Source organism: Paenibacillus sp. D51F (assembly GCF_053345695.1).
Map to the genome: position 1 here is coordinate 1 of NZ_JBKFAO010000006.1, position 115,343 is coordinate 115,343.

96 protein-coding genes, 7 tRNA genes, 1 rRNA gene, 1 other RNA gene, 1 pseudogene and 1 riboswitch are annotated in these 115,343 nt (G+C 58.3%); of the genes and pseudogenes, 88 read left to right on the forward strand and 18 right to left on the reverse strand.

Annotated elements, in window-relative coordinates; genetic code table 11:
- The 9 genes from ACLBWT_RS12375 to ACLBWT_RS12415 all read left to right on the forward strand — a co-directional run.
- Positions 1-96: ribosomal RNA gene (locus ACLBWT_RS12375) — 23S ribosomal RNA — on the forward strand; the annotation flags it as partial.
- A gap of 146 nt (positions 97-242) precedes the next feature.
- Positions 243-319 (forward strand) — tRNA-Met (locus ACLBWT_RS12380).
- Between the two features lie 6 nt (positions 320-325).
- Positions 326-401 (forward strand) — tRNA-Val (locus ACLBWT_RS12385).
- Between the two features lie 9 nt (positions 402-410).
- A tRNA-Asp gene (locus ACLBWT_RS12390) sits at positions 411-487 on the forward strand.
- 17 nt (positions 488-504) lie between these two features.
- Positions 505-580 (forward strand) — tRNA-Phe (locus tag ACLBWT_RS12395).
- Positions 581-624: 44 nt separating this feature from the next.
- Positions 625-710 (forward strand) — tRNA-Tyr (locus tag ACLBWT_RS12400).
- 12 nt (positions 711-722) lie between these two features.
- Positions 723-795 (forward strand) — tRNA-Lys (locus ACLBWT_RS12405).
- 270 nt (positions 796-1,065) lie between these two features.
- On the forward strand, positions 1,066-2,172 hold the full coding sequence (locus ACLBWT_RS12410) for a PucR family transcriptional regulator (protein WP_447663429.1): 1,107 nt from the start codon (positions 1,066-1,068) through the stop codon (positions 2,170-2,172).
- Between the two features lie 114 nt (positions 2,173-2,286).
- The gene (locus ACLBWT_RS12415; RefSeq protein WP_447663430.1) at positions 2,287-3,408 is read left to right on the forward strand and encodes an ABC transporter ATP-binding protein; all 1,122 of its coding nucleotides are present in this window, start codon (positions 2,287-2,289) and stop codon (positions 3,406-3,408) included.
- 136 nt (positions 3,409-3,544) lie between these two features.
- Here the strand turns inward: ACLBWT_RS12415 and nagZ are convergent, their stop codons facing one another.
- Complete coding sequence (nagZ, locus tag ACLBWT_RS12420) at positions 3,545-4,885, reverse strand: beta-N-acetylhexosaminidase (RefSeq protein ID WP_447663431.1); 1,341 nt, start codon at positions 4,883-4,885, stop codon at positions 3,545-3,547.
- 197 nt (positions 4,886-5,082) lie between these two features.
- Between nagZ and hprK the strand changes: the two genes are divergently transcribed.
- The 24 genes from hprK (at position 5,083) to ACLBWT_RS12540 (ending at position 29,557) form a co-directional block, all read left to right on the forward strand.
- Positions 5,083-6,021 carry an HPr(Ser) kinase/phosphatase gene (gene hprK / locus ACLBWT_RS12425; protein ID WP_048748380.1) on the forward strand — a complete coding sequence of 313 codons (939 nt, stop codon included), beginning with the start codon at positions 5,083-5,085 and terminating at the stop codon, positions 6,019-6,021.
- A 33-nt stretch (positions 6,022-6,054) separates the two neighbouring features.
- Positions 6,055-7,083: a prolipoprotein diacylglyceryl transferase gene (gene lgt / locus ACLBWT_RS12430; protein ID WP_447663432.1), complete on the forward strand. Its 1,029-nt coding sequence runs from the start codon at positions 6,055-6,057 to the stop codon at positions 7,081-7,083.
- Positions 7,052-7,714 carry a pyrophosphatase PpaX gene (ppaX, locus tag ACLBWT_RS12435; RefSeq protein ID WP_447663433.1) on the forward strand — a complete coding sequence of 221 codons (663 nt, stop codon included), beginning with the start codon at positions 7,052-7,054 and terminating at the stop codon, positions 7,712-7,714. Before lgt ends, ppaX begins: the two co-directional genes overlap by 32 nt.
- A complete protein-coding gene (locus ACLBWT_RS12440; protein ID WP_447663434.1) occupies positions 7,711-8,196 on the forward strand; it encodes an acyltransferase in 486 nt (161 codons plus the stop codon). The genes ppaX and ACLBWT_RS12440 overlap by 4 nt, the downstream gene beginning before the upstream one ends.
- Before the next feature lie 163 nt (positions 8,197-8,359).
- Positions 8,360-9,493: a polysaccharide deacetylase family protein gene (locus ACLBWT_RS12445; RefSeq protein WP_447663435.1), complete on the forward strand. Its 1,134-nt coding sequence runs from the start codon at positions 8,360-8,362 to the stop codon at positions 9,491-9,493.
- Between the two features lie 303 nt (positions 9,494-9,796).
- Entirely contained in the window at positions 9,797-11,056 is a 1,260-nt protein-coding gene (locus ACLBWT_RS12450; protein ID WP_447663436.1) for an ATP phosphoribosyltransferase regulatory subunit, read from the forward strand.
- On the forward strand, positions 11,053-11,706 hold the full coding sequence (gene hisG / locus ACLBWT_RS12455) for an ATP phosphoribosyltransferase (RefSeq protein ID WP_447663437.1): 654 nt from the start codon (positions 11,053-11,055) through the stop codon (positions 11,704-11,706). The genes ACLBWT_RS12450 and hisG overlap by 4 nt, the downstream gene beginning before the upstream one ends.
- Positions 11,707-11,770: 64 nt before the next feature.
- Positions 11,771-12,442: an HAD family hydrolase gene (locus ACLBWT_RS12460; RefSeq protein WP_447663438.1), complete on the forward strand. Its 672-nt coding sequence runs from the start codon at positions 11,771-11,773 to the stop codon at positions 12,440-12,442.
- A gap of 77 nt (positions 12,443-12,519) precedes the next feature.
- The gene (gene hisD, locus ACLBWT_RS12465; RefSeq protein WP_447663439.1) at positions 12,520-13,851 is read left to right on the forward strand and encodes a histidinol dehydrogenase; all 1,332 of its coding nucleotides are present in this window, start codon (positions 12,520-12,522) and stop codon (positions 13,849-13,851) included.
- 3 nt (positions 13,852-13,854) lie between these two features.
- Positions 13,855-14,469 carry an imidazoleglycerol-phosphate dehydratase HisB gene (gene hisB, locus ACLBWT_RS12470; protein ID WP_447663440.1) on the forward strand — a complete coding sequence of 205 codons (615 nt, stop codon included), beginning with the start codon at positions 13,855-13,857 and terminating at the stop codon, positions 14,467-14,469.
- Positions 14,470-15,075 (forward strand): imidazole glycerol phosphate synthase subunit HisH, encoded by a 606-nt coding sequence (gene hisH, locus ACLBWT_RS12475; protein ID WP_447663441.1) that lies wholly within the window; start codon positions 14,470-14,472, stop codon positions 15,073-15,075.
- Between the two features lie 156 nt (positions 15,076-15,231).
- Positions 15,232-15,963 carry a 1-(5-phosphoribosyl)-5-[(5-phosphoribosylamino)methylideneamino]imidazole-4-carboxamide isomerase gene (gene hisA, locus ACLBWT_RS12480; RefSeq protein ID WP_447663442.1) on the forward strand — a complete coding sequence of 244 codons (732 nt, stop codon included), beginning with the start codon at positions 15,232-15,234 and terminating at the stop codon, positions 15,961-15,963.
- Between the two features lie 36 nt (positions 15,964-15,999).
- Positions 16,000-16,758 carry an imidazole glycerol phosphate synthase subunit HisF gene (hisF, locus tag ACLBWT_RS12485; RefSeq protein ID WP_447663443.1) on the forward strand — a complete coding sequence of 253 codons (759 nt, stop codon included), beginning with the start codon at positions 16,000-16,002 and terminating at the stop codon, positions 16,756-16,758.
- Positions 16,755-17,459 carry a bifunctional phosphoribosyl-AMP cyclohydrolase/phosphoribosyl-ATP diphosphatase HisIE gene (gene hisIE / locus ACLBWT_RS12490; RefSeq protein ID WP_447663444.1) on the forward strand — a complete coding sequence of 235 codons (705 nt, stop codon included), beginning with the start codon at positions 16,755-16,757 and terminating at the stop codon, positions 17,457-17,459. Before hisF ends, hisIE begins: the two co-directional genes overlap by 4 nt.
- A 1,028-nt stretch (positions 17,460-18,487) precedes the next feature.
- Positions 18,488-19,294 (forward strand): histidinol-phosphatase HisJ, encoded by an 807-nt coding sequence (gene hisJ / locus ACLBWT_RS12495; RefSeq protein ID WP_447663694.1) that lies wholly within the window; start codon positions 18,488-18,490, stop codon positions 19,292-19,294.
- Positions 19,295-19,389: 95 nt separating this feature from the next.
- On the forward strand, positions 19,390-20,340 hold the full coding sequence (locus tag ACLBWT_RS12500; RefSeq protein WP_048745346.1) for a ribose-phosphate diphosphokinase: 951 nt from the start codon (positions 19,390-19,392) through the stop codon (positions 20,338-20,340).
- Between the two features lie 208 nt (positions 20,341-20,548).
- Positions 20,549-22,282 (forward strand): tetratricopeptide repeat protein, encoded by a 1,734-nt coding sequence (locus ACLBWT_RS12505; RefSeq protein ID WP_447663445.1) that lies wholly within the window; start codon positions 20,549-20,551, stop codon positions 22,280-22,282.
- A 123-nt stretch (positions 22,283-22,405) separates the two neighbouring features.
- Positions 22,406-23,353 (forward strand): thioredoxin-disulfide reductase, encoded by a 948-nt coding sequence (trxB, locus tag ACLBWT_RS12510; RefSeq protein WP_447663446.1) that lies wholly within the window; start codon positions 22,406-22,408, stop codon positions 23,351-23,353.
- Positions 23,354-23,620: 267 nt separating this feature from the next.
- Positions 23,621-24,571 (forward strand): ROK family glucokinase, encoded by a 951-nt coding sequence (locus tag ACLBWT_RS12515; protein WP_447663447.1) that lies wholly within the window; start codon positions 23,621-23,623, stop codon positions 24,569-24,571.
- 74 nt (positions 24,572-24,645) lie between these two features.
- A complete protein-coding gene (gene rapZ, locus ACLBWT_RS12520; protein WP_447663448.1) occupies positions 24,646-25,527 on the forward strand; it encodes an RNase adapter RapZ in 882 nt (293 codons plus the stop codon).
- A 12-nt stretch (positions 25,528-25,539) separates the two neighbouring features.
- Positions 25,540-26,526: a gluconeogenesis factor YvcK family protein gene (locus ACLBWT_RS12525; RefSeq protein WP_447663449.1), complete on the forward strand. Its 987-nt coding sequence runs from the start codon at positions 25,540-25,542 to the stop codon at positions 26,524-26,526.
- Between the two features lie 4 nt (positions 26,527-26,530).
- Positions 26,531-27,463, forward strand: a complete 933-nt coding sequence (whiA, locus tag ACLBWT_RS12530; RefSeq protein ID WP_447663450.1) for a DNA-binding protein WhiA — start codon at positions 26,531-26,533, stop codon at positions 27,461-27,463.
- A 135-nt stretch (positions 27,464-27,598) separates the two neighbouring features.
- Positions 27,599-27,868: an HPr family phosphocarrier protein gene (locus ACLBWT_RS12535; RefSeq protein WP_048745351.1), complete on the forward strand. Its 270-nt coding sequence runs from the start codon at positions 27,599-27,601 to the stop codon at positions 27,866-27,868.
- An 897-nt stretch (positions 27,869-28,765) separates the two neighbouring features.
- Positions 28,766-29,557 carry an SIMPL domain-containing protein gene (locus tag ACLBWT_RS12540; RefSeq protein ID WP_447663451.1) on the forward strand — a complete coding sequence of 264 codons (792 nt, stop codon included), beginning with the start codon at positions 28,766-28,768 and terminating at the stop codon, positions 29,555-29,557.
- 63 nt (positions 29,558-29,620) lie between these two features.
- Here the strand turns inward: ACLBWT_RS12540 and clpP are convergent, their stop codons facing one another.
- Together clpP and ACLBWT_RS12550 are read right to left on the reverse strand one after the other, a co-directional pair.
- Positions 29,621-30,202: an ATP-dependent Clp endopeptidase proteolytic subunit ClpP gene (gene clpP, locus ACLBWT_RS12545; RefSeq protein WP_174806401.1), complete on the reverse strand. Its 582-nt coding sequence runs from the start codon at positions 30,200-30,202 to the stop codon at positions 29,621-29,623.
- A 287-nt stretch (positions 30,203-30,489) separates the two neighbouring features.
- Positions 30,490-30,564, reverse strand: a tRNA-Arg gene (locus ACLBWT_RS12550).
- Between the two features lie 230 nt (positions 30,565-30,794).
- On the opposite strand from ACLBWT_RS12550, the gene ACLBWT_RS12555 reads away from it, so the two are divergent.
- The 19 genes from ACLBWT_RS12555 to ACLBWT_RS12645 all read left to right on the forward strand — a co-directional run bounded on the left by ACLBWT_RS12555 (position 30,795) and on the right by ACLBWT_RS12645 (position 54,854).
- Entirely contained in the window at positions 30,795-31,820 is a 1,026-nt protein-coding gene (locus ACLBWT_RS12555) for a sugar-binding transcriptional regulator (RefSeq protein WP_447663452.1), read from the forward strand.
- A 163-nt stretch (positions 31,821-31,983) separates the two neighbouring features.
- On the forward strand, positions 31,984-32,988 hold the full coding sequence (gap, locus tag ACLBWT_RS12560; RefSeq protein ID WP_447663453.1) for a type I glyceraldehyde-3-phosphate dehydrogenase: 1,005 nt from the start codon (positions 31,984-31,986) through the stop codon (positions 32,986-32,988).
- Positions 32,989-33,100: 112 nt separating this feature from the next.
- Positions 33,101-34,282 (forward strand): phosphoglycerate kinase, encoded by a 1,182-nt coding sequence (locus tag ACLBWT_RS12565; protein ID WP_447663454.1) that lies wholly within the window; start codon positions 33,101-33,103, stop codon positions 34,280-34,282.
- 282 nt (positions 34,283-34,564) lie between these two features.
- A complete protein-coding gene (tpiA, locus tag ACLBWT_RS12570) occupies positions 34,565-35,320 on the forward strand; it encodes a triose-phosphate isomerase (RefSeq protein WP_447663455.1) in 756 nt (251 codons plus the stop codon).
- Position 35,321: 1 nt separating this feature from the next.
- Entirely contained in the window at positions 35,322-36,860 is a 1,539-nt protein-coding gene (gpmI, locus tag ACLBWT_RS12575) for a 2,3-bisphosphoglycerate-independent phosphoglycerate mutase (RefSeq protein ID WP_447663456.1), read from the forward strand.
- A gap of 219 nt (positions 36,861-37,079) precedes the next feature.
- On the forward strand, positions 37,080-38,375 hold the full coding sequence (gene eno / locus ACLBWT_RS12580; protein ID WP_076359093.1) for a phosphopyruvate hydratase: 1,296 nt from the start codon (positions 37,080-37,082) through the stop codon (positions 38,373-38,375).
- Positions 38,376-38,651: 276 nt separating this feature from the next.
- On the forward strand, positions 38,652-38,780 hold the full coding sequence (locus ACLBWT_RS12585) for a hypothetical protein (protein ID WP_447663457.1): 129 nt from the start codon (positions 38,652-38,654) through the stop codon (positions 38,778-38,780).
- Positions 38,781-39,543: 763 nt separating this feature from the next.
- On the forward strand, positions 39,544-40,308 hold the full coding sequence (locus ACLBWT_RS12590; protein ID WP_447663458.1) for a sugar phosphate isomerase/epimerase family protein: 765 nt from the start codon (positions 39,544-39,546) through the stop codon (positions 40,306-40,308).
- Between the two features lie 228 nt (positions 40,309-40,536).
- The gene (gene secG / locus ACLBWT_RS12595) at positions 40,537-40,767 is read left to right on the forward strand and encodes a preprotein translocase subunit SecG (RefSeq protein ID WP_048744964.1); all 231 of its coding nucleotides are present in this window, start codon (positions 40,537-40,539) and stop codon (positions 40,765-40,767) included.
- 167 nt (positions 40,768-40,934) lie between these two features.
- Positions 40,935-44,612 carry a VacB/RNase II family 3'-5' exoribonuclease gene (locus ACLBWT_RS12600; RefSeq protein WP_447663459.1) on the forward strand — a complete coding sequence of 1,226 codons (3,678 nt, stop codon included), beginning with the start codon at positions 40,935-40,937 and terminating at the stop codon, positions 44,610-44,612.
- Between the two features lie 334 nt (positions 44,613-44,946).
- Positions 44,947-45,432, forward strand: a complete 486-nt coding sequence (gene smpB / locus ACLBWT_RS12605) for an SsrA-binding protein SmpB (RefSeq protein WP_447663460.1) — start codon at positions 44,947-44,949, stop codon at positions 45,430-45,432.
- Between the two features lie 378 nt (positions 45,433-45,810).
- Positions 45,811-46,174: a transfer-messenger RNA gene (ssrA, locus tag ACLBWT_RS12610) on the forward strand.
- A gap of 184 nt (positions 46,175-46,358) precedes the next feature.
- Positions 46,359-47,522, forward strand: a complete 1,164-nt coding sequence (locus ACLBWT_RS12615; protein ID WP_447663461.1) for a YecA family protein — start codon at positions 46,359-46,361, stop codon at positions 47,520-47,522.
- 253 nt (positions 47,523-47,775) lie between these two features.
- Positions 47,776-49,611: a sensor histidine kinase gene (locus tag ACLBWT_RS12620; RefSeq protein WP_447663462.1), complete on the forward strand. Its 1,836-nt coding sequence runs from the start codon at positions 47,776-47,778 to the stop codon at positions 49,609-49,611.
- Entirely contained in the window at positions 49,608-50,681 is a 1,074-nt protein-coding gene (locus ACLBWT_RS12625) for a response regulator (protein WP_447663463.1), read from the forward strand. Before ACLBWT_RS12620 ends, ACLBWT_RS12625 begins: the two co-directional genes overlap by 4 nt.
- Positions 50,682-50,809: 128 nt before the next feature.
- A complete protein-coding gene (locus ACLBWT_RS12630; protein WP_447663464.1) occupies positions 50,810-52,525 on the forward strand; it encodes an extracellular solute-binding protein in 1,716 nt (571 codons plus the stop codon).
- An 87-nt stretch (positions 52,526-52,612) separates the two neighbouring features.
- Positions 52,613-53,503, forward strand: coding sequence for an ABC transporter permease (locus ACLBWT_RS12635; protein ID WP_447663695.1), 891 nt, complete (start codon positions 52,613-52,615; stop codon positions 53,501-53,503).
- Positions 53,504-53,520: 17 nt separating this feature from the next.
- On the forward strand, positions 53,521-54,408 hold the full coding sequence (locus ACLBWT_RS12640; protein ID WP_447663465.1) for a carbohydrate ABC transporter permease: 888 nt from the start codon (positions 53,521-53,523) through the stop codon (positions 54,406-54,408).
- Between the two features lie 221 nt (positions 54,409-54,629).
- The gene (locus ACLBWT_RS12645; protein ID WP_447663696.1) at positions 54,630-54,854 is read left to right on the forward strand and encodes a DNA-binding protein; all 225 of its coding nucleotides are present in this window, start codon (positions 54,630-54,632) and stop codon (positions 54,852-54,854) included.
- A gap of 222 nt (positions 54,855-55,076) precedes the next feature.
- On the opposite strand, the gene ACLBWT_RS12650 is transcribed toward ACLBWT_RS12645, so the two are convergent.
- The 3 genes from ACLBWT_RS12650 to ACLBWT_RS12660 all read right to left on the reverse strand — a co-directional run bounded on the left by ACLBWT_RS12650 (position 55,077) and on the right by ACLBWT_RS12660 (position 57,535).
- Positions 55,077-55,706 carry a YfbR-like 5'-deoxynucleotidase gene (locus tag ACLBWT_RS12650; protein ID WP_447663466.1) on the reverse strand — a complete coding sequence of 210 codons (630 nt, stop codon included), beginning with the start codon at positions 55,704-55,706 and terminating at the stop codon, positions 55,077-55,079.
- 173 nt (positions 55,707-55,879) lie between these two features.
- Positions 55,880-56,527, reverse strand: coding sequence for an SGNH/GDSL hydrolase family protein (locus ACLBWT_RS12655; protein ID WP_447663467.1), 648 nt, complete (start codon positions 56,525-56,527; stop codon positions 55,880-55,882).
- Positions 56,528-57,034: 507 nt separating this feature from the next.
- Positions 57,035-57,535, reverse strand: a complete 501-nt coding sequence (locus ACLBWT_RS12660) for a hypothetical protein (protein ID WP_447663468.1) — start codon at positions 57,533-57,535, stop codon at positions 57,035-57,037.
- Positions 57,536-58,042: 507 nt separating this feature from the next.
- On the opposite strand from ACLBWT_RS12660, the gene ACLBWT_RS12665 reads away from it, so the two are divergent.
- The 5 genes from ACLBWT_RS12665 (at position 58,043) to ACLBWT_RS12685 (ending at position 61,785) form a co-directional block, all read left to right on the forward strand.
- Positions 58,043-58,432, forward strand: coding sequence for a GntR family transcriptional regulator (locus ACLBWT_RS12665; protein WP_447663469.1), 390 nt, complete (start codon positions 58,043-58,045; stop codon positions 58,430-58,432).
- Positions 58,433-58,461: 29 nt separating this feature from the next.
- Complete coding sequence (locus ACLBWT_RS12670) at positions 58,462-58,632, forward strand: hypothetical protein (RefSeq protein WP_447663470.1); 171 nt, start codon at positions 58,462-58,464, stop codon at positions 58,630-58,632.
- The gene (locus ACLBWT_RS12675) at positions 58,629-59,630 is read left to right on the forward strand and encodes a DUF5808 domain-containing protein (RefSeq protein ID WP_447663471.1); all 1,002 of its coding nucleotides are present in this window, start codon (positions 58,629-58,631) and stop codon (positions 59,628-59,630) included. The genes ACLBWT_RS12670 and ACLBWT_RS12675 overlap by 4 nt, the downstream gene beginning before the upstream one ends.
- 425 nt (positions 59,631-60,055) lie before the next feature.
- On the forward strand, positions 60,056-61,156 hold the full coding sequence (locus tag ACLBWT_RS12680) for a glycosyltransferase (RefSeq protein ID WP_447663472.1): 1,101 nt from the start codon (positions 60,056-60,058) through the stop codon (positions 61,154-61,156).
- Entirely contained in the window at positions 61,153-61,785 is a 633-nt protein-coding gene (locus ACLBWT_RS12685) for a glycerol-3-phosphate acyltransferase (protein WP_447663473.1), read from the forward strand. The genes ACLBWT_RS12680 and ACLBWT_RS12685 overlap by 4 nt, the downstream gene beginning before the upstream one ends.
- A 164-nt stretch (positions 61,786-61,949) precedes the next feature.
- Here ACLBWT_RS12685 and ACLBWT_RS12690 read toward each other — a convergent pair whose 3' ends face one another.
- Positions 61,950-62,573: a TetR/AcrR family transcriptional regulator gene (locus tag ACLBWT_RS12690; protein ID WP_447663474.1), complete on the reverse strand. Its 624-nt coding sequence runs from the start codon at positions 62,571-62,573 to the stop codon at positions 61,950-61,952.
- A gap of 490 nt (positions 62,574-63,063) precedes the next feature.
- On the opposite strand from ACLBWT_RS12690, the gene ACLBWT_RS12695 reads away from it, so the two are divergent.
- A complete protein-coding gene (locus tag ACLBWT_RS12695; RefSeq protein ID WP_447663475.1) occupies positions 63,064-63,528 on the forward strand; it encodes a CoxG family protein in 465 nt (154 codons plus the stop codon).
- A gap of 44 nt (positions 63,529-63,572) precedes the next feature.
- Here the strand turns inward: ACLBWT_RS12695 and ACLBWT_RS12700 are convergent, their stop codons facing one another.
- Positions 63,573-64,448: a YheC/YheD family protein gene (locus tag ACLBWT_RS12700; RefSeq protein WP_447663476.1), complete on the reverse strand. Its 876-nt coding sequence runs from the start codon at positions 64,446-64,448 to the stop codon at positions 63,573-63,575.
- Between the two features lie 424 nt (positions 64,449-64,872).
- On the opposite strand from ACLBWT_RS12700, the gene ACLBWT_RS12705 reads away from it, so the two are divergent.
- The 11 genes and pseudogenes from ACLBWT_RS12705 (at position 64,873) to ACLBWT_RS12755 (ending at position 76,032) form a co-directional block, all read left to right on the forward strand.
- Positions 64,873-66,114 (forward strand): AMP-binding protein, encoded by a 1,242-nt coding sequence (locus tag ACLBWT_RS12705; RefSeq protein ID WP_447663477.1) that lies wholly within the window; start codon positions 64,873-64,875, stop codon positions 66,112-66,114.
- Positions 66,111-67,106, forward strand: a complete 996-nt coding sequence (gene sbnA / locus ACLBWT_RS12710; protein WP_447663478.1) for a 2,3-diaminopropionate biosynthesis protein SbnA — start codon at positions 66,111-66,113, stop codon at positions 67,104-67,106. Before ACLBWT_RS12705 ends, sbnA begins: the two co-directional genes overlap by 4 nt.
- Complete coding sequence (locus ACLBWT_RS12715; RefSeq protein WP_447663479.1) at positions 67,090-68,052, forward strand: 2,3-diaminopropionate biosynthesis protein SbnB; 963 nt, start codon at positions 67,090-67,092, stop codon at positions 68,050-68,052. Before sbnA ends, ACLBWT_RS12715 begins: the two co-directional genes overlap by 17 nt.
- 96 nt (positions 68,053-68,148) lie before the next feature.
- Positions 68,149-68,478, forward strand: coding sequence for a metal-sensitive transcriptional regulator (locus ACLBWT_RS12720; RefSeq protein ID WP_021878103.1), 330 nt, complete (start codon positions 68,149-68,151; stop codon positions 68,476-68,478).
- A 205-nt stretch (positions 68,479-68,683) separates the two neighbouring features.
- A complete protein-coding gene (locus tag ACLBWT_RS12725) occupies positions 68,684-71,065 on the forward strand; it encodes a heavy metal translocating P-type ATPase (protein WP_447663698.1) in 2,382 nt (793 codons plus the stop codon).
- Positions 71,066-71,141: 76 nt separating this feature from the next.
- A complete protein-coding gene (locus tag ACLBWT_RS12730; RefSeq protein ID WP_447663480.1) occupies positions 71,142-72,080 on the forward strand; it encodes a hypothetical protein in 939 nt (312 codons plus the stop codon).
- 146 nt (positions 72,081-72,226) lie between these two features.
- Complete coding sequence (locus ACLBWT_RS12735; RefSeq protein ID WP_447663481.1) at positions 72,227-74,251, forward strand: GTP-binding protein; 2,025 nt, start codon at positions 72,227-72,229, stop codon at positions 74,249-74,251.
- Positions 74,252-74,568: 317 nt separating this feature from the next.
- Positions 74,569-74,772, forward strand: a complete 204-nt coding sequence (locus tag ACLBWT_RS12740; protein ID WP_048744382.1) for a cold-shock protein — start codon at positions 74,569-74,571, stop codon at positions 74,770-74,772.
- 68 nt (positions 74,773-74,840) lie between these two features.
- Positions 74,841-75,086: a cold-shock protein gene (locus tag ACLBWT_RS12745; RefSeq protein WP_048744384.1), complete on the forward strand. Its 246-nt coding sequence runs from the start codon at positions 74,841-74,843 to the stop codon at positions 75,084-75,086.
- Between the two features lie 256 nt (positions 75,087-75,342).
- Positions 75,343-75,637: pseudogene (locus tag ACLBWT_RS12750) on the forward strand (GNAT family N-acetyltransferase).
- Positions 75,638-75,705: 68 nt separating this feature from the next.
- A complete protein-coding gene (locus ACLBWT_RS12755) occupies positions 75,706-76,032 on the forward strand; it encodes a DMT family transporter (RefSeq protein ID WP_447663482.1) in 327 nt (108 codons plus the stop codon).
- Between the two features lie 502 nt (positions 76,033-76,534).
- Here ACLBWT_RS12755 and ACLBWT_RS12760 read toward each other — a convergent pair.
- Entirely contained in the window at positions 76,535-76,675 is a 141-nt protein-coding gene (locus tag ACLBWT_RS12760) for a hypothetical protein (protein WP_447663483.1), read from the reverse strand.
- Positions 76,676-76,960: 285 nt separating this feature from the next.
- Here ACLBWT_RS12760 and ACLBWT_RS12765 point away from each other — a divergent pair, with 285 nt between their 5' ends.
- From ACLBWT_RS12765 to gntK, 5 genes are all read left to right on the forward strand, one after another.
- Positions 76,961-78,283, forward strand: a complete 1,323-nt coding sequence (locus ACLBWT_RS12765) for an ABC transporter substrate-binding protein (protein ID WP_447663484.1) — start codon at positions 76,961-76,963, stop codon at positions 78,281-78,283.
- Positions 78,240-80,066: a sensor histidine kinase gene (locus ACLBWT_RS12770; protein ID WP_447663485.1), complete on the forward strand. Its 1,827-nt coding sequence runs from the start codon at positions 78,240-78,242 to the stop codon at positions 80,064-80,066. The genes ACLBWT_RS12765 and ACLBWT_RS12770 overlap by 44 nt, the downstream gene beginning before the upstream one ends.
- Complete coding sequence (locus tag ACLBWT_RS12775; RefSeq protein ID WP_447663486.1) at positions 80,044-81,687, forward strand: response regulator transcription factor; 1,644 nt, start codon at positions 80,044-80,046, stop codon at positions 81,685-81,687. Before ACLBWT_RS12770 ends, ACLBWT_RS12775 begins: the two co-directional genes overlap by 23 nt.
- 21 nt (positions 81,688-81,708) lie before the next feature.
- Positions 81,709-83,067, forward strand: a complete 1,359-nt coding sequence (locus ACLBWT_RS12780; protein WP_447663487.1) for a GntP family permease — start codon at positions 81,709-81,711, stop codon at positions 83,065-83,067.
- Positions 83,068-83,342: 275 nt separating this feature from the next.
- Positions 83,343-84,866 carry a gluconokinase gene (gene gntK, locus ACLBWT_RS12785; RefSeq protein ID WP_447663699.1) on the forward strand — a complete coding sequence of 508 codons (1,524 nt, stop codon included), beginning with the start codon at positions 83,343-83,345 and terminating at the stop codon, positions 84,864-84,866.
- A gap of 107 nt (positions 84,867-84,973) precedes the next feature.
- Here gntK and ACLBWT_RS12790 read toward each other — a convergent pair whose 3' ends face one another.
- On the reverse strand, positions 84,974-85,897 hold the full coding sequence (locus ACLBWT_RS12790) for a TetR/AcrR family transcriptional regulator (protein WP_447663488.1): 924 nt from the start codon (positions 85,895-85,897) through the stop codon (positions 84,974-84,976).
- 175 nt (positions 85,898-86,072) lie between these two features.
- Between ACLBWT_RS12790 and ACLBWT_RS12795 the strand changes: the two genes are divergently transcribed.
- On the forward strand, positions 86,073-87,659 hold the full coding sequence (locus ACLBWT_RS12795) for an MDR family MFS transporter (RefSeq protein WP_447663489.1): 1,587 nt from the start codon (positions 86,073-86,075) through the stop codon (positions 87,657-87,659).
- 88 nt (positions 87,660-87,747) lie between these two features.
- On the opposite strand, the gene ACLBWT_RS12800 is transcribed toward ACLBWT_RS12795, so the two are convergent.
- Positions 87,748-88,146 (reverse strand): cadherin-like beta sandwich domain-containing protein, encoded by a 399-nt coding sequence (locus tag ACLBWT_RS12800; RefSeq protein ID WP_447663490.1) that lies wholly within the window; start codon positions 88,144-88,146, stop codon positions 87,748-87,750.
- Positions 88,147-88,312: 166 nt separating this feature from the next.
- Here ACLBWT_RS12800 and msrA point away from each other — a divergent pair, with 166 nt between their 5' ends.
- Positions 88,313-88,963, forward strand: coding sequence for a peptide-methionine (S)-S-oxide reductase MsrA (msrA, locus tag ACLBWT_RS12805; protein WP_447663491.1), 651 nt, complete (start codon positions 88,313-88,315; stop codon positions 88,961-88,963).
- Positions 88,964-88,967: 4 nt separating this feature from the next.
- Here the strand turns inward: msrA and ACLBWT_RS12810 are convergent, their stop codons facing one another.
- Positions 88,968-89,576 carry a manganese efflux pump gene (locus ACLBWT_RS12810; RefSeq protein WP_447663492.1) on the reverse strand — a complete coding sequence of 203 codons (609 nt, stop codon included), beginning with the start codon at positions 89,574-89,576 and terminating at the stop codon, positions 88,968-88,970.
- A 345-nt stretch (positions 89,577-89,921) separates the two neighbouring features.
- On the opposite strand from ACLBWT_RS12810, the gene ACLBWT_RS12815 reads away from it, so the two are divergent.
- Entirely contained in the window at positions 89,922-94,211 is a 4,290-nt protein-coding gene (locus ACLBWT_RS12815) for a glycosyl hydrolase (protein WP_447663493.1), read from the forward strand.
- A 138-nt stretch (positions 94,212-94,349) separates the two neighbouring features.
- Here ACLBWT_RS12815 and ACLBWT_RS12820 read toward each other — a convergent pair whose 3' ends face one another.
- Positions 94,350-95,834: an amidase family protein gene (locus ACLBWT_RS12820; protein ID WP_447663494.1), complete on the reverse strand. Its 1,485-nt coding sequence runs from the start codon at positions 95,832-95,834 to the stop codon at positions 94,350-94,352.
- Between the two features lie 196 nt (positions 95,835-96,030).
- Here ACLBWT_RS12820 and ACLBWT_RS12825 point away from each other — a divergent pair, with 196 nt between their 5' ends.
- Positions 96,031-96,894 (forward strand): class I SAM-dependent methyltransferase, encoded by an 864-nt coding sequence (locus tag ACLBWT_RS12825; protein ID WP_447663495.1) that lies wholly within the window; start codon positions 96,031-96,033, stop codon positions 96,892-96,894.
- Positions 96,895-97,024: 130 nt separating this feature from the next.
- Positions 97,025-97,585 carry a DUF420 domain-containing protein gene (locus ACLBWT_RS12830; protein ID WP_049868752.1) on the forward strand — a complete coding sequence of 187 codons (561 nt, stop codon included), beginning with the start codon at positions 97,025-97,027 and terminating at the stop codon, positions 97,583-97,585.
- Between the two features lie 106 nt (positions 97,586-97,691).
- Here the strand turns inward: ACLBWT_RS12830 and ACLBWT_RS12835 are convergent, their stop codons facing one another.
- A complete protein-coding gene (locus ACLBWT_RS12835) occupies positions 97,692-98,141 on the reverse strand; it encodes a DUF6376 family protein (protein ID WP_447663496.1) in 450 nt (149 codons plus the stop codon).
- Between the two features lie 457 nt (positions 98,142-98,598).
- Here ACLBWT_RS12835 and ACLBWT_RS12840 point away from each other — a divergent pair, with 457 nt between their 5' ends.
- The 6 genes from ACLBWT_RS12840 to ACLBWT_RS12865 all read left to right on the forward strand — a co-directional run bounded on the left by ACLBWT_RS12840 (position 98,599) and on the right by ACLBWT_RS12865 (position 105,088).
- Positions 98,599-98,886: a DUF6953 family protein gene (locus tag ACLBWT_RS12840; protein ID WP_447663700.1), complete on the forward strand. Its 288-nt coding sequence runs from the start codon at positions 98,599-98,601 to the stop codon at positions 98,884-98,886.
- A 267-nt stretch (positions 98,887-99,153) separates the two neighbouring features.
- Positions 99,154-100,164: a DUF1835 domain-containing protein gene (locus ACLBWT_RS12845; protein ID WP_447663497.1), complete on the forward strand. Its 1,011-nt coding sequence runs from the start codon at positions 99,154-99,156 to the stop codon at positions 100,162-100,164.
- 166 nt (positions 100,165-100,330) lie between these two features.
- Positions 100,331-100,531 carry a cold-shock protein gene (locus tag ACLBWT_RS12850; protein WP_048745005.1) on the forward strand — a complete coding sequence of 67 codons (201 nt, stop codon included), beginning with the start codon at positions 100,331-100,333 and terminating at the stop codon, positions 100,529-100,531.
- Between the two features lie 226 nt (positions 100,532-100,757).
- On the forward strand, positions 100,758-102,389 hold the full coding sequence (locus ACLBWT_RS12855) for a hypothetical protein (protein WP_447663498.1): 1,632 nt from the start codon (positions 100,758-100,760) through the stop codon (positions 102,387-102,389).
- Positions 102,390-102,430: 41 nt separating this feature from the next.
- Positions 102,431-102,991, forward strand: coding sequence for a hypothetical protein (locus tag ACLBWT_RS12860; RefSeq protein ID WP_447663499.1), 561 nt, complete (start codon positions 102,431-102,433; stop codon positions 102,989-102,991).
- Between the two features lie 171 nt (positions 102,992-103,162).
- A complete protein-coding gene (locus ACLBWT_RS12865; protein ID WP_447663500.1) occupies positions 103,163-105,088 on the forward strand; it encodes a M28 family metallopeptidase in 1,926 nt (641 codons plus the stop codon).
- Between the two features lie 258 nt (positions 105,089-105,346).
- Here the strand turns inward: ACLBWT_RS12865 and ACLBWT_RS12870 are convergent, their stop codons facing one another.
- Genes ACLBWT_RS12870 through ACLBWT_RS12880 form a run of 3 tightly spaced genes read right to left on the reverse strand, consistent with a single transcriptional unit; the run spans position 105,347 to position 108,421 of the window.
- Positions 105,347-106,135: an energy-coupling factor transporter transmembrane component T family protein gene (locus ACLBWT_RS12870; RefSeq protein ID WP_447663501.1), complete on the reverse strand. Its 789-nt coding sequence runs from the start codon at positions 106,133-106,135 to the stop codon at positions 105,347-105,349.
- On the reverse strand, positions 106,126-107,811 hold the full coding sequence (locus ACLBWT_RS12875) for an ABC transporter ATP-binding protein (protein ID WP_447663502.1): 1,686 nt from the start codon (positions 107,809-107,811) through the stop codon (positions 106,126-106,128). Before ACLBWT_RS12875 ends, ACLBWT_RS12870 begins: the two co-directional genes overlap by 10 nt.
- A gap of 4 nt (positions 107,812-107,815) precedes the next feature.
- On the reverse strand, positions 107,816-108,421 hold the full coding sequence (locus ACLBWT_RS12880; RefSeq protein ID WP_447663503.1) for an ECF transporter S component: 606 nt from the start codon (positions 108,419-108,421) through the stop codon (positions 107,816-107,818).
- A gap of 154 nt (positions 108,422-108,575) precedes the next feature.
- Positions 108,576-108,685: riboswitch (TPP riboswitch) on the reverse strand.
- A 149-nt stretch (positions 108,686-108,834) separates the two neighbouring features.
- Here ACLBWT_RS12880 and ACLBWT_RS12885 point away from each other — a divergent pair.
- A complete protein-coding gene (locus tag ACLBWT_RS12885; protein ID WP_447663504.1) occupies positions 108,835-109,764 on the forward strand; it encodes an aldo/keto reductase in 930 nt (309 codons plus the stop codon).
- Positions 109,765-109,964: 200 nt separating this feature from the next.
- Here ACLBWT_RS12885 and ACLBWT_RS12890 read toward each other — a convergent pair whose 3' ends face one another.
- Positions 109,965-112,454: a family 43 glycosylhydrolase gene (locus ACLBWT_RS12890; RefSeq protein WP_447663505.1), complete on the reverse strand. Its 2,490-nt coding sequence runs from the start codon at positions 112,452-112,454 to the stop codon at positions 109,965-109,967.
- 272 nt (positions 112,455-112,726) lie between these two features.
- Here ACLBWT_RS12890 and ACLBWT_RS12895 point away from each other — a divergent pair, with 272 nt between their 5' ends.
- Positions 112,727-113,650: an ArsR/SmtB family transcription factor gene (locus tag ACLBWT_RS12895; RefSeq protein WP_447663506.1), complete on the forward strand. Its 924-nt coding sequence runs from the start codon at positions 112,727-112,729 to the stop codon at positions 113,648-113,650.
- A 300-nt stretch (positions 113,651-113,950) separates the two neighbouring features.
- A complete protein-coding gene (locus ACLBWT_RS12900; protein WP_447663507.1) occupies positions 113,951-115,333 on the forward strand; it encodes an ABC transporter substrate-binding protein in 1,383 nt (460 codons plus the stop codon).
- Positions 115,334-115,343: the final 10 nt, after the last annotated feature.

The window sequence follows — 115,343 nt, forward strand, 5'->3', positions numbered from 1 at the left end:
TAAGACCCCTGGTAGACGACCAGGTTGATAGGTTCGGGGTGGAAGCGCAGCAATGCGTGCAGCTGACGAATACTAATCGGTCGAGGGCTTATCCTATGGTAAGAAAAGCAAATGGACTCAGCATCCATCTTATTCGTTCGATCCAGTTTTCAGGGCGCAATTGCCTCACGTTTCCAGTGTCAAGTACAATGGAGCGAGACCAATTGTTTGGGCATTTGGCGATGCCTTACCTGAAAAAATGTGGCGGTGTAGCTCAGCTGGCTAGAGCGTACGGTTCATACCCGTGAGGTCGGGGGTTCGATTCCCTTCGCCGCTACCACTATATGGAAGCTTAGCTCAGCTGGGAGAGCATCTGCCTTACAAGCAGAGGGTCGGGGGTTCGATCCCCTCAGCTTCCACCATATCTTCCTGGAGCTGTGGTGTAGAGGCCTAACATGCCTGCCTGTCACGCAGGAGACCGCGGGTTCGAATCCCGTCAGCTCCGCCATTTTTTCATTTACGCACGGCTTGGTAGCTCAGTTGGTAGAGCAAAGGACTGAAAATCCTTGTGTCGGCGGTTCGATTCCGTCCCAAGCCACCATTGAATTTCTAAGTGAGCTATAAGGCGCATCTTAGAGCAATTGTGGAGGGCTAGCGAAGTGGCCAAACGCAGCAGACTGTAAATCTGTTCTCTGACGAGTTCGGTGGTTCGAATCCATCGCCCTCCACCACTTCATTTTTAAGAGCCATTAGCTCAGTTGGTAGAGCACCTGACTTTTAATCAGGGTGTCGAAGGTTCGAGTCCTTCATGGCTCACTTCTTCCCCAATAATTGAACATTCCAAGCACAGACGATGTCTGTGTTTTTTTGTTTTTTAATCGAAAATAAAATTTTAACAGGCATTTCTGGCTGGTTGAAGTTAATCGCAAAGCTGGTTGAAGTTAATCGCAAAGTCAGGTTATTTCAATCGCAAATCATGCTCTACCGGCGACGAGGTTGGCGGGTAGGAATGCCTTCATGGTAAACTTGCTTATATATGGATGCATACGGCCCGCAAGGGCTGGTGCGCAGGAGGCGGGACATACGATGGCATCAGGAGAGTGGCTGGAGGAACTGCGCGGCATTCTAGGGACGGATCTCGATATTCGCCAGCTCTCCGCGGCGCAGTGGCGGGACATGGCAGGCGGCGGCATCAAGGCGGAGCAGAATGGAAATTGGATTGTAGACAAGGACCGACTATTGGTGAGGCTGACCGGAGACGGGATGAAGGTCGAGTGCCTGGAAATCAACCGTACGGAGCCTCTATCAGAAACCGAAATGCGGCTTCTCCGTTTGACGCTTAAGTACGCCAGGCCGGATCGTGCCTGGAACGTCAAGCCGGCGACGGGGATGGAGAAGACGGCAGCCGAACTGGGTCGCTGGATCAATGGCCAACTGGACAGCTCGAGACATGATCCGCTGCCGGCTTCGTTAGCCGAGGGCGGCCGGCTGTACGCCGAGATGATTCCGATTCTGCTCGTGCGGGAATATCCCGGAGCGGCCGACGATTCTTACAGCGAGCTTGAGAAGCTGCTCCTGTCTTTCTTCCCGGAGGAAGTGCTGCTGATTCCGCTTCAGCGCAATGAATGGCTCATTCTGAGTCCGGTATCCCTGCTTAGGGATTCCCAGCTGGAAGGAACCGAAGAGGACGAATCGGAGGAAGAAAGCTTGAAATCCATCGGCCTCGGCCTTCATGAGATGCTGGCGAGCGAATGGCTGGGCGAATGCCATCTGGCGCTGTCGCTGCCGATGCAGCCTCTGAAGTCGCTTGTCGACAGCGCGGCTCTGCTGAAGGAGACGGTCGAGCTGGGAAGGCGGTTCCATGTCGGCTCCAACCTTCATCTGCCTTGGCAGCTGCATCTCCAGAGGCTGCTCAGCTCCATTCCGGAACGGGAGCGCAGCAAGTTCATCGAACAGACGCTCAGCCGGTCGGATTATTACATGGAGCCGGAGATCCTCACGACGCTGGAGACGTTCTTCACCTTGGACTGCAATGTAAGCGAGACGGCGAAGAAGCTGTATATCCACCGGAATACCCTTCTTTACCGATTGGACAAGCTGAAGCAGGAAACGGGACTGGACGTCAGGCTGTTCCGAGACGCCGTCATGGTGAAGATCATTCTGCTATTGGATAAAGTCACGAAAAGACCTTAGTTTTTTTGTAGGGTTTGTGCATAGTCATACGCTTACATCTTCGGTTAATATAGATTCATAAGATCATTCAACCGTAGAGGTATCACCTACTCACTCACATAGGGGGAAACAAACATGGCAGGCGTACGTTTAGAACATGTTTACAAGAAATACCCTGGATCCGACAACGCATCGGTAAAAGACATCAACCTGGACATCAAGGATAAGGAATTCCTCGTTCTGGTCGGTCCTTCCGGCTGCGGCAAATCCACGACGCTCCGCATGATCGCTGGTCTGGAGGAAATCTCCGAAGGCAAGCTGTTCATCGGCGATCGCCTTGTGAACGATGTCGCCCCTAAAGACCGCGACATCGCGATGGTATTCCAATCCTACGCCCTGTACCCGCACATGAACGTGTACCAGAACATGGCTTTCGGCCTGAAGCTGCGCAAGTTCAAAAAAGCGGACATCGATAAGCGCGTTCGCGAAGCGGCAAAAATTCTTGACATCGAACATCTTCTGGAGCGCAAGCCGAAAGCTCTCTCCGGCGGCCAACGCCAACGTGTCGCCCTGGGCCGCGCTATCGTCCGCGAACCGCAAGTGTTCCTGATGGACGAACCGCTTTCCAACCTTGACGCCAAGCTCCGCGGCCAAATGCGCGCTGAGATCAGCAAGCTGACGAAACGTCTGGAAACGACGACGATCTACGTAACGCATGACCAGATCGAAGCCATGACCATGGGCGATCGCATCGTTGTCATGAAAGACGGCCTCATTCAGCAAAACGCAACCCCGGATGAGCTTTACAACCACCCGCTGAACATCTTCGTAGCCGGATTTATCGGCGCCCCAGCGATGAACTTCATCACCGGCACGCTGAGCGAAGTAGGCGGCGCGATGCGCTTCAAGGCTTCGGGTGTTGATGTTGTTCTTCCTGAAGGCAAAGCCAACGTCCTGCGCGACAAAGGCTTCGTAGGCAAGGAAGTCGTTCTGGGTGTTCGTCCTGAGGATCTGCACGAAGAGCCGGTCTTCCTGGAAGCATCGCCTAACAGCATCGTCAATGCCAACATCGAAGTGGCGGAGAACCTTGGCCACGAAATGTACCTGTACCTGAACGGAATCGGCAACGATACGGTTATCGCCCGCGTTGACGGACGTTCCGGCATGCGTGACGGCACGAGCGTCAAGCTCGCTCTGGATATGAACAAAGTTCATGTCTTCGACAAAGCGACTGAGCTGAACCTGTTCGAGAACTAATCATAAGATAAAAAAGGCTGCCGATCATGGGAACATGATCGGCAGCCTTTTTGCATATAGGGTCAGGCCAGCCGACTCTTGCCGATTGGCCTTTATCCCGATGTCCATGAGCTGCTTTCAAAAAGAATAAACGGACTTACTTTCGATAGGCATCCAGCACTTTGAGGGCATCCTTATTGAGCTGATCGACCGAAATAGAGCTTACCTTGCCGTCTGTCATCTTGTACTGGAGCTTGCGAGCCATGATGCGGTAGACGCTTTCGTTCAGCCGAGAGGCGGATATCGATCCGTCGGCAGCAGCTTGCCGAAGCTTCTGCAGCACATGGATGATATTGTCATTGCCATGCGAGACAATGACGATATCTCCGCCGGCAGATATGGTTCGGACAGCCGCATCTCCGACATCGTAGTTGTCCAGGATGGCCCCCATGGTCAGATCGTCGCTGAACACAAGTCCGTTGAATTTCATCTTATCCCGCAGCAGTCCGGTAATGACAGGCTTGGACATCGAAGCCGGATACTCGGAGTCCAGCTTGGGCAGCAGAATATGAGCGACCATCACGGCGTCCGCTCCCTGGTCGATGGCGGCCTGGAACGGCGGAAGCTCCACCTCCTCCAGCCTGCTTAAGCCGTTGCTGGTGACGGGAAGCTGCTTATGGGAGTCGACGGATGTATCTCCATGCCCTGGGAAATGCTTGAGGACACCGAGGATGCCCTCCTTCTTGAAGCCCAGCATGGCGGTAGTTCCCAGCTTGGATACAAGCTGAGGGTTATTGCCGTAAGAGCGGTCGCCGATGACCGGATTGTCCGGATTGCTGTTGACGTCGAGTACGGGAGCAAAGTCAACGGAGAAGCCGAATGCTTTGACCCTCCTCGCCAGCAATTGGCTGACATCGCGTGCGTATGCCGCATTGCCTGACTGGCCGATGACGCCGCTGCTCGGTATTTTCTCGACCGATGCCGGCATCCGAGTCACTTTGCCGCCCTCTTCATCGACCCCGAGCAAAAGCGGGAGATTTCCTTCCGCCTTGTTCAGAGCCTTGAGGCTATTGAGGAAATCAACGGTTCCTTGCAGAGTCTTCATATTGTCTCGGAAAAGAATGAATCCCCCGACGCGGTAGTCTCGGACCAAAGTTTCGGTTTCTTTGTCCGGCTTGATTCCTTCCACGCCTGCGATGACCAGTTGTCCGACCTTCTCTTCTGTACTCATGGATCCGATTCTTCTAGCGATTTCCTGGCTTTGTGCATTCGTCAGGCCAGTTACGGGCGGCCAGGAAACGGTCGACTCGTCCACAGCCCGAGTCTTGGCTGGAGCAGCCGCGACAGGCTGCAGTCCGGATGTCGATACGAAGCTATGATGGGAGGGGCCGTATTCGGCCCATGCCGAGCCGACAGCTGCAGCCGCAAGGGCAACGGCAATAAGAGCGGGCCGGGTGAAACGGCTCCGGCTGCCGCGATGAATTCGTTTGGAGCGCATTTTTCCACCTCGCTTGATGGTAGTCTGCTAGATCCATTGTAATGGACGCAATGGATCGCGTAAATGTTGTGGATGCACGCTACGTTGCGCTGGTGCCCGTTTTCCTTTAGGATGGAACTAATAGGCAGAAGGCTCTACGAATGCCCGCAAGCAACGTACATATGCCCTGGAACAGGGAGACATACAGGAGGGCCCTCATGGCTAAAAAAGTCAAGGTATCCGAATTGGTGCAGCCGTTTCAACTGGAGATTCTGGCAGGAGAAGACGGCATGCAGCGAATCATAACGACCGACGATCTGTACCGGCCCGCGCTGGAGATGGCCGGCTATTTCCATTATTACCCGAAAGAGCGGGTTCAATTGCTCGGCAAGACGGAATTGGCGTTCATCCAGACGCTGGACAGCCGGGAGCGCAAGGAGAGATTGGAAAAGCTGTGCAACGATGAGACGCCATGCATCATGCTCACCCGCGGATTGGAACCGCCGCTCGAGCTGATCGAGCAAGCGGCGGAGAAGCATATTCCGGTGCTGCGAAGCCAGATTTCAACGACGATCTTCTCCAGCCGCCTGACCAACTTCCTGGAGCGCCGGCTTGCGCCGACAACGACTATCCATGGCGTTCTCGTGGATGTGTACGGCATGGGCATCCTCATTACCGGCGGCAGCGGCATCGGCAAAAGCGAGACGGCGCTCGAGCTCGTGAAGCGCGGCCACCGGCTTGTCGCGGATGATGCCGTCGAGATCAGGCAAACATCGGACGGCCAGCTGCACGGAACGGCTCCGGAGCTGATCCGGCATCTGCTGGAGATTCGGGGTCTGGGCATCATCAATGTGATGACGCTGTTCGGCGCGGGCGCCATCCGCAACAACAAGCGCATCAGCGTGGTCATCAAGCTCGAGAATTGGCAGCCGGAGAAGCAGTACGACCGCCTCGGCCTGGACGAGGAGACGACCCGTATCATCGAGACGGATGTTCCGCTCGTGACGGTTCCCGTCCGCCCTGGACGCAACCTTGCCGTCATCATCGAAGTCGCCGCGATGAACTACCGCTTGAAGCGGATGGGATACAACGCCGCGCTGCAGTTCACGAACAAGCTTACCGAAACGATCGCTGATGACATGGACGACTATGAATAAGGGCAATCTTCCTATGGAAAGAGGTCGGCAACGATGACGGAATACTCTCTTCGTATCAATCCCATAGCCTTCGAGCTTGGACCGATAACGGTCCACTGGTATGGAATCATTCTCGGACTGGGGGCTCTGATGGGACTGGTGCTGGCGATCCGGGAAGGCAAGCGCTTCGGCATCTCGTCCGATTTCTTCATGGACCTGCTGCTGCTCGGGGTCCCATCCGCGATCATAGCGGCCCGCGCCTACTTCGTCCTGTTCAAATGGGATTATTACCGCCAGCATCCAGGTGAGATCCTGGCGATCTGGAACGGCGGCATCGCTATCTACGGAGCCTTGATCGGCGCCATTATTTGCGCGATTTTCTATGTGCGCCGCAAAGGCTTCAATTTCTGGCGCATCGTCGATATATGCGCCCCGTCTCTGCTGATCGGCCAGATCATCGGCCGCTGGGGCAACTTCGTCAACCAGGAAGCCTACGGCGGCCCCGTAACGCGCCGGTTCCTGAGCGGCGAGCTGCATCTGCCGGACTGGATCGTGGACCAGATGTATGTGGAAAGCACCGGCCAGTTCCATCATCCGACTTTCTTGTACGAATCGGTATGGAACATCATCGGCATCCTGCTTATCTTTGTCCTTCGCCGCCGTCCTTGGGTCCGCGCCGGAGAAATGTTCTTCACCTACCTGATCTGGTATTCGATCGGCCGCTTCTTCATTGAAGGGCTGCGTACGGACAGCCTTGCCTTTGCAGGTCCCGCTTGGCTCGAATCCCTGATGAACGGCCTGTGGTCCCCGATGAAGATCCTGTTCGAACCGGGCTATCTGGATCCGGCCTATGGCAACGTCCGCAGCTCTCAGCTGATCGCCGTTCTCGCCATCCTGCTCTGCATCGTCATGATTATCGTCCGCCGGTCGACAGGACTTGCCGCGGAGCGGTATTCCGACCCGGTCATCAACCGCAAGACCGGACTTCCCGCTGGCGAAGAGCCACAGGAAGCACAGCCCGTTTCCGAAGCAATAAAGGAGAATCATCACGATGAAAACACCCATACGAAACCTACTTTTTGACTTGGACGGCACCATTCTCGACACGAATGAATTGATCATGCGCTCCTTCCTCCACGCGCTGCAGGGAATTGTCCCCGCAGACTTCGGGCGGGAGCAGATGATCCCTTATATGGGCCTCACTCTGGTCGACCAGATGAAGCATTTCTCCGGCCAGGAAGAAACCTCGCATCTGATTTCCCTGTACCGGGAAATGAATATGAAGCTGCATGACGATCTCGTCGTGCCGTTCCCGCATACGGCCGAGGTGCTGGAGCGGCTCAAGGCGGCAGGCTACAAGCTTGGCGTCGTCACGACGAAGATCCGCATGTCCACGGAAAAAGGGCTTCGCCTGACGGGACTGCTGGACTATATGGATGCCATCGTCACGCTGGATGACGTAGACAACCCGAAGCCGCACCCGGAGCCGGTCCTGCGCGCCATGGAGATGCTGGGAGCGAAGCCGGAGGAGACGATGATGGTCGGCGACAGCACGGTGGACATCCAGTCCGCTCTCGAGGCGGGAGCTGTGCCGGTCGGCGTCGCCTGGTCTCTCAAGGGTGAGGCGCTGCTGCGCGAATACGGGGCTGCCCATGTCCTTCAGGACATGAGGGATCTGTATGCCCTGCTCGGATTGGAGCAGGAGGCCCGGTGAGGAACGTCGAGCGTTATCCGACCGACGGGCCGAATGCGCTGTGGCAGGTATACCGGACGGTAAGCCGCTTCAAGGCGGTACGCAACTTCGCCGCCATCCAGATCTCCCGCTATTGCCCCTCCCTGCCGGTCAAAAACTGGATCTACCGCCGGATTCTCGGCATGCGGGTCGGCAAGACGACGTCGTTCGCGCTCATGGTCATGGTGGACGTCTTTTTTCCCGAGCGGATCACAGTGGGGGACAACTGCATCATCGGCTACAATACGACTATCCTGACCCACGAATATTTGATCCATGAATACCGGCTGGGAGATGTCGTGATCGGCTCCAACGTCATGATCGGAGCGAATACGACGATCCTCCCCGGAGTGACGATCGGCGACGGCGCTGTCGTGGCCGCCGGTTCTCTGGTCCATCGGGATGTGCCTGCCGGCGCATTCGTAGGAGGGAATCCGTTCCGGATCATTCGCGAACAGGACTGAAGCAGGACATAGACAGGACATAGATTGGGACATATTCAGGACATATTCAGGACATATTCAGGATTGAAGCCAGGAAGCCAAGGCAACTTTTTGCGGACAGGACTCGTTTACAGGATTGGCCTCTATTGAGAATGCCAGTCCACCCTGCAAGGAGAGAACGCGATTGAGTACCGTCAAGCGGTTTTGGCTGCTGTCGGCTGTCCTGGCCTTCGTTCTGTGCCTGACGGCTGCCGGTGCGGCTGCCGTTCGCTACCGGGAGCACTTCCCGGCCGTCAAGCGGCTGCTGTCGGAAGCCCCTGCGATGAGCGAGGAAGCAGCCGGAGGGGAATATAAGGATCTGAAGCCCGGAGAACGGACGCCCAAGGGCATCTATTACCGCAATAAAGTCATTGTCCTGATGTACCATGACGTTCAGCCGACCCCTTCGGACACGAAGGCGCTGGCCTTGGACAAGCTGGAGCGGCAACTCGAGCTTATGCGCGACAACAACTTCCATGTCATCAGCATGGATGAATACAAGGCTTTTATCCTGAAGCGCAAGCCGGTGCCCGATAACGCGGTTCTGCTTACATTCGATGACGGCTACGAATCCTTTTACCGATATGCCTATCCCGTATTGCTCAAGCAACGGCTGACCGCGACCAACTTCGTCATTGCCGGCACGATTGGAAACTCCAAGCATACCGGCGTGCCGAAGCTGACCTGGGAACAGATGAGAACCATGCGCAAGCATGGAATGGATTTTTACAGCCATACGTACGATTCCCATGCTTATGCGCCGGAGAATGAGAAGGGAAACAAGCTGGTGCCTCTTCTGGCCGGAAGGATTTACCGGAGCGGCCTTGGCAGACGGGAGACCGAGAAAGAATACGAAAGCCGCATTCGCGAGGACCTTGACCATGCCAATCGGAAGCTGCAGAAGGAACTCGGCGTGCGCAACGATGTGCTCGCCTTTCCATACGGGGCTTTCTCGCGGCCGCTGCTTCGCACATGCAAGGAGCTCGGCATCAACGTGACGTTGACGGTGAAGCCGGGCATGAACGGTCCAGGCAGATGGAACGGATTCCGGCTTAATGCCGGTGGAGCGGCTAACGATCCCGAGCTGCAGATCGAGCTCATGAAGGAGGCTCCCCGTCTGATCGGCCACAATCGCTATCAGCCTCCGGATCGGGCCTACCTGCTGCTCGCGCTTCCTCTGCTCGTCATGTTTGTCGGCGCCCTATGGCTGCGATCGGCCTGGGAGGTCATGATTCTGCGCCGCAAGAAGCTGTCTCAGCGTGCGTCGAAGTCTCAATAACCAATCAACGAGCTGTCGTCAAGCTCGGGGAAGCAATCCTTGAGGTCGGCCCATGGCGATCTCTGCGGTCCCTCATAAGGACCGATCTCTCTCACTCTAATACCGTATGGCACGAGCCGCCCGAACCCGCAAGCAAGGCGGTTCAGGCGGCTCGTGTCCGGTTGACGGGAGAGACCGAATCATGATAGGATTACAAATACCTTTACTTTGGCAGTATGGTAACTTGGTAGCACATTAACTTACTAAAGCGAATGTTTGAAGCTCCTTGCTTCAAGCGTCTGTCTATATTAGGAGACAAGACCGATGTCCAAACCAAAAGTATTTGAAAAACCGGTAGGCGTCAAGGACTATCTCCCCCATGCCGTATCCAAGCTCAGGCAGATCGAAAGCAGCGTGCTGAGCTGCATGGAACGATGGGGCTACGATCAGATCATGACCCCTACGCTTGAATATTACGACACCGTAGGCGTCGCCAGCTCGACGTCCGATCAGCGGCTGTTCAAGCTGCTGAACAACCGCGGAACGACGCTCGTGCTTCGTTCCGATATGACCGCGCCGATCGCGCGTGTCGTATCCTCTCTGCTGCGGGAGCAGCCGTTTCCGCTGCGTCTCTCCTACCATTCCAGCGTATTCCGCGCGTTCGAGAACGAAGCGGGACGGGATGCGGAGTTTTTCCAGACGGGCGTCGAGCTGGTCGGCGATGCGTCTGCGGAAGCGGATGCCGAGGTCATCGCCCTTGCGATCGCATCCCTGCAAGCTGCGGGGGTAGAGAAATTCCGCATTGCGGTCGGCCACGTGGGCTTTCTGAACGGATTGCTGGAAGAGCTGCTGCCGGGGCGGGCGGAATGCCAGGGCAAGCTCAAGGATTATCTGCTCAACCGGGATCATGTCGGGTACCGGGACCAACTTGGAAGATTGGGGCTGACCGAGCAGGTCCAGCAGGAGCTGAAGGGGCTGCTCCGCCTTCGGGGCGGCCAGGAAATCTGCACGCAGGCGATGAGCCTGACGCCGAATGACAAGGCCCGAGAGTCGATTCGCCATCTGTGCGAGATATGGGATGTGCTGGAGGCGTACGGCGTGAGCGAGCATGTGCTGATCGACCTGACGATGATCGGAGATTTTTCGTATTATACGGGCATGACCTTCGAGGGTTATGCGGCGGATCTCGGATTTCCCGTCGTCGGAGGCGGGCGGTACGACAACCTTCTCCAGCAGTTCGGGCGCCCGGCGCCGGCAACCGGCTTCGCGGTCAAGACGACCCGGGTGCTGGAGCTGGTCGGTGAGGAGCAGGAAGCTCCGCGCCGGATTCTGATCGGATACGACGGCCAGGGGCGCGAGCGCGCTCTTGCCGAAGCGATCCGGCTGAGAGGGCAAGGAGCGGCGGTCGTGACGGCCCGCATGGAGGCTCCGGGAATCCGCCATGGCGAAGTCCAGGGCAGCGAAGAGCCGGAGCGCACCGCACGGCGTCTTGCCGACGGCGAGTCCGTGAAATATGGCGGCATGGTGTATGGGACGTTCCTGCCCTTCTTTGACGGGAACCAAGAGGAGGGGGACGAGCGATGAGAACGGACGGCAGGGCAGAAGGCGATATTCTCAAGGTCGCGATGCCGAAAGGACGCATCTACAAGCAAGCCTCCCGGCTGTTCCGGGAAGCGGGCCTCCTTATCAACGAAGAGGTCGACGAATCGAGGAAGCTGATCGTCGAAGTGCCGGAAGCGCGCATGGAATTCATCATGGCCAAGCCCGTCGACGTGCCTACGTATGTGGAATATGGCGTCGCTGATATCGGCGTCGTCGGCAAGGACGTGCTGATGGAGGAAAACAAGGACGTCTACGAGCTGCTTGATCTGGGCATCGCCCGCTGCCGCATGTCGGTCATCGGGCTGCCGGACTGGAAGCCGGTCATCAATCCTCGCGTCGCGACAAAATATCCTGCGGTAGCTTCCCAGTATTTCCGGGAGCGCGGCCAGCAGGTCGAGGTCATCAAGCTGAACGGCTCCATCGAGCTGGCTCCTCTGATCGGCCTTGCCGACCGGATCGTCGATATGGTGGAAACCGGACAGACGCTGCGCGACAACGGGCTTGTGGAGATGGAAGAAATCTTCAGCATCACGAGCAGGCTGATCGCCAACCGTGTCAGCTACCGCATGAAGAACGATGCGATCCAGAGTCTTTGCGATCGTCTTCAGGCGGCATTGGGCGCGAAGGCTTAGAGATCAGATGAGAATCATCGGTCCAAGAAGCCTTCACGGGACCGATTCAGACGGAGGAATGGCGATGACGGCAATCAAGGCAGTGGTCTTCGATTTTGACGGACTGATTCTGGATACGGAGACGCCTTCCTACGAGGCGTTCGATCGGGTATACCGCGAGCATGGAGCGGAGCTTCCGCTGGAAATGTACGCCAGGTGCGTCGGAACCTCCTTCGCGGCTTTCGACCCTTATGCTTATTTGGATGAAATCCTGGGCAAGCCGATGGAGAGAGATCTCATCGAAACCCGGTTCAAGGAGATTTATTCGTCTATCGTCCAGGAGTCTTCCATCCTGCCGGGAGTCCGGGAGAATCTGGCGCGCGCCCGCGAGCTGGGGCTTGCCGTCGGTCTGGCATCCAGCTCTTCCTGGGGCTGGATCGAGCCTTTGCTGACGAAGCATGGACTGCTGGATCGCTTCGATTCTTTCCAGACGAAGGATAAAGTGAAGCGAATCAAGCCGGATCCCGAGCTCTACCTCGCCTCGCTGAGAGAGCTTGGCGTCCACGGACATGAGGCCATATCGTTCGAGGATTCGCTCAACGGCTTCACGGCTGCCCGCGCTGCCGGCATGCGGACGGTCGTGATTCCGAACTCCGTCACACGGCATTTGACGTTCAGCGGAGCCGACTTGCAGCTGGAGTCCATGGCGGATCTGACGCTGGATTTGCTTTTGGAGCGTCTGGAGTCGCACCGCTAGGAGGAGATCCGCTTCCGAAAGGGCTTGAGGCGAAAAACTGCTCGAAGAAGCGATAATGATAGGAAGGGGGAAGCTGCATGCGCATAATGCGGGCGGAGCAGTTCAAGTTGACCCGGGAAGTGGAATATGGAACCCCGGAACAGAATGAGTCGGTGCGGAGCACGGTGGAAGCTCTGCGGACACGCGGCGATGAAGCGCTGCTGGAGCTGACGGAAAAATACGACGGCGTGTCTCTCTCGGCGTCGGACCTGCGGGTGACGGAAGAGGAGATCCAAGCCGCCTACAGCCGGGTGGAGCCGGATTTCCTGGACGCCATTCGCGGCGCGGCTGCGAATATCCGCCGCTACCATGAGCGCCAGCGGCGCCAGTCCTGGATGGACGTGCAGCCGGACGGCACCGTGCTGGGCCAAGTGCTGCGTCCCTTGAAGCGGGTAGGCGTTTATGTGCCAGGCGGCAAAGCCGCTTATCCGTCTTCCGTGCTGATGAACGTCATTCCGGCGCAGGTCGCCGGCGTTCCTGAGATCGTCATGGTCACGCCTCCGGCGACGGGTGGCAAAGCGGGCGTCGACCCGTACATCCTCGTGGCGGCGGCCGAAGCCGGCGTCAAGGAGATGTACCGCGTCGGCGGAGCGCAGGCGATCGCCGCGCTTGCCTACGGAACGGAGAGCATCCCGCCGGTGGACAAAATCTGCGGTCCCGGCAACATCTACGTCGCCCTCGCCAAACGCGCCGTCTATGGCGCCGTCGATATCGACAGCATAGCCGGGCCGAGCGAGATCGCGGTGCTGGCCGACGATACGGCCGAGCCGGCCTATGTCGCAGCCGACCTGCTGTCGCAGGCGGAGCATGACGAGATGGCGTCGAGCATTCTCATTACGCCGTCGAGAGAGCTTGCTGAAGCGACAGCAGCGGAGGTGGAGCGCCAGCTGGCGCTGCTGCCGCGCGCTGCGATCGCGAGGGAGTCGATCGACCGGCATGGAGCCATCCTGCTGGTCGATTCCATCGCAGCCGGCGTGGACATCGTCAACCGGCTCGCGCCGGAGCATCTGGAGGTGCTGACCGCCGACCCGATGGCGCTGCTCGGCTCCATCGAGAATGCCGGAGCGATCTTCCTCGGGCCGTACAGCTCGGAGCCTGTCGGCGATTACTACGCAGGACCGAACCATATCATCCCGACCAACGGCACGGCGAGGTTCAGCTCTCCGGTCAATGTGGACGACTTCATCAAAAAATCCAGCCTGATCTCGTACAGCCGCGAGGCGCTGCTGCGGGACGGCCAAGCGATCATGACGCTGGCTCGGCATGAAGGACTGGAAGGCCATGCCCGCGCGATCGAAGTGCGTTTGGAGCGGGAGGCCGCACCCGCCGCAGGAGCGGCGAACCAAGCAACGGACGGAAAGAGGGAATAAGAGATGGCACAAGACGACAACAAGCCGCAACAAGACCGCCGCGCCGAGGTGGCGCGCAAGACGAACGAAACCGACATCAAGCTCGCGTTCGGCGTAGATGGAAGCGGCCGCTCGGAGATCGAGACGGATGTTCCTTTTCTGAACCATATGTTGGATCTGTTCACGAAGCACGGGCAGTTCGACCTGAAGGTCGAAGCGCGCGGCGACGTCGATATCGACGATCATCACACGGTAGAGGACATCGGCATCTGCCTCGGACAGACGCTGCAGGAGGCGCTTGGCGACAAGCGGGGAATCAAGCGTTATGCGAGCGTGTTCGTCCCGATGGACGAAGCTCTCGCCCAGGTTGTCATCGATCTCAGCAACAGGCCGCATTTCGAGTATCGGGCGGAGTATCCTTCCCAGCAGGTGGGCAGCTTCTCCACGGAGCTCGTGCATGAATTCCTGTGGAAGCTGGCGCTCGAGGGCCGCTTCACCCTCCACGTCATCGTCCATTACGGCAAAAACACGCATCATATGATCGAAGCGGTGTTCAAAGCGCTTGGACGCGCCTTGGACGAGGCGACCTCCATCGACCCGCGCGTGCAGGGAGTGCCTTCGACGAAGGGCGTGCTGTAGATGATCGCGATCATCGATTACGGCCTCGGCAATCTGCACAGCGTCAGCAAAGCGGTGGAGCGGCTCGGATTCGAAGCCGTCGTGACCGCGGACAGGGACGAGATACTCGGCGCGGATGCCGCCATCCTTCCCGGCGTCGGCGCTTTCGGGGATGCGATGGCGTATCTGCGCGAGACCGGCATGGACGATGCAACGCGGGCGTACGCGGCTTCGGGCAAGCCGCTGCTCGGCATCTGCCTCGGCATGCAGCTGCTGTTCGCCGAAGGCGAGGAGCATGGCAGCCATGAAGGGCTTGGCTTGCTGCCGGGCCGGGTCGTGCGTTTCGAGGGGGACTACAAGATTCCTCATATGGGCTGGAACCGCCTGGACTTCCTGCAGCCCAGTCCGCTGACGGCGGGTCTGGAGGAGGGGCATGTCTACTTCGTCCACTCCTATCATGTCCATGTCGGCGAAGAGAGCGATCTGATCGCGACGGCCGACTATCATCAGCCTGTTACGGCCATCGTAGGACGAGGCAACGTGTACGGCATGCAGTTCCATCCGGAAAAAAGCGGCGAGCTCGGCATGAGCCTGCTGCGCAATTTCCTCGGCTTGGCTCGCGGATAATCCGCAAGTCGGAGATGAGGCTGCCGGGCTGCTGTACTGAGCCGGCTGCTCGATTTTCCTCAGTCTGACTCTTGGAGACAAGCTGCCTGGCCGGAATCATCATCCGTTTCGGCAAGCCTGCGGCTTGCCCATCTCATTTGTGGAGGAATCAACGTTATGTCCAAGTTCACCATCTACCCGGCCATCGATATCCGCGGCGGCCGCGCCGTCCGTCTCGTGCAAGGCGACTACAGCCAGGAGACGGTCTACAACGACAGCCCCGTGAACGCGGCGCTGGAATGGCAGGCGCAGGGCGCTGCCTGGATACATCTCGTCGATCTCGACGGAGCCAAGGCGGGACATCCCGTGAATGCGGAGCTGATCGGGCAGATCGCGGCCGCGGTCGACGTTCCGGTGCAGCTTGGCGGAGGCCTTCGCTCGGAGGCCGATGTGGAGCGGCTGCTCGGGCTTGGAGTCCGGCGGATCATTCTCGGCACGGCGGCGATTGAAGACCGGGCTTTTGTGGAGAGAGTGCTTGGCCAGCACGGAGACCGGGTAGCGATCGGCATCGATGCGCGCGACGGACTGGTCGCGACGCGAGGATGGCTGGAGACGTCCGAGGTCCGGGCGGAGGAGCTGGCACGGGAGCTGGCGGCGAAAGGCGCGGCGACCTTCATCTTCACGGATATTTCCCGCGATGGAATGATGGAAGGTCCGAACGTCGAGGCCATTCGTTCGCTGGCGGCGTATTCCGGAGCCGATGTCATCGCTTCGGGCGGAGTCAGCCGGATCGAGGATCTGCGCGCGCTGGCGGCCTACAAGGAAGAGGGCATCAGCGGAGCCATCGTCGGAAAAGCCCTGTATACCGGAGCGATCGCGCTATCCGATGCCGTACGCGAGCTGAACTAGCCGCAGAGTTCGATTTTCAGAAAAGAGGTAGCGCCTATGTTAGCCAAACGCATCATTCCCTGCCTGGACGTGAAGGACGGACGCGTCGTCAAGGGCGTCAACTTCGTCAATCTCCGCGACGCGGGCGATCCTGTCGAGCTTGCGGCGCTTTATGACCGTGAAGGCGCCGACGAACTCGTCTTTCTCGACATATCCGCCTCTGTCGAAGGCAGAGCGACGATGATCGAAGTCGTCCGGCGCACGGCGGGGGAAATTACGATTCCGTTCACAGTGGGCGGGGGGATCTCCCAGGTCGACGACATGAAGCGGATTCTCCGCGCGGGAGCGGACAAGATCGGCATCAATACGGCGGCGGTGCTCAATCCGCAGCTGATCTCGGACGGAGCGCGGCGCTTCGGCTCCCAGTGCATCGTCGTTGCGGTCGACGCCAAGTTCAATCCGGAGTGGGGAGAGTGGGAAGTCTACACTCACGGCGGCCGCAAGGCTGCCGGCATCCGTGCGCTGGAGTGGGTGCGGCAGGCCGAGTCTCTCGGCGCGGGGGAGCTTCTCTTGACCAGCATGGATGCCGACGGCACGAAGGACGGGTTCGACATCGCGCTGACCCGGGCGGTCTCGGATGCGGCAGGCATTCCGGTCATCGCCTCCGGCGGCGCCGGGCGGACGGAGCATTTCGGCGAGGTGTTCCGAGAAGGACGCGCCGATGCGGGGCTGGCGGCGACGATCTTCCATTATAAGGAGCTGACGGTCGCGGCAGTCAAGGATGAGCTGCGCCGGGAAGGAGTCGAGGTCCGATGAGCGGCAAGGAAATGGCGCACGGGACGGCGGATGCCGCCAATCTCGATGCGATCAAATATGATGCGTCCGGGCTTGTGCCCGCCATCGTGCAGGACGCGGTTTCCAAGGAAGTGCTGATGCTCGCCTACATGAACGAGGAATCGCTGCGCCTTTCGCTGGAAAGCGGCGAAACCTGGTTCTGGAGCCGCTCCCGCAGCGAGCTGTGGCATAAGGGCGCGACGAGCGGCCATACGCAGCGGATCCGCTCGCTGAGCTATGACTGCGACGGGGATACTCTTTTGGTCCTCGTGGATCAGAAGGGGCCGGCCTGCCATACGGGCAAATACAGCTGCTTCCACAATCCGCTTCCGGTGGCGGGCTCTTCGGGAGATTCCGTATCGGCTGAGGCGAGCCGCTTCGACATGCTGGGCGAATTGGAGCGGACAATCTCGGAGCGGTATGCGGAGCGGCCCGAAGGAGCTTACACGTCCTACCTGTTCGAGAAGGGGCTGGACAAGATCCTCAAGAAGTTCGGCGAGGAGAGCATCGAGGTGGTCATCGCGGCCAAAAACGGCGACAACGCCGAGCTTGGCTCCGAGGCGGGCGACTTGATCTTCCATTTGATGGTTCTGCTTCGCGAACGCGGGCTTCCGTTGGACTCCGTCATGGACGTTCTCCGCGAGCGGCATGGCAAGCCGACGACGAACAAGATGAACCGCTGACCACTTTGGTGGCCCGCTCGCTTTTAGCGATGCGGGCTGCTGTTGTAGGTGAAGGCGGCTTCGCGGCTGACTGGGGGAGCGTCGCTCCGTGGGCATGCCGTAGAAGATCGCTCCGCGGGAATACCGTAGAATACCGCTCCGCGGCTGACTGGGAGCGCCTCTCTCTGCGGGCATACCGTAGAAGATCGCTTCGCGGCTGACCATTCTTCCGATCGCTGTTGAAGCCGTATTCCTTTTATTTGGATAATATTTGGTTGGAATACGCCTTCAAAGGCGAACGCTTACGCTTCTACAGAACGGTCAGTCCGCTGCCGCTAAACTACGGAAACCCGCAGAGCCCGCGTGCGCTCATCGCGCCGCGGAGCAGGGCCCGCGTGCGCTCATCGCGCCGCATAGCCAGGGCCCGCGTGCGCTCATCGCGCCGCATAGCCAGGGCCCGCGTGCGCTCGTCGCGCCGCGGAGCAGGGCCCGCGTGCGCTCATCGCGCCGCGAAGCCGGGCCCGCGTGCGCTCATCGCGCCGCGAAGCCGGGCCCGCGTGCGCTCGTCGCGCCGCGAAGCAGGCGCCCGCGTGCGCTCATCGCGCCGCGAAGCCGGGCCCGCGTGCGCTCATCGCGCCGCGAAGCCGGGCCCGCTTGCGCTCATCGCGCCGCGTAGCCGGGCCCGCTTGCGCTCATCGCGCCGCGTAGCAGGGCCCGCTTGCGCTCGGATTTAGATGCACATATCCGCGAAAGCGGACTGACCGTTCTGAAGAAACGCAAGTGGTCGCCTTTGAAGACATATTCTTACCTATAAATACCTTTTAATGAAGAGAATATGGCTTCAACAGCGATCGGAAGAATGGTCAGCCGCGAAGCGCAACAATTGTGCATACCCAGCCGCGAAGCGCACCGAATGTGCATACCCAGCCGCGAAGCGCACCGAATGTGCATACCCAGCCGCGAAGCGCACCAATTGTGCATACCCAGCCGCGAAGCGGCCCGCAACCTCAAGCGAATTCCATCCAAGCGAAGGAGAAAACCCAATGAGCATCCGCATCGACTATCACACCCACCACGAGCGCTGCGGCCACGCCGTCGGCGGCCTGGAGGACTACGTCCGCCAGGCGATCGCGACCGGACTGGACCAGATCGGCCTGTCCGACCACATGCCGTTGCTGCACGTCAAGCCGCATGAGTATTATCCCGGAATGGCGATGGCGATGGACGAGCTTCCCCGTTATGTCGAAGAGGCGCTGGCGCTCAAGGAGAAATACAAAGGCGCCATCGACATCCGGGTCGGAATGGAAGGCGATTATATCGAAGGCTGGGAGGAAAAAATAGCGGAGCTGATCGATGCTTATCCGTGGGATTACGTCATCGGCTCGGTCCATTTTCTCGGCACTTGGGACATTACCGACTTTCGGCAGACGGGCGGCTGGGAGATGCGCGACCCTATGGCCGTCTACGAGCGCTACTACGATGCGGTCGGCAAAGCCGCGCGAAGCGGCTTGTACGATTATATCGGGCATATCGACGTCATCAAGCGGTTCGGCTTCCGTCCGCAGGACGACGTGACCCGCCTGGAGGACGCGGCGCTGGAAGCGGTCCGGGAGGCCGATCTGGCGATCGAGCTGAACGCATCGGGACTGCGGATGCCTTGCGCGGAAATGTTCCCTGGGCCGCGGATGCTGAAAAAAGCCTGCGAGCTAGGCATTCCGGTAACTCTCGGCTCCGACTGCCATCAGCCCGAGCGGCTGGAGCAATACTTGCCGGAAGCGCGCATGAGGCTGAAAGAAGCCGGTTACGGGCAGCTTGCCACGTTCCAGAGCCGAAAACGGGTACTTATTGATTTTTGAATTCTGCGGCATACCATGTATAATAGACGTGTCGAACATGCAGGAGTTTAGCAGGATGATGTCAAATTTTTGGTTGGAACGCTCAGGAGGGTATCATGTTTAGCGACAAGTTGCGAATTTTCTCGGGTTCGTCGAATCCGGAACTGGCGAAGAAGATCAGCGGGGAACTGGGACTGCCGCTCGGGGCGATCAAGCTGTCCAAGTTCAAGAGCGGAGAGATTTACTGCCACTACGAGGAGACGATCCGGAACTGCCACGTGTTCCTGGTGCAGTCGTTCTCGTATCCCATCAACGAGCATCTGGTGGAGCTTCTCGTCATGATCGATGCCGCCAAGCGCGCATCGGCCAAGACCGTCAACATCATCATGCCGTACTACGGCTATGCGCGCCAGGAGCGTAAGTCCGCGCCGCGCGAGCCGATCTCGGCCAAGATGCTGGCGGACATCCTGACTACCGTCGGAGCGACGCGCATCATCACCATCGATCTTCATGCTCCGGCTATCCAAGGCTTCTTCAATATTCCGGTGGACCATCTCACGGCTCTTGACCTCATCAGCGACTATCTCAAGAGCAAGAACATCAAGAATCCCGTCGTCGTATCTCCGGATGCAGGCCGGGCATCTACCGCTGAGAAGCTGGCCAACTACCTGGACTCGCCATTCGCAATCATGATCAAAAAACGCCCGGCCCACAACGAGTCGGTCATCACCCACGTCATCGGGGACGTGGAAGGGCAGACGCCGATCATCATCGAGGATCTGATCGATACCGGCACGACGATCGTCAACGTCGTCGAGGGGCTCAAGGAGCGCGGGGCCGAGGACGTTTACGTCTGCGCGACGCATCCGCTCTTCTCCGGCAACGCCATCCAGAAGCTAGACCATCCGCTGATCAAGGAGGTCGTCGTGACGGATTCGATTACGCTTCCCGAGATCCGTTCCGACCGCTTCAAGGTCCTCTCCGTCGCGCCTATGCTCGCGGATGCGACCAAGATCATCATGCAGGGCGGCTCCATCAGCACCCTGTTCAAGAACGCCGGCATCTAGCCGCCTCGGAGGCGGACAGGTCCCTTCCCAATCGTCGAGGGAGAGCCGGCATCATCAAAGCGGAAGGCCGTCCCGGCCTTCCGCTTTTTTTTCTCTAGGGGAATCGGTCGTTCATTCCACATTTTCTACCGTGTAAGGAAGGAACGGTTATGGTATAATCGGATGCATTCGAGTTTTGGGAGATAGAAGAAGGAGGTGCCTTGACCGGGTGGAAGAGGAGAAAAGAACGGCTGCGGACCAGGCAGCAAAGATTATACCGATCCAGTGGGACGCAACGTTCTTCTTCGAGCGCGCCGTGCGCTCGATGGACCGCTATCACTACGACAAGGCGCTGAAGTATTTTCGCCGGGCCGTCGAGTACGAGCCGGAGAATCCCGTCAATCACTGCAATCTGGCCGGCATCCTGTCGGAGATGGGCAGCTACGAGGAATCGAACCGGATCCTGATCGAGATTTTGGAGTCTGTCGATTCGGGCATGACGGAATGTTACTTCTATCTGGCCAACAACTACGCCAATATGGAGCAGTACGAAAAAGCGGAGCATGCGCTTGTCCGCTACCTGGAAGAAGACGCGGAAGGGCATTATCTGGAGGATTCCGAGGAAATGATGGAGCTGCTGCAGTACGAGCTGAAGCGTCCGACCCCGGTCGTCACGATCAAAGCCCGCGGCGGAGCCGCCGAGCATGACCAGGCCCGCGCTCTTCTGGAGGAAGGCAAGTTCGCCCAGGCCGCCAAGCTGCTGGAATCGATCGTTGCCGGCAATGCCGATTTTCTCGCCGCGCGCAACAATCTGGCGCTGGCTTACTATTATATGGGGCAATTCGAGAGGGCGATGGAAACGATTCTCGAAGTGCTCGAGCTGGAGGAAGGGAATCTCCACGCTCTCTGCAATCTGGCTATTTTCTATCAGCATGCCGGCGAAGCGGAAAAGCTCGCGCCTTTGGCTGGCTTGCTGAGCCGGACGCTTCCTTTTCATCAGGAGCATGTGTTTAAATTGGCAACTACGATGGGCATTCTAGGGGAGCACGAGTGTGCGCTGCGCCACTTCAAGCGCCTAATCAAGGAAGGTTCGGCGGAGAGCGACGGCTCCTTGTACCACTATGCCGCCGTTGCCGCGCTCCATGTCGGCCGCCCGGAAGAAGCCCGCCAGCTATGGCGCCAGGCGCTGAAGCGGGATCCGCAGTCCGACGTCGCTCCTTATTACTTGGAGCAGCTTCAGCGGGGAGAACTTTCCAGGGAGCCGATCGCGGCCAGCTACCACTACCACCTTCCGTTCGAGGAGCAGTTCCGGATGTGGGAGAAGCTGCCGGGCGGCATGCCTGACGTCATGAAGACGAATCCTCTCGTGCGCTCCTCCTTCTTCTGGGCGCTGCGCAACGGAGACCGCAAGACGAAGCTTCAGGTGATCCAGGCGCTCGCCTTGATCGCGGACCATGAGGTGAAGGAAGCCCTTCAGGCGCTCCTGCTCGAACCGGAAGAGGATGACGATCTCAAGCGGATGGCGCTGTTCGCTCTTCGTTCCATCGGCGTGGAGGATACCCTTCCTGTGGTGATGGGCGGAGAAGCCAGGCAGCTTGCCCCAGGCTCCGGGCCGTCCAGGCTGCCGGTATGGGAAGAGAAATGGCAGCTCGTACTGGATGCGGCCTATGAGAAAATGGGCAAGCAGTACGGCTTGATCCAGCAGTATGAGCTGATGACGCTCTGGGTCGACTTCCTGACGCGCGTCTATCCCGATGTGCCGAAGCTGGGCAAGGCGGAAGGATGGTCTGCGGCGCTGGAATACTTGACGGCCAAGATGCACCGCCGCGCCATCTCCTACCAAGAAGTGGCGCAGCGCTACGGAACATCGGTCGCCACCGTCAGCAAGAACGCGAAGCGCATCGATGAAGTATGCGGCATCAAGGAAAAGGCCGGAAGCATCCGATCGGTCTTCCTTCCATGATGGAAGATTAATCCAGCACATGAACGTTTCATGAAGAAGCGGCGGCGTCTTTGACGGATTGCCCTGCCATGGATTAGAATAAGAATAATTATAATCAAGCAGGCAATTTAGGAGGTAACATTCATGTACAAATCCATTATCATCGGTACCGGCCCGTCCGGTTTGACCGCTGCAATCTATCTGGCTCGCGCCAACCTCAACCCTCTCGTCATCGAAGGTCCGGAGCCGGGCGGCCAGCTGACAACGACGACGGAAGTCGAGAACTTCCCCGGTTTCCCGGATGGCATCATGGGCCCTGAGCTCATGGCCAACATGCGCAAGCAGGCCGAGCGTTTCGGCGCTGAATTCCGCACGGGCTGGGTCAACAGCGTCGACCTGTCGGAGCGTCCGTTCAAGATCCAGGTGGAAGGCCAAGGAGAGCTTGTCGCCGAATCCCTGATCATCTCGACCGGCGCATCCGCGCGTTACCTCGGCATTCCCGGAGAGAAGGAGAACGTCGGCCGCGGAGTGAGCACTTGCGCTACATGCGACGGATTCTTCTTCCGCGGCAAAAAGATCATCGTGGTCGGCGGCGGCGATTCCGCCATGGAGGAAGCCAACTTCCTCACCCGCTTTGCGACCAACGTCGATCTGGTTCACCGCCGCGACGAGATGCGCGCCTCCAAGATCATGCAGGACCGCGCCAAAGAGAACGAGAAAATCAACTTCGCACTCAACCGCACGCCGGTTGAAGTTGTGGCTGGCCCGCTCGGCGTAACCGGCCTGAAGGTCCGCAACAACGAGAGCGGACAAGAGGAGATCCTGGAGACGAACGGCATCTTCGTCGCCATCGGCCACACGCCGAACACGAAGTTCCTGGGCGGCCAGATCGATACCGACGATCATGGCTACATCATGGTGAAGCCGGGAACGACGGAAACGAACGTCCCGGGCGTATTCGCTTGCGGCGACGTGCAGGACTTGAAGTACCGCCAGGCCATTACGGCCGCCGGCAGCGGCTGCATGGCAGCGCTGGACTGCGAGAAGTTCCTGGAAGGCTCCATGGTGCATGACTGGAGCCAGACGCTGTAATCGAGCTTATCCCATAGAGCTGCTATCCGGATCAATGCCAGTTGACCGGGTGGCGGCTTTTTTCAGCCTTTCCGGGGAGATTCGGTTCAGATAAGGAGAGTTCAAGAGACTCGAATTCGCGGTTTTCCGGGATTTTCTCGGCTGCGCTTGGAACCGGCAGGCGCGGTGGCGGCGCGATTCGCCGGGCCGCGTTGTTACCTTGACCTGGACTATGGCTTGCCTTATAGTAACTTAAAGAAGTTAACTTATAATTGAGGTGGCTAACACATGTCAGAAACAATCTACGTTGGAGCGGATATCGGCGGCACCGCCATTAAAGTTGGAGTTTGCAGCGCGGTGGGTGAGCTGCTCCGGACGTATGAGGGCCCGACGGAAGCTTCCCAGGGCGCAGATCGCATCGTGGACAACATCGTGGCGTACGTGCGCCATGTAGTCGGCGAGGCGGGCTTTGCCTGGGAACAAGTAGGCGGAGTCGGCGTCGGGATCGCAGGTTTCCTGGACATCCCGAATGGCATCGTGAAGTTCTCCAACAATTTGAATATACGCAACGTGCCTCTCAAGCAGCTGCTTGAAGAGAAGTTGAACAAGACCGTCAAGGTCAACAACGACGCCAATGTCGCCGCTCTCGGCGAAGCTTGGGCCGGAGCGGGCCGCGGCATTCCGAACTGCGTCTGCTACACGCTAGGCACCGGCGTAGGGGGCGGAGTCATCATCAACGGCCGCATCTATGAAGGCTTCGGCGGGATGGCCGGAGAGCTCGGCCACATGTCGATCGTGCCCGATCTGGAAGCGATCCAGTGCACTTGCGGCAAAACCGGCTGCCTGGAGACGGTATCCTCCGCGACCGGCATCATCCGCATGGCCAAGGATGCCGTTGAGCGCGGCGACCGCACGTCGCTGTCTCTCGAGCCCAACATCATGGCCAAGGAAGTCATCGACGCCGCCAAAGCAGGCGACGAAGTGGCATCCCGCATCGTGAACCGCGCCGCCTATTACCTGGGCAGATCGATGGCTGCTACCGCTGTCATCCTGAATCCGCAGCGCTTCATCATCGGCGGAGGCGTTGCCAAGGCCGGCGATTTCCTGTTCGATCAGATCCGCGAAGTGTTCGCCAAATATACGCAGGACCAAGCCAAGGAAGGCGTAGAGATCGTCGCCGCTACACTCGGCAACGATGCAGGCGTCGTCGGCGCGGCCGGACTCATTCTCCGCTCTTAGCAGGCGAAGCCAACCCGGGGGCTGGATATGGATCGGCGGATTTATTCCGGCACCCCCCTAGGGAGGAACGGCATATGGAAACGAATACGCCCAAGCTGGTCATCATTACGGGCATGTCCGGCGCAGGCAAGACGATCGCAGTTCAGAGCCTCGAGGATCTCGGGTTCTTTTGCGTCGACAATCTGCCTCCGGTGCTCATCCCGAAGTTTGCCGAGCTGATCGACGGCTCCAACGGCAAAATCGCCAAAGTGGCGCTCGTCATCGATTTGCGCGGCCGCGAATTTTTCACCGCTTTGTCGGAGTCGCTCGATTATATCAAGAACCATTTCACCTTCCAGCATGAGATTCTGTTCCTGGACGCGACCGACGACGTTCTCGTACGCCGCTACAAGGAAAGCCGGCGCCGGCATCCGCTCGCTCCCAACGGCTTGCCGCTCGAAGGCATCCATCTGGAGAGGCAGCTGCTGGAGGAGCTCAAAAATTCGGCGACGCAGACGATCGACACGAGCAAGCTGAAGCCGGCCGAGCTCAAGGAGTCCATCATTTCGCGTTTCACCAATGCCAAGCAGGCGCCGTTCTCGGTCAATGTCACCTCGTTCGGCTTCAAGTACGGCATTCCGATCGACGCCGATCTGATCTACGACGTCCGGTTCCTGCCCAATCCCCATTATGTCGAGCATCTGCGTCCCCGCACCGGACAGGAACAGGATGTATATGAATATGTTATGAAGTGGCCGGATACACAGATGTTTCTTACCAAGCTTCTCGACATGCTGCAATTTCTCATCCCCCTGTACCGCAAGGAGGGCAAGAGTCAAGTCGTCATCGGAATCGGCTGCACGGGCGGCAAGCACCGTTCCGTAGCCATTTCGGAATATCTCGGGCGCATGCTCGGCAGCAGCGAGACGGAGTCTGTCCGGGTAAGCCATCGCGATGCCGGACGTGACCGTCCATAAGGCGGGGCTTATATGGCAAGCAGCAAAACAAAGACTCCACTTCCGAAAATCGTTGTCATCGGCGGTGGCACCGGGTTGTCCGTCATGCTCCGCGGCCTCAAGGAGAAGCCGCTCGACATCACGGCGATCGTCACCGTAGCCGATGACGGAGGCAGCTCCGGCGTCCTTCGCAGCGAGCTCCAAATTCCTCCTCCGGGCGACATCCGCAACGTGCTCATGGCGCTGGCGGATGTCGAGCCGCTTTTATCGGAGATGCTCCAATACCGGTTCCCGAGCGGCACCGGACTTGCCGGCCACAGCCTGGGCAATCTCATGCTGGCGGCGATGACGGATATATCCGGCGACTTCGTGACCGGAGTCAGGGAGCTGAGCCGGGTGCTCGCCGTGCGCGGCACGGTGCTGCCGGCGTCGGATCAGGCAATCGTGCTCAAGGCCGAGCTGGAGGACGGAAGCATCGTCGAGGGCGAGTCCAACATTCCGCTGGCCGGGCAGCCGATCAAGCGGGTGTTCATCGAGCCTCCCGACGTGGAGCCGCTCGAGGAAGCGTGCCAGGCGATTCAGGAAGCGGATGCGATCCTGATCGGACCCGGCAGCCTGTACACGAGCATTATTCCCAATCTGCTCGTGCCGAAGCTGGCGGAATGCATCGTTCAGTCGAATGCGATCAAGATTTTCATCTGCAACGTCATGACCCAGCCGGGCGAGACGGACGATTATGCGGTGAGCGATCATCTGGAAGCGGTGCACCGTCATATCGGCCACCAGCTGTTCGATTACGTCATCGTCAACGACGGCGAGATTCCGCCGCAGGTCCAGGACCGTTATGCGGAATTGGGAGCGAAGGCTGTCCAGCTCGATCTGGACGAAGTTACGCGCCGGGGATACAAGGTCATCGCGGACCGCCTGGTGTTGTTCCGTACTTATTTACGGCATGATGCCGTGCGGTTGAGCCATCATATATATCAGCTTGTAGAGAGCTGGATGCAGAGAAAGGGGTGAAGAGATGAGCTTTGCGGCCCAGACAAAAAAAGAACTGACGCTCGTGGACAACCAGGACGCCTGCTGCGAACGGGCGGAGCTGTCCGCTCTGATCCGGATGAACGGATCGGTCCACTTGGTTAGCCGCAAGGTCATCCTCGACATCTCGACGGAGAATGCGGCCATCGCGCGCCGGATCTACAGCCTGATCAAGAAGATATTCGACGTCCACACCGAGCTGCTTGTCCGCAAGAAGATGAGGCTGAAGAAGAACAATGTCTACATTGTCCGGATTCCGGCCAAGGTCCAGGAAATTCTCAAGGATCTGAACATCGTTTCCGAAGGATTCATGTTCAATCAGGGCATAGATAAGAATATGATCAAACGTCCTTGCTGCAAGCGCGCTTACCTGCGCGGCGCTTTTCTGGCCGGCGGCTCCGTCAACAACCCCGAAGGCTCCTCTTATCATTTGGAGATTTCCTGCATGTACGAGGAGCATTGCGGGGCATTGGTGGCGCTGGCCAACAAATTCGGGCTGAACGCCCGATGCATCGAGCGCAAGAAGGGATTCATCTTCTACATCAAGGAAGGCGAGAAGATCATCGAGCTGCTGAACATCATCGGCGCTCATCAGGCTTTGTTCAAATTCGAGGATGTCCGCATCATGCGCGACATGAGGAACTCCGTCAACCGCATCGTCAACTGCGAGACGGCCAACCTCAACAAGACGATCGGGGCAGCTGTGCGCCAGATCGACAATATCCGTCTGCTGCAGAAGGAAATGGGGCTGGAGAACCTGCCGGAGAAGCTCCGCGAGGTGGCGGAAATCCGTCTTCTGCATCCCGACATGAACCTCAAGGAAGTCGGCGAGATGCTGAAGGGCTCCGTCAGCAAGTCCGGCGTGAACCACAGGCTTCGCAAGATCGATGAGCTGGCCGAAAAATTGCGTGGAAGCTGAACTTTTAACTTACACGGGCCGATGGTATAATGGTAGCAATCGTGGCCAGATTTCCTCATACCTGAAACGGATGATGTTACCGAGCGCGTGAAGCGCCGTTGCAGCAGTGAAAATGAACTAGGGGGTATAGATTTCATGACCAGACAACCCGTTGTCGTTAGACTCAAGACGGGTCTTCACGCAAGACCGGCTGCACTCTTCGTGCAGGAAGCGAACAAGTTCTCTTCCGAGATTTTCGTGGAAAAGGACGAGAAGAAAGTAAACGCCAAGTCCATCATGGGCATCATGAGCCTTGCCATCAGCTCCGGCACGGAAGTTTACGTCAGTGCCGAGGGTTCCGATGCAGAGCAGGCTGTAAACGCTTTAGTTTCCCTGGTGAGCAAGGAAGAGCTCGAGAACCAATAAATCAGCCTCCGGGCGCTGCAAGAGCAGCCTTGGACGCGCTTCACGAAAGCTCCCGCAGGGGGCTTTTTTTGATTTCCGCAGGCTGGTTGTCTCGAGTGTGTTTCTGATCTGAAACCGGCTTTGGTTGGTTGGCGGAACTTTTGAACAGACGTCGTTATAGGGTTGTTAGGGCCGATTACTGGTTCGGAGTGTCGGAATGGAGCATGGGCGGGGTGACATTGGGGTCGCAGTATCCTGGCAAGCGTCGCTTCTGCATCAGGCATTCAATGCGAATAGTCGGTTGGAGGCAGAGCAATGCCTTTAGCGAAGAAGCTGAAATCGGTATCGGACATAGGATCCGTTATTTGGTTCGATTTTGCCATTAAAATAAATTTAACGGACATGAGATCCGTTATTTTCTTTAAAAAGGGTCGAATGGACACGTTTGGCCCGAAATAGCGGATCGTATGTCCGATAAGATTCAAAATGGGCTGAAATCGTTGAAATAGCGGATCGTATGTCCGATAACATGGAATTGGGCTGAAGCCGGCCGATGTCGAAGGATACCCGATACAAACCAAATCGGGATTAAGGCTGTTGAAACAGTATGGTTACCGTATGTGATGTTCGTTCGTCGTCAAATCGAATTGGGGCGCCGGAAACGGAAGGTATGTCCGATGCCAATCAAACCGTGCTGCAGCCGGCGGATACTGCAAGCTATGCCCGGCATGGAACCGGGCTGGAGGCTGGGATTTACGGCAAGCCGGGCCATCCCTTCTCAGGCTGAGTCCGCCTGAGACTCGGCTCCGTCCGCTTTCAGGTCTCAAAGTAAACAATATCGTCAATCCTTGATGGTAAATGCAACCTTTTGGATCTGCATGCCGTTTCAAGAGGACAACACCTAAGGAGGCGCTGGGAATGGACAAACGAAATGCGGCTGGCGGGCTGATGCATAAGAGCAAGGTGCTGCTTCTAGCGGCGGGAATCACAGCGGGATCTTTGATGGCGTGGAATGCCTTTGGCGGTCAGCCGCTCAACAAGCCGGCATTTGCCGCAGGAACGGAGAATGCAGTGTTGAATACAGTCGCCGTAACGGGTAAAGGCAAGGTGTCGGTCGCACCGGATATCGCCTATGTATCGGCTGGCGTATCGGTGACGGCCAAGACGGCCAAGGAAGCGCAGGCTGGAGCGGCCAAGAAATACGACGCCGTGCGCAAGGCGCTGACAGGCACTTTCGGAGTCGCGGAGAAGGATCTGAAGACGACGAACTATTCGGTGCAGCCGCAATACCGCTATACGGATAAGGAAGGCCAAGTGCTGACCGGATACACGGCGGTGCAGGACATCCAGATTTCCTACCGCAACATGGATAAGACCGGCGATCTCGTCGACGGTCTTGCAGCGGCCGGCGCCAACCGGATCAACAACATCTCCTTCGGAACGGAAAAAGGAGATGCCTACACGCAGCAGGCGCTGCAGAAGGCAGTGGAAGCCGCCAAGGTCAAAGCGATGACGCTGGCCCAGGCATCGGGCCGCACGCTCGGCGAGGTCGTTTCGATCTCGGAGAATGGAGCCCAGGTCGTGCAGCCGATCATCGAGAGAGCACAGATGAAGATGGCAGCAGCGTCGGATTCTTCGGCCAACACCGTCGTGGATGCAGGCGAGGTCGACGTCACCTCCGACATTACCGTATTGTTCTCCCTCAAATAGACAAAAGAACAGCAGCCCCCGGAAAATCCGGGGGCTGCTGTTCTTTTGTCTATTCAGCCGAGCTTACAGCTTCTCGATCACTTTGTCGACGAGGCCGTAAGCCGTCGCCTCTTCCGCGCTCATGAAGTTGTCGCGGTCGGTATCCTTCTCGATGCGCTCCAGCGGCTGGCCGGTACGCTCGGACAGGATGGCGTTCAGCTTGTCGCGCATCTTGAGGATGCGGCGGGCACGGATCTCGATGTCGCTCGCCTGGCCTTCGGCTCCTCCGAGCGGCTGGTGAATCATGACCTCGCTGTTCGGCAGCGCGTACCGCTTGCCCTTGGCGCCTGCTGTCAGCAGGAACGCACCCATGGAAGCCGCCATGCCGACGCAGATCGTGGAGACATCCGGCTTGATGAACTGCATCGTGTCGTAGATCGCCATGCCGGCCGTGATGGAGCCGCCGGGGCTGTTGATATAAAGCGAGATGTCCTTCTCCGGGTCGTCCGCTGCAAGGAACAGCATTTGGGCGATGATGGAATTGGCCACCACATCGTTGACGCCGGTGCCGAGGAAGATGATGCGGTCCTTGAGCAGCCGGGAATAAATATCATAGGCGCGCTCACCGCGGTTGCTTTGCTCGATGACCATAGGCACAAAATTCATGTCCAAGTGCGAGTCCCTCCTTATAACCTTCATAAATAGTGGATATGCGGGGTGCTGCTTTTTCATTTTAATGGATTGCGATTTTAAAGTCAAATTTGGTCAAAGAAGTCGGGACAGCCGTCAATAGCCCAGTTTAACCGGCTTCCTTATTCTTTAAACCAGGAGCTTCCGTTCGGCAGCCGGAAGCGATGAGGCGCCTTTCGATCCTAAGTCCGATCCCCTCCGGATGCAAAAAAAGGATCGGCACGGATGCCGATCCTTCTATGTATGAATCCATATGTGTAAATTGGCGCGCCCGCTAGGAATCGAACCTAGATCTCAGGCTCCGGAGGCCTACGTCATATCCATTGGACCACGGGCGCTTGTAAAAACGTAACGTCTAAGATTGTATAACAGCTGGCAGGAAAAAGCAACACTAAAGGTTTCCGTGAAAAGAAATCCGGAAATCGGGTGTCGGCAACCGTTTACATCGGGTATTCCTCACTTGCGGGGGTTATCTAAAAGAGGTAAAATGATGGTGTGGGACGTAAAATGAATGGCTGGGACTAAAAATGTCCCATTATGGCCATGCACGAGTGGAGTGGGGGCGCTCATGCGCAGCATTATTGATTTGCAGCGTCAGCTCGTTCCGGATCTCGTCGATACGCTCCGCCGCCGTTATGCGATCCTGCACCAAGTCATGCTCTCGGATATGATCGGCCGCCGGACTCTGGCTGCCTCCCTGTCGATGACAGAGAGGGTGCTGAGGGCGGAGACGGATTTTCTCAAGGAGCAAGGCTTGCTTGAGATCAAATCCTCCGGCATGTCCATCAGCCCGGCCGGACGACGGCTGCTGGAGGAGATGGAGCCCGAGCTCGGAGGGCTGCTTGGCCTCAGCGATCTGGAGGAGAAGCTCAAGCAGCGGTTCGGCTTGCAGAAGGTCATCATCGTTCCCGGCGATTCCGAGAAATCGGATAGCGCCAAGCGGGAGCTTGGCCGCGCCGGAGCCGCAGCGCTCCTGCAGGTGCTGGGCGAGCGGGATGTCGTGGCGGTGACCGGAGGCACGACGCTTGCGGGCGTCGCGTCGCAGCTCGCCTCGAGCTCGCCGCGTCGGAGCAACCTGTTCGTGCCGGCACGGGGCGGGCTCGGAGAGAGCCTGGAATACCAGGCGAGCACGATCGTCTCGACGATGGCCAAGCGGACGGGGGCGCAGTACCGGATGCTTCACGTCCCGGACCATCTCAGCGAAGAGGCCTACACGAGCCTCATGCAGGAGCCCGGAGTGAAGGAGATCGTCGAGGTCATCCGCAGCGCGCGCATCGTCATTCACGGCATCGGAGATGCCATGGTGATGGCCCGGCGCAGACGGATCGACGGCGCGCTTGCCGACTCGCTCAAGGCGGACGGCGCGCTTGCCGAAGCCTGGGGCTACTACTTCGACCGCAGCGGCAACGTCGTGCACAAGATGCAGACAGCCGGCATCCGGCTCGAGGACATCGCGACGACCGAGGTCGTCATCGGTGTGGCCGGCGGCCGCTCCAAGGCGGAGGCCATCTCGGCGGTTCTGAGGTTCGGCCACGAGGACATCCTCGTCACCGACGAGGCTGCCGCCCTCGAAATCGCGGCGCTGACGGAATAAGAGCCATGCCGCAAGGTGATAATGGTTCTTGTCCATGCGCGCCGCGCGGACAAACTTGTTTTCATGGCAATCCGCGGGCTCTGCGCCTGCCAGGGGCAGGGCATGCGAATTGCTTTGAGATAAATGCATCATCAAACTTCATTTAACAGGAGGAATATCAACCATGGTTAAAGTTGGTATTAACGGATTTGGCCGTATCGGACGCAACGTCTTCCGCGCAGCACTGAATAACAGCGAGGTTCAAATCGTCGCTGTGAACGACCTGACGGACACGAAAACGCTGGCCCACCTGCTCAAATATGACACCACCCACGGCGTCCTGGACGCTACGGTAGAAGCTAAAGAAGGCGCGCTTGTCGTCAACGGCCGCGAGATCAAAGTCTTTGCAGAGCGCAACCCGGAGAACCTGCCTTGGGGCTCCGTAGGCGCCGAGATCGTCGTTGAATCGACGGGCATCTTCACGGCTAAAGAAAAAGCCGAGCTTCACCTTAAAGGCGGAGCGAAAAAAGTCATCATCTCCGCTCCGGCAACAAACGAAGACATCACGATCGTCATGGGCGTAAACGAAGAGCAATACGACGCTTCCGCTCACACGGTCATCTCCAACGCTTCTTGTACGACGAACTGCCTGGCTCCTTTCGCCAAAGTTCTGAACGACAAGTTCGGCATCGTAAAAGGCATGATGACGACGATCCACTCCTACACGAACGACCAATCCGTACTGGACGTTCCTCACAAGGATCTGCGCCGCGCACGCGCTGCCGCAGAAAACATCATTCCTTCCTCCACGGGCGCTGCCAAAGCCGTATCCCTCGTTCTGCCTGAGCTCAAAGGCAAGCTGAACGGCATGGCTATGCGCGTTCCTACGAAAAACGTTTCCGTAACGGATCTCGTAGCCGAAGTGAAATCGAATGTAACGGTTGAAGAAGTGAACGCTGCCCTGAAGGAAGCTTCCGAAGGCTCCATGAAAGGCATCCTGTTCTACTCCGAAGAGCCGCTCGTATCGAGCGACTACAACGGCAATGCGGCTTCCTCCACGATCGACGCCCTGTCGACGATGGTTGTTGAAGGCAACATGGTCAAAGTCATCTCCTGGTACGACAACGAGTGGGGCTACTCCAACCGTGTCGTCGACCTGGCTGCTTACATCGCTTCCAAAGGCCTGTAAGAAGTCCCTAATCGCATAGACGATTCCACAGCTAAAGAGGAGAGACGATTGATCGTTCTCCTCTTTAGCAATGTTTTATCCATAGAAATCACTACCGGGAGGGCGAGCAGCTGTGAACAAGAAGAGCGTTCGTGATGTGGAAGTAGCGGGCAAACGCGTATTCGTACGCGTCGATTTCAACGTGCCGATGGAAAATGGATCGATTACCGATGACACCCGGATCCGGGAAACGCTGCCTACGATCCAGTACCTGATCGAGAAGGGCGCGCGCGTCATTCTGGCCGCGCACTTCGGCCGTCCTGGCGGCGAAGTGAAGGAAGAGCTGCGCCTGACTCCGGTCGCTGCGCGCCTGGCCGAGCTGATCGGCAAGCCGGTCGCCAAAGCCGACGATACCGCCGGTCCCGATGCGCAGGCCAAAGCCGCCGCGCTGCAGGACGGCGACGTCCTGCTGCTCGAGAACACCCGCTTCAACCCGGGCGAGGAGAAGAACGATCCGGAATTCGCCAAGCAGCTTGCTTCTCTGGCCGACCTGTTCGTGAATGACGCCTTCGGAGCCGCTCACCGCGCCCATGCTTCCACGGAAGGCATCGCCCATCTGCTTCCGGCCGTATCCGGCCTTTTGATGGAGAAAGAGCTGGAAGTGCTCGGCAAAGCGCTGAACAATCCGGAGCGTCCGTTCACGGCCATCGTCGGCGGTTCCAAGGTCAAGGACAAGATCGACGTCATCAACAAGATGATCGAGATCGCCGACAACATCATCATCGGCGGCGGCCTGTCCTACACGTTCTTCAAGGCTCAAGGCCATGAAATCGGACAATCCCTCGTGGACAACTCCAAGCTGGACCTTGCTCTCGAATTCATCGAGAAAGCCAAGAAGCTCGGCAAGAACTTCCTGATTCCGGTCGATATCGTCGTATCCGACGACTTCAGCAAGGATGCCAACACGAAGATCGTCGACGTAGACGGAATTCCGGCTGACTGGGAAGGCATCGACATCGGGCCGAAAACCCGTGAAATCTATGCCAAAGTCATCAAGGAATCCAAGCTGGTCGTCTGGAACGGCCCGATGGGCGTATTCGAGATCGAGCCGTTCTCGCATGGCACCCGTGCCGTTGCTCAAGCATGCGCCGAGACGGAAGGCTACACGGTCATCGGCGGCGGCGATTCCGCTGCGGCAGCCGAGAAATTCCATCTCGCCGACAAGATGGACCATATCTCCACGGGCGGCGGCGCTTCCCTGGAGTTCATGGAAGGCAAGGTTCTTCCGGGCGTAGTCGCCCTTAACGATAAGTAACATCTCTTTCTCCCGAGTGGAGCGAGAGGAAAAGGCTTCGTGTTTGGTCCGCAATAGCGGAGTGGGCGAAATGGCCGTGGAAAAGTCGGATCCTGTTCTCACCGTTGACATCGTCAATGGACGGAACAGGGCTGACGTTCGCATTTGAAGGCCGGATTCCAACCTTTGAAGGGTTGAAGGAATAGAGGAATCCGGTGTTCAAGAGCGATTGGAACGGTCTTTCGTCTGCGCAGCCCCCTGCGGATCCAAACCATGCCATTTTTCAGGAGAGGAATGATCGTCATGGCAAGAACTCCCATCATCGCAGGCAACTGGAAGATGTTCAAAACGGTATCCGAGGCCGTATCCTTCTTCAGCGAAGTGAAAGGCGGAGCCGAGGTCGACGGCGTCGAGAGCGTCATCTGCGCTCCGTACACGACGCTGCCGGCCCTCGTCGAGGCGGCCAAAGGAACGAAAATCGCCATCGGCGCGCAAAACCTTCATTTCGAAGACAACGGCGCGTTCACGGGTGAGATCTCCGGTCTCATGCTGGCCGATCTCGGCGTGAAATACGTCATCGTCGGCCACTCCGAGCGCCGCGCGTACTTCGGCGAGACGGACGAGATCGTGAACAAGAAAGTCGCGGCCGCGTTCAAGCACGGCCTGACCCCGATTCTCTGCGTCGGCGAGAAGCTCGAAGAGCGCGAAGCCGGCGACACGAAAAACGTATGCAAAGTGCAGACGGAAGGCGCGTTCCAAGGCCTCTCCGCCGAGCAGGCTGCGGAAGTCGTCATCGCCTACGAGCCGATCTGGGCGATCGGAACCGGCAAGTCCTCCACGGCTGAAGACGCCGAGGATGTCATTGCCTACATCCGTGAAGTCGTTGCCGGATTGTACGGCCAAGCGACGGCGGACGCGGTCCGCATCCAATACGGCGGCAGCGTGAAGCCCGCCAACGTGAAGGAATATATGGGCCAGGCGAACATCGACGGCGCCCTCGTGGGCGGCGCAAGTCTGGAACCGGCTTCCTACATTGCTCTGGTCGAGGGGGCGAAGTAACATGGCTCCCAAACCGGTCGCACTGATCATCATGGACGGCTTCGGCCTCCGCAATGATGTCGTGGGCAATGCGGTCGCTCAGGCCAACAAGCCGAACTACGATCGCTTCATGGCCCAGTTCCCCCATACGACGCTGACCGCCTGCGGCGAAGCCGTCGGCCTTCCTGAAGGCCAGATGGGCAACTCCGAGGTAGGCCATCTGAATATCGGCGCGGGACGCATCGTCTATCAGGACCTCACCCGGATTACGAAGTCGATCCGCGACGGCGAGTTCTTCGACAACGACACGCTGCTCGGCGCCGTGCGCCATGCCAAGCTGAACGGCAAGAAGCTGCATCTGTACGGCCTGCTCAGCGACGGCGGCGTGCACAGCCATATCCAGCATCTGTTCGCGCTGCTTGAGCTGGCCAAGAAGGAAGGGCTGGATCAGGTGTACGTCCATGCCTTCCTCGACGGACGCGACGTCGCTCCGGACAGCGCAGTCGGCTACCTGACCGAGCTGCAGGCGAAGATCGAAGAGCTCGGCGTCGGCCGGATCGCTACGGTCCAGGGCCGCTACTATGCGATGGACCGCGACAAGCGCTGGGAGCGCGTGGAGAAATCCTACCGCGCGATGGTGTACGGAGACGGTCCGAAATACACCGATCCGATCCGCGCCGTGCGTGAATCGTACGAGAAATCCGTCATGGACGAATTCGTCATGCCGACGGTCATCACCGAGGCAGACGGCCAGCCGGTCACGCTGGTGGAGTCCGAGGACGCGGTCGTGTTCTTCAACTTCCGCCCGGACCGCGCCATCCAGCTGTCCCAAGTGTTCATGAACGAAGACTTCCGCGGCTTCGACCGCGGCGACAAGGCTCCAAAGGATCTGTACTTCGTCTGCCTGACGCTGTTCAGCGAGTCGGTCGGAGGCTTCGTCGCCTACAAGCCGAAGAACCTCGACAACACGTTCGGCGAGGTGCTCGTGCAGCAGGGCAAAACGCAGCTGCGGATCGCCGAGACGGAGAAATATCCGCATGTGACGTTCTTCTTCAGCGGCGGACGCGACCAGGAGCTGCCGGGCGAAACCCGCGTCCTGATCAACTCCCCTAAGGTTGCGACCTACGACCTGCAGCCGGAGATGAGCGCCTACGAGGTGGCGGACGCCGCCGTGCGCGAGATCAACTCCGACAAGCATGACGCGATCATCCTGAACTTCGCGAACCCCGACATGGTCGGCCACTCCGGCATGCTGGAGCCGACGATCAAGGCGGTCGAGGCGACGGACGAGTGCATGGGCCGCGTTGTGGACGCCGTGCTCGCCAAAGGCGGCGTCGTGCTCATCACGGCCGACCACGGCAACGCGGACATGGTCATCGGACCGGATGGACGCCCGTTCACGGCTCATACGACCAACCCGGTGCCGCTGATCGTCACCAAGCAGGGCGTCACGCTTCGCGAGAACGGCATTCTGGCCGACATCGCGCCGACGCTGCTCGACCTGCTCGAGCTGCCGCAGCCGGTTGAAATGACCGGCCAAAGCCTGATCAACAAGGCGTAAGGCGCCCTCTTGCGGCCAAGCCGCCAGGCGGTTTTAGGCGGAATAGATGCAAAGGGAGCTGGAGCGAACCGGCCAGCCCGGATAATTCGGCCTCCTTTTGCCAAAAATCAAAGGCGGAAACTCGTCCCGAAGCGCTGTGGCTGGTATACTGTTCTCAGTGCCAGCCAAGCAGGCGGATCTGTCTGCAACCCCACATTCGATAAGGAGTGTTCAAACATTATGTCTATCATCGTTGACGTATACGCACGCGAAGTGCTCGACTCCCGCGGCAACCCTACGGTTGAAGTGGAAGTATCCCTGGAATCCGGCGGCAAAGGCCGCGCCATCGTACCATCCGGCGCATCCACCGGCGCTTACGAGGCTGTAGAGCTTCGCGACGGCGACAAAGGCCGCTACCTCGGCAAAGGCGTTCTGAAAGCCGTTGAAAATGTAAACACGCTGATCGCTCCGGAAATCATCGGCCTCGACGCTCTTGATCAAGTGCTGATCGACCGCAAGATGATCGAGCTCGACGGCACGCACAACAAAGGCAAGCTGGGCGCGAACGCGATCCTGGCCGTGTCCATGGCTGTAGCCCGCGCGGCTGCGGACGCTCTGGACATCCCGCTCTACACGTACCTCGGCGGATTCAACGCCAAAGTGCTGCCGGTTCCGATGATGAACATCATCAACGGCGGCGAGCATGCCGACAACAACGTCGACGTGCAGGAGTTCATGGTTCTGCCTGTCGGCGCTGAAAGCTTCAAGGAAGCTCTGCGCATCGGCGCTGAAATCTTCCACAACCTGAAGTCCGTCCTCAAGGACAAAGGCCTGAACACGGCTGTAGGCGACGAAGGCGGCTTCGCTCCAAACCTCGGCTCCAATGAAGAGGCGATCACGACGATCATCTCCGCAATCGAGCGCGCGGGCTACAAGCCGGGCGTCGACGTCTTCCTCGGCATGGACGTTGCTTCCACCGAGTTCTACAAAGACGGCAAGTACCATCTCGAAGGCGAAGGCAAGTCTTACACTTCGGCCGAGTTCGTCGACCTGCTCGCCAGCTGGGCGGACAAGTACCCGATCCTCACGATCGAAGACGGCTGCTCCGAAGACGACTGGGAAGGTTGGAAGCTGCTGACCGACAAGCTCGGCGGCAAAGTCCAGCTCGTCGGCGACGACCTGTTCGTCACCAACACCGAGCGCCTCTCCGACGGCATCGACAAAGGCGTGGGCAACTCCATCCTCGTCAAAGTCAACCAAATCGGTTCCCTGACCGAGACTTTCGACGCGATCGAAATGGCGAAGCGCGCTGGCTACACGGCTGTCATCTCCCACCGTTCCGGCGAGAGCGAAGACAGCACGATCGCCGACATCGCCGTTGCGACGAACGCCGGCCAGATTAAGACGGGCGCTCCTTCCCGTACGGACCGCGTAGCGAAGTACAACCAACTGCTCCGCATCGAGGACCAGCTCGGTTCCACGGCTCAATACGCCGGCCGCAGCGCGTTCTACAACCTCAAAAACCTCAAGAAATAAGAACATTTCCGGACATTTCCGGCTGGCTTGATGCCGGCCGGGAAGGTTCAGCGGAATCCCCTGCGTGTGCGCGCAGGGGATTTTTTTGCATTCGGCTGGCGCGGCACAGAACAAGCGGGTGGGGGGATGAAGGGTTTGGATTAGGGAAGTGATGGCAAGGGCGGTCATGGGCGGTCTTGGCGGTCATGGGCGGTGCAATAGACTTTTATTTGCTTGAGCGAGTCGGAGATGAGGCTGAACGATTCTTTTGGACCGGTGGAGGCAAGGGGGATTGGAATGGGATTGGATAAAACAAGGAAAAGGCAAGGAAAAGGCAAGGAAAAGGCAAGGAAAAGGCAAGGAAAAGGCAAGGAAAAGGCAAGGAAAAGGCAAGGAAAAGGCAAGGTAACAGCAACGGCAAAGTAGCGGCAACGGCAAGGTAAAGGCAACGGCAAGTTAATACAACGGCAAGGTAACGACAACGGCAACGGAGACGGCAAGGTAACGACAACGGCAACGGAGACGGCAAGGTAGCGGCAAAGGACCGGCAAGGGTAGGGATTGAGCTAGACAACTGAGTAGAATGAAGGTCGGAATCGATCAGGCATAGAATGAGAATGAGAATGTAGATGGAGACTAGATTCAACGCGGATATGCTGAAAAAGCGGGCTGGATCAAGCTATCGGACATAGGATCCGTTATTTTCGAGGATATGCCGGAATTTCATTTTTATCGGACATACGTTCCGTTATTTCCTCGTTTTCAATCGGGAAAGAGATAATTGTTCACAAATAACGGATCGTATGTCCGATACGATCTAAAAAGGGCTGAATCGGGACAAATAGCGGATCGTATGTCCGATACGATCTGAAAAAAGCTGAATCGGGACAAATAACGGATCGTATGTCCGGCACGTTTTGAAAAGAGCTGAATCGGAACGAAAAACGGAGGTTATGTCCTCAAGAGCGGTTCTGATACCCGGTACGAAGACTATGCGTCGGGACGAAAAAAGGAACGGACCAATGGCTCCCAATAGTGCCGATTCCCCAGTGAACAGCGGCACTCCTGAATGGAGGCTCAGGACGCTCGTGCCAAAATCACAAACAAACGGCACAAAAACGGGCATAGTTGTGTGCGATTGAAAGCGCTATACTGTAGCTATCCCAATCGAACAGGCGGTGTTTGGAATTATGGCAAAACCTCAAGTCGGATTGCAGCTATACACGCTCCGCGACCAGACGGAAAAGGACTTCCTCGGAACGATCAGCAAGGTAGCTGAAATGGGCTATGAGTACGTGGAATTCGCCGGATATTTCAACACGAGCGCGGCAGACTTGAAAAAGGCGATGGAGGAAGCCGGCATCAAAGCGGTATCCGCACACGTCGGCCTGAGCTTCAACGAACCGGACAAGATCGAATCCGATCTGGCCAAGCAGATTGAATTCGCCAAGGAAATCGGACTCAAGTATATTATTACTCCGTGGGCTCCGTTGCCTGAGAGCCCTACAATGGCCGATGTAGACAGCCTCGCGGCGACTCTCGAGCGCGCGGCTCGCCAGGTCAAGGAAGCAGGCCTGATGTACGGCTACCACAACCATGACTTCGAATTCAAGATGGTGGACGGCAAGCCGCTCATCGACATTTTGCTGGAGAAGATTCCTGCCGATCTGATGATCATGGAATTCGACCTCGGCTGGGTGCATATGGGCGGCCAATCGCCTGCGGAATACGTCAAGAAATATGCCGGACGCACTCCGGTCATCCATCTGAAGGACTTCGGGGACGGCCGCCGCGATACGGAAGTGGGCAGCGGAGTCGTTGATTTCGAGAGCGTCTTCGCCATTGCCGAGAATGCCGGCATCGAGTATTTCATCGTGGAGCAGGAGGAGTTCGCCAGCTCCTCGCTCGAGAGCGCGAAGCTCAGCCTCGAATACCTTCGCAGCAAAGGCTACTGAGAGAAGCGCCGATGAGCCGCTGGACTCTTCCGGCCCGGAAGAGTCCAGCGGCTTTCTCTTGTTCTCGGGCGGATGCCTATGGTACAATCAGAGTGCTGTTCATGAACGGTTTTGCCCATGCAAACCGTTTTCCGCGGCGTGGAAGGCGATCTGCATGTGCAAAACTTCAGCTATTCATTAGCGGCAGGCAGCCGGGAGGCTGTACGAAAGCTGGGAGGTAACAAACGCATGGATACATTTCTGAAAATTCTGCTCGTGATTTTTTCCCTTGGTTTGATTGCGGTCGTATTGCTGCAAAAGGGCAAGAGCGCAGGCCTCTCCGGAGCGATCTCCGGCGGAGCGGAGCACCTGTTCGGCAAGCAGAAAGCTCGCGGACTGGATCTGTTCCTGCAGCGCCTGACGATTGGACTGGCAGCCGGATTTTTCATCCTGGCGCTTCTGGTCGCTTACCTGAAATAGCAAGCCGAATGCATCGATAAAGCGGGGGAGATCCCCGCTTTTTCTTTTTTTTGTCGCGCAGGTAGGTTGATGAAGCCGTATTTCGTGTATACTACATGATATAGAGAAAGTGGTTGGATCTGCCAGCACCTACGGGCGCCCGACGGCATGAGGTGAGAAGGAGAACGATGACAACGAAACAAGACTTGCTGGACTTGATGAACCAGCCGGCGTACAAGCCGATGACGTATCAAGAGCTCGAAAGGCAGCTGGGCATCGACAATGCCTCCGATTTCAAAGCGTTTCTCAAGCTTCTCAATGAGCTGGAAGACGAAGGCACCTTGCTTCGCACCGACAGCGGGGCTTATGGATTGCCTCAGCATCTGAATTTGTTGAAAGGACGTCTGCAGGCGCATGCCAAGGGCTTTGGCTTCCTCATTCCGGAGGACAAGACCCATGCAGACGTGTATATCGGCGCGAATGACCTCGGCACCGCCATGAACGGCGATATTCTGCTCGTCAAAGTGACGGAGCGGACTCCTGGCGGAGGCCGCATGGAAGGCGAAGTCGTCCAGATCGTGGAACGCGCCGTTTCCCAGCTCGTCGGAACGTTCGAGAGCCATGAGACGTTCGGTTTTGTCACGCCGGACGACAAGCGCATCAACCGCGATATTTTCGTGCCCCAGGGATCCTTCGGCGGCGCTGTGACCGGCATGAAGGTCGTAGCCCGCATTACGAACTATCCGGAAGGCCGGGCGGCAGCTCAAGGCGAGATCGTCGAGGTGCTCGGGCACAAGAACGATCCCGGTGTCGACATCCTCTCCATCATCCGCAAGCACCAGCTGCCGGAGAGCTTCCCCGACGACGTCATGGAGGAAGCCGAGGCGGCTCCGGATGCCATTACCGAGGAAGAGATCATCAGCCAGGGCCGCCGCGATCTGCGCGGCAAGACGGTCGTCACGATCGACGGCGAGGATGCCAAGGACCTCGACGATGCCGTTCAAGTCGAGCGGCTGCCCAACGGCAATTATTTGCTCGGCGTTCATATTGCCGATGTCAGTTACTATGTCCGGGACAAATCCGCTCTGGACCAGGAAGCTTACCGCCGCGGGACAAGCGTCTATTTGACCGACAGGGTCATTCCGATGCTGCCGCATCGCCTCTCCAACGGCATCTGTTCCCTGCATCCGCAGGTGGACCGTCTGACGATGTCCTGCGAGATGGAGTTCGACGCCAGCACGCTGAAACGGGTTCGCCATGATATCTTCACGAGCGTCATTCGGACCAAGGAGCGCATGTCCTATACGAATGTGCGCAAGATACTGGCTCCGGACGAGGCGGAGGAGGATGTCGTCAGCACGAACGCGCTGATGGAGGAATCCCATCGCCGCGCCCAAGGAGATGCTGGCGAGGACATTCGCCATGCCGGTTCCGATGAGGAAGCGGAAGTGGACGAGAGCCTGCGCGGCCATGCCGAGCGGCTGCCTGAGGGCGGTATGGGTCTCATCATCGAAGGCGGAGACGCCGGCATTCCCGAAGAAGAGGAAACGGACGAGCATTCGGCCGATTACCTGGAGGACGAAGAGGATGCGGCTGAGCTGCTGCAGGCCGAGAAGCTGCCTCCGGGCGGCATGGGCCTCATCATCGAGACCAGCGATGCCGGTCCTCTGCCGGAGGATTCGGAGTTCGCCTCCGACGAGGACGGCCATGTGCCGGACGAAGGCCAGGCTGCTGCTGGACATTCCGCCGCGCTGGACAAGTCCGGTCCCGGACCGCAACATCCTTGGCTGTCGGAAACTCCGGAGCCTACCCGCAACCGGAACCGCAACCGTAAGGGAGAGGTTGTCCGGAGCAGTCCGGAGGATTTCGACCAGCTGGATGCTTTTGCAGCCGGAGAAGCTTCCGTTCCTCAAGAAAGCGAGGAGGACCGGGCCGTTCGGGAAGCTGCCGAGCGCCAGGAGCGCGCCGAGCGCCGCGAGGAAAAAGCCCGCCTGATGGAGCGTTATGCGGATCTCGTGCCGATGTTCCATCTCATGGAGGAGCTGGCGATGAAGCTTCGCCGCCAGCGCATGAAGCGCGGCGCGGTCGACTTCGACTTCCAAGAGTCCAAGATCATCGTGGACGACGAGGGCAAGCCGATCGACATCGTGAAGCGCGAGCGTTCCGTCGCCGAGATGATCATCGAGGAATTCATGCTGGCGGCCAACGAGACGGTAGCGGAGCATTTCTACTGGCTCAAGGTTCCGTTCCTGTACCGGGTCCATGAGAATCCCGACAACGAGAAGCTGATGACCTTCATCACGATCGCTTCCAACTTCGGCTACGCCATCAAGGGCAAAGGCAACGCGGTCCATCCCAAGGCGCTTCAATCGCTGCTGGAAGAGATCAAAGGAACAAAGGAACAGACCATCCTCTCGACGATGATGCTCCGTTCCATGAAGCAGGCCCGTTACGATGCCCAGAGCCTTGGCCATTACGGCCTGGCCGCGGAGTTCTACAGCCACTTCACGTCGCCGATCCGGCGTTATCCCGATCTGGTCATCCACAGGGTGATCCGAGAGGTGCTGGAGAGCGGCGGAACGCTGTCCGAGTCGCGTCTGGAGACGCTGACTGCCCGGATGCCGGAGATTGCCCAGCAATCGTCCGAGCGCGAGCGGGCAGCCGTAGACGCGGAGCGGGATACGGACCAGCTTAAGAAATGTCAATTTATGCTTGATAAAGTAGGAGAAGAGTTCACGGGCATCATCAGCAGCGTGACCGGCTTCGGAATTTTCGTGGAGCTGCCGAACACGGTAGAAGGTCTGATTCGACTCAGCGATCTGAGCGACGACTATTACCACTTTGACGATCAGAAAATGGTCCTCATCGGTGAGCGCACCTCCAACATGTATCGCATCGGGGACGAGGTGAAAGTGCGCGTGGAGCGTGTAAATATGGATGACCATACGATCGATTTCGCCATGGTCGAGAGCGGCAATCGCGCAGGAGCCCAGCAGGGCGGAGCGCGGGGCAACCGCAACCGCGGCGGCAGAGGCCGCCGCGGCAAGGAAGGCGCTGCGCCAAGAGGCGGCAGCGACAACGGCCAAGCCGCACGCGCTGGAGCCGGCGGCAAGACCGCCGAGCGCAGCGCAGCCGCGCCGGCAGCACCGGCAGGCGGCGGACGCGGCCAGGCAGCGAAGCGCGGCGGCGGAGCTCCTGCCGGCGCGCGCGGCCAGGGCGCAGCAGCCGCACGCGGACCGCGCAGCGGCGGCAGAGGCCGCCGCGACAGCGGTTTCGGGCCGAATGGCTGGCGGGGCAGCATGCCGGAGGACATCCCTAATGTACGGGATGACAATCCGTGGAGCGTGCGCGAGGGCGGCAAGACAGAGAGCTCGAAGCGTATGGATATGTGGGGCCTTCCGGTTCCGCCGAGCAGCATGGGCAACCGTGCCGGCGGACGTCCGGGCGCAGGCGCTCCGGGCGGCGGCAAAGGCCGCGGCCCGGCAGCCGGCGGAGAGGGCGGCCCTCGCGGCGGCTCCCGTCCTCCTAAGGGCGGACGCGGTCCTGTCATCTCCGCGGTTCCGCAGGAGACGACGGCAGCGCCGCAGGACAGCACGTCGGCAGGCAATCGCCAGCGCCGCAAGAAGCGTAAGGGCGGCAGCACGGCGCCTTCCATCCGCCAGGTGACGGATGTCGATATCCAAGAGATCTTCGCGGACTTCGACCGCAATGAAGGCGACTCCGCGGCGGCTCCGGCCGCTGCCGAGGGCGGCCCTTCCAAGCGCAGCCGTTCCCGCCGCAAGAAGAACAAAGGCGGCGCGGGAGCTCCTCCTGCGAGCGGCGGCGATGCCGGCGCGAACCAGGGCGGCAGCACGCCGGAAGCATAAGGTATAGCTTGTGGCGCAGGGCAAGCCTTCTCAGCCAGATGAATGATTCGATATCCCGCTGAGGCGGGTATGAACACGGGGATTGCCGATGCGGCAATCCCCGGTTTTTCATCTCGAAGAAGATGGCGGTAGCCGCCATAAGCAGCTCAGCCTTCTCGAACCATGTCATTCACATTCGCCAAATAACCGTTACCTAGTCCATCGGCATCAAGAAGAACGGTCCTGCATAAGTCAGAGCGATTGCTGAGCGGCGATTTCCTTTGCTACAATAAGATCCGATAGGACTTAAAGCAGTCAATCAATCCATTCCGACGACAGAAGGGAGCGAAGCACCATGGCTCCGAAGAAGGACCAGTCCCAGAAGCCGCTGGCTCAGAACAAAAAGGCTTCCCACGATTATTTCATCGAGGAAACCTACGAAGCCGGCATGGTGCTCATGGGTACGGAAATCAAATCCCTGCGGACCGGACGCGCCAATCTCAACGATGCGTTCGCAACGATCCGCAATGGCGAGATGTTCCTGAACAACATGCATATCAGTCCGTTCGAGCAGGGCAACCGCCACAATCCGACCGATCCGACGCGTGCTCGCAAGCTGCTGATGCACAAGTCGCAGATCGCGAAGCTGTACGGCCAGTCCAAGCAGGAAGGCTACTCCATCGTGCCGCTGAAGATTTATGTGCGCAACGGTTATGCCAAGATTCTGATCGGGCTCGGCAAGGGCAAGAAGCAATACGACAAGCGCGATACGGCCGCGAAGCGGGATGCCCAGCGCGATATCCAGCGGGCTCTGCGCGAGAAGCAGAAGGTGGCTCGGTAGCAAGCAAGCAAGCAACCTGTTGCAGGGGAGTACGCTAATCCGACTTGTGCAGGACTGCTTTCAGCAATCCGAGGCAAAGGAACAACGAGACTTTCGATTGCAAATCATCAAGATCTGCACGATCGGTGATTGAAAATTAGCTGTGTCTCATCCAGTTGGATGGTGGATTGGCTCCATCACCAGATATCAGCGTTGTTTCCAGCACTTCCTTCGCAATTGCGGCGTCATCTGTGTTATACTAAGTCCATAGTAATCGTTACGTTGGTCTTTGATTATTTTTGCAATGCTGTGCCGCTTGTCTCGTCACAGTCCTTGCGCTTCGGACCGCCGCGCTTACCCTGCAGCTTAGGTGCAGGATAAGGCTGGACGGATCTGTTCGGGGGCGTTTATGGATTCGACGGGGGTAGTTCGAGCATGGGTTGCGGGTAGTGGGGACGCGTCCGCTTTATCAACGCTAAAGCCTATTAAATGGCAACCAACGTACTTCTTTAGCAGCAGCCTAAGAAACTGTATGCTAAGCTCCTCTCCAGCATCGCCTATGTGCCGGATGTAGGGGCTCACTCTTAGTAGGCTACGCTGTCACATCTCCGCCTGGGGTGTGCTGAAGAAGACAATCAGGCTGACCCAGATCGCAGCCGGTTACGGGGCGTCGGCCTGGGTGACATCAAATCCGTGACTACACCCGTAGATGCCTGTGTGCCGTTGCCTTCGGACAGGGGTTCAAATCCCCTCGCCTCCATACTGAAAATCCACAACCTTGAGGTTGTGGATTTTTGCTTTCGCTGACTTGTAATCGGGGATTGCTTCAAGTTATGAATTGACTTCGGACCTGGAACTCATTTGTCGGATACTTTCACTTGGTTCAATTGCGAGCCGGGTTAGGGTACAATTGATTTATATGGGTTGATAGGTAAAGGAGTTATGAAATGGATTTAGATTTGGAAAAAGAGATGCAGCAGCTGAACGTCAACCATGCGATCAAAGGTTCAGTCGTGACTGGTTTGAAGGATATTCTTGCACGGCTGAACAAAGATCGATTGAATTTCATTGCTGCGAATTGCGCGCTGACAGGGCGCTCCAAGCTGAAAAAGCAGGAGCTCGCGGATGCGCTATGCGAGCGGATTACGAATGCGAATCAAGTGCGTTTGGCTTTCCTTACAGCGGAAGAGCAGGAATGGGAGCTTGTGTGCCGACTTCTAAAAGCCCCGTATATTCAGGATAATGCTGTTTTTGCGAATGCTTACTTGTTTTTGATGGATAAAGGCTTGGTGTTCAGCTTCATGGAGCGGGACCAGCTGTTCTTTGTCATGCCGGAGGAAGTGAAGGCTGCATACAAGACGCTTGATCAGAAATCATTCCGTGAAGAACGCAGTATAACCCAGCTAGTACTTCGGTATATTGAAGCTGCGGCCAATCTGTATGGAATCTGTCCCGTTTCGAAGATTATCGAGATTATCAATGATCAAAACGGCGGCGGCTTGACGGAGGAGCAATTCAATCGAATCCGATCATCCGTCTCGGATAAAATGCTGACCTGGGACATTCAGCGAGGATTTCTATATAGCGATGGCTTGGATGGAGAAAGCCTGGACGATTATGAAGCGTTCTTGGAGAGTGTACAGAACAAGCCGTACTACATTCCTCCCAAGGAAGAGCTGCTGCGTTACGCGGAAATGGATTATTTCGAGAAGACGCCCCAGCTGGATGTATTGAAGAGCTATATCATGCGGCAGTTGGGCGAAGGAGAGCGGATGGCTGACGCGATCGTGGATGATATCCAGCTCGCATGTTCGATGGAAGAGCCGCTTGACGTCATCATGGAAGAATTTGAGAGGCGTAGTATCCGCTTGAGCAAGAAGCAGCTGACCGATATGATGCCGCTCATTATTGATGTGCACAATACGACGAGAATGTGGTCCAATCGCGGCTTTACTCCTCATGAGCTAAGTCCGAGGCGAAGCCGGAGCGAGAATGCCGGCAACGTGGTCCAGTTCCCATCGGCATCCTCGAAAGTCGGCAGAAACGAACCTTGTCCATGCGGCAGCGGGAAAAAACATAAAAAGTGCTGTCTTTTGAAAAAGTCCCACTAATGAAGACATTTGAACGATCGTCGTACGATGGGTTAAACGAGGCTAGGCTAAGCCAAGATCAGACAAGCAGACAGGTTGATTGCGCAGCTTCCCGAAACATCTGAATCATTAAGCGGGTGTCGAATTATGGATTTACCCATACGACCCCTCGCCTTCATACTGAAATCCACAACCTCAATGGTTGTGGATTTTTGCTTTTTCTCCGGATTGCTAATGGTTTGTGCAAGGCAACTTTCCTCTCTACCTAGGAAGGATGATCATGCCGAACAGCGAATATTGTTCCATACTTATCGGGAGGAGCTGGAGATGCGGTGATCATTGGATGAAGCCTACAAGTAGGAAGATAAGTTTCTTGCGCATGCTGCGCAGCCGGTTCATGTTCTCCTCTCTCCGCAAACGAATCATGGTGCTTTTGACCGTCGGCCTTGTAGGATGCGCCGTCTTGATGGCGTCTGTGTCCTATAATGCGATCTACACGATGCAGCGAGATAAAATCAAGACCTCCATGGCTTTTGATCTGCACCAGCAAACATCGAAGGTGAACCAGATGTACAGCAGCCTGCTTCAGGTTACGCAGCAGATGACGCCGGAAGGAACGGTCGGCAACCTGATGGAAACGTATCTCTCTGCCACGGATATTTATAGCCAGCGTCTTCTCTCGCGCGATATTTCCTACAATATTGGCTTGATTACGTTTTCGAACCCGGCTATGGAACTGGTGATGTATTATAATCCTGCAAGCGGGAATGCTGCATATTCGAATTTGCCGCTGCGCGGCGGCTTCACACGCCAATCCTTGCCCGATGTAGCCGGCATGGGGGAGTTGAAATACCAGTCTCCGCATAAATCTCTATGCCGATTCAGCGATGATCAGGTTGTGTCGGTGACACGGGAAATTCGATTTTCAGACGGAACGCAGCTAGTCGTGTATGTCGAAGCCAAATCCGATATCATCACCGATATGAATTCGTTGGCGGAAAGCTTGAATATCCCCTATACGCTTATATTCACCGACACGACGGGCTCGGTGACCTACAGCAGCAACTCAACTGCTTATGCGGTTGGCCAACATCTCCGGCTAAGCGGCCAATCCGGGATGACGGACGGTTATGTATGGAACCGGATGCAAGGCGAATACGGCTACGACATCACGCTGCTGCTTCCCGTCTCCAGCTACAACCACGAGCTCTACACGTGGAAAAATCATATGTATTGGATTCTCGCCGTTGCTCTCTTCATGATGGTTATGCTCACTCTGTTATTGCGGCGGCTCATCAACAGGCCGTTTCTAATGATCGAAAAGGAGATGAGGACGTTCGGCAAGGGATACATGGGCACCAGCCGCTATCATACGGGGATCGATGAATTTGACCGAATATTCCATCAGTTCAATGTTATGAAACGGCAAATTCAACAGCTGATCCTGGATGTCGAGCAGAAGGAGAAGCGCCGCCATCAGCTGGAGATCGAAAAGCTCGCCTATCAGATCAACCCGCATTTTCTGATGAATACGCTCAATTCGGTCCGCTGGCTGGCGGTCATGCATAAGCAGGCGGAGATCGAGAGATTTGTTTCCTCGCTTATTTTTTTGCTTAGCTACAACCTGGGAAAGTCGAAGGAGAGGGCTACCTTACGGTCGGAAATAGAGGTCATGCGGACCTATCTGGAGCTGCAGCAGATGCGGCATGATTTTGAGGTGGAGCTGGCTGTTGCGGAAGGGGCCTACCTCGACAGCTCTGTTGCGAGATTCATTCTGCAGCCCATCGTGGAAAATGCCGTCTGCCACGGCCTAGACGATCACGGCAAGCTGGAAATCAGCATTTGGCCGGATGAAACGGCACAGATGGTGCGTATCGTCATCCGCGACGACGGCAAAGGGCTGAGTCGGGAGACGCTGGCCTTGCTGCAGCGCGACACGCCGGATCAGCAGCAGACAGGCTGGGGGATCGGGCTTCGTTATGTTCGATCCATGCTGGAATCATTTTATGGCTATAAAGCCCGCATAGGGATAGAAAGCACTCCGAATCAAGGCACGACGGTCACGTTAGAGCTTCCTGTTCTCCATCCCAGAAAGGAGAGTGCGAGTTGATCCGTGTATTGATTGTCGACGATGACAAGCTTGCCCGCAAAGGCTTGATCTCGATTATGCCCTGGTCCGATCACGATATGATGGTTGTGGGAGAGGCGGCGAACGGCGCGAAGGCACTGGAGTTCATGGAAAGGCATGAGGTGGATCTCATGTTCGTGGATCTCTCGATGCCCGTGATGTCAGGAATGGAGCTGCTTCAAGTAACAAGGCAACGATTTCCGGGGCTGCGCTCCGTGATTTTATCTTTTCATGAAGAGTTTGAGAATGTGCAGACGGCCTACCGTATGGGCGTGCTCGATTATATATCCAAGGTGCGTCTGGAATCGGAGGACGACGAGCAGATATTGAAGCGGATCCGGCAGCAAATGACAGGAGAAATGCCTCAGCGTTCAGCCAAGCCTTCGGTGTCATCCTCGCCTGCGCCTGCCCCCGAGCAAAACAACGGCTCACTGGAGGAAGAAGAGTGGTGCGCATTGGAGCAGGAATGGCGCTCTCTCTACTGGCTCTATAACGAATCGGTCTTCCAGCGCCTATGCAAACAGACCGCAGAAGCCAAGGTTTCCTTGCGCCGTCTGGAAGGGCTGTGGATGCGTGTGCTGTCGCAGCTGGAGTCTGCTTTCGCCCTGAATGCCGAGCTCCGGTCGGATGCCAACGATGTCCGGTCGGCGCTGGAATGGCTGCGCGATTTCAGGAGACGTGTCCATGCGCAGGTCGAGGCTTCAACCGATCTTGCCAATACGACCATAAGCATTCTGAAGGCGGTGTTGTTCATTCGCGAGCAGGCTTCGAGTACGCTGCATGCCGAGGATGTCGCCGATCATGTCCACATGAGCCGAAGCTATTTCAGCCAATGCTTCAAGAAGCTGACAGGGTCGACGTTCAACGAATACTTGAGACAAGAGCGGATAAGAGCCGCCGAGCGGCTGCTCTGCGAGACCAACCAATCGATTGCTTGGGTTGCTCATGCCGTAGGCTACAACGACTCCAAGTATTTCTCCCAGCTGTTCTATGAACAGACCCGTCTTCTGCCTTCCGAATTCCGGGCCCAATTCCATAGGGGGGATGAATGATGGCAATCTATCGCACAAATGCCTGCCTCATCCCCGTATCCGCCACAAAACACGGCACATCCGTCCGACTTTTTTTCCCCGCTTCAAAGGTACAATGAGAGGGCAAGGAACCACGGGGAGGGACCAGGATGAAAAAGAATATGGCAAAGCTGCTTTCCGTCGTAATGCTTGGCCTAAGCGTAACAGCGTGTAGCTCCAATTCTTCATCGGATGATTTGAAAGCGTCTTCAGATCCGGGGACAAACTCTGCAGCCCCGGCACTTTCCGGAGATGACCTCGCCTTCTCCAAATTCCCCAAGCCTGTTGACGTCCACATCGGCATGATGGTGGATCCGACAGACAAAACGCTGCCTGAAGGCGACAGTGTGGGCAACAACCAGTACACGCGCTACCTCAAGGACAAGTACAACATCAATGTGATTGTGGATTGGACTGCGGCTACCGGCAACGATTTCAAGCAGAAGGTCAGCTTGACAATCGCATCCGGCAAGCTGCCTGACGGCATGGTCGTCGACGACCGCTCCTTCATGACCAAGGCGGCCAGCTCGGGACTGCTGTATGATATCACCGATCTGTTCCAGCAGTACCAATCCTCGCAGGTGAAGGACATTATGGCAAGCACCGATGGCCGCGCATTGGAAAACGCCAGCTATAAAGGCAAGATGGTTTCGATCCCGAATATTACGGTGGATACGGACGGCGTGCACGTTCTGTGGATCCGCAAGGATTGGCTCGACAAGCTGCAGCTGCCTGTGCCGAAGACGGTGGCGGATATCGAAAAGACGGCGAAGGCTTTCATGGACAACAAGCTTGGCGGCGACAAAACGATCGGCATTGCCGGTCCTTCCAAAAACACCTACCCGTATTCCACCTTCCTCGTATCCTCCAACAATATGGGGGGCTTTGACCCTATCTTTGGCGCGATGGATGCGTACCCGGGATACTGGCTCGACAATGGCGATGGATCGGTAACGTACGGAACGACGACGGATACGACGAAAAAAACGTTGGCATTGCTGGCCGACTGGTATAAAAAAGGGCTTATCGATCCCGAGGTTGGCACCCGCGACAACGTAGGGGATCCCATCAATGCGAACCAGACGGGGATATTCTTCGGTCCATGGTGGAACGGCGGCTATGGCAACGGGGACTCCTTCAAGAATGATCCTACTGCGAACTGGCAGGCCTATCCGGTCTATTCCGACGACAACAAGTGGAATGCGCATATGAAGACGACGGGCAGCACCTACACCGTTATCAGCAAAAACGCCAAGCCGGATGTCGTCAAAGCCATCCTCATCATGAACAATGCCCTCGTGCGCGATGAAGCGACATTTGATTTGTCGGTCAGCGTGGGCTGGTATCCGCTTCGCAACGTGCTGGCTGCGGCCAACGAGACGGAATACGAGTATGTCGAGCTTCTGAAAGTGCTGAAGGGCGAGACCAAGCCCGAGGATTACAATAAGCCGAACAGCTTGTACAAACTGATGTATGCGGATGCGAAAAAGGTGCAGAGCGTCATCAAGCCTCCGTATGAGGAGCTGAATGTCGGCAACTTCAACACATCCAACTTCGGCGACTTCCAGCGCTTGTATTCCATCATGATCGGCGATCGTCCGTTCGCGACGATTCCCATCGATAAGAAGGTTTTCAGCGTCACCTACAACCAGACCCCTACAATGGAAACGAAATGGGCCAACCTCAAGAAAATGGAGGATGAGACGGTGCTGAAAATCATCCTTGGCCAAGCGCCTATCGACTCCTTCGACAAATTCGTGAAGGACTGGAATGCTCAAGGCGGAGATGAGATCACGGCGGAAGTCGCAGAGCTCTTGAAGAAGTGATCAGGCAGAAGCTTGCGGAAAGCGCTGGCCGCTCCGGTGCTTTGCGCAGGCTTCAGATCCTGTTAGGGAGACGGGAGGTTGGCCATGATGAGGAAATTAGGCCATCAGAAACACTATTATTTGATGCTGCTGCCGGGTATGGTCTGGCTCGTTATGTTCAGCATTGTGCCTATGTTCGGTATTCTGATGGCATTCCAGAATTATAATCCGGGAGCGGGGCTGCTCAAATCTCAGTGGGTCGGGCTGGAAAACTTCAAGTATATGTTTCAACTCAACGACAGCAAGACGGTTATCATCAATACCTTTATTATCGCCGTCGGCAAAATCGTGCTCAATCTGCTTATTCCGCTTATCTTTGCCATCCTGCTGAACGAAATCCGCAGCCTGCGCTACAAAAAGCTGGTCCAGACCGTCGTTTACCTGCCGCATTTTCTGTCGTGGGTCATCCTGTCGACGATAGTGATCGGGATATTCGGCTATTATGGCGTCGTGAATACGGTCGCTGGGATGTTCGGCTTTGATCCGAAGCTGTTCATGGCCGATTCCGGCATTTTCCGGCAACTGCTCATCGGCACCGACGTGTGGAAGGAGTTCGGCTACAACTCCATTATCTATCTCGCGGCGCTGACAGGCATCAATCTCAATCTGTATGAGGCCGCCGCCATTGACGGCGCCAACCGTTGGCAGTTGATCCGGCACGTCACGCTGCCGGCGCTGACGACCACAGTCGTGCTGCTGGGCGTCTTGAGTCTCGGCAACGTGCTGAATGCCGGATTCGATCAAGTGTACAACCTTTATAACCCGCTGGTGTATTCTACCGGAGATATTCTGGACACATGGGTGTACCGGCTGGGCTTGCAAAATCTTCAGTACTCGCTGGCGACGGCTGCTGGATTGTTCAAGTCGGTCATCAGCTTTGTGCTGATTTTCATCTCCTATCGCCTGGCATATCGCTATGCCGACTACACGGTATTCTGAGGGAGGAGGGCGCTGCATTGGTCCGAAATACAACATTAGGCTCGCGGACGTTCGACATTGCCAATATCGTCATTCTCGGCCTCCTGCTCATCAGCTGCTTATACCCGCTGTGGTACACCTTCTGCGTATCGATCTCCGACAAGTCCGCCGCCAATGCAGGCTTGGTTACGATTTATCCCATCGGCTTCTCCTTGACGCCGTACAAGGAAATTATCAATGACAGGCTGTTCTTCAACGCGTTCTGGATTTCCATTCAGCGCACCGTGCTCGGTACGTCGTTTTCCTTGCTGATGACGGTACTGATGGCTTACCCGCTTGCCAGGCCCAAGAAGGATTTCAAGATGCGCAATACGTTCATGTGGATTCTTGTCTTCTGCATGCTGTTCAACGGAGGGCTGATCCCGTGGTATCTCACGATTCAAAACTATCATCTGATCAATACGATCTGGGCGTTGGTGCTGGGCGGAGGCGTACCGGTTTTCGACGTGATCCTGATCATGAACTTCTTCCGCAATCTGCCCAAGGAGCTGAATGAGGCGGCCGTAGTCGACGGCGCCGGTCCGTGGTCGATCTTGTTCCGGGTGTATATCCCATGCTCGATCCCGGTGTTGGCCGCAGTGGCGTTGTTCCTGAGCGTTTATCACTGGAATGAATTCTTCAACGGCTTGGTGCTGATGAACACTTCCGATAAATACCCGCTCCAAACCTATATCCAGCAGCTTGTCGTCAACATTCCGGTCGGCACCAATCTGACCCCCGAGCAATACAAGAAGCTGTCCGAGCTGTCCAACCGGACGCTGAATTCGGCCAAGGTGTTTATCGCTATGGTGCCGATGCTGATCGTATATCCTTTCCTGCAAAGGTACTTCGTATCCGGTATTATGCTGGGCGCCGTGAAGGAATAAGGCGGTCTTGCAGGGGAACGGTGTCATTAGACTGGCATAACCGCGGCTCGCCTCCATATTGAACATCCACAACCGTGAGGTTGTGGATGTTTGCTTTTGATGGTTGGAATAGAGGAGAGCCATCGAATGGTTTAGGAGAAAGCTTGAACTTCTGTTATAATAAGAATAGTGAAGTCAATGAAGCCATTGGCTTGGCTCTGAATAGGGAAGGATGCGCTGAAATGAATGCATTCGAAGACTGGAATTTAAAGGTCAAAAAAACCTTCAACGCTACAAGCAATGAAATTGTGCTGACGGTTACAGAAGCAGGTCATTTATTGGGTCTTTCCAAAGATCAAATGAAAGTCTATGCGGATAAAAACAGGCTGACCAAAGTGCCGATCATGAGAAGTGTTCATAGATACCTGTTGTTGAAAAGTGAAGTGGATGAGCTGGTAAAGAAATAAGAACGGGTTCGAACTAACACCAATGAGGTGTTTTTTTTATATGTATGAGGCCTGCTCCGGACACATCAAGAACACGTGGCGGTGCCATGGACGCCTGTGTTCCGCTGCCTTAGGACAGAAGGCAGCAATTCTCCTCTGCCTCCAAATGAAATAAGGTGGAATATGTAAGAGAAGGGGGCGGTGTGTTGGGGAGGGCAGTTGGTACAGATCAAATCTCCGTCATTAGAGTTCCAATGCCTCTTTCGTAATCTTCCGGATATCAAAGGGACAATCCGAGCTTTCCTTCACGATGTCGGGCAGGATGTTATCCAGGAAGTAATCCACGCAATGGAGCTTGATCTTCTTGATTTTAACGAGCGCTTCGCGGTACATCGTGACGAATTCCTTCTCCCGGTTGCCTCTTTGCAATTCGGTAAGCGCTTCGTATACCTGATCGAGCTTGTCGGCCACCTCGAGAATGAGCCCTTCGACGGAATCGTCCTTGCCCTCGCGCAGCTGTCTGCGGAATATTGGCTTCAACTCCTCGGGAATATTCTCTTCGATAAAGAGAGCGATCATTCCCTCCTCCACCTGCTGCAGCATGCCACGCAGCTCCATGGAGTGATGCTTGACGGGCGTTTTGATATCGCCGATGAAGATTTCGCCGTAATCATGGCTGCTCGTAATTTCGTACAGCTTCTTCCAGTTGATGGCGACGCCGTTGCTTTCCTCGATATCCGCCAGCGTTTTGGCGTATTGAACGACTTTCCAGGAATGCGCGGACACGCTATGCTCTTCGAACTTGAACTTGCCGGGACAGCGAATGATGCGTTCGAGATCGTTCAAGGATTGAAAATACGCATGAATTCCCATGATATGATGTTCCTTTCTTTCGTACGAGTAGTAGTGGGAGGCTGTATACTCAGTTTATGGCCGAATTGTTAATGGACGATAAATAAAAACAGGAAATAAATGGTTTAATCAACGAAAAACACCGTCCGTCAGGGGCGGTGTTCGTTGTGGTTCAGCAAGCCTTATCTGCGATGCTACTTGCCGGAATTCAGATAAGGGATCAATCCCGATGCGATGACTTGATGCCCGTGATCATTGGGGTGGATCGGCATGAACCCGCTCAAGGCGTCTTCGACTTTCCCTTGCCGGTAGCCGTAGATCAAGCTTGCTTGCTTGCCTTCAAACCACTTATGCGCGGGTGCGATCGAGACGCGGTGGCGGCGGGCGACTTCCATTGTCGTCTGATTGAGTGCGCGGATTCCGGCAACGGCGACAGAGCTGTTCGGAAAAGGATTGTATTGCGTGAAGCAGATGATGCGGGCACGGCTTGTTTTTTCCAAATGGCCTAGAATCCGACTCAGATTTTGCCGATAGTTGGCTAGAGCTTGTTGAATGGCCGGCGGATTCTGGGTCGCGACGGATGCCAAGGCGGCATCCGATATATCGACCCCTCCGATCCATACCGAGACGATATCGGATCGGCTGATGCCCGGGTTGCCATTCATGGCACGCCATAAATCCTCGCTGGTCCAGCCGGGCCTAGCGACTACATTCCCGACGGCCTTGCGGGTGCGCGAGCTCAAGGATGAAACAGCCAACCGGGGGTAGGACCTCGCGAATGAAGAGGCGTTCTCCCCGAATGTAATGGAGTCGCCGAGAGCGGTATAAAGCATAGTTTCCATCACCTTACCTGTTCGTATTTATCCAGCTTGCCAAACGTCTATGCGGCTCGAATAAAACTGTGCGTCCATAGGATAGGATATTTTCTTGCTGCATAGGTTGCTTGGACATTACGAACAATTGTTTCGGGAGGCTTCAACACGGGCTTCCCACTTCTTACGAACATCTGCATTGGTCATGAAAAATCCCCCTCGAATTGATTCTGAGGAGGATTATGTCATAGCGATTAAAAGGATTGCTTCAGATTCTATCTGATTGAGCCTGCCCCTCTCTTCATGAGCTCTCGGTTTTTATAACGAGGGCTTTATTTCGGTTTATAAGGGCATTAGTCCTTCAGTAGCTCTCTTCGGAATATTTTCCAGCCAATCTTCACCATATTCCATCATATAAACACAAAGATAAATCCTTCTAAGCCAATTTTCAAGTTTATAAATAGACGGAAAAAGAGCTGGCCCCGGATCAATACCGGAACCAGCTTGTGGAATAGGATTTTTCTACATGTCCCCTTTTTATCCGTTCGCTTCAGCTGCACTATTGGAAGCGAATCCGGCATAATCTACGTTTACAGCACCACTGGAAGAATGATAGGAGACAGTATAACTACCGGATCTCATACCTTGTGGGTAATTGGTAGTGCTTCTCCAAGTATAAGCTGCTCCCGACGCTACAGACACTGCATCGACATACGTGTAGTTTGACTCAATGTGTGTTACCGTAATGGTTACCGAGGCTTTACCTATGTTGTGAAAATAAAGTTTCACATGACCATAATCTTTTGGAACTACAAAACTAGAGCTAGCGCTGGTGCTAGTGCTATTTGCGTTTCCCGACCAATTGTTTCCTATAGCAAAAAGTCCTAATGAATTGTCGATCGTTTGATTTGCTGTTGCTGTAGGAAGAGTGGATTCAGTAGGTGTTACCCCAGAATCCGTCGCACTGACAACTGTTGGAATCGTCAAAGCTGTGGCTAGCGCTAAAGATAGAACTGAGAACTTTGCTTTCTTTTTCATAAATTACCTCCTCACAATGTATTTTTTGTACAATACAGGGCGACAATACCAAATTATTAATAGTTTGTCTAGTTGCGGATTTGGTGTATGACATTTTACATGTTTATTATATATAATCCATAAATTTCGCACATCCATCAAATGTACTAATAAATGTTAAATAATGAATATAAATATTAATTTTCTATTTTAATTTTAGGACAAAAGACATAAGTCCCAGGATTTGTAGTATTGATAGTGAATTGTGGGAAAACGGAAAAGGTGGAGCTTCTAAGCAATTTTTTGCTTGGGTCTGTCGGTGGAACGGGAAGGCAAGGGAGCTTCTCTCATCGCATCCACATCCTAGGCTAGGTCTTTACTCCAGATTATGTCGGGGGGCAAGCAAGCAGTAGCCGTTTGCCGCTCCCGAAAAACAACTCCACGGAGATTCCTTCCTGAAACCTTCCTTTTTAATACTATTTGTATTAATATAAGTAATACAAACATTGTCCGCAAAGGAGTCTTCTCATGCTCATCACCCTCGACCAAGACAGCGCGACGCCGCTCTATGAGCAGCTGCGGAACCAGATTGTGCTCGGCATCGCGACGGGCGGGCTGGAGCCGCAGGAGAAGCTGCCGACGGTCCGGCAGCTGGCCGACGAGCTCGGCATGAACATGATGACGGTCAACAAAGCCTATGCGCTGCTGAAGCAGGAGGGCTACATCGTCATCGACCGGCGGCACGGTGCCAAGGTCAGTCCGCCTCCCGAGCGCAGCAGCGAGCTGTCCAAGCCGCTTCAGCAGGAGCTTCGGCTCATCATCGCGGAGGCATCGATCCACGGAATGGATGCCTCCCGCTTCGAAAGCCTCTGCGCGCAGATTTTCCGCAGCATGGCGAACAGAACGACTTCCAGCTAGCTTCAATTCTTTCCGAAACGGGGGATTGCATGCTGATCTTGACGATTGTTCTCGGTCTGACCACATTCATCTGCTGCGCTGTGTCGCTTGGCGTCTATTCGGGTCAGGCCAAATTCCGCAGCGGCATGCTGTTCGCCGTTGCTCTTCCTCCCGATGCCGCCGAGGACGGCGATATCGCCCGCATCCGGCAAGACTTTTGAAAGCCGTCCGGCTTGCCGGCAAAAAGAGTCCGTCTTTATGGTATTTCTTGATTCCCTTCGTCATGGGCGCCGCTCTCGTCTTGCATGCTTGGCTTCAGGACGTGTCCCTGGTTCCGCCCGCTTCCATCGGATTCTTGCTGGCACTGGCATTCTTCCTGCTGGCCCGCCATGCAAGGAGAAGCGCAGCCAAGGCTTACAGCATGAACGGAGAGACCAATCAGCTGCTGAACGCTTTCAGGCGCAGAACCCTCTCGACGCTGTGGCTGCTGCTCGCGTTGGCCGAGAACGTCCATGCTCTGCTGTTATACCGGCTGCTGGCTCGGGAGAGCCCTGGCGATGAAGCACTATGGATCTCGGTCCTGCTGGTGTTCTCCTGCATTCCTGGCTTGATGGTTTACAGCGCCTATAGCCGAATCCGGCGTTTGGAGAGGGAGACGCTGGAGGCGGATGGCAAGATCATCTACAGCGACGACGACGAATACTGGGCGAACGGGTTTACGTATCATAATCCCTATGACCGGCGCGTCCTTGTACCCAAGCGCATCGGGATGGGGGAGACGATCAACACCGGCACTGCCGCAGGCAAATGGATCATGGGCGGCACGCTGGCCCTTACGGCGGCGGTGCTGATTGGAACCTCATTCATGGCGATCCGCTCGGAGGTCACTTCGCCAATCATGACGATCGATTCCGGCAGCCGGATCGAGATCAAGTATCCGATGTATTCGATCGGCTTCGAGCCATCGGAGATGAAGGAGCTGACGCTCGTGGACCGTGTACCGCGGGGCTCCAAAAGAAGCGGAGAGGCGACCGGCAAAGCTTTGCGCGGCCATTTTCGGCTGGAGGAGCTGGGCAAGGCCCGCTTGTTCGTTTACAAGAACAACCCTCCGTATATCCGCTTCAAGCTGAAGGGCGAATATGTCTTTTACAATGAATTCGATCCCCTCGCGACACGGGAGCAGTATAAGAAGCTCCTGAAGGCCGGAGGGGGAAGATGAAGGCGATTGAAGTCTTCTAGTCGGCGCCGCGGACTAAGCAAGTCTCCTAGGGAGCGGAGCGATCCATTTCAAAATGGGAACGGAAGAAATGCTGCCTTGTTTATAGGTGAAAAGGGAGTTCAGCCGCAATCGAGCGGCTGGGCTCTTCTTGATATTCGGGAAGGGCATTGCAAGCTTGTGGCTAGCAGGTCGATCGCCGAAGGTCAAGAACAGCCAGAAGCCCAGGCCGCCGCTGGAACATGGAGCTATCATCGAGCACCGCCAGCAACACAGCCATTCCGCTGGAAGGTCAGTCTGCCGCAGCCTTCTTCTTCCCGTGCCCGACCTCGCGGCTTACCAATCACCGGCCGGCGGGGTCTTATTTCTCTTCCATCCGCCATATACATGTTCCATGGGTACTTGTACCGGATCGGGGGCGGAAGGGAATGGGAATCGCGATCATGGCCGCGCTGGCGGCTGCATGGGCGGCGGGCTTTGTATTGTTCCGCAGGAACAGGGTTCCAGGGGCGGCTCGCTCCTTCCATTTCGAGGGGAAGCTCTCTGTCATCATTCCAGCCCGGAACGAAGAGACCAATCTGCCGCATCTGCTCCAATCTCTCCGGCATCAGAGCTGCCGCCCCTTCGAAATCATCGTCGTAGACGACGGGTCGGAGGACGGGACGCGGGCGATCGCGGAAAGCTTCGGAGCGAAGGTCGTTGTCAACGAGCATTTGCCGCCCGGCTGGACGGGCAAGAATTGGGCCGTATGGAACGGATACCGGCACTGCGAGGGCGACCATATCGCCTTCCTCGATGCGGATGTCCGGCTCTGCCCCCACGCGCTGGAAGACCTGCTGGCCGCCAGGCAGCGGGAGGGAGGAGCGGTATCGGTCGTGCCTTACCACGAGACGGAGAAAACCTACGAAAGGCTGGCCCTGATTCCCAATCTGCTGGGCCTGTTCGCGTTTACTTCTCCCATGGAAAGGGGCAATCCGGACAAGGGCTTTTATGGCTCGTGCATCCTGGTCAAGCGGGAGGAATACGAACGGGCGAAAGGACATGAGGGCGTGCGCTCCGAGGTGATGGACGATCTGAGGCTGGGCGCGAAGTTCATTCAGGCCGGCATCCCGGTCACGAATTACATCGGCATGGGAGCCGTATCGTTCCGGATGTATCCGGACGGCATCCGCAGCCAGCTGCAGGGCTTCGCCAAAGGAGCGATTCTCGGCACGAGCAAGCTGAGCCTGTGGACGACGCTGCTTGTCGCGGTCTGGCTGCTTGGCCTGCTGGCGTCGGAGGCGGCTCCATTTCTGCTCGGAACGTCTCTGGCGCTTCCCTTGGCGATCGGGTATGTGCTGTACACGGCGCAGCTGTTCGCTTTCCTCCGCTGCACGGGAAGGTTCGGATTGTGGATGCCCGCGGTTCATATGCTGAGCACGGTCTTTTTCGTCTTGGTCATGCTGTACTCGGTGTACCAGGTGGCGTTCTTCGGAAGCGTAGCCTGGAAGGGCCGGCAGGTCGCGGTAAGGAGGCGCGGCGAGCGATGATGCGGCTGCTGATGTGGACGGCGGGCTCATTCCTCTCCGGCTCGCTGATGTTCTCCTATTGGCTCGGATTGCTGGCGAAGCATGATCTGAAGGAAAAGGGAGACGGAAATCCTGGCGCATTGAACTTGTGGAGAGCGGCCGGATATGGATATGGACTGACGGGAATCGCGCTGGATTTCCTCAAAGGATACTTGCCGGTATTTGCTCTGCTCCGATTGGGAGGCCTGACCGGCTACAGCGTTGTTTATCCGGCGGTGGCAGCCGTGCTCGGCCATATGTTTTCGCCCTTTGCCGGCTGGCGGGGAGGGAAGGCGATCGCGGTCACGTTCGGGGTGTGGAGCGCGCTAACGGGATTCGAGGCTTCGCTTGCTTATGCCGTCATTCTGGCTTTGCTGCTGGCCGGTTTCCGGTGGATCGGCAAAGGCAAGCCGTCCTCGTCTTCCTCGGATGGCTTTCAGGTGGTGGCGGGGATGCTTCTGCTTTTGCTTTTTTTGCTTCTCTGCCGCTATTCCGCGGAGCTGGTCGTGTTCTCAGGCGTGAATTTCCTGCTGTTGGCCTATGCGCATCGTAAGGAATTGCGGCGGTATTTAGGACGAACAGATATAGGACGCAGAAATAATCAGAATTGAGCGGATTCCTAGTTCTTAGCGCCCAACGTCGGGAACGACATCGTACTGCGGCTCAAAGCGGGGAAGCAGCTCAGCTATACAGCTTCAACGGCAAACCATTTTATATCTACATTGTTGGTTGAAAAAAGCTGACTCCGCAGTCGCAAGACTGCGGAGTCAGCTTTTTAGGGCTTCAAATAACTCAGGAAAATATGCTTCAGGATCTGAAGCTGCTCGGCAGGATCAAGGTCCTGCTCGACGACCAGGATGCTTTTTTGCAAGGAAAGCTTGCGGGCGAGCAGAGCGAAAGTGTTCATGACCGTACTCAAGGTCTCGGGAATCGACAAGTCGCTGCGAATCGATCCATCCTGCTTGCCCTGCTCGACGATGGTGGCGAATACTCCGGAGATCTGCCGGTAGACGGCGTTGAACACGCTGATATCGTCCAGCGGCTCGGTGAACTGGGCCGCGTAGCTCTCGAAGTTCTCCAGCAGCTTGACGCTGGAGCTGTCCTTGCGCTCCAGCAGCTTGATGGAGCTGTCGAAGAGGATTTCGAGCTTGCGCAGGCTTGTCTCCGGCATTGCTGCAACGGCAATGAACTCTTGCAGCACTTCCTCCAGCATTTTGGTGGCGACCGCGACAACGAGCTTCTCTTTCTTCGGGAAAAAACGGAATACGGTGGCAACGCCTATACACGCCTCGGTGGCGACATCCTGCATCGTGGACTTGTCGATTCCTTTTCTCGTAAACACTTGCTCCGCTGCATCGATGATGGCTTGGAGGCGCCGCTGCCTTGTTTCTGGGTTCATGTTTTCGGTCTGCCGCTCCCGTCGTCATTTTATTCTCGTATTATAGCGCTCCGCAATTTTTGCTACAACGTTGTCAAGGGAGACGGGATATGCTACGATGAGTCAAAAATGATAGTTTAACTATCATTTTAGTTCAAAGGGAGAACGGCAAACGGAAAGCTCTCGCTCTTCCATTCACTATGATCGCGCTTGCTTTTGGCGGAGCCTTCAGCCCTTTCAGACCTGTTCGCCCACTATCCAATTGAACGGAGAGAGATGTGCCATGCCAGCGAAGAGACCAGCCCAGTGGGAGGTTGTCCCGTCCGTCATGAAAGCGACAATGGACAGCCCCTATGTTTTCCTAAGAGTGTCATGAACCAACGCGGATAGGCATAAAAAGGGAAATTTGCTATGATGGACCCAAGCGTCTGAATCTTGAGACCGGACAACTCCGCCGGAGGCAGTCGCCCTTCATATTTGAGAGCGCTTACCAATTCAACGAGAAGGAAGAGTGATAGCCTTGCCAGACGCATCGCATTCAGTTGAAATACCGGTATCCGTTCAAGACGCATGGAGCTTTGCAAGCGATATGGACAAGTGGATGCCTCTTATGCCCGGTTATATCGAGCATGAGCTGCTCGGCGGCAGCGAAGCGCTCTGGACCTTCAAGGGCGATCTCGGCTTCACGAAAAAGGTGATCAAGCTGAAAATCGACATCACCGGCCGGACCGAGCCGTCCAGGCTGACCTTTCAAATTGACGGCGTCTCCGACAGCGTCGGCGGCGAAGGATACTTCGAAGCATCGGCGCTTGGCGACGGCCTTACCCGATTGACGGGGCACCTGGACATCTCCGGCAAGGGAGCCATGGGGTTCATGATGAACGGAGTCATGAAGACGTTTGTGCCCAAGACCGTCGAGGAGCTGACGCAGGCTGTCGCTGCCAAGCTTGTGGAAGTCCATAACGTTCCTTCTTAGCAAAAATCTCCGCCCCGAACGGTTTCTCTTTCTCCGGCGCCCTTTCAGGGCGCTTTTTTGGCTTTGCCGCAAACGAGGCTGTAGCGGCGGCCGTAAGCTTTGGCGTAGCGGACGATGCGGCGGATGGCTGTCTGATCGTCCAGCTTCGTGAACGGGCATGGATCCGGCCGGGTGTTGACTTCGAGAATCCACGGCTTCAGCTTGCGGTCGACAGCGATGTCGAGGCCGAGCTCGTTCATGGCGGGGTAGGCGCGGCCGAATTCGGCTGCCGTCAGCAGCGCCAGCCGGTTCATCCGCCGCAGCAGCCGGATCGTGCCGGACTTGCCGGCAGCGGGATGAAGCAACGCCTCCGGCGTGTAGATCGTTCCGCCCTGGCTGCCGTTGGAGACGATTTTGCCCGGACTGGCGACGCGGGCGGCCGTGCCGGTGCATTCCCAGCGGCCGGCAGGATTCCGCTGGATCATGATGCGGAAGTCGAACGGCCGGCCGTCATGCTTGAGCATGCGGATGCCCTTCTGAACGAGATAACGTCTGGTTCCGGCTTGCCGGCGCAGCGACGGGAACAAGGCGGATACGGACTTGAAGGCGAAGATGCTCTCGCCGCTTTGATAACGGCAGCCTTTGCCGCTCTTCTCTACGCGCATGACCCCGATTCCCATCGAGCCGGTATCGGGTTTCACATAGACCATCCCGTAGCGGCCCAGCATCGAGGCGAGCGTGCCGCGGTTCAGGCGGCGGGTAGATGGAATATGCTTCCTCAGCTCGGCGCTGCGCAGCAGAAGGGCTGTTTTGGCTATTTTGCTGGAGACAGTTTGAACGCCGCTGCCTTTCAGCTTCCTCCCCGGAGCGGATGGCCTGTTCTTCTGTTTGGCTTTGCTGCCGTTCCGGACTGTTGCGTTTCTGTTCCTGGCTGTATTCATGCCGTCTTTCCCCCTAAGGCAGAGGCTATATTCTTCTATTCTATGTAGGCGCTGACGGTCGGGTTTGGGCATCTTGCCTCTTTGCGGCCAGCGAGCAGCGGGAGGATCCGGTCAACCCGTGCGGAAGCTGCCGCTTCGCCGAAATGACGCCGAGGCTGCCGGCAGCGGCCCTGTCTCGGTGGCTGCTCCCGATCCTCGACATACCCCGGGCACTCGGCCATGTTCCCGATATTCTCGACATACCCCGGGCAGTCGGCCATGTTCCCTAAATTCTCGGCATGCCCCGGACACTCGTTCGTGCCCCTAACTTTCAACCATGCCCCAGCACTTGACGGCCGCCGGCAAGCCGATTCACCCCAGCAGGGGAATGGGCATACGATATAGCGGCAATGTGGGCACATAGAAGAAGCGGGAGGATATGCATATGGACACTCCGGGCAGCATGCGGGAAATCGCCGACAGGATGAGGCAGCGCTTTCCCTGGCTAGACGGGCTTATCGTCTCCGGCTCAGGGAGGCAGGCAGGAATATCGGATGGGGTGGGGCTTCCGCTGCTGACGTCGACCCTTCTCGAACGGTTTTATTACTCAGACGGCAATCCTCTCGCCCGGCAGCCGGAGCTCCGCAGCTACCGGACGTCGGGAACGAGCTCGGGCCGCCGCAAGACGATCTATTACTCGGAGCAGGACGAAGCCGACTATCTGCGGGTGAAGCTGGACGTGTTCCGGGACATTCTGGAGCCGTACGGGTACAAGACGGCCGTATCGGACATGGGGACCGGCCATGCAGAAGCGACGGCGGCCGAGGTGTTCCGGCAGCTCGGGATGACGGTGGAGTCCTTGTCCTTCCGGCTGCCGATCCGGCAGCATATCGAGTCGCTGGAGCTGCTGCGGCCGGAGGTGCTGTATACGATGCCCTCCATCCTGGACCGGCTGCTGGCTGCGGCCGGCGAGCCGGCGGCGCTCGGCATCCGGCATGTCGTCCTTGTCGGCGAGACGGCGTCGCCGGGATGGCGGAGCCAGGCCGCGCAGCGGCTTGGAATCGGCGAAGACAGAATTACGGATACGTACGGATCGATCGAGATCGGCACGATCGCATCGTATTCGCATCGTTGCGGCCGTTATCTCCTGGCTGATGGAATCGTCGCCGAAGGGGTGAGCGCCGAAGAGCTTGGCGAGGGACTCCGGCCGCTATCCGAAGGGGAGCAGGTGCTTGTGCTGACCTCGTCCATCCGCGAAGCCTTTCCCGCGCTTCGCTACGTGACGTACGACGTCGTGCGCGATCTGAGGACGATCGACGTGGAGGGCGTGCCCCGGCAGAGCTTCCACAGCCTCGTGAAGCGGATCGGACCGGATCTCAAGCATGGCGAGAAGATCAGCATCTACGACATCGAGGATACGATCTGCCGGCATCTCGGCGGCGCGAGCGTCCGCGTCCGGGTCCAAGGGAACGCGCTGCGGATCGCGGTCGACAGCGAGCAGGGAAGCGATGCAGCGCTTGAGCTCATCCGGCAGGAGCTGGAGGACCGCAATCCCGACATCGGGACGATGATCCGCAGCGGCATCCTGGGCGGGATCCAGGTCGTCCGGGAGTCCTTGGACGACACCGGAGAGCAGGGCTCCGTCAAAAACAAAAAAATCCATTATCGACAAGGAGAATCCGGATGAAGCTGGACGGAGGCATTGCGGACACCATCGGGCGAACGCGTCTCATTCGACTGGACCGGCTGTTCCGGGGCGAGCCGTTCGCTGTATTCGGCAAGCTGGAGGGCATGAATCCGGGCGGCAGCGCCAAGGACCGTCCGGCTCTCCATATGCTCCGGGAAGCCATCCGGCGCGGCGACGTGACCGAGGGGAGCACGGTCATCGAATCGAGCTCAGGCAATCTGGCGATCAGCCTGGCTCAGCTATGCCGTTACTTGGGCATCCGTTTCATCTGCGTCGTCGATCCCCGGACGACCGACGCGCACATGCGGATCATCCGGAGCTTCGGCGGAGAGATCGAGCTGGTCGAGCGTCCCGATGCCGCGACGGGAGAATTTCTGCCGGCGCGGATCGCCAGGGTGAAGGAGCTGCTCGCGCAGCTTCCCGAAGCCTACTGGACGAACCAATACGGGAATCCCGACAACGCCCGTTCGCATCAGGAGACGATGAAGGAGATCGGGGACGAGCTCGGGACGGTCGACTATCTGTTTTGCGGGGTGAGCTCCTGCGGAACGATCCGCGGCTGCGCCGATCATATCCGCAGCAGAGGCTGGACGACGAAGGTCGTCGCGGTCGATGCGGAGGGCAGTATCCTGTTCGGGGGCACAGGAGGGCCGCGCAAGTTTCCCGGCCTCGGAGCGGCTGTCGTGCCGGAGCTGCACGGCGGCGAGCTGGCGGATATCGTCGTCAAGGTAACGGATGCCGAATGCGTCCGGGGCTGCCGGGAGCTGGCCCGGGAGGAGGCGATCCTGGCGGGAGCGTCCTCCGGGGGCGTCGTGGCGGCGGTCCGGCGCCTCGCCGGCAGCATTCCGGCCGGATCCATATGCGCGGCCATCCTGCCGGACAGAGGCGAACGGTATATGAGCTCGGTATATGACGACGATTGGGTGAAGCGGGAGCTCGGCGTCGATCCGGATGCCTGGAACAGGGGGATTAGGCATGCTCTATCTCAATGACAGCCATATCCGCGAAGCCGGTGTGGATTGGGAGAAGCTGACCGGCATCGCGGAGGATGCCGTGCGGGCGATGGATCGCGGAGGCTATGCAGCTCCTCTCAAAACCTATCTCCGGTTTCCCGAACCGGGGAACCGAATCATCGCGACGCCGGCTTATCTGGGCGGCCCGCAGCCGCTGGCAGGCATCAAATGGATCGCCGGATTTCCCGGCAACATCAAGAACGGCCAGCCGCGGGCGCATAATGCGATCGTTCTGAACGATCCGGAGAACGGCCTGCCGCTCGCCTTCCTCCGGTGCAATCTGCTCAACGGCCTGCGCGCGGCCGCGGTGAGCGGCGTCATGCTCCGGGCTTATGCCGACTCGAGGCCGGATCAGGATATCCGGCTCGGCATCATCGGCTGGGGCCCGATCGGCCGCCTGCATCTCGACATGTGCGCCGCCTTGCTCGGGAGCCGTCTGAAGGAAGTCATGCTGTACGATCTGCGGGACATCGATCCCCAGACCGTGCCGGAGGATGCGCGCGGAATGACGGCGATCGCTGCGAATTGGCAGGAGCTCTACCGCCGGTCCAACGTGATCGCCACATGCACGGTATCGGCGGAGCGGTACATCGACGAGCCGCCTGCTCCCGGCTCGCTGCTGCTGAACGTATCGCTGCGGGATTTCAGGCCGGAGGGCGTCGCCGGCGTCCGCGCCGTCTTCGTTGACGACTGGCGGGAGGTATGCCGCGAGAACACGGACATCGAGCTGCTTCATCTCCGGCACGGACTCAAGGAAGAGGATGTCCGAACGCTTGCCGATCTCGTCTGCCGGGACGCCTTGGCCGAATTTCCGGGAGAGACCGTATTCTTCAACCCGATGGGTCTGGGAATATTCGATATCGCGATCGCCGGTCATTATTGCCGTGAAGCCGTGAAGCGGGGGCTGGGCATCGAATTGCCCTGAAGGCTGGGGAGCGGTTCACGAATCCATTTCAAAATCGGGGTGTTGGTATAGGTGGGGGGGCTATGGTAAACTGGAAATCAAAAAGGGCGTGATGTCATGGATGAGCTCCAGCAGGATACGAACAAGCATGAATCATGCGAGGCGGACGGACGCAAAAGCCATCACTCCGAGAAGACCAAAAGCAATCTCATCAGCCGCCTCAACCGGATCGAGGGCCAGGTCCGCGGTCTCAAGGGCTTGATCGAGAAGGATGTCTATTGCGACGACGTCCTCAATCAGATCTCTTCGGTCCAATCCGCCCTGAACGGCGTGGGCAGGCTGCTTCTGGAGCATCATATGAAGAGCTGCGTCATCGAGCGCATCCAGGACGGCGAGAGCGAGGTCATCGACGAGCTTTTGGTCACCATCAACAAATTGATGAAATAACCGGGATTCGAGAGAATCCTTTTTCTATGCCCTTCCATATAGGGGTGGGGGGTATAAGTTTTGATTGACTGAATATAGGGTAGAGGGGTATAGTAAGCGTAAGAATAAGGCCGCGGAATGATGGCAATAAAGGAACTAAGCGAGGTGTCCGCAAGTGGAAGCATCCAAACAGGCTAAGGAGCAAACGTCGCTGCAGCTGACCGGCATGACCTGCGCGGCTTGCGCGAACCGGATCGAGAAAGGGCTGAACAGGCTGGAGGGCGTCGCGGAAGCGAACGTGAACTTTGCTCTGGAAAGAGCGACGGTGACCTACGATCCCGATCAGGTGACCGTGCCGCAGCTGCAGCAGACGATCCGCAAGCTCGGATACGATGCCCCCATGCAGACAGCGGATCTCCAGCTCGTCGGCATGTACTGCGCGGCCTGCGCCGTGCGCATCGAGAAGACGCTCAACAGAACACCGGGCGTGACCGGGGCGGCCGTGAACTTCGCTCTTGAGAGCGCTAGGGTGGAATACAATCCGGCGGCCGTATCGGTCGCGGACCTGCAAGCAAGAGTAGCCAAGCTGGGTTATGAGGCCATCCCCAGGCAGGAGGTCGCCGATCCATCCGAGCTCCGGCAGCAAGCCGTCGCGCGCCAGAAGCGCAAGCTGCTCCTGTCGGGTATTCTCTCGCTCCCGCTGCTGTGGTCGATGGCGGCCCACTTCTCCTTCCTGTCCTGGATCCCGATGCCGGAGCTGTTCATGAACCCGTGGTTCCAGCTTCCGCTGGCGACACCGGTACAGTTCTACATCGGCATGCCGTTTTACGTCGGGGCTTTCAAAGCCCTTCGCAACCGGAGCGCCAATATGGACGTCCTGGTGTCCCTCGGAACTTCGGCAGCTTACTTCTACAGCGTTTATTTGACCGTCGAATGGGCGCGGATGGGCGGCATGGCCCATCATGGTCCGCAGATGTATTACGAGACGAGCGCCGTGCTCATCACGCTTGTCATTCTCGGCAAGCTGTTCGAGTCGCTGGCGAAGGGCCGCACGTCCGAAGCGATCAAGACGCTGATGGGGCTGCAAGCCAAGACGGCGCTGGTCATCCGGGACGGAGCCGAGACGACGGTCGCGATCGAGGAAGTGCTCGGCGGCGACATTGTCGTCGTGAAGCCGGGCGAGAAAGTTCCGGTCGACGGCGAAGTGCTGGAAGGCAGCTCCTCCATCGATGAATCGATGCTGACGGGAGAGAGCATTCCAGTGGAGAAGAGAGCCGGTGACCTCGTCATCGGCGCGACGATCAACAAGAACGGACGGCTGAAGATCAGAGCGACCAAGGTCGGCAAAGAAACGGCGCTGGCCCGGATCATCAAGGTCGTCGAGGAAGCGCAAGGCTCCAAAGCCCCGATCCAGCGGGTTGCGGACGTCATTTCCGGCATTTTCGTCCCGATTGTCGTCGGCATCGCCGTCATGGCCTTCCTGGTATGGTATTTCTGGGTAACACCTGGTAATTTCGCCGAAGCGCTGGAGAAGGCTATCGCGATCCTCGTCATTGCCTGCCCATGCGCCCTCGGCCTGGCGACGCCTACGTCCATCATGGCGGGCTCCGGCCGCGCCGCAGAGCTGGGCGTCCTGTTCAAGGGCGGCGAGCATTTGGAGACGACCCATAAGATCGACGCCGTCATCCTCGACAAGACGGGCACCGTGACGAAGGGCATGCCGGAGCTGACGGATGTCGTCGCCGCCAGCCATATGGAGGAGCGGGAGTTCCTCCGTCTCGTCGGAGCCGCGGAGAAGAGCTCGGAGCATCCGCTTGCGGAAGCGATCGTCTCGGGAATCGAGGCGCGCGGAATATCCATCCCGGCTGCCGGCGAGTTCGAGGCGATCCCGGGCTACGGCATCCGGGCGGTCGTGGAAGGGCATGAGATTCTGGCCGGAACGCGCAGGCTTATGGTGAGGTACGGCATCTCCGCCGATGAGGCCATGGCCTCGATGGAGAGGCTGGAGGAAGAGGGCAAGACGGCGATGCTGATCGCGGCGGACGGGCGGTATGCGGGCTTGGTCGCGGCGGCGGATACGATCAAGGAGACATCGGCTGCGGCAGTGGCGCGGCTGAAGGCGATGGGCATCGAGGTCATCATGATTACCGGCGACAACGAGCGCACGGCCCGGGCCGTCGCCAGGCAGGCGGGAATCGATCAAGTCCGGGCCGAGGTGCTGCCGGAAGGCAAGGCCGAGGAAGTGAAGAGGCTGCAGGCAGAGGGCAAAAAGGTCGCGATGGTCGGGGACGGCATCAACGACGCCCCCGCGCTTGCCGCGGCGGATATCGGAATGGCCATCGGCACCGGAACGGATGTGGCGATGGAAGCCGCCGACGTCACGCTCATGCGCGGCGATCTGAACAGCATCGCCGACGCGATCGCCATGAGCCGCCGGACGATGGGCAACATCCGGCAGAATCTGTTCTGGGCGCTCGGCTACAATACGCTAGGCATTCCGGTGGCCGCTCTCGGCCTGCTGGCTCCCTGGATCGCCGGAGCGGCGATGGCGCTCAGCTCCGTCTCGGTCGTGCTGAACGCCCTTCGTCTGCAGCGGATGAAGGTGTAGGGGCCGGCAGCGGGACGGGATGAGAGGACGCAGCTTGTTTGGATGAATGAAAATGTATGCAGGAAGGATTGAATCCATGATGAAACGGTTGAAGCTGGCAGCCGCGCTCGTCGTCGCCGCCGCTGTTCTGTCCGCTTGCGGCTCCAAGACAGTCCACCAAGAGGGAGGCCATGGCTCGATGGACATGAATATGGAGCAGGAGCAGAATGCCCATGGCTCGATGGACATGAATATGGAGCAGGAGCAGAATGCCCATGGCTCGTCCGACGCTTCCGCCGGACATGCCCATGAAGGCGGCGCAGGGAAAGGGACGGCCGCCGAGGCCTCCGATGTGAAGGCCGAGTGGACGCTGGCGGGCGGCGGCCAGCCGGAGGCGAGGCAGGAGACGCTCATCCGGGTCGCCATCACAAGCGGCGGCAAGCCGGTAGAGCAGTTCGATACCGCCCATGAGCAGAAGCAGCATATGATCATCGTGAGCAAGGACCTGTCTTATTTCAGCCACATCCATCCGGAGTACAAGGGCGGAGGCGTCTTTGAGATCGCAACGGAATTTCCGGCCGGCGGAGAGTACAAGCTGATCGCGGACTTCGTGCCGGCGGGCGGCAGCGCGATGAGCAGGATGCAGTGGGTGTCCATAGGCGGAGCGGCGGATAAAGCCAAGCCGATCGAGCCGGACGGCGATCTGACCAAGGTCGTGGACGGCAACGAGATCGCCCTCTCCATCGAAGGGCTGGCCGCCGGGAAAGAAGCCGTGCTGACGTACACGATTGCGGACGCCCGGACCGAAAAGCCGGTTACGGACCTGCAGCCCTATCTGGGCGCGGTCGGCCATGTCGTCATCCTGACCGCGGACGCGGACAGTTATCTGCATGTGCATCCGATGGACGAGAAGGCATCCGGGCCGGAAGCCCGGTTCATGACGACGTTCCCGAAAAGCGGGACCTACAAAATATGGGGCCAGTTCAAGCGCGGCGGCGAAGTGTTCACCGTGCCGTTCGTCATCAAGGTTCCTTGACGCCGGAGATTTTGACTCCGAGCCCGGATTCCGCATGAGGAATTCCGGGCTTTTTGCATGCAAGAGGAGCTCCTTCGGCCATCCGGACTCTATTATCATGTATAATAGGCGGATACATACTGCCTGACAGGGGGACCTTGCTTCCTATGCCATCTTCCACCCGAGCCCCGATCCGCAACGTAGGCATCTTCGCCCACGTCGATGCGGGCAAAACGACGACAACGGAACACATCTTATATGAAAGCGGACGGATCCGCGCTCTCGGAAGCGTGGATGCGGGCACCGCTCAGACCGATTCGCTCGACGTGGAGCGGGAGCGGGGAATCTCGGTGCGCGCGGCGTCGACGCGGTTCGTCCACCGGGGCGTGCAGGTCAACCTCGTCGACACTCCGGGCCATGTCGATTTCCTCTCGGAGGTGGAGCGCTCGCTGCGCGTCATGGACGGCGCCGTGCTGGTCGTGTCCGCGGTGGAAGGCGTGCAGTCGCAGACCGAAGTCATCTGGCAGGCTTTGAGAAGCTTGAAGATTCCGACCGTATTCTTCGTCAATAAGCTGGACCGCATTGGAGCGAATCCGCTGGAGGCTCTTGCGGGCATCCGCAGGCTGCTGACCGCCGGAGCGGTGCCTGTCCAGGCGCCGCATGGTCTGGAGGAGCATTTTACGGGCAGCGCCTGGCTGCTGCCGGAGCCGGGCGGCCATGCAGGCAGCGGAGCGGGCGACTTGTCCGCCGATCAGCTGCCGTATTTGGAACTGCTGACGGAAACGGTCGCCGAGAGCCGTGAGGACCTGCTCGAACGCTATCTGGAGCAGGGTGGACTGCAAGGCGAGGATCTGGCCGACCGGCTTGCAGCCGGCGCCGCCGGGGCGGAGCTGTTCCCCGTGCTGTTCGGCGCGGCGAGCCGCGGCATCGGCATCGCTGCCCTTATGGACGCCATAGTCCGATGGCTCCCCGAGGCCGGCGGAGACAGCGGCGGACCGGTATCCGGCCTTGTGTTCAAGCTGGAGAGGGATGCCGCGATGGGCCGCATCGCTTACGTGCGTCTCTACGGCGGCACGCTGCGCAACCGGGATTCTGTCTACAACAAGACCCAGGACATCCAGGAGAAGATCACCCAGATTCGGATCGTCGACATGCGGAAGTCCGAGGACGCCGGCATTCTCGAGGCGGGCGACGTAGCGGCGGTATACGGCCTCAGCCGGGCGCGCATCGGGGATATTCTGGGCACGGACGCGGAAGTTCCGGGGAGCCTGCGGATGGCCGTGCCGCTGCTGACGGTGCAGGCGCGCTGGAAGAGCGAGGCCGAGTATCCGAAGGTCGTGGCCGCTTTCCAGGAGCTGGCCGACGAGGACCCGCTGCTCGATCTCCAGTGGATTCCGGAGGATCGGGAGCTGCATCTGAAGGTCATGGGTCCGATCCAGATCGAAGTGCTGGCTTCCGTCGCCAAAAGCCGATTCGGCCTCGATGTCTCCTTCGACCCGCCATCCGTCATCTACAAGGAGACTCCGGCGTCGGCCGGAGAAGGCTTCGTCGCTTATACGATGCCTAAGCCCTGCTGGGCGATACTCCGGTTCCGCATCGAGCCGGCCCCGCGCGGCAGCGGCTTGCAGTATCGTTCCCTGGCCAAGCCGGAGCGGCTGCTCGGCAGCTATCAGAACGAGGTCGAGCGGCGCGTTCCCGAGGCGCTCCAGCAAGGGCTGCGCGGCTGGGAGGTCACCGACCTCAACGTTACGCTGCTCGAAGGGGAGCATCATGTGTGGCATACGCATCCGCTGGACTTCGTGGTCGCCACCCCCATGGGAATCATGGACGGCCTTGCGAATGTCGGGACCAAGCTGCTGGAGCCGCTGCTGAGCTTCCGCTTGTCCGTACCGGAGGAGTTCGGCGGCAAGCTGATGAACGAGCTCATCGCGATGCGCGGGGAGTTCGAGCCGCCTGTGCTGAGCGGCGGGCGCATGGAGCTGGAAGGCTTGCTGCCGGTCGCCACCTCCCTGGACTTCCCGGCCCGGCTCGGGTCGCTGACCAAAGGCCGCGGCACGCTGTCCGCCTCCTTCTCGGGATACCGGGAGGCGCCGGCCGACGTTCAGGCGGAGCGCAAGCGCCGCGGCGTGAATCCGCTGGATCAGTCCCGGTACATCCTCGCCGTTCGCAATGCGCTGTCTCAGCAGGGCTGACAGCAGCAGCCCGCGGTTACGGACCGGAGAAGGAGGTTTCGGAGGCGGCAAGGCCTGGACGCCCGGCTTTGCCGACGGCCCATGCGCGCGACACCCGGGGAAGAAGCGCGCAGGAAAGCCTGCCCAAGCCGATTTTTTCATTTTCCGCAAATTTACAAATCAAAGCTTTGCTATCTGCGATGAGGTGTGTTATACTTAACCAATCGTATATGAGACGTTAAGGGTCACGTATTTGAAGGGGCCGCTTTCGCTGCCTTTTCCGATGAGTGATCTTTTTAAGATCATACATGCAAATAAACATTTTGGAGGTAACACAAATGCAAACAGGTACAGTTAAATGGTTCAACGCAGAAAAAGGTTTCGGTTTCATCGAAGTTGAGGGCGGCGAAGACGTATTCGTACACTTCAGCGCTATCACGGGCGAAGGCTTCAAAACTCTTGACGAAGGCCAACGCGTTGAATTCAACGTTGTTCAAGGCCAACGCGGTCTGCAAGCTGCAGACGTAGTAAAAGTATACTAATCATCGCCAGCGCCCTGCTAGATGCAGGGCCTTTTTGTTAGATTCATAGAGGAGGAGGTAGTGTTTCCATGTACTATTCCCGAAAGAAGACGCAAGAAGAACTGCCCACCGAGATGACCCCCGTCTGGACTTGTTCCAAAGACGGCTGCAATGGATGGATGCGGAAGGATTACGCTTTCGAGCAAGAGCCGGTCTGCTCCATCTGTTCTTCTCCGATGACCTCGGGCATGCGAGACCTACCCGTCCTTATGGAATCGACCAGCGCCCTGCAGGCGGCCAAGAAAAAAGCGGCTGCCAGCCAGCAGGAAACGTAGGGATTCGGCAGCGATGCCGCAATGAGGGACCCGATACCCGTCGGGTCTTTTTTTGCATGGCGCGGACTACGAGCTTTGAGGGACGGTCATGGACCTTCGATTGGCGGAAGAGAAGGATTATGCGGCGGTGGCCGCATTGAACAAGCAGGTATTCGACTTTCATGCGGATGCCAGACGGGACCTGGATCGCAAGGTGGAAGGCCAGTTCACCCGGGCCGTCTACGAAGGATGGCTGAATGACGGGGAGATGGACGTGATGGTCCTGGCAGGCGACGGCGGGAGCCTGCTCGGGTATGCCGCCCTCGAGTGGCAGGAGGCGCCGGACAGACCGGTGTTCCAGCCGAGAAAGACCGTGTTCATCCGGGATCTGGTCGTGAACGAGGAGCATCGCGGACTCGGACTCGGACTCGGGTCCAGGCTGATGGAGCAGGTTATCCTCTACGCGCGGCAAGGGCGCCCATGCGGTCGATCTCAACGTCTTCGAGTGCAACACTTCGGCTATCCGCTTCTATGAACGGCTGGGGTTCGAGATGCGGGATCGGATGGTATAGATGGTATACTGGAACGGATTGTTCATTCGGCCCGCGTCCACTTGGGCCATTCGGGGAAGGTGTTCGGCATGAAGGGGTATTTGTTTCTGGCTGCGGCCATCGTCAGCGAAATCTTCGGGACGTCCATGCTCAAGGCATCCGGCGGCTTCAGCAGGCTGTGGCCGAGCCTGGGCACGGTGGCCGGATTCGGCATCGCGTTCTATTGCTTGTCGCTAGCTCTTCAGCATATTCCGCTCGGAATCGCGTACGCCATCTGGTCCGGTGTCGGGACTGTCATCACGGCCGCCATCGGCATCATCGTGTTCAAGGAAACGGCGAGCATGACGACCGCGATTGGCATCGCGCTCATCGTCGCCGGCGTTGTCGTGCTGAATTTGAAGGGCGCTGCGCACTGAGGTTATTCGCGAAGCCGAGGTTATCGGACATGGAATCTGATTCATAGGTTTCGCATACATAGGCTTTGCATCTAACACAGGCTTTCCATCGGATGCATAGGATTTGAAAAGAACGGGCTCCGCAATCGGACGGGGGCTTTGTGTCGGACATAAGATCGAATCGGACTTAGGATGATTGTATCGGACATAAGATAAAATCGGACTTAGGATGATCGTATCGGACATAAGATCGAATTAGACATGAAATGGTACCGGACATACGATCCGTTATTTTTGGGAAAACAGCCAATCCGTGCACTTATCGGACATAGGATCCGTTATTTGAGGTAAAAAGCCTGTTTTCAGGGGCTAATCCTTCAAATAAGGGATCATATGTCCGTTAAATTTTTTTGAATGGGTAAATTCGTTCAAATAACGGATCGTATGTCCGGTACTGACAGCAAGGCGTTTAGACGGTCTTCTTCATCTGGTGTGTCTTGTCCAATTTACCCAATGCCTCCTATTACTGTGACAACACCCACACATCCATAAACAAACACCAAAGCATCCATAAATCCATAAACACCAAAGCATCCATAAACACCACCACAAACACCAAAGCAAGCATCCATACATCCATAAACACCAAAGCATCCACACTCACAGTCAAAACATCCACCCATAGAAGTGCGGCATCCATAAACCAACCGAACAACGGCCTAGGCGATGTGCCTCTTCAACAATTTGCAAAGGCGAAGGGCCCAGCGTCGACCTATGTCTTCGTGAATATGCTCCTTCGTTCTTCCAGAGGAGTCATTCTTTTCCCTGAATCTCCCTTTCCCGCAACAATTGCTTGAACGGTGGTTATTATATTTAGTATTCGTTATATCCCGAGCTTGCGCGCTGGGGTATCGTTAAGCATGCCGAAGGGCAGCAAGGGGGAAGCAGCATGAACTACGGGCGAAAAGCTGCCAGAACAGGCCGGCTGGCGGCAATGGCTCTCCTCGCGGCAATGGCGCTGCTCGCCGGCTGCGCCGGACCAGGTTCCGGCGGAGATGGCGGAGCAGAGCCGGACAAGCCGTTTCAAGGCAAAACCCTCGTGTTCGCGGCGGCAAACCATCCTTGGGCCGATGTCATCAAGCCACTCCTGCCTGAATTCGAGGCGGAGACGGGCATGAACGTCATCGTCCAAAGTTATTTCGAAGATCAGCTTACCCAGAAGCTTATATTGCAGCTGACGAGCGGCACGGGCACGCCGGATGTGTTCATGTACCGGCCGCTGCAGGAAGGGCGGATGTTCGACCGCAACGGCTGGCTGGAGCATCTGGACGGCTATGTGAAGCAGGACTCGGCTTACGCCTGGAGCGATTTCTCGCCCCAGGCGGTCCGCTCCGCTACGGTGGACGGACGGCTGGCCGGCATTCCGGTCGTTACGGAGCAGGGCGTGCTTTATTACCGCAAGGATCTGCTGCAGCAGGCCGGAATACCGGTGCCGAAGACGCTTCAAGAGCTGGCCGAGGCGGCGCGGAAGCTCCATGATCCGGCAAGCGGCATCTATGGCTTCGTCTCCCGCGGCCAGCGCTCGCCGCTCGTGACGCAGGTATCGTCGTTTCTTTATTCCGAAGGCGGGGACTTCACCTCAGGCGGCAAGGCCGCCATCAATACGCCGGAGGCGATCCGGGCGTTCAAGCTGTACGGAGGGCTGCTCCGGGATTACGGCCCCCCGGATGTCATCAACATGTCCTGGCCGCAGGCGATCGCGTTTTTCGCGGAAGGCAAAGCGGCCTTTTACACGGATGCGACATCCATCTACCACAGCGTCACGGACCCCGGACGCTCCAAGGTGGCGGACAAGGTCGGTTTCGCGCCGTTCCCCGCAGGCTCGGGAGGCTCCCGGACCTACAGCATCACCTCCTGGGGCATGGCGATGAATCCCCGGACCGCCGACAAGGACGCGGCGTGGGCGTTCATCCGCTGGGCGACCAGCAAGGAGAACGTCCTGGCCGCTCAGGCGCTGGGCAATACCGGCGCCCGCAAGTCCGTATGGAGCCTGCCGGAAGGCACGGCGGCGTTCCCGCCGGAGCTGGCGGCTGTGATCCGCGGTTACGGAGATACGGGCATCGACCACGACCGTCCGGTGGCGGTCCATGTAGCCGAAGCGCGGGAGGCGGTAGGGGAAATCGTGCAGCGGGTGATGACGGGCTACCCGGACATCAAGCAGAAGGCGGATGAGCAGAATGCGGTTCTTCAATCGATTCTGGATCGCGAATAACCGCGGCGCCGGTCGGCGCCGGGTGTCCCTGTTCACCAAGGTAGTCGCCGTCCTGGCGCTGCTGCTGATTCCGGTCCTGCTGCTGTACAGCTATTCCAACCGTCAGGCGGAAAAGGTCGTGGAGGAGCAGCTGCGCTCCTCCAATCTCAGCGAGCTCGGCTTCTTCGCGAACCGGATGGACAACGTCATGGAGAGCCTGTCGCTGTTCCCGGTCATTCTCAGCTATGACCCCCATATCCGCGACTATGTCGCCGGAGAGGGGGAGGCGAAGCTCAACCCGCTGAAGGCGCAATCGCGCATCCGGGAGAAGCTGAGCCTGCAAAGCGCTTCCGGCAGCTGGACGAACGACCTGTCGATCGCTCTGCCGCGGCAGAGCTCGGTGCTGAGCTCGAACATCTACGTCAACGGAGCGGCGGCCTGGGGCTGGGACAAGCCCATCCGCAAGGAATGGACGTACGAGGAGGATCTGTCGCGGGGCAACCCGGCGGGAACGTTCCTCCGCGAGACGGCCGAGCCTGCGGACGCCAGACTTGCAGGCGAGGCGGACGCCGTGTTCCAAGTGCGCTTCCCGGCGGAGGCGCTGCGGGATCTGCTGGATCTGTACCGCAAGGACAAGCGCAGCGATCCCTTCCTGTACCGTCCCGGTCAGGAGCTTATATTGGGCAGCAGCTCGGACCGCGCCATGGCGGAGGCCATCCGGGACGGAGTGCTGAGCCGGACGGAGGCGCCCAGAGGCCAGCAGACGATCGAGGTCGGCGGCCAGTCCTATCTGGTCAGCTATGTGAAGTCCGCTCAGCTGGGCTGGTATTTGGCAGATTCCGTCCCGGTCCAGCGGATCCTAAGTCCCATCACATCCGTCCGCAACTGGTTCTACGGCTCGATCGCCGCGCTCGTGCTGATCGGATTCGTCTCGGCGCTGCTGCTTTACCGCAATGTGCAGATTCCGCTGCAGAAGATGATCCGCGGCGTGCGCCGCATGAGCAGCGGGGACTTCTCCTCGAGGATCGATTACAAGGCGGGGAGCGAGTTCGACGATCTGATCGGGCATTACAACGAGATGGCGGGCAAAATCCAGGTGCTGGTCGAGGATGTGTACACGGAGCGGCTGCGCTCCCGCGAGGCGACGCTCAAGCAGCTGCAGTCGCAGATCAATCCGCATTTCCTCTACAACTCGCTGTTCTTCATCGCCAACTCGGCGATGATGGAGGACCGGGATGCGGTCATCGCGATGGCGGAAAACCTCGCCGACTACTACCGCTACTCGACCCGTCTGGAAAACCAGCTCGTTCCCGTGCGGGAGGAGCTGGAGCTGGTCCGCAGCTACCTGACGATCCACAACCTGAGAATGGACCGGCTTCAATATGAGATCGACGTGCCGGAAGAGCTGCAGGAAGTCCTCATCCCGAGGCTGCTGCTGCAGCCGCTCGTGGAGAACTCCATCGTGCACGGCATCGAGCCGCGCCTCGAAGGCGGCTGCATCGTCATCGAAGGCCGGCAGGAAGGCGGCTGGTGCAGCCTCATCGTGAAAGACAACGGCGCCGGCTTGGACGCAGCAGGGCTGGACCGGCTGCGCAGACAGCTCAGCGAGCCGATGTCGGATGAGATCGGCTGCGGCACCTGGAACGTGCATCAGCGGCTGCAGTATCAATTCGGAGATGAATCCGGGCTGCTGCTGCAGGCCGTAGACGGCGGAGGCTTCCGTGCGGAGCTGAGATGGCGCTGCGGGAGCGGCAGCCGAATCGAGGAAGGAGGAGGAGAAGATGGCGCAGCTGCTCATCGTTGACGACGAGGCCCATGTGGTCGACCGGCTGGCAGCGACCGTCGACTGGCAGACCATCGGAGTCGAGCTGGTATTCAAGGCTTACTCCGGCGTGGAGGCTCTGGAGCTGCTGCGGCAGTTCTCGATCGACATCGTCGTATCCGATATCCGGATGCCTGGCATGTCGGGGCTGGAGCTGATCGCGGAGATCCGCGGCAGCTGGCCGAAGACGAAGTGCATCCTGCTGTCGGGCTACTCCGACTTCAATTATGCCAAGGAAGCGATCCGCCATCAGGCGGAAGCTTATCTTCTCAAGCCGGTGAAGGAGGACGAGCTGACCGCCGCCGTCCGCTCAGCCATCGGCAAGCTCGAGGAGGAATGGGAGGAGGTCATCTCCCAGCAGCGGCTGAGCTACGCGCTGAAGGAAAATCTGCCGCTCATGCGAGCTTCCCTGCTGCTCGATCTGCTGCAGGGGCGGATTCCCGAAGAGGCGGCTCTGCGGGAGAAGATGGGGCTGCTGGAGCTCTCCGGCGGAGAGTGGAGCCGCTGCTCGCTCATGGTCGTGCGGCTCGACGAGCTGTTCCTCCAGTACGGACCGCAAAATCCGGAGTGGAAGGAATACGCGATCGGCAACATGGCCGGAGAGCTGTTCGGTTCGCGCTACGCGATCTGGCCGGCCAAGGATGCCTATGGCTATTATGTGTTCGCCATGGCTCCGCGCCGGGATTCGCCGCATGGCCATGATGCCGCCTGGTTCGAGCGTACGGCTGCGGATCTGCAGACGGCGGTCTCCTCGTACCTGAAGGCGAAGATTTCCGTCATGGTCTGCCAGGAAGGACGGTTCCCGGAGGAGATTTCCGGTCTGTACGGCCGGCTCGTGGATTCCTTCCGCGGACGCATCGGCGATGAGCGGGAGCTGTTCATGAGGCTCGAGGATACGGGTCTCGATGCCGGCATCAAGCCGCTGGAGAGCCTCTATGAGCCGCCTGCGCTGATCCGCTTGTTCGACGCGGGCAAATGGGGCGAGATGGAGAATAAGCTGCAGCGGGTATTCGCCGAGCTGGAATCCGATGGAGCCGGCTCGCAGGAGCTGCTGCTCGAGGTTTATTTCACGCTGGCAGGAGCCTATGCCTATATCGCCCACAAGAACGGCCGCCAGCTGTCGGATCTGCTCGGCGGCGATTACGCGGCGATGACCGAGGCGCCTCCGTTCCGCTCGGTGAACCAGCTGAAGGAATGGACGCTGCGGACGCTGCGGCGCATCCGGGAGGACATGCAAAAGGAAACGAAGGATTCGCGTGCGGATCTGATCCGCGCGATCCAGAGGTACGTCGAGGAGCAGATTACCGGCGACCTGTCGCTGCAGGCGGTGGCCGACCGGGTCCATCTCCACCCGGTCTATCTCTCCAAGCTCTACAAGCTGGAGACGGGGGAGAACCTGAGCGATTACATGCAGGCGGCCCGCATGGGCAAGGCCGAGGAGCTGCTGAAGGGCGGCTCCGCCAAAATCTATGAGATCGCGGCCAGCCTCGGCTACCAGAGGCCGCATTCCTTCAATTTTGCGTTCAAGAAGCAGTTCGGCATGACGCCGCAGGAATACCGGGACCTGTATGCGGACGTTCAATCCGGAACCCCAACCAAATGACAACCAAGAGGTGATTGTATTATGCTGTTAGTAATCGTTCTTCTCGCCATCGTTGTGCTGCTCCTGCTGATCACGGTCGCGAAAATCAATCCGTTCGTCGCGCTTATCGTCACGGCGATCGGCGTCGGACTGGCGGCGGGCATGCCGCTGCTCTCCGTCAAGGACGGCCCCGTTGGCATCATCGACTCCATCAAGACGGGCTTGGGCAACACGCTCGGCCTGCTGGCGATCGTCCTGGCGCTCGGCACGATGCTGGGCAAGATGATGGCCGAATCCGGCGGCGCCGAGCGCATCGCCACGACGCTGATCCGGCTGTTCGGCCAGCGCAACGTCCAATGGGCGATGATGGTCGTCGCTTTCATCGTCGGCATTCCGGTCTTCTTCCAGGTCGGCTTCGTCCTGCTCATCCCGCTCGTGTTCACGATCGCCCGCCAGACGGGCGTGTCGCTCGTGAAGATCGGCGTGCCTCTCGTCGCCGGCCTGTCCGTCGTGCACGGCCTTGTGCCGCCGCACCCGGCAGCCATGACGGCCGTAGGCATCTTCAACGCCGACGTCGGCAAGACGATTCTTTTCTCTCTCATTGTCGGCCTGCCTACCGCCATTATCGCAGGCCCGCTGTACGGCAACTGGATCGGCAAGCGCATCCATAAGGAAGTGCCGAAGGCGATCGGCGACCAGCTGACGGAGAACGTGGACAACAAGGAGCTTCCCGGCTTCTTCAACACCGTATTCACGATTCTCGTTCCGGTTATCTTGATGCTGGCGGCATCGATCGCAGACGTGGCGCTGAAGGGCAAGGCGGACTATGCCGGCCTGTACGATTTCTTCAAGTTCATCGGCGACCCCGTCGTCGCCCTGCTCATCGCGACCATCTATTCGTTCTTCAGCCTCGGCTTCTTCCGCGGCATGAGCCGCGAGAAGGTGCTGAAGTTCTCCAACGACTGCCTGGCGCCGACGGCGACGATCCTGCTCGTCATCGGAGCGGGCGGCGCATTCAACCGCGTGCTGCTGGATTCCGGCATCGGCGATTACATCGCGGAGCTGGCGACCTCGTCCCATCTGTCCCCGATTCTGCTCGGCTGGGGCATCGCGGCATTGATCCGCGTCGCGACGGGCTCTGCTACCGTATCGATGATGACCGCGGCCGGCATCGTGGCTCCGATCGCCGTAGCCATGCCGGGCGTCAGCCCCGAGCTGCTCGTGCTGGCGACGGGAGCGGGATCGCTGATCCTGTCTCATGTCAACGACTCCGGCTTCTGGCTGATCAAGGAATACTTCGGCATGACTGTGAAGGAGACGCTGCAGACATGGACGGCGCTGGAGACGATCATTTCGGTGGCGGCGCTCGGGTTCATTCTTGTGCTGGATCTGTTTATTTAAATCATAACGGGGAGAGGCGGACGCCAGCGTTCGCTTTTCCCTTTGCAGGTTGACCGGAAACACCGAACCTGGATAGGCTCCGGAGAAACAGCCGTATGTCTACGAAGGGTTTTTCTCCGAAGTCGTTGAGCGTTCGCTTTTGAAAAGGCGGGCTTCGCCCTCGCCGAGGGTTCAGTCGAGCACTCCGTCTTCAACTGCGATCGTAATGTAGTATCCATTTTTGCGTTCATGACGGTCATCCATCGGGAGGAGGTTGAAAAGTGGGCCAAGCCTATATGATCGGCACCGACATCGGGACGACGAGCACCAAGTCCGTCCTGTTCACCACAGACGGCAAGCTTAAGGCCGTGCATCATATCGAGTATCCGCTTTATTCGCCGACGCCGGCGACCGCGGAGCAGGACCCGGAGGAGATTTTCGCCGCCGTAGTCGGCTCGATCAAGCAGGTCATGCTGGAGAGCGGGGTGGACCCGGCACAGGTGAGATGCGTGTCGTTCAGCGCCGCCATGCACAGCCTGATCGCCGTCGACGGGACGGGCAAGCCGCTCACCCGCTGCATCACCTGGGCGGACAGCCGCAGCGCCCGCTGGGCGGACATCATCAAGAGCGAGCATGACGGGCATGAGATCTACCTGCGCACCGGCACGCCGATCCATCCGATGTCCCCGCTGGCGAAGCTGCTCTGGCTGCGGAACGAAGAAAGCGGGCTGTTCGGCAAGGCGGACAAGTTCATCTCCATCAAGGAGTTCGTGTTTCACAAGCTGTTCGGGGAGTACGTCGTGGACCATTCGATCGCTTCGGCGACGGGACTGTTCAACATCCATGAGCTGGACTGGGACGCGGGCGCGCTGGAAGTGGCGGGCGTCGACACGTCCAAGCTGTCCCGTCTGGTCCCGACCCGGCATGTCATGACGGGATTGGACGAGACATGGGCGGAGCATATGGGGCTGCCGGCCGACATCCCGTTCGTTGTCGGAGCCAACGACGGCGTGCTCTCGAATCTGGGCGTCAATGCGATCGATCCCGGCGTCGTCGCCGTGACGATCGGCACGAGCGGGGCTATCCGCACCGTGACCGACAAGCCGCGCGTCGATCCCAAGGGACGGATCTTCTGCTACGTCCTTACGGAGGATATGTATGTCATCGGCGGGCCGGTCAACAACGGCGGCATGATCTTCCGCTGGATCCGCGACCAGCTCGGGGCATCCGAGAAGGAGACGGCGCTGCGGATCGGCCGCGATCCGTACGACCTGCTCTCGGATATCGCCGCTCGCGTCAAGCCGGGCTCGGACGGCCTGATCTTCCATCCGTTCCTGTCCGGAGAGCGGGCTCCGCTCTGGGATTCCAATGCCCGGGGCTCCTACTTCGGCCTGGGGCTTCACCACAAGAAGGAGCATCTGATCAGAGCCGCGATGGAAGGCGTCATCCTCAATCTGTACACCGTCTTCCTGGCTCTGCAGGAGCTGATCGGAGAGCCGGGCAAGATTCAGGCCACCGGCGGCTTCGCCCGCTCGGAGCTGTGGCGGCAGATGATGGCCGACATCTTCAACCAGGAGGTGCATGTGCCGGAGAGCGTCGAGAGCTCCTGCCTCGGAGCGGCGATTCTCGGCCTGTACGCGATCGGAGAGGTCGATTCTCTCGGCGTCGTGTCGGAGATGGTCGGCGGCACTTATCGGCATGAGCCGATTCCCAAGCATACGGAGATCTACCAAGAGCTTACCCGGATCTATATCCGCGTGTCGCGGCTGCTGCAGGACGAGTACAAGAGCATCGCGGATTTTCAGAGCAAATGGGTGTGAGCATCAAGAAAAGCCGTCAGCCGGTAACCCGGCTGGCGGCTTTTTGGTTTGTCCGGAGTCAAAATTGAAGATGCGGTCTTAGAGCTATCCGGCGATCAGCCCGGGGTCTAGGGCGTCTCCGGAGAGTCGGGAGCAGGCGATGAAGCATCCTTCCAAGCGGCCAGCGCCGCCCGGACCGCCGCCGTCTCCGGCCATCCGCTCAAGCCCTCCACGGCTTGGAGCAGCGCGAGCATGCCGTCGAGCACGATCGGCCTGGGGACGGGCGCCGCCGCTTCCTCCACGAGCATGGCGGCCGCATGCCGGGCATCGCTGCCGGCCTGGCCGGCAAGCTCGGGCTCCAGCCTCCTCGCCAAAGCGCCAGCCGCCTCGACGAGCCTGCCGCGTTCCGTCCCATTCCTGAAGTCGCCCTCGGGATAGAACGAACGGAACGCCTCCGAAGTCAGCACAGGCTCTTCCTTGGAACCCTCCAGCCCGCGGACGGCATCCTCCAACCGGCCGATGATCATCCTGGCGAGCTTCTCCGAGCTCAGCGGGACGTCATTCAGCAGGATGAAGCCGATATACTCGCTGACCAGCCCTGTCGCGAGCGCGGTCAGGTCGAAGGCGTGAGGCTCGATCCTCGCGCCGTAGACGCCGACCAGCTGGTTGCGGAACCAGACGAACGAACGGAGGCGCGCATTCATGGAGAGCTCCCTCATCTGCTCGCTCAGGCTGATTTGGCCGCTGGAGAACAGGAGCAGCATCTTGCTGTGGGAGGTCAGCTCATCCAGTTGGGTTTTGATCTGCTGGAAGAGGCTCTCCCTGGAGCCCGGCTCATAGCGGACTGCCGTAGCCGTCAGCATGGCGGACATGCGCTCGAGATAGGATTCGAATACGGATTGAATCAATTCCTCCTTCGATTTGAAGTAGAAGTAGATTCCGCCCTTGGCGATGCCGGCCGCGTCCGCGATATCCTGCATGGTCGTCTGGTGATAGCCTTTCTGCATGAATTGCTCCATGGCGTGATGTATGAGCCGTTCTCTTTTATCCATGAATAACTCGCCCCCAAAGCAGTTGACCGAGCGGTCAAACAGAACTATAATAAGTGCTATGTTTTGAATGGATAGGATTGGGAAAGTAATTAAAAGTATAGCTTTATAAGCTTTTCTATTCAATTCCGGCTTCATTATAACATATGACCGAACGGTCAAAAAGCGAGGGATCAACATGCAATCAACCGGCATCAACCGGAAATGGGTGCTTACCGGCCTTATTATGGGAATGTTTTTCAGCGCCTTGGAGCAGACGATTGTAGGCACGGCGATGCCGACCATCATCACCGAGCTGCAAGGCTTCGAGATTTTCGCCTGGGTGACGACCGCCTACATGATCGCTTCGACCGTCGTCGTTCCGATCGTCGGCAAGCTGTCGGACATGTACGGCCGCCGGCTGCTCTATCTGATCGGGGCCATCATATTCGCCGCGGGCTCCGCGATGTGCGCCACGGCCACCTCCATGGAGCAGCTGGTATTGTACCGCGGCCTCCAGGGGATAGGCGGCGGCATGCTGATGCCGCTGTCGCAGACGATCATCGGCGATATTTTCACCGCCGAGCAGCGGGCAAAGTGGCAGGGCGTATTCGGGGCGATCTTCGGCCTCAGCTCGGTGATCGGTCCATTCATCGGCGGCGTCATCGTCGACAACGTCAGCTGGCACTGGATCTTCCTGATGAACGTGCCCTTCGGCATCATCTCCGCGCTTCTGATCTACATCGGGCTGAAGCAGGAGACGGTCCGCCTGGAAGGCAAGGCCAACATCGACTACCTGGGCATCGTCACGCTCGTTCCGGCGCTGATCCTGTTCTTGTACGGACTGACCTTCGGCGGCGACAAGTTCGCCTGGGCGTCGGGCACAAGCTACCTGATCTTCGGCGGAGCGCTCCTCTTTACGGCATTGTTTCTTCTGGCCGAGAAGTTCGCGGCCGAGCCCGTGCTCGATCTCTCGCTGTTCCGCAACCGCGTCTTCTCGGTGACGAACGGCCTCGGCTTCCTGCTGGGCCTGGGCATGTTCGGAGCCATCATGTTCGTGCCGCTGTATATGCAGGGCATTCTCGGGGTGTCCCCGACAAAAGCCGGCTCCACGATGACTCCGATGATGATCGCGCTGATCGTTGCGAGCGTAATCGGCGGCCAGCTCCTGCTCCGCATCAAATACCGCACCGTTCTGGCAGCGGGCATGCTCATCACGACGGGCGGCTTCTACCTGGTCAGCACGATGGGGCTGGACACATCGCAGTGGACCGCTTATGTGTACATGGTCATTCTCGGACTCGGCATGGGTCTGGTCATGCCGACGCTGATGATCGCCGTGCAGAACGAATTCCCGAAAAGCCGGCTCGGCACGGTCACGTCCGCATCGACCTTTTTCCGCTCCATCGGCGGCACGATCGGCGTCACGGTGCTCAACGTCGTCATGAACAATACGCTGCGCTCCAATGTCGAGACGATGTCCGCAGAGGCGAAGGCCGGCGGCAGCGGCGACGTCGTCCAGGCGGTCGAGGGCATCGAGAAGAGCGGCGTGGACCTGTTCAGCGTCATCGTGTATCCCGACAAATTCCCGCTTCCGGCGGAGCTCAAGGACAAGGTCGTGCTGTTCATCCAGCAGGCTTGGGTGGATTCCTTCGAGACGGTGGCTCTTACCGGGCTCGTGTTCGTCGCGCTGGGCATCCTGGTCGCGCTGCTGGTCGGAGGCAAGCGGATCCAGCGGGATTCGGAGAACGCCAAGGACGGCCAGTCCGTTCATGCGGCTCATTGAGCAGGAAACAACGTAGCAGAAGCATCCTCAAGATAAGCAACAACGCTCCCCTATTCAGGGGAGCGTTGTTTGGTAGGAGGCATGGGAATCAGCCTGGGACAACTGCAGCTTCTTCCAGGGTGACGGTATAGGTGATCTCGGTCGTTTTGCCATAGCTGTTGGTAGCTGCGAGGTTGAAGGTGTTGAGGCCTGGCTTCAGATCCAGGTTGACGCTTCCGCCGTCGCTGTAAATCAATTGATCGTTCAGGAAGACTTTGGGCGAGTAATCATTCTCATCCGATACGGTCCATGTCAGCGTCACACGTGCGGAGGATGTTTTCTCCGGGGCGTATCCGAGAGCGAGGATCGGAGCGGACGGATTGAAGGTTATGGTGCGTATCGTCTCTGCCGTTTGCCCCAGTTTGTTTACGGCTTTGACTTTGAACGTGTTGGCTCCGGATTTGAGGGTGAAGGATGCATAGCCGTAAGGGCTCTGTTCATCGTTCACGTATACTTTCGGGCTGGTCCTGCTCCTTTGCTGGAAGATCGGATGAGCATGGGAGTATTTTACTATATTATCGGGACGAATGGAGATAATTGGAGAAGGAGTAACTAAAAATAGATAGGATCCGGAAAGGTTCGGATGCGGGATGTTCTCTAAGGAGGCAGGAAGAATGGGAAATGATCTTCATGACATGAAAGCCGTGGACAGCGCCGCCTTCGCCATGGGCTGCTTCTGGAGGCCGGAGGCGTTGTTCGGATCGCTCCCCGGAGTGATCCGCACCCGTACCGGTTATGCCGGAGGCACGTCGCTGAACCCGGACTACCGGCATATGGGGGACCATTCGGAGACGGTGCAGCTTCAATACGATCCGTCGGTCATCTCCTACCGCGAGCTGCTCGATTTGTTCTGGAGCAGCCATAATCCGGCCAATATCAACGGGTACAAGGGCAGGCAATACCAGTCCATCGTCTTTTGGAGCGGCCGGGAGCAGCTGGAGGCCATCCGGGAGAAGCTGAGCGGCCTGGCGCTCGAAGGAAAGCCCGTGCCGGATACGGAGATTGCCGAAGCGGCGGAATTCTGGGTGGCAGAGGAGCGGCATCAGAAGTATGACCTCAAAAGGTTTCCCGATGCGGTGAAGAAGCTGGACGCCTTGTTCCCGTCCCGCGGGGAAATGGAAGCCTCGACGCTGGCTGCCCGTCTCAACGGGCTGGCCAAAGGCTGCACGAACCGCCAGCGGATTCTGGAGGAGATGGCCGGCTGGGAGCTTGCGGAAGAACGGAAGCGGCAGTATGCGGCGGCGCTCCAGGAGATCCGCTGGTAGCCTGTCAGATGAAGATCTCGTAGAGTCCGATGGCCGCGAGCAGAAGGCCGCCGATCGCGTTGGAGTAGCGGCCCAGCCATGTTCGGGCCAGGCGGACGCCGATTCCGGCCCCGATTCCGACCGTTGCCAGCGAGAAGATCCCGATCGAGAGCGTCACGCCTGCCACGGACAGTCCGGTGGCTCCGGCTCCGATGCCGCTGGCGATGCAGTTGAGCGACAAGGCCAGCCCCAAAGCCCAGCCTTCGCTCCAGGATAGAATCTGATTGCCGTCGCGGTCGGCCTGCAGGGGGTTTTGGAGGAGGGTACCTCCGCTTGGAGAAGCCGCCCGGCCAGCTCTGCTTGCTTCTCTCAAGCCGGATGTGATCGCCAGCAATCCCATGACGGCGATGAGCGCTCCGCCGATGCTGTTGGCGGCATCGGGATCGAGAAAGTCGGCCAGGAAATGGCCGCCAAGCATGGCTACGCAAGTCGCGGCCATGGAGAGGAGCGCGATCAGAAGGTTCGATCGGAATGGAATCAGCGTTCTCTTCGCGCCAAAAGCGATCCCGATGCCGAGATTGTCGAGATTGGCGGCAATCCCGATGCCGATGATGCTGAGCCAGTGCATGGTCATTCCCCCATCCTTGAATATGCTTTTTAGCCTATGCGCCCATGGGCGCGGGAGTGCCGGGGCATCGCCTCATCGACAAGGAAGGGTGGCGGAATCGGGCATTGCGGCCCCGTTCCGGCAACAAGAGAGTCCGGATCCGGGCTCTTTTTTGTTGGTCAGATGCCTTGACGCGGCAACAGGGTTCAAACTAACGGGCGCTAACAAAGAAAGACAACAGAGAGCTATTAATCATAACCGGGAGCATGTTTTTCGCCTGCTGGGGACTTATATAATGGAAAAATAAACCGCTTACATTTCCATGCAGGCTTCAGCGGCGGTTTGAATTCAATCCAGTCGAGGAGGATATCGATGAAGAGGACTCCCAAAATGCTCGCTGCGCTCCTTACAGCTGCTTTGGCGACAGCGCCCGTCATGTCGGCGGCAGCAGCCGCAGCTCCGGCAGGGCAGACAGCCGGCCAAGGCGCAACAGATACGCAAGGACACTGGGCTCGCGAGGCGATCTCCCAATGGATGGCGAACGGTGTCGCAGCCGGATATCCGGACGGCAGCTTCAAGCCGGATGGAAGCATTACGCGAGCGGAATTCGCGACCTTGATCAACAAGGTGTTCGGCTTCTCGGGCGCGTCCGGCCAGCCGTTCAGCGACGTCAAGGAAGGCGCCTGGTACCAGTCCGCGCTCTCCGCGGCCAGAAGCGCCGGTTATTATGAGGGCGTCGCCGGGAACAAAGCGCTTCCGCTGGCGGCCATCTCCCGCCAGGACGCGGCAGCCATGCTTTCCCGGGTATTTCAGCTGGAATTCAATGACAGCGCTTCCGGAGGCTTGACCTTTATCGATGCCGCTCAAATCAGCGGTTACGCCCGGCAAGCCGTCCAGTCGCTGGCGGGCATGCTGAGCGGATACCCGGACGGGTCGTTCCGACCGTCCGGCGACATAACCCGAGCCGAGGCGGTCACGCTGCTGAACAAACTCGTGGCCGGATACTACGCGCAAGCAGGCACATCCGCTGAAGGCAAGGTGGCGGGCAATGCGCTGATCAATCATGACGGCGTCGTCCTGAAGGGGCTGACCATCAGCGGCAATCTCTACCTGACGGCCGGCATCGGCAGCGGCGATGCGACGCTGGACGGCGTCAAGGTCGCAGGCAAAACCTTCATCGCTGGCGGAGGCCCGAACTCCGTCCATATCCGCGATTCCAGGCTGAACGAGGTGCTCGTCAACCGTCCGGACGGACAAGTCCGCGTCTGGGCAAGCGGAACGGAGATCAGCCGTCTGGTCGTGAGCAGCCCGTCCAAGGTTGAGCTTGAAGGAGGGACAAAAGTCGTTTCCGTAGAGATCAACGCAGCAGCCTCCATGTCGGCGAGCGGCAGCTTCTCCATCGGAAGCCTGACCGTGAATGTCTCCGGAGCGGCCTGGAACGGAACTGTAATCGAGAAGGGCATATACTCGGTGGAGAACGGGGCCCTGAAGCCGTCCGGAAGTCCGCTTCCGACCGCTGCACCCGCGCCGTCGACGACTCCTTCCGTTACACCTGCGCCGACTGCAACGCCGACGGTCACGCCTGCACCGACGACAGAGCCTACGGCAACACCGGCACCGACGGTTGCTCCGTCGCCGACAGCTGCCCCTACATCGACGCCGGCCCCAACCGTGACGCCAGCGCCTGCTGCGGTCAATCTGGTTGACCGCAAGGCAAGCGCCCAGACGCGCTCGCTGTTTCTCTACCTGAACGAGCTGCGCGGCAAAAACATCCTGTTCGGCCAGCAGCATGCCACGACGGAAGGGCTGTCGATCACGGATCGGGACGGCACGCAATCCGATGCCAAAAACGCCGTGGGTGAATATCCGGCGCTCTTCGGCTGGGACACGCTCAGCCTGGAAGGCAAGGAGAAGCCGGGCGTAGCCGGCGACTTCGAGAAAAGCCGCGACAACCTGGCCGCCGTCATGAAGAAGGCCTATGACGACGGAGGCGTGCTGACGCTCAGCTCGCATATGCCGAACTTCGTCACGGGCGGCAGCTTCTACGACGTGAAGGGCAATGTCGTCTCTCATATCCTCCCCGGCGGGGACAAGAACGCGGAGTTCAACGCCTTCCTCGACAACATCGCCGACTTCGCCCATCATCTCAAGGATGACGACGGCAATTTGATTCCAGTCATCTTCCGTCCGTTCCATGAGCAGAACGGCAGCTGGTTCTGGTGGGGAGCCGCCTTCACGACCAAGGACGAGTACAAGGAAATCTACCGCTATACCGTAGAGTACCTGCGGGACAAGAAGGAAGTCCGCAACTTCCTGTACGGCTTCTCGCCGGGCGGGGGCTTCGGCACGGACGAGAGCCGCTACATGGAAACCTATCCGGGCGACGACTATGCGGACATCATCGGCTTCGACAGCTATTACAACGGCGAGGGACAGAGCTGGTTCGACGGCGTCGTGACGGAAGCGAGGACGGTCTCCGGAATCGCGGACGCACGAGGCAAGGTCGCTGCCTTGACGGAATTCGGCTATCAGAAAATGAGGACACGCGGCAACGCGACGCCGGACTTCTTCACGAGGCTGTCCGCGGCGCTGCAATCGGATCCCGACGCAAAAAGAATGGCGTACATGCTGACATGGGCCAACTTCGGACCGGACTCCACCTATGTTCCGTACCCGATGCCGGATGGTCAGGAGAATCAGATGCTGCCCGACTTCATCAAATTCTACAACGAGCCGTATTCCCTGTTCGCGGCCGGTGTAACGGGAGCTTACGACCGCAAGGCCGACACATCCGGGGAGCAGCCGTTCGTCCATGTGGCTTCTCCGACCGACCAGAGCACGGTCCGCTCCAATGCGGCCGTGATCCGGGTGCGGGTGCTGAATGCGGCTCCGTCCAAAGCGGTGTATCTTGTCGAAGGCTCGGATCGGGAGATTCCGCTGACCTTGGATTCCGCCAGCCGTTATTATACGGCTGTATGGTCGCCTGCCGGCGCCCTGAACGGAAAGACGGCTGCCCTGACCGTGAAGGTCTATGGGGAGGACGGCTCCGTGCTGCATGAGCAGACAAACACGGTATTCGTGAAGGTTCCGGAGATCGAGGTCGGGACGTACGACTTCGAGTCCGGCATTGAAGGCGTGCAGAACAACGGCGGCTATCAAGCGAGCGTCGACGCGATCGATGCAGCCGAATTCAACGGAAGCTCCGCCCTGAAGCTGACGGTGAGCCGGCTCGTCCACAGCGATACTTGGCAGGAGATGAAGCTGGAGTTGAAGAACGCCAAGGACGTCGCCGGAGCGGCAGACCTCAGCGGCGTCAAGCGGATCAAATTCGAGGCCTATGTGCCTGTGTCCGCAGGGGCGAAAAGCGAAGGCAAGGGAAGCCTTCAGGCTGTCGGCCAGCTGCCCCCGGATTGGGAAGACAAATACGGAATGGGCACGACTCAAGTATCCTTGAGCGATCTTCCGATCGTCACGATCGGCGGCGTGGATTACTACCGCTATGCGCCAGTCATTGATTTCGCCGACGCGGACAAGCTGAAGCAGGCCGGCTCGATCGCCCTGTCCCTTGTCGGCAGCGGCTTGAACGCGGACAGCTCCATTCCGGTCTACATCGACAATATCAAGCTGTACAGCACGTATGCAGATGCCGTGCTTGATCCGGCCATGGTCGATGACTTCGAGGGCTATCTCGGCAGCAATGAAGCGCTCGGCTCCAAGTTCGTCCATGCCGGCGGCGATTCCACGAGTACCGCGCTGGACAGCGCGCACAAGAGCAGCGGCAGCTACGGCCTGAAATACACGTACACGCTTGCCGGCAGCGGGTATGCCGGCATCACCAAGTCGCTCGGCGGCGTGGACTGGTCGGGCTTCAATGCGCTCCAGTTCTGGTACCAGCCGGACGGCAAAGGCCAGAAGCTCGTCATGCAGATCAATGCGGACGGCAAAACCTACGAGTATTACCCGGACACGACCGGAACGGAAGCGAGGCTCGTCACGGCTCCGTTCAATGAATTCGCTCCGGCCAATGGAGCGACCGGAACGCTGACCAAGCTGAAGCTGGCCAACGTGCAGGCGTTCTCCATCTACACCAACGCCGTGCCCGGCGGCAACCAGCTGACCAGCTCCATGTACTTCGACGATATCAAGGCGCTGGCAGACCCCAATGCGGGCACGGTGCCGAACGGCAGTGCAAATGGCGGCCTTCCGCTTGGAGTGCTGTACGATTTCGAGTCCTCGGCATCGAACTGGAGCGTCGACAACAACGGCTTGAACCTGTCGGCTCCGGCTCTGGAGGACGACGGCGCCGGCAAGGCTCTCAGCTCGGCTATCCCGGCGAACGTCTCCGGGGAAGCGACGAGCGAGCTGACCCGCTACGGGGCGCTCGACTTCACGAACGCTTCCAGGATCAAGGTCAAGGCCCGCATCTCCGGCGGAAGCGCTTCGGCCCAGCTGTTCATCAAGCATGGCAGCGGATGGGCTTGGGCATCCTCGGGAACCGTTCAGCTGACGGACGAGTACCAGTGGATCACCCTCGACCTCAACGGCACGAAGGATGCCAATGGAGGCAAGATCGACAAGTCGTTCATCCAGGCGATCGGCGTGCAGATTGCCAAGGCGTCGGGCGGCGGCAAGGTGTTTATCGACGACGTGACGCTGGAATAGCGGCCTCATTATTGTTCTCCTAAACCAAACAGCGGCGGAAGCCGGGCGCGAGCCCTGCCTTCCGCCGCTGTTTGATTCCGCTCTCGTTTGGAGAACGTCTGCATGAACGAAGCCAGTCTATCTATTCAGGATTCGATTTCAGTCCGGATCGGACGGTGCAACGCGGTACAGGCTCGCTTGTTCATAGGCATAGGCCAGCCGGAGAAGCACCGGCTCGCTGTAGGCGGCTCCGACGAAGGTGATCCCCTGCGGCCCTTTGGTCGTATAGCCTTCATCGCCGATGGCGCCTGTTTCCGCGCAACCGCCCGGCACGGTTATGACTGGATATCCCGCGCGCGCGGACACATCGAGCCCTTCCTCGTTGCCCAGGAACAACAGCGCTTCCAGCTTGTAAGCGCGGATCGCATGATCGATGCCTTGGTCCCGGGATACCTCATGGTTGAGGCGCAAGCTCTCGGCGTACACCGGTTCAGACAAGGTGCCGCTGGTTTCATTGGACCAGATCAGCGTGTCTTGCCCATACTTCAGAGCGGCGTCCCGATTCGTTTCGTTATAGGAAATGAGTTCATCCAGCGTCCGGACGGAAGCGCCGGAGCCTGCTTGGGCCAGATAATCGTTCAGCCCTTTTTTGAATTCGAACCTCATCACGTCCCAATCCCATTTCGCGTTCTCGCAAGGCATCGAGACCGGGTCGACGATGATCGCCCCGCGATCCTTGCACAAGGCGATCGCCCGCTCGATGATCGCCGCCCGAGCTTCATCCAGTCCTTGATAATAATGACGCGGAATGCCGATTCTCGCCCCTTGCAGCCCATTCGCGTCCAGGAAGGGCGTATAGTCCGCATACGCCTTCCGCCCTTGTTCCTGCATGGCGTCATCCCTCGGGTCCGCCGCCGTCATGGCGCCGAGCAGAATCGCGGCGTCCCTGACCGTACGAGCCATCGGACCGGCCGAATCCTGGCTGTGCGAGATCGGGATGATGCCTCTGCGGCTGACGAGCCCGATCGTCGGCTTGAGGCCGACAAGACCGTTCTGCGAGGATGGGCTGATGATCGAGCCCGAAGTTTCGGTGCCGATGGCGGCCGCGCACAGATTCGCGGCAACCGCCGCGCCGGAGCCGGAGCTTGAGCCGCCGACGAACAGCTCGCCGGGACCGTAAGGATTGAGCGTCTGGCCGCCCCTGGAGCTATACCCCGACAGCATCGTGCCCGACATGAAATTCGCCCATTCCGTCATGTTGGCCTTGCCCAGGAATACAGCTCCCGCAGCTCTAAGCTGCTCGGCGACGGCCGAATCCATCACAGCGAAATGCTCCGCAAGAGCGAGCGAGCCGGCGCTGGTATGCATGCGATCACCTGTATCGATATTATCCTTGAGCAGGATCGGGATGCCGTGAAGCGGTCCGCGGGATCCGCGCTCCAACCGCTCCGCGTCGAGCGCCTCCGCGATCTCAAGGGCGTCGGGGTTGATTTCCAGCACCGCTTTCAGCTTCGGGTTGAGCCGTTCGATCCGTTCCAGGTACCAGCGGACGCAAGCCGCCGCCGACAACGAGCCTGATTCCATAGCTGCCTGCAACGTAAGAATATCTGCCTCTATCCAACCTTCATGGTTCGTTTTGTCCATGTCGAGAAACACTCCCTTTATGTCATGTTCCGGTTAGCATTTGTTCGACGAATGGATCGAAAGTCCTTCTAACCCGATAGATGGACAGACGCGGCGACACGGCAGACGCGGCATCCAGGCAGGGATTGCCTGCAAGGCTGTCGAGGATTAAAGTGGGAGCAGGGCAAGAAACGGTTCTTGGAAGGAGAGGCTGCCGATGAGCAATGCCATTATCGAAGCTATCGTGGAGGGAATGGGCCTGGAGGGGCAATTATCCGACGTCCAGCGGATTCAGACCGAGCATCGTATTAAGCTGGTCCGTTTTTGGGAAATAAAAGAAGGAAGCCGCATTCTGGAAATCGGCTGCGGCCAAGGCGACACGACGGCGGTGCTGGCGCATTTTGCCGGCGAGCAGGGGTTCGTGCACGGCGTCGATATCGCTCCGCCGGGTTACGGGTCGCCGATGACGGTGGGCGAAGCGGCCGCGAAGCTGAAGGCGTCTCCGCTCGGGAGCCGGATCCGGATGGATTACGGCATCGACGTCTTGTCGGATGAAGTGAGCTTTGCGGAGAATGAGTTCGATTACGTCGTGCTTTCCCACTGCTCCTGGTATTTGAAGTCGTTCGAGGAGCTCGCCGCTATCCTGGCGAAGGTCCGGGGCTGGGCGCGCAAGCTTTGCTTCGCCGAATGGGATATGGAGATCGAACAACCGGAACAGCTGGCGCATTTTATGGCTGTGCTCATCCAGTCGCAGGTGGAATGCTACAAAGTGAACAGCTTCTCCAATGTCCGGACCTTGTTCACTCCTGAGGATATCCGCGAGCTGGCGGCTGGAGCCGGGTGGGCCATCGCCCGCCAGGCGGCCATCCACTCGCCGGAAATGCATGACGCGCGGTGGGAGATGGCGCTGACGCTCGCGGAAGCCCCTGCAGAGCTTGACTCGCCGCTTCCGATGCCGGATAAGGCCAAGCAGCTGGTCCGTTCCCAGCTGAAGCTGCTGCGGTCCTATGCTGAAGCCGGCCGGCCCGTGCGGCCGATGGCGGTGCATGCGTTCGTCGCGGACCAGTCCGCGAAGGGCTGAACAAAGGCAAGATTCAAGTTGTTGTCACACAAGCCGGCGGAGCGGCTGTTCGTCTTGGCCTATAATGAAGACATGACAAGTCCGCATCCGGTTACAGCCGGTACGGCGGCATCCCAAGGAGGGTTTCCTTTTGAGCAGCCAATCCCCCGATTCGTACAAGCCGTCCACGACCCGCAACTTCACGGCGTGGATCATCGGCATATCCATCGCGGCCAACGCGATTATCCTGCTGCTGTTCTTCGGTCCGATCGGATACGGCGGCGAGGTCAGCTTCGACGTCACGATCCTGCCCCGGATCAACGCGATTCTGAACAGCTTCACATTCATCTTCCTCGTGGCCGCGCTCATCGCGATCATCCGAAAAAACATCCGGCTTCACAAGGGCTTCATTCTCGCCGCGTTCACCTCGACGCTGCTGTTCCTCGTCACGTACCTGACGTTCCATTACGTCTCTCCCGAGACGGCGAAGTACGGCGGCGAAGGCATCCTGCGCCCGATCTACTTCACGATCCTGATCAGCCACAGCTTCCTGGCGGCCGTCATCGTTCCCCTCGCGCTGTTCGCGCTCGTATGGGGATGGACGATGCAGGTGGCCAAGCATAAGAAGATCGTCCGCTGGGCGATGCCGATCTGGCTGTATGTAAGCTTCACGGGCGTCATCGTGTATCTGTTCATGGCTCCATATTATTGAGATGCCGCAAGTGAAAGAGGCCGTTCCCAAGCCGATGGCTGGCTTGGGAACGGCCTCTTTTTTTATTTCTGGCAAGCAAGAGCAGGTTCGACCCTATAGATGAGCCTTACGATCCCAGCTGCTTGACCTGCTCCAGTATTTGCGTGATCTGCGATGCCGTCTGCATGATCTGCGACTGCTCCAGAGCTTGCAGGCTGACGGCGCCGGCCTCTGCCTGCTCCAGCAGGCCGCTGATCTGCGTGCTCAGCGTATCGCTGTAAGCGGTCAGCTGCTGGTCGATCTCCGCGGCGAATTCTGGCGCCCGGAGATCCTTGAAGGCGGTAATGTCCGCCTGCATGGCTTGCAGCTCTGCCGTGAGCTGATCCAGAGCGGCGGGGTCGGACAGGGCTTGCTGCGTCATCTCGGGCAGCTGCTGCGAGAAGTCGGCGGCTTCGTTGATATAGGCGACGGTTTCGTTCGTGTAGCTCAAGGAGTCGCCGACTCCTCCGAGAAAGGAGCAGCCCTGCAGGAAAAGGGCGGGAACGAGGAGCAGGGGCAGCAGATGTTTTTTGAGCATAAGCGTCCACCTTTCGTTGCGGTATGTCTATAGTACCGATCAAGCAGGCGGGGGGTTTCAGGTTTCGGCCCGGCCAGGCCGGTAAGGCGAAAGGCGCGAAAAGCCCTTGCAGAGCTTTTTTTCCTATATTAGCCGGACCTCGGCGCTGAACAAGCCCGCCTAAGGTTCAGAGCATTCTCAACCTCCAGACGCTTATGCGCCGGTCGAAGCCATGCTGTCTGGGCTCTTGTACGAGTATCCTTTCCTGGACCGCAAGCGCCTGCCGGATTCGGCGGCGGATGCCGGACATGCTATACTGATGGCAACAGAATCAGGCTGAAGGCGGTGCGGAACGATGGATCAGCAAGGCAAGCAAGACGAGCAGGGGACAATCGAGACACAGGGAACTGTCGAGACGCAGGAAACTATCGAGACGCAGGAAATGTTAGAGACCCAAGAAACGAAGGGAACTAGGGAGATGCAGGAAACAGACGAGATACAGGAATCGCAGCATTCACAGGAAGTGAAGGATACGCAAGTAGAGCAGCAGATTGCGAAGTGGATGGTCGGCGAGATCGAGAACCGCGGCATGCTTCGCCAGGAAGAAGCCATCGCCCACGTACGGGAGCAATTCGGGGAGCAGTATGTGTTCACGAACGGGCAAGGCCATGCCTCGCTGGAGAAGGAAGTGAAGAAGGCTTTCCGCAAGCTGCACCGGGGCAGAGTCGCCTGGGACCGGGACGGGTTTTTCTGGGCGTGGACGTAAGCTAGTCAATGCAGGCCCCTGCGTTCCCTTTTGATTAGATCGGCAAGGGCGCTTCTCCGGATTTCCTGTGATGGAGATGGTGGGGGAACGGGAATCGTGGGCATTCTCTGCAGGACGTCGAAGCTTTCCCGGGTTGGTTCCGCACCATCGTGGAGCGGCAGTGCTGCCGGATGACACGGCGTCTGGAGCTGCCCTCGGCTCAGGCGCGCCATGCCGGTAGCGGACGCCGCTGCCATGCTGAAGGATCTCTATGGAGGAGGAGTCAACATGCTTCATATCACGAACGGGGACTTCGCGGCGCAAAAGCTGCGGGAGTCCGGCATCGGCGGCGAGATCGTCGCTTGGCGGGAAGTGTACAACCACGGCCCTGTCTTCGCAGACGGCGCAGATAAGGCCGGCAGGGCGATTCGCGCGCGCTATCTGGAACAGACGCTGGGAGTGCCGCGTGAGGAGTATCTGTCTGCCTGCGAGGCTCAGGAAGCCATGCTGGAAGAGCTGAAGCGCTTCGGCGAAGTCGTGCTCTGGTTCGAGCATGATCTGTACGACCAGAGCATGCTCGCCTATCTGCTGCATGAGCTCGCCCGGCGCATGCCGGAATCGGTCAAGCTCAGCCTGCTCTGCATCGGGGAGTACCCTGGCGTGGAGCCCTTTATCGGACTCGGCCAGCTGTCCGGCAGGCAGCTGGGGGCATTGTCCGGCACTTGGCAGTCGATCGGAAAAGAGCAGCTTGAGCTTGGGAGCGGCTTATGGGAAGCGTATGCGTCCGGAGATCCAATGAGGCTGCAGCGGCTGCTGGACGGGAATACGTCCGCTCTTCCGCTGGCTTATGATGCGTTCCGGGCACACCTGGCGCGCTTTCCTTCCTCCCGCGACGGGCTTGGCAGCGCGGAGCGCGCGATTCTGGAGCTGGCAAGAGAGGGGGATTTCGAGGCGGATCGGATGTTCCGCATATTCACCGTGAAGATGCAGCTGCTCGGAATGGGGGACCTGCAATTTCGCCATGTTCTGAACCGGCTGGCGGAGCAGCCTGAGCCTCTGCTTGCCTGGATGGGCGGCGATTCGGATTCGCCGCCTCACCGTACGGTATTCCGGAAGGGAACGCTCGCGCTGACGGAATTCGGAAAGCGGGTGCTGGACGGCGAGGCAAACCGCAGCGAAGGCGGGGAGTGGGACGACTGGTACGGAGGAGCGCATGTTTCGGGCAGCCGCCCGGATTGGCTCTGGGACGGACAGACGGGGCGGCTGGAGGAGAATTCGGCCGTTTCGCGCAAGGATTGATACAGACTTGTTGCGTGACAATTCTGCCTATGGTAGTATAGGCGTAATATCTACTCGGATGAATTCGCATAGCTGAACAGTTACCTGAGCGTACCGAAAGGCCTGCCGTAACCCGCTTCGCTTATGTCGTATCTTCACCAGGGTAACCAGGGCAGGAGGTGTCAACATGCAAAGAGGAACTGTGAAATGGTTCAACGCCGAGAAAGGCTACGGCTTTATCGAGGTTGAAGGTGGCGGCGACGTATTCGTCCACTTCTCCGCAATCACGGGCGAAGGCTTCAAAACGCTTGACGAAGGTCAAAGCGTGGAGTTCAACGTCGTAGAAGGCAGCCGCGGACCGCAGGCTGAAAACGTAGTTAAGCTGTAAGCTTGATTGCGAAGAGAACCGGGATCCCAGGATCCCGGTTTTTTTGCGATCTCGAACGAAGTCGGCGGAACGTGAGCATGAAAAAACAGCCCCGTTTTATTTACATATATTGTAAAATATGAAATAATGAAGTTGCTTCTATACAGCAAGGAAGGAGAGGTGTGAAGCAAGCTGCATCATGAATCCACAAAAAGATAATCCCATTATCTGATTGGAGGGTATTTTGATGAAGAAAAGCAGCCGCGCTCGAAAACGGTTGGTACTCTGGCTTGGATTGGCTATGATGATCACGGTCCAAGCGCCTGTATCCGCCTCTGTTCCGGCAACCGATTCCGCTGGAGGCGAAGACAGCATCGCCTTGAAAATCGGAATCGGCAGCGGTCCGGGGCAAGTGGGGTATTCCAAGTCGATGCAGGGCGGCGGGGAAGGGCCCGAAGCCTTCGCCGTGTCGGGAGACACCATCTATGTATCGGACAACGTGAACAAGCGGGTCAACGTCTATGTCGGCGGAGAGTTCAAGTCGGAAATCCCGACGGAGCAAAGCCATTACATTCGAAGCCTGGTGGCGGCCAAGGACAACCTTTACTTAATGGATTACGACGGCGGCAAGATCGATGTCATGAGTGTGCAGGGCGATTATTTGAAGAGCGTCTTCTTGCCGCAACCTATGAGCGGCTACGCCATGCAGAAGCTGTACAAGAACAGGGAAGGCACTGTCTATCTCTCTTACAACGACGACAGTTATTCCATCGATGACCTTGCGAACGGCAAGGCTGTCAAGAAGGCAGGATACATCGCAGACTCCCGTACAAGCTACAGCTTGAAAAGAGACAAATCCACAGCTGTCGTGCAATCTTCGGGATCGTCGTCTATCGAGCTGCATGCAGCGGAACTGCTGGGAAGCGCTCAAATCCTGAATGCCGATGACAAGGGCGGCCTGCTCATGGAGCTGTTCGATCAGGTCAACACGTCGAAGGTCGCAGGAGAGTATACGGTTCGGAAGTACGTCCAAAACAAGCTGGCTGCCATATCCCCCATCTCCCTCGACAATTATTACTTTTCACCTAATATGGTGCTGGAATCAACGGAGCAGGGAGAGCTGTATCAAATCCAATGCTTCCAGGATTCCGTTCTCATCGTTAAAAAAGGATTCCTAGACCCCTCTCAATTTTCGTCGAAAATAGCGTTGATCAAGAACAGCGCGCAGGCTTACGATCAAGCTGCCCAGGCTGCCGAGCCTTCGTCTATCGGCCTCGCGGCAACGGCTCCGAACGGCCGGACGACGACCCAATCCAACGCGAATTCCCTTTCGTCGCTTGCCTGGACCTACAATTCAACCAATGCGGTCAATCCCGACTCATCGAACGTTACAACTCCTGATTACCTGGTCGGGGTGTCGAAGCCTTCCAGCCAAACCGGCATTCCGTATGCTTGGGGAGGATTTGACGGCATTACGACCAAATCGAGCTCGGCCTGGACCAGCTTTGCAGATGCGATGAGCAAGGGGAAATTTGCCGGCAACGTCAATACGGGCACAGCGGGATGGCAGTCCGGCACGGCAGGCTTCGATTGCTCCGGATTCGTGGCCTCCGCTGCCGGCTTCACCTCCAAGCTGAGCACGACGAATCTGGCGAGCAGCACCTATACGGCAGCCGTGAGCGCGGCTGACATTCTGATCTATGATCTCTATGTCAAAAGCGGCGACCATGTGTTGTTCTACACAGGAGACAACGGCACGACTGCGATCAATTCGCGTGAAGCGACGACGACTGGCGACGATAAGACCAAGGCATACTCGAGGACTAAGACATTCTTAAGCAGCAATAACTATGTATTAAGACGGCTTAACGGCTGGTAAATCCATTCCCCTGCTTCGAGACTCGACTTAAGGAGGACAAAATGCTCAAAGCAAATCTGATGGCGGTACTCATGTGCGTGGTATTATTCACGGCGCTGCTTGCCGGATGCACCAACGATACGAATGCGCCGGAACCCGTCAACAATGCCATCAATAACACGCCTCAGCCGAGCGATGATTCGGTCCGCAAGCTTATCGAGGATAAAGTATCGTCTTATACGAAAAATACGTTCCGGTTCACCGAAGAGTTCAAGCTGGAAGAGAAGGGCGGCGGCGAAGCCTATAGCCTTCACGTTTCCTTCGTGCCGGAGGTCGGCTCCGTGCCGATCAAGCAGGATATGTACCGCAGCGCCGCGCAGCATGCTTACGCGGTCTCGCAGTTCTTCCCGGAAATAAACAGCTATTCCTATTCGGTTCTATGGAATGAGAGCGAGAAGAAGGAAGTCATGAGGCTGGAATTGGACGAGGAAGCCGTCAAGCAGTTGAGCAGCCGATATCTGGAGGAGGCGATGAACGAGAAAAGCGGGCTGAAGGGCTCTTATCAATCGATCTTCTCGTCCGTCACGGTGACGGGAGCGGCGGAGAAATGGCATGATTCCTAGATTTGGAGCATTCACGGGGTTCCTTGGATTTTATCCGAGGAATCTTTTTTTAGATAAATGCTTCACATGGAATAATATAGAATTTGAATGGGGGGATTGGTAAAATGTCCTTGTCGCTGTAGCATGACCAAACAGAGGGGGCAAGGGAAGTTGTCGAAGAGGCTTGTCGCAATGTTTCTTATGGTTGTCATGTCGGTCTCATCACTGGCTGCCTGCGAATCGTCGCAGGGGAATTCTCTGGAAAGAATCGTCCAGCTGCTGACGGACGATCGAATGGAAGGAAGGCTCGCAGGAACGGCGGGCAACGAACAGGCCGTGCAAGCTATCGAGCGGGAATTCGCCCGGATCGGCCTCGACCGAGTGGAGGAAAGCGGTTATGCCGTTCCTTATCCTTACCAGTCCGTCGAGCGAAAGGAAATTTCCTTGAAGGTGAACATGAAGGACGGCAGCGTGAAGCAGCTCGTGTACGGCAAGCACTTCATGGAGCGGGTCATCCGGATGAATTTGGACGCTACAGCGGAGCTGAGGCTGGACTCGGCATCTCTCACCAACCAGATCGCATTCGCAGCCGGATCGGAGGAAGACTACGAGCTGGCGAAAAGCAAGAACCCTCGGTTCATCATGCTTCGCACCAAGGAATTCAAAAAATATCCCCTGAAGCGCACTCGGGATATCCCCGTCGTTCAACTCAACGAGGACACCTATGATTTCCTGAAGCGCAAGCAGGCGGACATTGAGAGCATTTCCTTGCACATGAGCTATGAAGACAAGGAGACGGAAATCTCCAACGTCATCGGCCGAATTCCGGGTACGTCGGCCGGCGGTCCGGACCATCATGCGATCGTCATCTCGGCCCACATCGATTCCATGGGGGAGCTGGACGGCTCGATCTATGAAGGAGCCTCCCGCGCATCCGGCGTCAGCTCGCTCGTCATGCTGGCGGAATCGTTGAAGCAGGCGTCCGCTGCGAAGCCGTTCTATTCCGATCTTGTTTTCTGCGTGTTCAACGGGAGGGAGAACGGCCTGCAAGGCAGCGGAGCTTACGCAAACATGATGAATACGCGAACGGTCCACGTTTCCGACATGAATCTGGATACGGTCGGACTCAAGGGCGGCGAGGTCCTGCTTCTCTCCGAGGATACAGGGAAATCCATGGCCTCCGGACTGGCTGAGCATCTTCGCAGCAAGGGCATTGATGCACAGACGAAGCTGTCCTCCGACGGCAGCCATGCATCCTTCGCTGCGAGAGGCGTGCCGGCTGTTTCCCTCGGCGCTGCGGACGACTCCATCCTCCGAACGGTTAGGGACAAGGAGAGCGGAATCGACTACGGGAGGCTCTCGAAGCTGACCGATGCGCTCTTGTCGTACGTGATGGATCGCGATCAGGAGGCTCTCCAAAAGCATGATCACATGGAACCTGAAAACGGGGTGCCGTTCAGGGAAATGTCTGAGTTCGAGTATGTCGATTTGAAGCAGAGAATGATCTGGGGAGAGGAGGCCAAGCTTTCCTTCAAGCAGTACAAGTATTATGTGGACGAAGAGCAGGGCATCCGCACGCTGGTAGCAGGAACCTACCGATCGTTGAGCACGGAAGAGTTGAACATCATGTATCCAGGCAACTCCGTGCCGAGCGCCATGTCCGATTATGATCTTGTCAACATTGGGGTCAGAGTGGACAAGAAGTCGTTCTTGTCAGGAAACGTGGAGGAATTGACCCCTAATGAGATCTACACGGCGGAAAGGGATTTCGAGAAAAAGGATATCCGTTCTCTTAGCTTGATCTATCAGAAGAAGGACGAGTCGGTATTGCTCCTGGAAGTCCTGAACGGCGACGAGCTTCAGCAAGTTGTGGATCAATACGGCAAAGGGAGGGCGCTTGCAAGAAAGGTCGAGGAAAACGGGAAGGAATTCACGATATATGAGAATGGCGGAGTACCATTTGCCGTCTCGTATCCGTTCCAATCCGGAGGTGTCCCGTACCTTGTGGAGATGAGGAGCTTTGTACCGAAACAAAGCGTCCTTTCTCCGGAATGGGCGTACAGCGATGCGGAAACATCCGCCTTGCTGGACCGAATTGCGTGGGAGCAGCTGAAATAGAGCGGGCCGAACAGCGGAAGGGAACGAACCGTAAGCGGAGAGCCTGGAAGAGGAAAGACTAATGCAGGAAGATGAAGGCCGGAGAGCAGAAAAGCTTTAAGCCCATGGCGAAAATCCCTGCCAACGAGAAAAGGCGAATAACGAATGCGGAACAGACCCTCCCTGGGAAATCCGGGGGAGGGTTTGTTCGTATGCGTGCAAGCGTCCGCTCGCCGGATGCATTCGCTCTTGCCATGCTGATCTTCCTGCCCTCGTCCGTCAACGGACATCGGTTGCGGCAAGCAGCGGATAATGAGTGCCGAGCAGCCATGCCAGCAGCCAGAGAGCGGCGAAGGAGACCGCATACAGGGCGTCGATGCGCGACCAGCCATAGACGTAATAGTACGTGCGCTTGCCGCTGCCGCTGTGGAAGCGTCTCGCCTCCATGGCGGCGGCCATCCGGTGGGCGCGCCGGATGCTCTGGGCCAGCAGCGGCAGGGCATACATGCGCAGGCGGCCGTAGATTCCTAGGCGTCCGGGGCCGGCTCCCCGGATCTGGAGCGCTTGGCGGAGCGTGAAGAATTCATCCGCCAGCAGCGGAACCATATTGAGCGCGGCCAGGAAGCTGTAGGCGTACTTGGGCGGCATCCGGAGCTGCTGCATCAGCGAGTAGAACAAGGCGACCGGACGGGTCGTCAGCGCGAAGGCGAGTCCGACCGCCGCGACCTGGAGCGAGCGGAGCCCCAGATGCAGCCCGCGATAGAAGCTTTCCTCCGTAATCCGGATCAGGCCGAGCTCGAACCAGAGCGTGGCGCCGGTGCCGAACATGATCATGCCGGAGGCCGACGAGACGAACACAAGCAGGAACGGAGAGGCATACAGCAGCACGCGCAAAGGTGGATGCCCGGTAGCGAGCAGCGGCAGCAGGGATGCGGCAACGAGCAGCGCCATGACATTGGGGTCGTGGACGAACAGGGCGGCGACGAACAGCAGCACGGACGCGGCGAGCTTCAGTGTCGGGTTGACGCGATGCAGCCAGGTTTCACGATGGGAAAAGGTCAGATGCATGCCGTGCCGCCGCTCCTTTCCGTAACAAGCCCGCCGTCGACGAGCCACTGCCGGGTCGCGAAGCGCCGGACCAGCTCCGGATCGTGGGTGATCATGAGAATGGCGCAGCCGTCGGAGCGAAGCCGTTCCAGCTGCTCCATCATCCGCACCGTGCCGCTCGCGTCGAGGCCGAAGGTCGGCTCATCCAGCAGCAGCAAGCGCTGGCCGCCGACCATGGCCGTCGCGACGCTGAGCCTGCGCTTCTGTCCCATCGACAGCTGATAGGGATGGCGGCTGCCAAGGCCGTCGAGCGCATAGTTCTCCATTAGCGTTCTTGCCCGGCTGCTTCGCTCGGGTTCCCGTAGCGACCGCGGCAAGGAGTAGGCGAGCTCGTCGAGGACGGAGTCCGTCACGAACTGGAACTCGGGATTCTGGAAGCTCAGCGCGGCATGCCTGGCCATATCCCTGGGCTTTTTCAGGCTTTGGACCGGAACGCCGGGAATGTGCAGGATTCCCTTGGTCTTGACCAGCTTCATGATGGCGAGCAGCAGCGTGCTCTTGCCGGCTCCGTTGACGCCGGTGACGGCGATCCAGTCGCCGGCGTTCACCGCGAGCAGGCCGGTCCGTACCTTGGGCCGGCCGCCGCGCCATCCTTCCAGGCCGTCCAGCTCGAGCAGCATTTCGGCGGAACGGACGGCAGACGACGGAGACATCGTTGATGGGCGGATTGCGGCAGTCTGATCGTAGTCCTCCCAGAAGCCTGGGTACCAGATGCCGTATTCCCGCAGCAGCTTCCGATGCTCCCGGAACACGAGGCGAGGAGACCCGTCGGCCTTGATGCTTCCGTCGGGTCCGAATACGATGACGCGGTCCATATCTTCCGCGATGCCGGCGATCTTGTGCTCGACGATGATGACGGTCCGCCCGCCCCAGACGGAGCGGAGCGAGCTCCATACCTGCCGTGTGCCCTCCTCGTCCAGGAGAGCGGTAGGCTCGTCGAGCAGCAGAGCATCGGGCTCCATGGCGATCATGGACGCGATGGCAAGCCGCTGCTTCATTCCTTGGGACATGTCGGCTACCGGAAAATGGGGGTCTGCCAGACACAGGCCGACATCATCAAGACAGCGAGAGATGCGGTCCGGCATTTCCTCGCGCGAAATGCCCGCGTTCTCCAGCACGAAGGCGATTTCTTCGTCGGCATGCGGCATGCAGAACTGGGAGTCCGGATCCTGGAACACATAGCCGGGCCGTACGGGAACAAGGCAGCAGTCCGCCTTCATCGGGATGCGGATGGCCGACGGCACCAGGCCGCCGAGCACCTGAAGCAGCGTCGACTTCCCGCAGCCGCTCGGTCCGAGCAGCAGCACCTTCTGGCCGCGTTCGATGGTCAGGCTCAGCCCTTTGAAGAGCAGCGGAGAGTCTTCGCCGGGATATCGGAGCCGCAGGTTCTCCACGCGCGCCGCTGGCCCGGCATCTTGGACGGGCGGCAGCGGCCGCTTCGCTGCAGGCGCAGCCTCGCCGGCATGGCGCTGCCGTTCGGAGCCGATTCCGGAGGCATTCGTCGTAGAGGGCAAGCGGACGCTCCCGATGGCGGATGCGGGAGCTGCAAGCGGCGTCGAAGCCGCGCCGATCTCCCTGCCGTTCGTCGGAGTCTTGCTGCGCATGCGGCCTTTCAGGATGACGTCTGCAGCTTTCATCGCCTTACCCCAGCGCCTCGTAATCCTTGGCCGATGCCGGGCGGATGAGGCTCAGCACGCCGGTGCGCTCCAGCGCCTTGGCCAGCGCCCAGGCGAACAGTCCGGCGATGACGACGCTGCCGAGCAGACGCATGGAGACGAACAGGGTGTAGTTCCAGGCGGTCATTTTATCGATGTAGCTGTAGTGGGCGTCGATGAAAATGGAGACGACGGCGGAGCCCAGAGACGCAAGGATCGTCACGATCGGACCTGCCTTCCGGTACAGGAAGGCGGCGAAGATGATTTCGGCGCCGAGGCCCTGCAGCACTCCGTAGACGATCGTCGAGGCGCCCCACGATCCGCCCATGAACGCTTCCAGCGCGGCCGCGGCCGTCTCGGCGAGCAGCGCCGCCCCGGGCTTGCGGATCAGGAGGAAGGCGAAGGTGCCGGCCATGAACCACATGCCGTAGCTGAGCTGCTCCGCATGCAGGCCGAGCGGCTTGAGAATGTCGTACATCGGATTCCAGATGCGGTAGATGATGCCGAAAACGACGGCTACTACAAGCGTGACGAGAATGTCGGCGAGCGTCAGTCCTTTTGGACGGTCGGCATTGGGCATGGCGGTGGACATAAGAATCAGACTCCCTCTCAAGGAAAAATGGAATGTTCCCCACAGATGGCTGCTGACCCGGCCCAACCTCCTCCGGGGGGCATGAGAAAAGCCCGCCGGAAGCCGGCGGACAGAGGGAATAAAGGCATATCCGCGCAGGATGGGCATGAAGCCCGGCGGCGCGGTGCATTCTCTCTACGCTGGCATTACCCAGATCAGATCAATGGTCAGCGGCATAAGGCCGCAGTCTCAGCCCGACTTCATCGAGCCCCCATGCATGCTATGGAAATTATCCTTACTATAACGTGAAAATCTGGAAGCGGCAAGAGGTATTATGGCCGCCGGTCAGCGGGGCCGAGGATTTGAAAGGCTAAACGCGGAAAGTTGCTTGGGCATCCGTCCAGGAGGTAATCTGTGGATAAGGAGGGATGGACATGAAGTATCGCCGTTTAGGCAAAACAGAGCTGAACGTGTCGGTCGTCGGCATCGGCACCTGGCAGTTCGGCGGGGAATGGGGCATGGATTTTGCGCAGGCCGAGGTCGACGCGATTTTGGACAAGGGCGCCGAGCTCGGCATCAACCTGATCGACACGGCCGAATGTTACGGAGATCATCTGTCGGAAGCTTTCATCGGAAACTACATCGGCAGGCGGAGGCGCGAGGACTGGATCATCGCGACGAAGTTCGGCCATCATTTCCACGAGCGGTTCAAGCGTACGGACGTATTCTCCGGAGACGATGTCGTGAGGCAGCTCGACGCATCGCTTAAGGCTCTGCAGACCGACTATGTGGATCTGTATCAATTCCATTCCGGCCCGGATGCAGCCTTCGACAGCGACGAGCTGTGGACGGCGCTGGACAAGCAGGTGCAGGCCGGCAAGATCCGGCATCTGGGCACGTCGATCGGCAGCAACGACAACCTGCATCAGACGGCCGCCTCATCGAAGGTCGGCTCGCAGGCGATCCAGGTCGTGTACAACCGGCTCGACCGCAAGCCGGAGGAGCGGGTATTCCCTTCCTGCCTGGAGCAGGATCTCGGCGTGCTGGCGCGGGTGCCGCTGGCGAGCGGCTTCCTGAGCGGCAAGTACAAGCCCGGCACGGAATTCGGCGAGACGGACGTGCGCCATCGCCAGGATGCGGAGCAGGTGCGGCAGCGGCTGGAGGAGGTGCGCCGGATCGCGGAGGAGGAAGTGCCGGAGGGCGTCAATATGGCAGCCTGGGCGTTGGCCTGGTGCCTTCGCCATCCTGCCGTGACTTCCGTCATTCCCGGCTGCAAAAATCCGGAGCAGGTGCAGGGCAACGCAGACGCGGTGAAGCTTGTCACGGAGCCGCATCCGCAGGATGTGCCGAATATCGGCCGATAGCTCCCCTCGCTTGGCAGCGCCGCTGTCTTGTCGGCGAGCATGTCAAGGGAACCCAAAAAGCCCTGCCGGACTGCGCTTGAGCGCGGTCCGGCAGGGCTTGCTTGTTTAGCCGAGGCTTGCTTGTTTAGCCGAGGCTTGCTTGTTTAGCCGAGGCTTGCTTGTTTAGCTGAGGCTTGCTTGTTCAGCCGAGGCTTGCTTGTTCAGCTAGGGCTTGCGTAGACGGAGAAGTTGTCGAATCGGGTGGCGTTGTTCATGGAGCGGAGGCCGGCCTTGCCGTGCAGGAACGGAAGGGCGCTGTTGTCCGCATAACTCAGCTTGGGGGCATTCATATCGTCGACGTAGACGCGGATGGTGCTCCCCTCGGCGACGACCTTCATCCGGTGCCAGGCGCCGGCGGCGAGCGCGGCCGGCGCCGATGCCAGCGTTTGATAGCCGTAATTCATTTTGCCGAGATAGACCCCGTCAGGCTTGATGAACGCATAGTAGGCCTGGACGTAATCGGGATTGTTCGCGAGCACCTTGCCGTTCGACGGATTGTTGACCCGCACCAGCACGCCGGCGTCCCCGGTCGTCCCGACCAGCTTCACATCCGCCTCCACCGTATAATCGGACCATAGGCCGGAGCCGATGACCGTCTTGGCGGGACCGCCGGCAGCCGCGCTCAGCTCGCCGGAAGCGACGGACCAATCGCCTTCATACCGCGTCCAGCCGTTGTCGTTGCCGTCGTTGAAGTCGTCGGCCAGCGGCGAGGGCGCCTGTCCCCTCTCGAACGACAGGCTGCTGAAGTCGAACTCGCCCTGGACCGTCTCGAAGCGGAGCTCATGATAGCCGGCGGTCAGATAGAGGCCTTTCTTGGAGACGTTCACCCAGTTCTCCCAGCCGCCGCTTCCGGCCGACTGCACGACTCCGGTCAAATCCGCCGCTCCGTCCCACACGCGGAAGCTGACGTTCGGAAAGGTCGTGGCGAGCCGCGCGCTCATGTCATACATGCCGCTCTCGGCGACATTGACCCGGTAGATGAGCCATTCCCCCGTCTGGTTCCAGCCGACGACCTCCTTGCCCTCCGCCGCAGACGAGCGGATATCGACCGCATCGCTGCGATAGGAGCCGCCGATATTGGCAGGCGTCAGATCATGGTAGCCGGTCCCTTCCCCGCCTTTGCGGTAGTGGACGGCTTCGATCGTACCTGGAAGCGGCTTGTACGCATTCCAGGCGCTGCTGCCGCCGACATCGTTGCTGAACGCCGCATAACCGAAGTCGGCATGGGCGTCCTGGGTGGCATAGCCGATTTTCCCGCCGCCAAGGCCGCTTACGCTGCGGGACTGCTTCTTCATGCCGTCGACGTAGACGGCGAAGGAGGCGCCGTTCTTCTCCACCCGGATCTGATGCCACTTGGTGTAGTCATAGCCTGCGGGGAGAGGGGAATACTCCCAGCCCTGACTGGCGCCGCCGACGACGAAATGGGTTTCGAGACGATTCAGCTTGCGGTTCAGGAGGGCCGTTCCGTAGTTGTTCTCATCCGTATAGGAAAATACGGCTCCATACAGCGGCGAAGAGCTTGTGCCCATCTTCATCTGCTTGGCATGGAACTCCGCGGTGTAATCGGAAGCTGTCGAGGCCGCCGTCACTTGCCGGTACCAGGCCGTCGTCCCGATCGTATCCTGCCACATCAGCTCCTGGTTGTAGATGCCCCAGGTTCCGCCGCCGACATTGGTCCAGCCGGAGCCGATCGCGGCGCGCGCGAAACGGTCCTCGAACGACGGCGCGGCCGGGTTCGGCTGGCTCGCCGTCGTCGGACCGAGGACGGACATCCGGTCTCCGTTCCAGACGATGCGGTCCAGATTCATTTTGCGGCCCGGATAGACGGCGTTGCCTTGGGAAGCGTGGCTGTGGTAGACGATGTAGTCCGAATCCAGATCCGGACCTTTGACGATGGAGTTGTGTCCGAGGCCTGCGTTGGAGCCTTCCGTTGCGATCAGGATCGGGTTCTGGCTCTGGGCGGGCGCGAAGCCGGAGAGAGGAGAAGCTCCGGACGCATAGTTGACCCGATAGGCGGTGCTCCATACATGGTTGCCTGTATAGGTCATGAAATACTTGCCGTTGCGCTTGAACGTCGTGGAGCCTTCCGTCCATCCCGCCATCGACAGGCCGGTCGAACCCGCCGCTCCGAAAGCGGTCGGCGAGGTCATCGGACGGGAATCGATCCGGTCCGCGCCGGTGGAATAAAAATACCATTTCCCGTCGTCGTCGATGAAGACGCTGCCGTCGATGCCCATGCCGAGATTGCCGGTCTGCGGCGTGAACGGACCGACGGGACTGCCGCTCGACAGGACGTAATGCCCGCCTCCTCCCGGAGAGGTGTACATATAGAACATTCCGTTCCAATAGACGACCTCGGGCGCATAGGCGGCCTTGGTTACGGGATCCGAAGCGCACAGCCCGCGGTAAGTCCAGGAAACGAGATCGGTGGAGGACCATACCTTCACGCCGATCTGGTCATCGACCGTGCTGACATAGAGGTAATAGACACCGTTGAATTTCAGGATGTAAGGATCGCCCTCGCCGTAAAAATCCCCGTTGGCCCACTTCCAGGAGGAGGAGAGGGTGTAAGGATTGCTGTAGGCATGAGCGGCGGAGGGGAGCAGGAGCAGGACAGCGGCGGCGGCAAGGAACGACTTCCATTTCTTCATGTGGCATTTCATCTCCTTTTCGATGGCGGATCAGAGAATGCGGCGATACAAGGATGGAATCATAGGGACGAGGCTTCACTTCTCCTCCTTTCTTCCGGTTGATTTGACAGCGCTTGCAGAACGGAGTATAGCAAATGCGGATATGAAGCGGAAGAGATAATTTCAAAATATATGTATTAAAACAATAATAAATGTTTATTCCAATAAAACTGGACATATGGGCCGATTAAGCCTTATATTATTGGAAGAATGTCAGGAAGGGAGTTTGGAACATGCTTGAGCTGTCTATTGAAGACCCGGACCGTCTGGTCAAGGTGGCGCATGCGCTCAGCACGCATACCCGGATCGGCATCATCCGGCTGCTGCTGTCCAAGCCGAACGTGAATATCATCGAGATTGCCGAAGCTCTGGATATTCCCGTATCGACGGCGGCTACGAACGTGAAGGTGCTGGAGGAGGCGGAGCTGATCCTCACCGAGCTGCAGCCGGCCAGTCGGGGGGCCATGAAGGTGTGCAGCCGGAACTTCGACGATGTGCGCATGATTCTGAATCCGATCGCGTTCTACCACAACACGAGCAAGCTCGTCGAGGTGGAGATGCCGATCGGCCACTTCATCCAGTTCGATATCCAGCCTACCTGCGGAATGGCGAACAGCGCCGGCATGCTGTTCGCCGAGGACGATCCCGACAACTTCTATCACCCGGACAGCCGCTCGGCGGAAATCATTTGGCTGCGCAAGGGCTGGGTCGAATACCGCTTTCCCAAAAAGCTGCCGCAGGGAGCCAAGGTCACATCCCTGGAATTCTCCCTGGAGCTGTGCTCGGAGGCGCCGAATTACAACAACGACTGGCCTTCGGAAATCACGGCCTGGATCAACGGCAAGGAGATCGGCTCCTGGATTTCGCCGGGCGATTTCGGCGACCACAGGGGCAAGCTGAATCCGGCATGGTGGAACGACAACAGCACGCAGCACGGCCTGCTCAAGACATGGGGCGTCGATGAAGGGCGCAGCACGATCGACAACGAGCGCTGCTCATCCGTTACGCTGGACGACCTGGACCTGCAGGACAAGCCGTACATCAGCTTCCGCATCGGCCTGAGGCCCGACGCGAAGCATCAGGGAGGAATGAATCTGTTCGGCAAGGGCTTCGGCGACTATCCGCAAGGGATCGTCATGAGGCTGCAGCACGATTGAGATGGTCTTCCGCAAGGCCCGCCGTCCGGGAAAGGACAGCGGGCCTTTTCCGTTTGCGCGCCAAAGATAGAGACAGAGAAGCTATCCTTTCTGTTTAGAAACAAAAAAATGGAAAGAAAGCGTTGACATATTTGGATTGGAACCGTTATATTCTGGATATAAACAAATAAGTTGTAACAAAACAAATATTCGGAGTGGATGATCCGGCCCGTTGCAATCGGCGCCCGATCCTTACGGAACCGCGGCTCCGGTGTTTGGCCTTATTTGTTTCAAGCCAATATTGTCAGGGGGAGCGTATCCATGGTTCTGAAAAGCAAATGGTCCGCCGTATCGCTTGCGCTTGTGCTGGTATCGGGATTGGGATTGTCGGCCTGCTCCGGCAACGGGGGAGACGCGCCGGCTTCGAGCGGAGAAGCGTCGTCTCCATCGCCGACATCGGGAGCGGCAAGCCCAAAGACGGACTCCAAGTCCGAGATCGAGTTCATGGGGTGGGGCGGGGACAGCGAAAAAGCCGTATTCCAGAAGCTGATCGATTCTTACATGAAAGAACACCCGGATAAGAAAGTGAAGTACACCGTCGTTCCATCGGGCGAGTATTACCAGAAGCTCGACACCCTGATCGCCGCCAAGAAAACGCCGGATGTGTTCTATGCGGGCGGCGCGCATTTCAACAAGCTCGCCAGCAGCGGCCTGCTGCTGAACATGGATCCCTACCTTGAAAACAACAAAACGGTCGATCCGAGCAATGTGTGGAAACAGGGGCTGGACCGTTACCGCTACGACGGCAAGACGGTCGGCCAAGGCAGCCTGTACGGCCTGCCGAAGGATGTCGGGCCTTGGGCTCTCGCCTACAACAAGGATTTGTTCGACAAGGCCGGCCTGCCTTATCCAAGCGCGAAGGCGGGAGAGTATACGTGGGACGACATGGTCGCCGACGCCAAAAAGCTGACGACGGCAAACGCCCGCGGGAAAATCGATACGTTCGGAATCGCCGCTTATTCGACTGAGTCCGCCGTATGGGCCAACGGCGGGGATTGGATCGATTACAACACCGGCAAGGTGACGATCGATACGCCGGAATTCGCCCAGGCGATGCAGTTCGTGGCGGATCTCAGCCTCGTGCACAAGGTCAGCCCATCCCCGGATGACGAGAAAGCCCAGAACGGCTATGCGCGGTTCGTCGCGGGCAAAGTGGCGATGTTCCCGATGGGGCCTTGGGATCAGCCCGGCTTCTGGAACGTTCCGTTCAAATGGGATATCGCCGCCTGGCCGGCAAGCCCGAATACGGGCAAAACCGCGACCTGGCTCGGCTCTCTCGGATTCGCCGTGTCCAAATCGACGGAGCATCCGGAGGATGCGTTCGCGCTGGCTTCCTATCTGAGCCTCGACCGGGAGTCGCAGAAGCAGAACTATGAGCTCGGCCAAGCGGTGCCGAACCTCATCGACATGGCCAAGGGCGAGTTCCTGCAGATGGACAAAGCGCCGCAGAGCCGCCAAGTATTTCTCGATATCATTGAAGACTATGGACGTCCTCCGATCGAGGTGAACTCCAAGAGCGTGAAGTGGATCGATACGTTCTGGCAGGATGCCAGCCAGGTGTGGACCGGCAAGAAGACGGCTGCGGAGTTCGTCAAGGAAGAGCAGCCGAAGCTGCAGAAAATCTACGACGAAGACAACAAGTAACAGGCTTGGC

What these genes read in the sequence shown, in the direction of transcription:
- ACLBWT_RS12410 (WP_447663429.1), top strand. Translation starts at nt 1,066, where the DNA reads ATGGCATCAGGAGAGTGGCTGGAGGAACTGCGCGGCATTCTAGGGACG.
- ACLBWT_RS12415 (WP_447663430.1), top strand. Translation starts at nt 2,287, where the DNA reads ATGGCAGGCGTACGTTTAGAACATGTTTACAAGAAATACCCTGGATCC.
- nagZ (WP_447663431.1), bottom strand. Translation starts at nt 4,885, where the DNA reads ATGCGCTCCAAACGAATTCATCGCGGCAGCCGGAGCCGTTTCACCCGG.
- hprK (WP_048748380.1), top strand. Translation starts at nt 5,083, where the DNA reads ATGGCTAAAAAAGTCAAGGTATCCGAATTGGTGCAGCCGTTTCAACTG.
- lgt (WP_447663432.1), top strand. Translation starts at nt 6,055, where the DNA reads ATGACGGAATACTCTCTTCGTATCAATCCCATAGCCTTCGAGCTTGGA.
- ppaX (WP_447663433.1), top strand. Translation starts at nt 7,052, where the DNA reads ATGAAAACACCCATACGAAACCTACTTTTTGACTTGGACGGCACCATT.
- ACLBWT_RS12450 (WP_447663436.1), top strand. Translation starts at nt 9,797, where the DNA reads ATGTCCAAACCAAAAGTATTTGAAAAACCGGTAGGCGTCAAGGACTAT.
- hisG (WP_447663437.1), top strand. Translation starts at nt 11,053, where the DNA reads ATGAGAACGGACGGCAGGGCAGAAGGCGATATTCTCAAGGTCGCGATG.
- ACLBWT_RS12460 (WP_447663438.1), top strand. Translation starts at nt 11,771, where the DNA reads ATGACGGCAATCAAGGCAGTGGTCTTCGATTTTGACGGACTGATTCTG.
- hisD (WP_447663439.1), top strand. Translation starts at nt 12,520, where the DNA reads ATGCGCATAATGCGGGCGGAGCAGTTCAAGTTGACCCGGGAAGTGGAA.
- hisB (WP_447663440.1), top strand. Translation starts at nt 13,855, where the DNA reads ATGGCACAAGACGACAACAAGCCGCAACAAGACCGCCGCGCCGAGGTG.
- hisH (WP_447663441.1), top strand. Translation starts at nt 14,470, where the DNA reads ATGATCGCGATCATCGATTACGGCCTCGGCAATCTGCACAGCGTCAGC.
- hisA (WP_447663442.1), top strand. Translation starts at nt 15,232, where the DNA reads ATGTCCAAGTTCACCATCTACCCGGCCATCGATATCCGCGGCGGCCGC.
- hisF (WP_447663443.1), top strand. Translation starts at nt 16,000, where the DNA reads ATGTTAGCCAAACGCATCATTCCCTGCCTGGACGTGAAGGACGGACGC.
- hisIE (WP_447663444.1), top strand. Translation starts at nt 16,755, where the DNA reads ATGAGCGGCAAGGAAATGGCGCACGGGACGGCGGATGCCGCCAATCTC.
- ACLBWT_RS12500 (WP_048745346.1), top strand. Translation starts at nt 19,390, where the DNA reads ATGTTTAGCGACAAGTTGCGAATTTTCTCGGGTTCGTCGAATCCGGAA.
- trxB (WP_447663446.1), top strand. Translation starts at nt 22,406, where the DNA reads ATGTACAAATCCATTATCATCGGTACCGGCCCGTCCGGTTTGACCGCT.
- ACLBWT_RS12515 (WP_447663447.1), top strand. Translation starts at nt 23,621, where the DNA reads ATGTCAGAAACAATCTACGTTGGAGCGGATATCGGCGGCACCGCCATT.
- rapZ (WP_447663448.1), top strand. Translation starts at nt 24,646, where the DNA reads ATGGAAACGAATACGCCCAAGCTGGTCATCATTACGGGCATGTCCGGC.
- ACLBWT_RS12525 (WP_447663449.1), top strand. Translation starts at nt 25,540, where the DNA reads ATGGCAAGCAGCAAAACAAAGACTCCACTTCCGAAAATCGTTGTCATC.
- whiA (WP_447663450.1), top strand. Translation starts at nt 26,531, where the DNA reads ATGAGCTTTGCGGCCCAGACAAAAAAAGAACTGACGCTCGTGGACAAC.
- ACLBWT_RS12535 (WP_048745351.1), top strand. Translation starts at nt 27,599, where the DNA reads ATGACCAGACAACCCGTTGTCGTTAGACTCAAGACGGGTCTTCACGCA.
- ACLBWT_RS12540 (WP_447663451.1), top strand. Translation starts at nt 28,766, where the DNA reads ATGGACAAACGAAATGCGGCTGGCGGGCTGATGCATAAGAGCAAGGTG.
- clpP (WP_174806401.1), bottom strand. Translation starts at nt 30,202, where the DNA reads ATGAATTTTGTGCCTATGGTCATCGAGCAAAGCAACCGCGGTGAGCGC.
- ACLBWT_RS12555 (WP_447663452.1), top strand. Translation starts at nt 30,795, where the DNA reads ATGCGCAGCATTATTGATTTGCAGCGTCAGCTCGTTCCGGATCTCGTC.
- gap (WP_447663453.1), top strand. Translation starts at nt 31,984, where the DNA reads ATGGTTAAAGTTGGTATTAACGGATTTGGCCGTATCGGACGCAACGTC.
- tpiA (WP_447663455.1), top strand. Translation starts at nt 34,565, where the DNA reads ATGGCAAGAACTCCCATCATCGCAGGCAACTGGAAGATGTTCAAAACG.
- gpmI (WP_447663456.1), top strand. Translation starts at nt 35,322, where the DNA reads ATGGCTCCCAAACCGGTCGCACTGATCATCATGGACGGCTTCGGCCTC.
- eno (WP_076359093.1), top strand. Translation starts at nt 37,080, where the DNA reads ATGTCTATCATCGTTGACGTATACGCACGCGAAGTGCTCGACTCCCGC.
- ACLBWT_RS12585 (WP_447663457.1), top strand. Translation starts at nt 38,652, where the DNA reads ATGGGATTGGATAAAACAAGGAAAAGGCAAGGAAAAGGCAAGGAAAAG.
- ACLBWT_RS12590 (WP_447663458.1), top strand. Translation starts at nt 39,544, where the DNA reads ATGGCAAAACCTCAAGTCGGATTGCAGCTATACACGCTCCGCGACCAG.
- secG (WP_048744964.1), top strand. Translation starts at nt 40,537, where the DNA reads ATGGATACATTTCTGAAAATTCTGCTCGTGATTTTTTCCCTTGGTTTG.
- ACLBWT_RS12600 (WP_447663459.1), top strand. Translation starts at nt 40,935, where the DNA reads ATGACAACGAAACAAGACTTGCTGGACTTGATGAACCAGCCGGCGTAC.
- smpB (WP_447663460.1), top strand. Translation starts at nt 44,947, where the DNA reads ATGGCTCCGAAGAAGGACCAGTCCCAGAAGCCGCTGGCTCAGAACAAA.
- ACLBWT_RS12615 (WP_447663461.1), top strand. Translation starts at nt 46,359, where the DNA reads ATGGATTTAGATTTGGAAAAAGAGATGCAGCAGCTGAACGTCAACCAT.
- ACLBWT_RS12620 (WP_447663462.1), top strand. Translation starts at nt 47,776, where the DNA reads ATGATCATGCCGAACAGCGAATATTGTTCCATACTTATCGGGAGGAGC.
- ACLBWT_RS12630 (WP_447663464.1), top strand. Translation starts at nt 50,810, where the DNA reads ATGAAAAAGAATATGGCAAAGCTGCTTTCCGTCGTAATGCTTGGCCTA.
- ACLBWT_RS12635 (WP_447663695.1), top strand. Translation starts at nt 52,613, where the DNA reads ATGAGGAAATTAGGCCATCAGAAACACTATTATTTGATGCTGCTGCCG.
- ACLBWT_RS12645 (WP_447663696.1), top strand. Translation starts at nt 54,630, where the DNA reads ATGAATGCATTCGAAGACTGGAATTTAAAGGTCAAAAAAACCTTCAAC.
- ACLBWT_RS12650 (WP_447663466.1), bottom strand. Translation starts at nt 55,706, where the DNA reads ATGGGAATTCATGCGTATTTTCAATCCTTGAACGATCTCGAACGCATC.
- ACLBWT_RS12655 (WP_447663467.1), bottom strand. Translation starts at nt 56,527, where the DNA reads ATGGAAACTATGCTTTATACCGCTCTCGGCGACTCCATTACATTCGGG.
- ACLBWT_RS12660 (WP_447663468.1), bottom strand. Translation starts at nt 57,535, where the DNA reads ATGAAAAAGAAAGCAAAGTTCTCAGTTCTATCTTTAGCGCTAGCCACA.
- ACLBWT_RS12665 (WP_447663469.1), top strand. Translation starts at nt 58,043, where the DNA reads ATGCTCATCACCCTCGACCAAGACAGCGCGACGCCGCTCTATGAGCAG.
- ACLBWT_RS12670 (WP_447663470.1), top strand. Translation starts at nt 58,462, where the DNA reads ATGCTGATCTTGACGATTGTTCTCGGTCTGACCACATTCATCTGCTGC.
- ACLBWT_RS12680 (WP_447663472.1), top strand. Translation starts at nt 60,056, where the DNA reads ATGGGAATCGCGATCATGGCCGCGCTGGCGGCTGCATGGGCGGCGGGC.
- ACLBWT_RS12685 (WP_447663473.1), top strand. Translation starts at nt 61,153, where the DNA reads ATGATGCGGCTGCTGATGTGGACGGCGGGCTCATTCCTCTCCGGCTCG.
- ACLBWT_RS12690 (WP_447663474.1), bottom strand. Translation starts at nt 62,573, where the DNA reads ATGAACCCAGAAACAAGGCAGCGGCGCCTCCAAGCCATCATCGATGCA.
- ACLBWT_RS12700 (WP_447663476.1), bottom strand. Translation starts at nt 64,448, where the DNA reads ATGAATACAGCCAGGAACAGAAACGCAACAGTCCGGAACGGCAGCAAA.
- ACLBWT_RS12705 (WP_447663477.1), top strand. Translation starts at nt 64,873, where the DNA reads ATGGACACTCCGGGCAGCATGCGGGAAATCGCCGACAGGATGAGGCAG.
- sbnA (WP_447663478.1), top strand. Translation starts at nt 66,111, where the DNA reads ATGAAGCTGGACGGAGGCATTGCGGACACCATCGGGCGAACGCGTCTC.
- ACLBWT_RS12715 (WP_447663479.1), top strand. Translation starts at nt 67,090, where the DNA reads ATGCTCTATCTCAATGACAGCCATATCCGCGAAGCCGGTGTGGATTGG.
- ACLBWT_RS12720 (WP_021878103.1), top strand. Translation starts at nt 68,149, where the DNA reads ATGGATGAGCTCCAGCAGGATACGAACAAGCATGAATCATGCGAGGCG.
- ACLBWT_RS12725 (WP_447663698.1), top strand. Translation starts at nt 68,684, where the DNA reads ATGACCTGCGCGGCTTGCGCGAACCGGATCGAGAAAGGGCTGAACAGG.
- ACLBWT_RS12730 (WP_447663480.1), top strand. Translation starts at nt 71,142, where the DNA reads ATGATGAAACGGTTGAAGCTGGCAGCCGCGCTCGTCGTCGCCGCCGCT.
- ACLBWT_RS12735 (WP_447663481.1), top strand. Translation starts at nt 72,227, where the DNA reads ATGCCATCTTCCACCCGAGCCCCGATCCGCAACGTAGGCATCTTCGCC.
- ACLBWT_RS12740 (WP_048744382.1), top strand. Translation starts at nt 74,569, where the DNA reads ATGCAAACAGGTACAGTTAAATGGTTCAACGCAGAAAAAGGTTTCGGT.
- ACLBWT_RS12745 (WP_048744384.1), top strand. Translation starts at nt 74,841, where the DNA reads ATGTACTATTCCCGAAAGAAGACGCAAGAAGAACTGCCCACCGAGATG.
- ACLBWT_RS12755 (WP_447663482.1), top strand. Translation starts at nt 75,706, where the DNA reads ATGAAGGGGTATTTGTTTCTGGCTGCGGCCATCGTCAGCGAAATCTTC.
- ACLBWT_RS12765 (WP_447663484.1), top strand. Translation starts at nt 76,961, where the DNA reads ATGAACTACGGGCGAAAAGCTGCCAGAACAGGCCGGCTGGCGGCAATG.
- ACLBWT_RS12770 (WP_447663485.1), top strand. Translation starts at nt 78,240, where the DNA reads ATGAGCAGAATGCGGTTCTTCAATCGATTCTGGATCGCGAATAACCGC.
- ACLBWT_RS12775 (WP_447663486.1), top strand. Translation starts at nt 80,044, where the DNA reads ATGGCGCAGCTGCTCATCGTTGACGACGAGGCCCATGTGGTCGACCGG.
- ACLBWT_RS12780 (WP_447663487.1), top strand. Translation starts at nt 81,709, where the DNA reads ATGCTGTTAGTAATCGTTCTTCTCGCCATCGTTGTGCTGCTCCTGCTG.
- gntK (WP_447663699.1), top strand. Translation starts at nt 83,343, where the DNA reads ATGATCGGCACCGACATCGGGACGACGAGCACCAAGTCCGTCCTGTTC.
- ACLBWT_RS12790 (WP_447663488.1), bottom strand. Translation starts at nt 85,897, where the DNA reads ATGGATAAAAGAGAACGGCTCATACATCACGCCATGGAGCAATTCATG.
- ACLBWT_RS12795 (WP_447663489.1), top strand. Translation starts at nt 86,073, where the DNA reads ATGCAATCAACCGGCATCAACCGGAAATGGGTGCTTACCGGCCTTATT.
- msrA (WP_447663491.1), top strand. Translation starts at nt 88,313, where the DNA reads ATGGGAAATGATCTTCATGACATGAAAGCCGTGGACAGCGCCGCCTTC.
- ACLBWT_RS12810 (WP_447663492.1), bottom strand. Translation starts at nt 89,576, where the DNA reads ATGACCATGCACTGGCTCAGCATCATCGGCATCGGGATTGCCGCCAAT.
- ACLBWT_RS12815 (WP_447663493.1), top strand. Translation starts at nt 89,922, where the DNA reads ATGAAGAGGACTCCCAAAATGCTCGCTGCGCTCCTTACAGCTGCTTTG.
- ACLBWT_RS12820 (WP_447663494.1), bottom strand. Translation starts at nt 95,834, where the DNA reads ATGGACAAAACGAACCATGAAGGTTGGATAGAGGCAGATATTCTTACG.
- ACLBWT_RS12825 (WP_447663495.1), top strand. Translation starts at nt 96,031, where the DNA reads ATGAGCAATGCCATTATCGAAGCTATCGTGGAGGGAATGGGCCTGGAG.
- ACLBWT_RS12835 (WP_447663496.1), bottom strand. Translation starts at nt 98,141, where the DNA reads ATGCTCAAAAAACATCTGCTGCCCCTGCTCCTCGTTCCCGCCCTTTTC.
- ACLBWT_RS12840 (WP_447663700.1), top strand. Translation starts at nt 98,599, where the DNA reads ATGCAGGAAACAGACGAGATACAGGAATCGCAGCATTCACAGGAAGTG.
- ACLBWT_RS12845 (WP_447663497.1), top strand. Translation starts at nt 99,154, where the DNA reads ATGCTTCATATCACGAACGGGGACTTCGCGGCGCAAAAGCTGCGGGAG.
- ACLBWT_RS12850 (WP_048745005.1), top strand. Translation starts at nt 100,331, where the DNA reads ATGCAAAGAGGAACTGTGAAATGGTTCAACGCCGAGAAAGGCTACGGC.
- ACLBWT_RS12855 (WP_447663498.1), top strand. Translation starts at nt 100,758, where the DNA reads ATGAAGAAAAGCAGCCGCGCTCGAAAACGGTTGGTACTCTGGCTTGGA.
- ACLBWT_RS12860 (WP_447663499.1), top strand. Translation starts at nt 102,431, where the DNA reads ATGCTCAAAGCAAATCTGATGGCGGTACTCATGTGCGTGGTATTATTC.
- ACLBWT_RS12865 (WP_447663500.1), top strand. Translation starts at nt 103,163, where the DNA reads ATGTTTCTTATGGTTGTCATGTCGGTCTCATCACTGGCTGCCTGCGAA.
- ACLBWT_RS12870 (WP_447663501.1), bottom strand. Translation starts at nt 106,135, where the DNA reads ATGCATCTGACCTTTTCCCATCGTGAAACCTGGCTGCATCGCGTCAAC.
- ACLBWT_RS12875 (WP_447663502.1), bottom strand. Translation starts at nt 107,811, where the DNA reads ATGAAAGCTGCAGACGTCATCCTGAAAGGCCGCATGCGCAGCAAGACT.
- ACLBWT_RS12880 (WP_447663503.1), bottom strand. Translation starts at nt 108,421, where the DNA reads ATGTCCACCGCCATGCCCAATGCCGACCGTCCAAAAGGACTGACGCTC.
- ACLBWT_RS12885 (WP_447663504.1), top strand. Translation starts at nt 108,835, where the DNA reads ATGAAGTATCGCCGTTTAGGCAAAACAGAGCTGAACGTGTCGGTCGTC.
- ACLBWT_RS12890 (WP_447663505.1), bottom strand. Translation starts at nt 112,454, where the DNA reads ATGAAGAAATGGAAGTCGTTCCTTGCCGCCGCCGCTGTCCTGCTCCTG.
- ACLBWT_RS12895 (WP_447663506.1), top strand. Translation starts at nt 112,727, where the DNA reads ATGCTTGAGCTGTCTATTGAAGACCCGGACCGTCTGGTCAAGGTGGCG.
- ACLBWT_RS12900 (WP_447663507.1), top strand. Translation starts at nt 113,951, where the DNA reads ATGGTTCTGAAAAGCAAATGGTCCGCCGTATCGCTTGCGCTTGTGCTG.